At 30.0% G+C, this 85,324-nt stretch carries 102 protein-coding genes, 3 tRNA genes and 1 other RNA gene (1 of these 106 running past the window's edge); 49 read left to right on the top strand and 57 right to left on the bottom strand.

The features are described 5' to 3' along the window. Together AW732_RS01570 and tes are read right to left on the bottom strand one after the other, a co-directional pair. A partial coding sequence (locus AW732_RS01570; RefSeq protein WP_348625409.1) for an STT3 domain-containing protein occupies positions 1–1,339 on the bottom strand: 1,339 nt, incomplete at its 3' end. 174 nt (positions 1,340–1,513) lie between these two features. Continuing rightward, entirely contained in the window at positions 1,514–3,178 is a 1,665-nt protein-coding gene (tes, locus tag AW732_RS01565; RefSeq protein WP_172790366.1) for a tetraether lipid synthase Tes, read from the bottom strand. Between the two features lie 116 nt (positions 3,179–3,294). Between tes and AW732_RS01560 the strand changes: the two genes are divergently transcribed. From AW732_RS01560 to AW732_RS08645, 3 genes are read left to right on the top strand one after another with little or no spacing between them, the layout of a single operon-like run. Further along, positions 3,295–4,062, top strand: a complete 768-nt coding sequence (locus AW732_RS01560) for a helix-turn-helix domain-containing protein (RefSeq protein WP_067957547.1) — start codon at positions 3,295–3,297, stop codon at positions 4,060–4,062. A 2-nt stretch (positions 4,063–4,064) separates the two neighbouring features. Beyond that, positions 4,065–4,514 (top strand): metal-dependent transcriptional regulator, encoded by a 450-nt coding sequence (locus AW732_RS01555; RefSeq protein ID WP_067957490.1) that lies wholly within the window; start codon positions 4,065–4,067, stop codon positions 4,512–4,514. A 42-nt stretch (positions 4,515–4,556) separates the two neighbouring features. Beyond that, positions 4,557–4,721 (top strand): hypothetical protein, encoded by a 165-nt coding sequence (locus tag AW732_RS08645; RefSeq protein ID WP_172790365.1) that lies wholly within the window; start codon positions 4,557–4,559, stop codon positions 4,719–4,721. Positions 4,722–4,725: 4 nt separating this feature from the next. Here AW732_RS08645 and AW732_RS01550 read toward each other — a convergent pair whose 3' ends face one another. Further along, the gene (locus AW732_RS01550; protein WP_067957487.1) at positions 4,726–5,145 is read right to left on the bottom strand and encodes a secondary thiamine-phosphate synthase enzyme YjbQ; all 420 of its coding nucleotides are present in this window, start codon (positions 5,143–5,145) and stop codon (positions 4,726–4,728) included. A gap of 170 nt (positions 5,146–5,315) precedes the next feature. Here AW732_RS01550 and AW732_RS01545 point away from each other — a divergent pair, with 170 nt between their 5' ends. Both AW732_RS01545 and AW732_RS01540 read left to right on the top strand, forming a co-directional pair. Next, the gene (locus AW732_RS01545) at positions 5,316–5,732 is read left to right on the top strand and encodes a hypothetical protein (protein WP_067957544.1); all 417 of its coding nucleotides are present in this window, start codon (positions 5,316–5,318) and stop codon (positions 5,730–5,732) included. A 32-nt stretch (positions 5,733–5,764) separates the two neighbouring features. Then, positions 5,765–6,808, top strand: a complete 1,044-nt coding sequence (locus AW732_RS01540) for an mRNA surveillance protein pelota (protein WP_067957484.1) — start codon at positions 5,765–5,767, stop codon at positions 6,806–6,808. Here AW732_RS01540 and cutA read toward each other — a convergent pair. After that, on the bottom strand, positions 6,805–7,116 hold the full coding sequence (cutA, locus tag AW732_RS01535; protein WP_067957481.1) for a divalent-cation tolerance protein CutA: 312 nt from the start codon (positions 7,114–7,116) through the stop codon (positions 6,805–6,807). The two genes, AW732_RS01540 and cutA, sit on opposite strands and share 4 nt — an antisense overlap. Before the next feature lie 88 nt (positions 7,117–7,204). Between cutA and AW732_RS01530 the strand changes: the two genes are divergently transcribed. The 4 genes from AW732_RS01530 to AW732_RS01515 all read left to right on the top strand — a co-directional run bounded on the left by AW732_RS01530 (position 7,205) and on the right by AW732_RS01515 (position 10,029). Further along, positions 7,205–8,356, top strand: coding sequence for a site-2 protease family protein (locus AW732_RS01530; RefSeq protein ID WP_067957476.1), 1,152 nt, complete (start codon positions 7,205–7,207; stop codon positions 8,354–8,356). Positions 8,357–8,397: 41 nt separating this feature from the next. Beyond that, positions 8,398–9,318 (top strand): TIGR00269 family protein, encoded by a 921-nt coding sequence (locus tag AW732_RS01525; protein ID WP_067957471.1) that lies wholly within the window; start codon positions 8,398–8,400, stop codon positions 9,316–9,318. A gap of 35 nt (positions 9,319–9,353) precedes the next feature. Beyond that, positions 9,354–9,665: signal recognition particle sRNA (gene ffs, locus AW732_RS01520), an RNA gene on the top strand. 31 nt (positions 9,666–9,696) lie between these two features. Next, a complete protein-coding gene (locus AW732_RS01515) occupies positions 9,697–10,029 on the top strand; it encodes a hypothetical protein (protein WP_067957539.1) in 333 nt (110 codons plus the stop codon). On the opposite strand, the gene AW732_RS01510 is transcribed toward AW732_RS01515, so the two are convergent. After that, entirely contained in the window at positions 10,026–10,304 is a 279-nt protein-coding gene (locus AW732_RS01510) for an acylphosphatase (protein ID WP_067957469.1), read from the bottom strand. The genes AW732_RS01515 and AW732_RS01510 overlap by 4 nt on opposite strands. 50 nt (positions 10,305–10,354) lie before the next feature. Continuing rightward, positions 10,355–11,089 (bottom strand): 50S ribosomal protein L2, encoded by a 735-nt coding sequence (locus tag AW732_RS01505; protein ID WP_067957468.1) that lies wholly within the window; start codon positions 11,087–11,089, stop codon positions 10,355–10,357. Positions 11,090–11,193: 104 nt separating this feature from the next. On the opposite strand from AW732_RS01505, the gene AW732_RS01500 reads away from it, so the two are divergent. Genes AW732_RS01500 through gatE form a run of 3 tightly spaced genes read left to right on the top strand, consistent with a single transcriptional unit; the run spans position 11,194 to position 16,637 of the window. Beyond that, positions 11,194–13,395, top strand: coding sequence for a CDC48 family AAA ATPase (locus AW732_RS01500; RefSeq protein WP_067957465.1), 2,202 nt, complete (start codon positions 11,194–11,196; stop codon positions 13,393–13,395). Between the two features lie 32 nt (positions 13,396–13,427). Continuing rightward, positions 13,428–14,717 carry a Glu-tRNA(Gln) amidotransferase subunit GatD gene (gatD, locus tag AW732_RS01495; protein WP_067957463.1) on the top strand — a complete coding sequence of 430 codons (1,290 nt, stop codon included), beginning with the start codon at positions 13,428–13,430 and terminating at the stop codon, positions 14,715–14,717. A gap of 12 nt (positions 14,718–14,729) precedes the next feature. Next, positions 14,730–16,637 (top strand): Glu-tRNA(Gln) amidotransferase subunit GatE, encoded by a 1,908-nt coding sequence (gatE, locus tag AW732_RS01490; RefSeq protein ID WP_067957459.1) that lies wholly within the window; start codon positions 14,730–14,732, stop codon positions 16,635–16,637. A gap of 3 nt (positions 16,638–16,640) precedes the next feature. Here gatE and AW732_RS01485 read toward each other — a convergent pair. After that, a tRNA-Leu gene (locus AW732_RS01485) sits at positions 16,641–16,725 on the bottom strand. Between the two features lie 77 nt (positions 16,726–16,802). Here AW732_RS01485 and AW732_RS08640 point away from each other — a divergent pair. After that, positions 16,803–16,967 (top strand): hypothetical protein, encoded by a 165-nt coding sequence (locus tag AW732_RS08640; protein ID WP_172790364.1) that lies wholly within the window; start codon positions 16,803–16,805, stop codon positions 16,965–16,967. Here AW732_RS08640 and AW732_RS01480 read toward each other — a convergent pair. Genes AW732_RS01480 through AW732_RS01460 form a run of 5 tightly spaced genes read right to left on the bottom strand, consistent with a single transcriptional unit; the run spans position 16,964 to position 22,302 of the window. Then, a complete protein-coding gene (locus AW732_RS01480; RefSeq protein ID WP_067957456.1) occupies positions 16,964–17,503 on the bottom strand; it encodes a hypothetical protein in 540 nt (179 codons plus the stop codon). The two genes, AW732_RS08640 and AW732_RS01480, sit on opposite strands and share 4 nt — an antisense overlap. An 8-nt stretch (positions 17,504–17,511) precedes the next feature. Further along, complete coding sequence (dnaJ, locus tag AW732_RS01475; protein ID WP_067957454.1) at positions 17,512–18,567, bottom strand: molecular chaperone DnaJ; 1,056 nt, start codon at positions 18,565–18,567, stop codon at positions 17,512–17,514. A 48-nt stretch (positions 18,568–18,615) separates the two neighbouring features. Further along, the gene (gene dnaK / locus AW732_RS01470) at positions 18,616–20,544 is read right to left on the bottom strand and encodes a molecular chaperone DnaK (RefSeq protein ID WP_067957535.1); all 1,929 of its coding nucleotides are present in this window, start codon (positions 20,542–20,544) and stop codon (positions 18,616–18,618) included. Continuing rightward, a complete protein-coding gene (locus AW732_RS01465) occupies positions 20,537–21,127 on the bottom strand; it encodes a nucleotide exchange factor GrpE (RefSeq protein WP_067957451.1) in 591 nt (196 codons plus the stop codon). The genes dnaK and AW732_RS01465 overlap by 8 nt, the downstream gene beginning before the upstream one ends. A 35-nt stretch (positions 21,128–21,162) precedes the next feature. Next, positions 21,163–22,302, bottom strand: a complete 1,140-nt coding sequence (locus AW732_RS01460; RefSeq protein ID WP_067957448.1) for a hypothetical protein — start codon at positions 22,300–22,302, stop codon at positions 21,163–21,165. 61 nt (positions 22,303–22,363) lie between these two features. Here AW732_RS01460 and AW732_RS01455 point away from each other — a divergent pair, with 61 nt between their 5' ends. The 3 genes from AW732_RS01455 to AW732_RS01445 all read left to right on the top strand — a co-directional run bounded on the left by AW732_RS01455 (position 22,364) and on the right by AW732_RS01445 (position 24,344). Next, the gene (locus tag AW732_RS01455; RefSeq protein ID WP_067957444.1) at positions 22,364–23,392 is read left to right on the top strand and encodes a DUF354 domain-containing protein; all 1,029 of its coding nucleotides are present in this window, start codon (positions 22,364–22,366) and stop codon (positions 23,390–23,392) included. Between the two features lie 73 nt (positions 23,393–23,465). Beyond that, positions 23,466–23,538 (top strand) — tRNA-Gln (locus AW732_RS01450). 68 nt (positions 23,539–23,606) lie between these two features. After that, positions 23,607–24,344, top strand: coding sequence for a GDP-mannose dehydrogenase (locus tag AW732_RS01445; RefSeq protein ID WP_067957440.1), 738 nt, complete (start codon positions 23,607–23,609; stop codon positions 24,342–24,344). A 9-nt stretch (positions 24,345–24,353) separates the two neighbouring features. Here AW732_RS01445 and AW732_RS01440 read toward each other — a convergent pair whose 3' ends face one another. Then, entirely contained in the window at positions 24,354–25,115 is a 762-nt protein-coding gene (locus AW732_RS01440; RefSeq protein ID WP_067957438.1) for an ABC transporter permease, read from the bottom strand. Next, complete coding sequence (locus AW732_RS01435) at positions 25,099–26,037, bottom strand: ABC transporter ATP-binding protein (RefSeq protein WP_067957532.1); 939 nt, start codon at positions 26,035–26,037, stop codon at positions 25,099–25,101. Before AW732_RS01435 ends, AW732_RS01440 begins: the two co-directional genes overlap by 17 nt. Before the next feature lie 199 nt (positions 26,038–26,236). On the opposite strand from AW732_RS01435, the gene AW732_RS01430 reads away from it, so the two are divergent. Further along, complete coding sequence (locus AW732_RS01430) at positions 26,237–27,640, top strand: single-stranded DNA-binding protein (RefSeq protein WP_067957436.1); 1,404 nt, start codon at positions 26,237–26,239, stop codon at positions 27,638–27,640. On the opposite strand, the gene AW732_RS01425 is transcribed toward AW732_RS01430, so the two are convergent. Next, positions 27,637–28,290 (bottom strand): ATPase domain-containing protein, encoded by a 654-nt coding sequence (locus AW732_RS01425; protein ID WP_067957432.1) that lies wholly within the window; start codon positions 28,288–28,290, stop codon positions 27,637–27,639. The genes AW732_RS01430 and AW732_RS01425 overlap by 4 nt on opposite strands. Before the next feature lie 78 nt (positions 28,291–28,368). On the opposite strand from AW732_RS01425, the gene AW732_RS01420 reads away from it, so the two are divergent. Both AW732_RS01420 and metK read left to right on the top strand, forming a co-directional pair. Next, the gene (locus AW732_RS01420; RefSeq protein WP_253805525.1) at positions 28,369–28,635 is read left to right on the top strand and encodes a U6 snRNA-associated Sm-like protein LSm6; all 267 of its coding nucleotides are present in this window, start codon (positions 28,369–28,371) and stop codon (positions 28,633–28,635) included. 18 nt (positions 28,636–28,653) lie between these two features. Next, positions 28,654–29,820 carry a methionine adenosyltransferase gene (metK, locus tag AW732_RS01415; RefSeq protein WP_067957429.1) on the top strand — a complete coding sequence of 389 codons (1,167 nt, stop codon included), beginning with the start codon at positions 28,654–28,656 and terminating at the stop codon, positions 29,818–29,820. Here metK and AW732_RS01410 read toward each other — a convergent pair. Continuing rightward, positions 29,797–30,666, bottom strand: coding sequence for an NAD-dependent epimerase/dehydratase family protein (locus tag AW732_RS01410; RefSeq protein ID WP_067957426.1), 870 nt, complete (start codon positions 30,664–30,666; stop codon positions 29,797–29,799). The two genes, metK and AW732_RS01410, sit on opposite strands and share 24 nt — an antisense overlap. Before the next feature lie 93 nt (positions 30,667–30,759). Here AW732_RS01410 and AW732_RS01405 point away from each other — a divergent pair, with 93 nt between their 5' ends. Genes AW732_RS01405 through AW732_RS01390 form a run of 4 tightly spaced genes read left to right on the top strand, consistent with a single transcriptional unit; the run spans position 30,760 to position 34,312 of the window. Continuing rightward, on the top strand, positions 30,760–31,848 hold the full coding sequence (locus tag AW732_RS01405) for a cobalt-precorrin-5B (C(1))-methyltransferase (RefSeq protein WP_172790363.1): 1,089 nt from the start codon (positions 30,760–30,762) through the stop codon (positions 31,846–31,848). A 31-nt stretch (positions 31,849–31,879) separates the two neighbouring features. After that, a complete protein-coding gene (locus AW732_RS01400; protein WP_067957420.1) occupies positions 31,880–32,932 on the top strand; it encodes a cobalamin biosynthesis protein in 1,053 nt (350 codons plus the stop codon). Then, the gene (locus AW732_RS01395; protein ID WP_067957416.1) at positions 32,929–33,681 is read left to right on the top strand and encodes a CbiX/SirB N-terminal domain-containing protein; all 753 of its coding nucleotides are present in this window, start codon (positions 32,929–32,931) and stop codon (positions 33,679–33,681) included. Before AW732_RS01400 ends, AW732_RS01395 begins: the two co-directional genes overlap by 4 nt. Then, complete coding sequence (locus AW732_RS01390; RefSeq protein WP_067957414.1) at positions 33,671–34,312, top strand: precorrin-8X methylmutase; 642 nt, start codon at positions 33,671–33,673, stop codon at positions 34,310–34,312. The genes AW732_RS01395 and AW732_RS01390 overlap by 11 nt, the downstream gene beginning before the upstream one ends. 201 nt (positions 34,313–34,513) lie before the next feature. Here the strand turns inward: AW732_RS01390 and AW732_RS01385 are convergent, their stop codons facing one another. After that, positions 34,514–35,869: a cobyrinate a,c-diamide synthase gene (locus AW732_RS01385; protein WP_067957412.1), complete on the bottom strand. Its 1,356-nt coding sequence runs from the start codon at positions 35,867–35,869 to the stop codon at positions 34,514–34,516. 45 nt (positions 35,870–35,914) lie between these two features. Here AW732_RS01385 and cobO point away from each other — a divergent pair, with 45 nt between their 5' ends. From cobO to AW732_RS01370, 3 genes are read left to right on the top strand one after another with little or no spacing between them, the layout of a single operon-like run. Then, positions 35,915–36,487 (top strand): cob(I)yrinic acid a,c-diamide adenosyltransferase, encoded by a 573-nt coding sequence (gene cobO / locus AW732_RS01380; RefSeq protein WP_256381629.1) that lies wholly within the window; start codon positions 35,915–35,917, stop codon positions 36,485–36,487. 40 nt (positions 36,488–36,527) lie between these two features. Beyond that, positions 36,528–37,319, top strand: a complete 792-nt coding sequence (locus tag AW732_RS01375) for a S1 RNA-binding domain-containing protein (protein ID WP_067957407.1) — start codon at positions 36,528–36,530, stop codon at positions 37,317–37,319. A gap of 1 nt (position 37,320) precedes the next feature. Continuing rightward, positions 37,321–37,476, top strand: a complete 156-nt coding sequence (locus tag AW732_RS01370) for an RNA-protein complex protein Nop10 (RefSeq protein WP_067957404.1) — start codon at positions 37,321–37,323, stop codon at positions 37,474–37,476. Between the two features lie 9 nt (positions 37,477–37,485). On the opposite strand, the gene AW732_RS01365 is transcribed toward AW732_RS01370, so the two are convergent. From AW732_RS01365 to AW732_RS01345, 5 genes are all read right to left on the bottom strand, one after another. After that, positions 37,486–37,914 carry a YbhB/YbcL family Raf kinase inhibitor-like protein gene (locus AW732_RS01365; RefSeq protein ID WP_067957401.1) on the bottom strand — a complete coding sequence of 143 codons (429 nt, stop codon included), beginning with the start codon at positions 37,912–37,914 and terminating at the stop codon, positions 37,486–37,488. A gap of 34 nt (positions 37,915–37,948) precedes the next feature. After that, a complete protein-coding gene (locus AW732_RS01360) occupies positions 37,949–38,317 on the bottom strand; it encodes a twitching motility protein PilT (RefSeq protein WP_067957396.1) in 369 nt (122 codons plus the stop codon). Further along, the gene (locus AW732_RS01355; RefSeq protein WP_067957393.1) at positions 38,310–39,572 is read right to left on the bottom strand and encodes a translation initiation factor IF-2 subunit gamma; all 1,263 of its coding nucleotides are present in this window, start codon (positions 39,570–39,572) and stop codon (positions 38,310–38,312) included. The genes AW732_RS01360 and AW732_RS01355 overlap by 8 nt, the downstream gene beginning before the upstream one ends. 31 nt (positions 39,573–39,603) lie before the next feature. Then, a complete protein-coding gene (locus tag AW732_RS01350; protein WP_067957390.1) occupies positions 39,604–40,002 on the bottom strand; it encodes a S6e family ribosomal protein in 399 nt (132 codons plus the stop codon). 197 nt (positions 40,003–40,199) lie between these two features. Continuing rightward, positions 40,200–40,373, bottom strand: coding sequence for a zinc-domain-containing protein (locus AW732_RS01345; RefSeq protein ID WP_067957386.1), 174 nt, complete (start codon positions 40,371–40,373; stop codon positions 40,200–40,202). Positions 40,374–40,425: 52 nt separating this feature from the next. Between AW732_RS01345 and AW732_RS01340 the strand changes: the two genes are divergently transcribed. Further along, positions 40,426–40,499, top strand: a tRNA-Gly gene (locus AW732_RS01340). Here AW732_RS01340 and AW732_RS01335 read toward each other — a convergent pair. The 5 genes from AW732_RS01335 to AW732_RS01315 are packed head-to-tail and all read right to left on the bottom strand — an operon-like array spanning position 40,500 to position 47,095. Continuing rightward, complete coding sequence (locus AW732_RS01335; RefSeq protein ID WP_067957383.1) at positions 40,500–41,462, bottom strand: tetratricopeptide repeat protein; 963 nt, start codon at positions 41,460–41,462, stop codon at positions 40,500–40,502. A 34-nt stretch (positions 41,463–41,496) separates the two neighbouring features. Then, positions 41,497–42,039, bottom strand: coding sequence for a gamma-glutamyl-gamma-aminobutyrate hydrolase family protein (locus AW732_RS01330; RefSeq protein ID WP_067957380.1), 543 nt, complete (start codon positions 42,037–42,039; stop codon positions 41,497–41,499). Beyond that, positions 42,040–44,895, bottom strand: coding sequence for a UPF0182 family protein (locus AW732_RS01325; protein ID WP_067957524.1), 2,856 nt, complete (start codon positions 44,893–44,895; stop codon positions 42,040–42,042). A 47-nt stretch (positions 44,896–44,942) separates the two neighbouring features. After that, positions 44,943–46,067: a DNA primase small subunit domain-containing protein gene (locus tag AW732_RS01320; RefSeq protein WP_067957377.1), complete on the bottom strand. Its 1,125-nt coding sequence runs from the start codon at positions 46,065–46,067 to the stop codon at positions 44,943–44,945. Beyond that, positions 46,067–47,095 (bottom strand): DNA primase, encoded by a 1,029-nt coding sequence (locus AW732_RS01315; RefSeq protein WP_067957373.1) that lies wholly within the window; start codon positions 47,093–47,095, stop codon positions 46,067–46,069. The genes AW732_RS01320 and AW732_RS01315 overlap by 1 nt, the downstream gene beginning before the upstream one ends. Positions 47,096–47,181: 86 nt before the next feature. On the opposite strand from AW732_RS01315, the gene AW732_RS01310 reads away from it, so the two are divergent. Together AW732_RS01310 and glyS are read left to right on the top strand one after the other, a co-directional pair. Then, positions 47,182–48,021 (top strand): deoxyribonuclease IV, encoded by an 840-nt coding sequence (locus AW732_RS01310; protein ID WP_067957371.1) that lies wholly within the window; start codon positions 47,182–47,184, stop codon positions 48,019–48,021. Positions 48,022–48,052: 31 nt separating this feature from the next. Continuing rightward, on the top strand, positions 48,053–49,510 hold the full coding sequence (gene glyS / locus AW732_RS01305) for a glycine--tRNA ligase (protein WP_067957368.1): 1,458 nt from the start codon (positions 48,053–48,055) through the stop codon (positions 49,508–49,510). Positions 49,511–49,512: 2 nt separating this feature from the next. On the opposite strand, the gene AW732_RS01300 is transcribed toward glyS, so the two are convergent. The 3 genes from AW732_RS01300 to AW732_RS01290 all read right to left on the bottom strand — a co-directional run bounded on the left by AW732_RS01300 (position 49,513) and on the right by AW732_RS01290 (position 51,960). Beyond that, a complete protein-coding gene (locus AW732_RS01300) occupies positions 49,513–50,298 on the bottom strand; it encodes an ABC transporter permease (RefSeq protein ID WP_067957365.1) in 786 nt (261 codons plus the stop codon). Further along, a complete protein-coding gene (locus AW732_RS01295) occupies positions 50,295–51,293 on the bottom strand; it encodes an ATP-binding cassette domain-containing protein (protein WP_067957362.1) in 999 nt (332 codons plus the stop codon). The genes AW732_RS01300 and AW732_RS01295 overlap by 4 nt, the downstream gene beginning before the upstream one ends. A gap of 214 nt (positions 51,294–51,507) precedes the next feature. Continuing rightward, positions 51,508–51,960: a PRC-barrel domain-containing protein gene (locus AW732_RS01290; protein ID WP_067957359.1), complete on the bottom strand. Its 453-nt coding sequence runs from the start codon at positions 51,958–51,960 to the stop codon at positions 51,508–51,510. Between the two features lie 87 nt (positions 51,961–52,047). Between AW732_RS01290 and AW732_RS01285 the strand changes: the two genes are divergently transcribed. Beyond that, on the top strand, positions 52,048–52,377 hold the full coding sequence (locus AW732_RS01285) for a hypothetical protein (RefSeq protein WP_067957521.1): 330 nt from the start codon (positions 52,048–52,050) through the stop codon (positions 52,375–52,377). Between the two features lie 27 nt (positions 52,378–52,404). On the opposite strand, the gene AW732_RS01280 is transcribed toward AW732_RS01285, so the two are convergent. From AW732_RS01280 to AW732_RS01265, 4 genes are all read right to left on the bottom strand, one after another. Beyond that, a complete protein-coding gene (locus tag AW732_RS01280; protein ID WP_067957516.1) occupies positions 52,405–52,989 on the bottom strand; it encodes a P-II family nitrogen regulator in 585 nt (194 codons plus the stop codon). Between the two features lie 80 nt (positions 52,990–53,069). After that, positions 53,070–53,891, bottom strand: a complete 822-nt coding sequence (locus tag AW732_RS01275) for an FAD-binding oxidoreductase (RefSeq protein ID WP_067957356.1) — start codon at positions 53,889–53,891, stop codon at positions 53,070–53,072. A 1-nt stretch (position 53,892) separates the two neighbouring features. Next, complete coding sequence (locus AW732_RS01270; protein ID WP_067957354.1) at positions 53,893–54,285, bottom strand: DUF6659 family protein; 393 nt, start codon at positions 54,283–54,285, stop codon at positions 53,893–53,895. A 48-nt stretch (positions 54,286–54,333) separates the two neighbouring features. Beyond that, entirely contained in the window at positions 54,334–55,623 is a 1,290-nt protein-coding gene (locus AW732_RS01265) for an ammonium transporter (RefSeq protein ID WP_067957351.1), read from the bottom strand. A gap of 111 nt (positions 55,624–55,734) precedes the next feature. Here AW732_RS01265 and AW732_RS01260 point away from each other — a divergent pair, with 111 nt between their 5' ends. Genes AW732_RS01260 through AW732_RS01255 form a run of 3 tightly spaced genes read left to right on the top strand, consistent with a single transcriptional unit; the run spans position 55,735 to position 56,471 of the window. Further along, positions 55,735–56,064 (top strand): P-II family nitrogen regulator, encoded by a 330-nt coding sequence (locus AW732_RS01260; RefSeq protein ID WP_067957348.1) that lies wholly within the window; start codon positions 55,735–55,737, stop codon positions 56,062–56,064. Then, the gene (locus AW732_RS08965) at positions 56,065–56,187 is read left to right on the top strand and encodes a hypothetical protein (RefSeq protein WP_256381628.1); all 123 of its coding nucleotides are present in this window, start codon (positions 56,065–56,067) and stop codon (positions 56,185–56,187) included. Positions 56,188–56,201: 14 nt separating this feature from the next. After that, positions 56,202–56,471: a hypothetical protein gene (locus AW732_RS01255; RefSeq protein WP_156416045.1), complete on the top strand. Its 270-nt coding sequence runs from the start codon at positions 56,202–56,204 to the stop codon at positions 56,469–56,471. 130 nt (positions 56,472–56,601) lie between these two features. Here the strand turns inward: AW732_RS01255 and AW732_RS01250 are convergent, their stop codons facing one another. Both AW732_RS01250 and AW732_RS01245 read right to left on the bottom strand, forming a co-directional pair. Then, complete coding sequence (locus tag AW732_RS01250) at positions 56,602–57,246, bottom strand: hypothetical protein (protein WP_067957513.1); 645 nt, start codon at positions 57,244–57,246, stop codon at positions 56,602–56,604. Positions 57,247–57,420: 174 nt separating this feature from the next. Further along, on the bottom strand, positions 57,421–58,074 hold the full coding sequence (locus AW732_RS01245; protein ID WP_067957342.1) for a Snf7 family protein: 654 nt from the start codon (positions 58,072–58,074) through the stop codon (positions 57,421–57,423). 106 nt (positions 58,075–58,180) lie between these two features. Here AW732_RS01245 and AW732_RS01240 point away from each other — a divergent pair, with 106 nt between their 5' ends. Further along, positions 58,181–58,945 carry an aspartate/glutamate racemase family protein gene (locus AW732_RS01240; RefSeq protein ID WP_067957340.1) on the top strand — a complete coding sequence of 255 codons (765 nt, stop codon included), beginning with the start codon at positions 58,181–58,183 and terminating at the stop codon, positions 58,943–58,945. Here AW732_RS01240 and cobM read toward each other — a convergent pair. From cobM to AW732_RS01220, 4 genes are read right to left on the bottom strand one after another with little or no spacing between them, the layout of a single operon-like run. Further along, the gene (gene cobM / locus AW732_RS01235) at positions 58,938–59,702 is read right to left on the bottom strand and encodes a precorrin-4 C(11)-methyltransferase (protein ID WP_067957337.1); all 765 of its coding nucleotides are present in this window, start codon (positions 59,700–59,702) and stop codon (positions 58,938–58,940) included. The genes AW732_RS01240 and cobM overlap by 8 nt on opposite strands. Further along, positions 59,695–60,417 carry a precorrin-2 C(20)-methyltransferase gene (gene cobI / locus AW732_RS01230; RefSeq protein ID WP_067957334.1) on the bottom strand — a complete coding sequence of 241 codons (723 nt, stop codon included), beginning with the start codon at positions 60,415–60,417 and terminating at the stop codon, positions 59,695–59,697. Before cobI ends, cobM begins: the two co-directional genes overlap by 8 nt. Positions 60,418–60,453: 36 nt before the next feature. Next, positions 60,454–61,044, bottom strand: a complete 591-nt coding sequence (gene cbiT / locus AW732_RS01225) for a precorrin-6Y C5,15-methyltransferase (decarboxylating) subunit CbiT (protein ID WP_067957329.1) — start codon at positions 61,042–61,044, stop codon at positions 60,454–60,456. 28 nt (positions 61,045–61,072) lie between these two features. Then, positions 61,073–61,555, bottom strand: coding sequence for a hypothetical protein (locus tag AW732_RS01220; protein WP_067957327.1), 483 nt, complete (start codon positions 61,553–61,555; stop codon positions 61,073–61,075). A gap of 104 nt (positions 61,556–61,659) precedes the next feature. Here AW732_RS01220 and rqcH point away from each other — a divergent pair, with 104 nt between their 5' ends. Beyond that, positions 61,660–63,609, top strand: a complete 1,950-nt coding sequence (gene rqcH / locus AW732_RS01215; RefSeq protein ID WP_067957323.1) for a ribosome rescue protein RqcH — start codon at positions 61,660–61,662, stop codon at positions 63,607–63,609. Here the strand turns inward: rqcH and AW732_RS01210 are convergent. Then, a complete protein-coding gene (locus tag AW732_RS01210) occupies positions 63,587–63,976 on the bottom strand; it encodes a DUF126 domain-containing protein (RefSeq protein ID WP_067957320.1) in 390 nt (129 codons plus the stop codon). The two genes, rqcH and AW732_RS01210, sit on opposite strands and share 23 nt — an antisense overlap. Then, entirely contained in the window at positions 63,973–65,127 is a 1,155-nt protein-coding gene (locus AW732_RS01205) for an aconitase X catalytic domain-containing protein (protein WP_067957317.1), read from the bottom strand. Before AW732_RS01205 ends, AW732_RS01210 begins: the two co-directional genes overlap by 4 nt. A gap of 54 nt (positions 65,128–65,181) precedes the next feature. On the opposite strand from AW732_RS01205, the gene nth reads away from it, so the two are divergent. Beyond that, positions 65,182–65,832 (top strand): endonuclease III, encoded by a 651-nt coding sequence (gene nth, locus AW732_RS01200; RefSeq protein WP_067957509.1) that lies wholly within the window; start codon positions 65,182–65,184, stop codon positions 65,830–65,832. On the opposite strand, the gene AW732_RS01195 is transcribed toward nth, so the two are convergent. From AW732_RS01195 to AW732_RS01185, 3 genes are read right to left on the bottom strand one after another with little or no spacing between them, the layout of a single operon-like run. Then, entirely contained in the window at positions 65,819–66,484 is a 666-nt protein-coding gene (locus tag AW732_RS01195) for a hypothetical protein (RefSeq protein WP_067957314.1), read from the bottom strand. The genes nth and AW732_RS01195 overlap by 14 nt on opposite strands. A gap of 30 nt (positions 66,485–66,514) precedes the next feature. Then, on the bottom strand, positions 66,515–67,657 hold the full coding sequence (sat, locus tag AW732_RS01190; protein WP_067957312.1) for a sulfate adenylyltransferase: 1,143 nt from the start codon (positions 67,655–67,657) through the stop codon (positions 66,515–66,517). A 10-nt stretch (positions 67,658–67,667) separates the two neighbouring features. Then, the gene (locus tag AW732_RS01185) at positions 67,668–68,384 is read right to left on the bottom strand and encodes a phosphoadenylyl-sulfate reductase (protein ID WP_067957503.1); all 717 of its coding nucleotides are present in this window, start codon (positions 68,382–68,384) and stop codon (positions 67,668–67,670) included. Positions 68,385–68,468: 84 nt separating this feature from the next. Between AW732_RS01185 and AW732_RS01180 the strand changes: the two genes are divergently transcribed. The 4 genes from AW732_RS01180 to AW732_RS01165 are packed head-to-tail and all read left to right on the top strand — an operon-like array spanning position 68,469 to position 71,725. Beyond that, on the top strand, positions 68,469–69,584 hold the full coding sequence (locus AW732_RS01180) for a thiamine biosynthesis protein (protein WP_067957506.1): 1,116 nt from the start codon (positions 68,469–68,471) through the stop codon (positions 69,582–69,584). A gap of 30 nt (positions 69,585–69,614) precedes the next feature. Then, entirely contained in the window at positions 69,615–70,850 is a 1,236-nt protein-coding gene (locus AW732_RS01175; RefSeq protein ID WP_067957310.1) for a glycosyltransferase, read from the top strand. 44 nt (positions 70,851–70,894) lie between these two features. Continuing rightward, positions 70,895–71,314 (top strand): hypothetical protein, encoded by a 420-nt coding sequence (locus AW732_RS01170; RefSeq protein WP_253805522.1) that lies wholly within the window; start codon positions 70,895–70,897, stop codon positions 71,312–71,314. A gap of 12 nt (positions 71,315–71,326) precedes the next feature. Further along, on the top strand, positions 71,327–71,725 hold the full coding sequence (locus tag AW732_RS01165) for a hypothetical protein (RefSeq protein ID WP_067957303.1): 399 nt from the start codon (positions 71,327–71,329) through the stop codon (positions 71,723–71,725). 5 nt (positions 71,726–71,730) lie between these two features. On the opposite strand, the gene AW732_RS01160 is transcribed toward AW732_RS01165, so the two are convergent. After that, positions 71,731–72,531 (bottom strand): SDR family NAD(P)-dependent oxidoreductase, encoded by an 801-nt coding sequence (locus AW732_RS01160; protein ID WP_067957300.1) that lies wholly within the window; start codon positions 72,529–72,531, stop codon positions 71,731–71,733. A 34-nt stretch (positions 72,532–72,565) separates the two neighbouring features. Further along, positions 72,566–73,582, bottom strand: coding sequence for a lysylphosphatidylglycerol synthase transmembrane domain-containing protein (locus AW732_RS01155; RefSeq protein WP_067957296.1), 1,017 nt, complete (start codon positions 73,580–73,582; stop codon positions 72,566–72,568). A 137-nt stretch (positions 73,583–73,719) separates the two neighbouring features. On the opposite strand from AW732_RS01155, the gene AW732_RS01150 reads away from it, so the two are divergent. Genes AW732_RS01150 through AW732_RS01140 form a run of 3 tightly spaced genes read left to right on the top strand, consistent with a single transcriptional unit; the run spans position 73,720 to position 76,091 of the window. Then, on the top strand, positions 73,720–74,478 hold the full coding sequence (locus AW732_RS01150; RefSeq protein WP_067957293.1) for an ATP/GTP-binding protein: 759 nt from the start codon (positions 73,720–73,722) through the stop codon (positions 74,476–74,478). Further along, entirely contained in the window at positions 74,479–75,402 is a 924-nt protein-coding gene (locus tag AW732_RS01145) for a homoserine kinase (RefSeq protein ID WP_067957289.1), read from the top strand. A gap of 14 nt (positions 75,403–75,416) precedes the next feature. Then, entirely contained in the window at positions 75,417–76,091 is a 675-nt protein-coding gene (locus tag AW732_RS01140; protein WP_067957287.1) for a 7-cyano-7-deazaguanine synthase, read from the top strand. A 5-nt stretch (positions 76,092–76,096) separates the two neighbouring features. Here the strand turns inward: AW732_RS01140 and AW732_RS01135 are convergent, their stop codons facing one another. From AW732_RS01135 to AW732_RS01105, 7 genes are all read right to left on the bottom strand, one after another. Further along, a complete protein-coding gene (locus AW732_RS01135) occupies positions 76,097–76,342 on the bottom strand; it encodes a hypothetical protein (RefSeq protein ID WP_067957284.1) in 246 nt (81 codons plus the stop codon). Between the two features lie 41 nt (positions 76,343–76,383). Continuing rightward, on the bottom strand, positions 76,384–76,941 hold the full coding sequence (gene folE, locus AW732_RS01130; protein WP_067957280.1) for a GTP cyclohydrolase I FolE: 558 nt from the start codon (positions 76,939–76,941) through the stop codon (positions 76,384–76,386). 64 nt (positions 76,942–77,005) lie between these two features. Further along, positions 77,006–77,719: a 7-carboxy-7-deazaguanine synthase QueE gene (locus AW732_RS01125; protein WP_067957277.1), complete on the bottom strand. Its 714-nt coding sequence runs from the start codon at positions 77,717–77,719 to the stop codon at positions 77,006–77,008. Positions 77,720–77,763: 44 nt separating this feature from the next. Beyond that, positions 77,764–77,958, bottom strand: a complete 195-nt coding sequence (locus AW732_RS01120) for a hypothetical protein (protein ID WP_067957274.1) — start codon at positions 77,956–77,958, stop codon at positions 77,764–77,766. Positions 77,959–77,989: 31 nt separating this feature from the next. Further along, positions 77,990–78,820 carry a hypothetical protein gene (locus tag AW732_RS01115; RefSeq protein WP_067957271.1) on the bottom strand — a complete coding sequence of 277 codons (831 nt, stop codon included), beginning with the start codon at positions 78,818–78,820 and terminating at the stop codon, positions 77,990–77,992. After that, a complete protein-coding gene (locus AW732_RS01110) occupies positions 78,817–79,761 on the bottom strand; it encodes a MarR family transcriptional regulator (RefSeq protein WP_253805521.1) in 945 nt (314 codons plus the stop codon). The genes AW732_RS01115 and AW732_RS01110 overlap by 4 nt, the downstream gene beginning before the upstream one ends. Positions 79,762–79,857: 96 nt before the next feature. Continuing rightward, complete coding sequence (locus AW732_RS01105; RefSeq protein ID WP_172790362.1) at positions 79,858–80,145, bottom strand: winged helix-turn-helix domain-containing protein; 288 nt, start codon at positions 80,143–80,145, stop codon at positions 79,858–79,860. Between the two features lie 232 nt (positions 80,146–80,377). On the opposite strand from AW732_RS01105, the gene AW732_RS01100 reads away from it, so the two are divergent. Then, positions 80,378–80,851, top strand: coding sequence for a transcriptional regulator (locus AW732_RS01100; RefSeq protein ID WP_067957265.1), 474 nt, complete (start codon positions 80,378–80,380; stop codon positions 80,849–80,851). On the opposite strand, the gene AW732_RS01095 is transcribed toward AW732_RS01100, so the two are convergent. Beyond that, positions 80,848–81,489 (bottom strand): Snf7 family protein, encoded by a 642-nt coding sequence (locus AW732_RS01095; protein ID WP_067957262.1) that lies wholly within the window; start codon positions 81,487–81,489, stop codon positions 80,848–80,850. The genes AW732_RS01100 and AW732_RS01095 overlap by 4 nt on opposite strands. 115 nt (positions 81,490–81,604) lie before the next feature. Here AW732_RS01095 and AW732_RS01090 point away from each other — a divergent pair, with 115 nt between their 5' ends. From AW732_RS01090 to AW732_RS01075, 4 genes are all read left to right on the top strand, one after another. Beyond that, positions 81,605–82,051 (top strand): hypothetical protein, encoded by a 447-nt coding sequence (locus tag AW732_RS01090; RefSeq protein ID WP_067957260.1) that lies wholly within the window; start codon positions 81,605–81,607, stop codon positions 82,049–82,051. 253 nt (positions 82,052–82,304) lie between these two features. Continuing rightward, on the top strand, positions 82,305–83,048 hold the full coding sequence (locus AW732_RS01085; RefSeq protein ID WP_067957257.1) for an SDR family NAD(P)-dependent oxidoreductase: 744 nt from the start codon (positions 82,305–82,307) through the stop codon (positions 83,046–83,048). 41 nt (positions 83,049–83,089) lie between these two features. Then, entirely contained in the window at positions 83,090–83,299 is a 210-nt protein-coding gene (locus AW732_RS01080; protein ID WP_067957255.1) for a hypothetical protein, read from the top strand. A gap of 13 nt (positions 83,300–83,312) precedes the next feature. After that, entirely contained in the window at positions 83,313–84,128 is an 816-nt protein-coding gene (locus tag AW732_RS01075) for a 3'(2'),5'-bisphosphate nucleotidase CysQ (RefSeq protein ID WP_067957251.1), read from the top strand. Here the strand turns inward: AW732_RS01075 and cysC are convergent. Together cysC and AW732_RS01065 are read right to left on the bottom strand one after the other, a co-directional pair. Then, positions 84,120–84,635 (bottom strand): adenylyl-sulfate kinase, encoded by a 516-nt coding sequence (cysC, locus tag AW732_RS01070; protein ID WP_067957249.1) that lies wholly within the window; start codon positions 84,633–84,635, stop codon positions 84,120–84,122. The genes AW732_RS01075 and cysC overlap by 9 nt on opposite strands. Before the next feature lie 36 nt (positions 84,636–84,671). Next, a complete protein-coding gene (locus AW732_RS01065) occupies positions 84,672–85,214 on the bottom strand; it encodes a hemerythrin domain-containing protein (RefSeq protein WP_067957244.1) in 543 nt (180 codons plus the stop codon). 105 nt (positions 85,215–85,319) lie between these two features. Between AW732_RS01065 and AW732_RS01060 the strand changes: the two genes are divergently transcribed. Further along, positions 85,320–85,324, top strand: partial view of a cation:proton antiporter gene (locus AW732_RS01060; RefSeq protein WP_067957241.1) — the 5' end (the start) only. The gene runs 1,450 nt beyond the window's last position; 5 of the gene's 1,455 nt are visible here — the first part of the coding sequence; its start codon is at positions 85,320–85,322; the stop codon falls past the right edge of the window.

Genomic DNA, 85,324 nt, shown 5'->3' with positions numbered 1-85,324 from the left:
CAGGAGGAGAATCTATAGCTGAAATCCAATTTAGATCAGGATAAACAAGAGGCGTTACAAATAATGTGAGAATCAATCCAACAAATGATATTTTTAAAATAATAGATTTTTTTGTAGTTGGGTCTATTTTAAAAAGATTTTTTGTTAAAATCGATAATGAAATAGCAGCTAAAATGATTAATGATAATGATGCAAACAGTTCTAATCGAATAAATGTTGAACTAACATATGCACCTGTAATTCCAAAAATTATAACAAATGCTTTCATATCATTTTTTAGAAGAACTTGTGATTCAGATGATTTGTGAGATAAAATAATCCAAATTCCTAGTCCAGAAAAAATCATCAATATTGAATGTAATAGAAAAATTATTCCAGTATCAGGAGTAGCATGTTCTGCAACAGAATCAACAAGTGGATCAACACTAGTTAAAAATGGATTTAATGCATTAAGATATCTGTGGCTACCATCTAATAGAAATGCTGACTCTGAATTTAGTACTAGAAATCCTGAAACAATTATCAAAATAGAAATTAAAAATAATAATGCATTTCTAGATTTATTGTTTGAACTTTTAGTTTGAATTAAAATACAAGATACCAAAAATAGAGTAGATGCAATTAACGACAGTCCTCCTAATCCTAAAATAAAATTAGAAGCGATCCTTTCAAATCCAAATGATGACAAGAGGACACTAATAGTAAAAAGAGGAATTGCCCATATGATGAATTTATGATCATTTCTTAAAAATGGTAATGCAAAAAAGAATATGCCTATAGGAATAATAAAAAAATGATTTCCCCCCCAAGATGAAATAGAAAATGCAGTAAAAATTCCAGCTGCTGCAAGTTTGATAAATGCTATTTTTTTATTATATGAATTTATTCCACTTAAGAATAAATATACAGTTAAAAGACCCAAAAATAATCCAAGTGGTTCGGATTTGAACCATCCAAGTGGGCTTCTAATTAAAAGTGGTATTGAAATCGAAAATAGTAATGCAGAAAATAATCCTGCAGAAGTACCACCAATAACTCTCACTAATGCAAAAATCACAATTACAGATAAAGAACTAAAGATTACTGGAAATAAAATAGTAAAGTCATATAGATCTGATCCGCCTCCAAAAATCCAATATGTTGAAGCAGCTGTTAAATGCAGAAATACTTGTGAAGTTGCAGAGACATCTCTACCATTAGGGTACCAGCTTAGACTGTCGTTCCATTCAAAATATGCATCTATTCCATTGTCAACAATATACTGAGTTGCTCTATAATTAAAAAATGGATCAAATTCATTTAATTCATATCCGTAATCTAAAACTTGTGAACGAAGCATAAGAGATATTGAAAATGATAAAAACAGTATTCCAATTATTACCAAATGTTTTATTTTTAAATTAAAATTCCCTATTTTGAACAATTGGACTTGTATCATTATTTAAATTAATTACATATAGAATTATTATTACTCTTTGTAAATTAAGTAAAATTTGTTATAAAAAAACTACATTCACATTGTTGCTTGTGATGCTTGATGGAACATTTCACTCTTAGCACAACCTGCTGCAAGTTCATCACCGGCTCCACGTCTCATAAGGCCTCTGTATAGACCATCTTCAAGCTTTACACCTTCACGTTCTTCCCATTCCTCTACAGTAATAGAATATTTCTTTTGGATTCTATCTCTATACCATTCTGGAATTACATTAAATGCACAAAATGGAACTATTCTAAGATCTGGTGTAACATAGTGAATATCACATCTTTGTAATCTCTCTAAATCTTCATTGTATTTGTCTTGAAAGTGCATCATACCAAGGAATAATCCTTTGACGTGCCATGAACCAACTGAATCAAATGATCTCTTCATGAGAATATTACCAAACATTTTTGCTAAATCTAATCCTGCTGGTTGTTTTTTAGTATCAACAAAGCCTTTGAGTTTTCTTACAACTTCAAGCATTGTAAAGTACTTGTTTTTACCAGAACGAATTTCTTCTGCTTTATCTTCAAAGAGTTCCAACATTCCTTGAATGTCACAGAATTTAGTTAACGGAACAAATTTCTTTGTATCAGCATCTTCAAAGATGTAAGTTCCTGCACCACAAGCAAAGTGAATAGATAATTCGTATTTTGGTTTACTTGAGAATGCTTCAATAACATTAGTTAATGGCATACAACTTGGAACTGGGAACCAATCATCAACAGTTACTTCACCGTTGGTTTGTTCTTCAATTCTTTGAACACAATCAGGAACGGTGATTCTATATTTTTCACGTTCAGATTTACCCATTCTACCAGTTAATGATACTGGTTGGAAGTTAACAGCGTGAACGACATCCATGTTCTTTTGTGCATATCTAATAATTCCACCTAATTCATGATCATTAATTGATTTGATTACAGTTGGAACAAATACAACAGTAGTACCTGTTTTTCTGCAACTATCAAGAGCATATGGAATCTCCCAGTGATTTTTAGGATTTGTTCTTGCAGTTACACCGTCAAATGAAAGATACAAGTTGTTACATCCAGCAAGTCTAACTTCTCTTGCTGCTTCAGGATCCATAGCATGTCTAATACCATTTGTATTCATCTGAATATGGTCAACACCTTCTTCTTTCATTATTTTAATAACATCAGCAATATCATCTCTGAGCATTGGTTCACCACCAGTAATTTGCATAGAGTTTCCTGGGATTGGTCTTTCTGCTCTTAGAGTTTTCATCATACCTCTAACTTGAGTATGATCTGGTTCGTACATGTAAGCACCTTCAAGTCCTTTCTTTACATAAAAGAAACAATACCAACATGTTAAATCACATCTATTAGTTACAATCATGTTTGCTAATCCACTGTGAGATAAGTGATTAGAACACAAGCCACAGTTATTTGGACAAGAACATTTGTCAATCATTACATTTGGAGAATGTGCACCTTTACCATCCATCCAGTAAGTACTGAATTTTTTGTACATTTCATAAGAACCAAAGTATAATTCCTCACATTCACCGTGAGTTGGACAAATTTTTGACATGAAAACTTGGCTATCTCTTTCAAATACCTCAGCATCCAAAATCATGTTACAATCAGGGCAGATACTTTGAGTAAATCTAATAGTAGATTTTTTACCCAAATTCTTACTGGATTGATTAGAAATCTGAATTAGTGCCATGCTTGTATCTAAATTTCTCAAAAAACAGTATATAATCTGTTTCACACTTACCCCCGTGTGGAATTTAGTAAATAGTCGTGAGTGGTTTAAATATCAAAACTGATCGATTAGATCGGATGAGCATATCAGATAAAACAAAAAAGTCTCTAGAAAAAATAGGTCTTACAAGTTATGAAATCAAAACATTTTCTGCACTACTAAAGTCAGGAGAAATGACAGCATCAGATCTTAGTCAGAAATCAGGTGTGCCATATTCAAAAATCTACGAAGTACTAGGAACATTAGAAGAAAAAGGATGGATCGGATCAGATGATTCAAGACCAACAAAATATTTTGCAAAGTCACCAGCAACAGGGGTAGAAAGTACAAAACAAAAAATGGAAAGTGACTTTTTACAAAATCAAAATGTAATTTTAAATGAACTAGTACCCATATATGAAAAAAGTGGAACGAGTGAAAGACCAGACATATGGGTTTTGTCAGGAGCAGTAAACATTACAGCAAAAATTTTGGAGATGGTAGATAGTTGTAGAGATGAAGTAATGATCACACTGCCAGAAGTCGGTATAGAATTAGTTAAACAAGCATTACCTAAACTAAGAGCACTACATGACAAAGGAGTAAAAATTACAATTCTCACATCAGATAAAATCGATAAAGAATCAATTACGTCAATTAAAAGAGTTGCAGATGTTAAAATTAAGAAAGGATTGTTTGGAGGAGGCATAATTTCAGATAAAAGATATGTTGTGATTTTATTAGGTCCAGAAATTGCAGGCGAAAATTCATCAGATATCATTGCAATTTGGGCAGATCATATTGGTTTAGCAGGATTTGCACGACAATATTTTGAATATTTATTAAAAGATTCAAAGAAGGTGTAATTATGGATATACGTGATGAAGAAAAACTGTTTGTTGGAACTGCAGAAGCAGAACACGTTGAAATGTATCTTAAAGCAATTTGGCATATTAGAGAAAGAGGTGATGATGTTAAAATTAGTACAATTGCAAAAATTCTCAATATTAGACAACCAAGTGTAGTTCAAATGTTAAAAAAATTAAATACTAAAAATCTTGTAGAGTACAACAAAGCAGGTGTAAATCTTACAGAAGAAGGAGAATCAATTGGTGCAAGTATGATCAGAAATAGTAGATTATTAGAAGTCTTAATGGATAGTGCATTAAAAGTAGAAATTGATGAAGAAATGGTATGTGGAATTGAGCATCATATGAATAAACAATTCACAGATGCATTATGTACAATGTTAAATCACCCAAGAAAAAGTCCACATGACCGCGAAATTCCAATGGGTGAATGTTGCAAAAAAAATTAAAAATATCCCAAAAGATATATCATATTAAAAATTAGATAAATCATGGCGTGTTTTTGTGGATGTGAGACCTATGTTAAAAATGAAGATGGTTTTAAAATTGCATGTGTAAAATGTGAACATGGACCTCAAAACCACGATGATGCATTTAGAGATGCTGCAAGAAAGAATGAATCACAAAGTCAAAAACGTGACGCAGATTTCGGATAGAAAATTATTCCCCAATAATTTTAACTAAAACTCTTTTTGGTCTTTTACCGTCAAATTCACCATAGAAAATTTGTTCCCATGGACCAAAATCTAATTTACCATTTGTAATTGCAACAACTACTTCACGTCCCATCACTTGTCTTTTTAGATGTGCATCAGCATTATCTTCTCCAGTATCATTGTGTTTGTATTGTTCAATTGGAGAATGAGGTGCTAATTCTTCTAACCATTTTTCATAGTCATAAAGTAATCCATCTTCATTGTCATTGATGAATACACTTGCAGTGATATGCATAGCATTAACAAGACATAATCCTTCTTGGACTTTACTTTGATCCACTAATTTTCGTATATCAGGAGTAATATTGACAAATCCTCTTCGTGATTTAATATTAAATGTAAGATGTTTGGTTAATGATTTCATAATTTTTCAAGACTAATCACCAATTAAAGTGATTTAGCAGGCTCAGAACTCAAGATCCTCATCATTAATCAGAGGGATAGGAACATCACAGCCTGTAAGGCAGTTTTTAGTGATATTCCTTTTGAGTCTTTCAAGAAGCTTGATAAATGGCAAATAGTAAGTTAAACAAAATGGTCACAATCAGCACGCCTGCAACATTAGAAAGTTTTAGAAGATTTATCATTTCTAGTACGTGTAAATCTTATGCACCAAGAAGTTATTTAGAAGATTCAGAGGTATTTGCAGAAAGAGAAGATAATTTGGGTGCAATATACGTAGAAGCAGCTGATAAAGTAACGCTGAAAAAAATCAGAGATATCAAATTTATGAATGCAAGAGATGTACTTGGAATAATTTATAATTCAAAAAGCGGAAATACATCACTAAAATGGAGACAAATTAGAAGAATGGAAGGTAAAGTGACAGGTGAAGCTTCTCCAAATTCTTTAACAAATCTAGCAGAAGCAGGTGTTCTTACTTTAGATTGGGTTGAAAATTATCTAAAGAAAAAATCACAAGAAGAGAAAACTAGTGAAACTACAAACTAAACACTTTACTTTTTGTAAATTATTTTAATAATATGATTACAAAAACAATAGATGAAAATTTAATTTCAGTTATTCCTGAAGATTCCGAAGATTTATTGAATTTACGACGAATAATTAGACAAAATGATAAAGTAATCGGAGATACAACTAGAGTTTTAAAACAAGATAAAGAATATGCAAGACCAGATAAAGGTGAAAGAATTAAAATTAGAATTGCACTAACGGTAGAAAAAATTTCTCTTGATGAAGTTTTAGATAAATTAAGAATAAGTGGAATAATTTCTGAATCAAGTAACGAATCAGTACCACATGGTTCACATCATTCATTTATTTTAGAATTAAATGATGGAATAACAATTTCAAAGAAAAAATGGTTACCAGTTGAAAAAAAACTTTTGAAATCAAGTAATAATCAAGTTAGTTTTGTCCTAATTGCAATTGATACTGCAGATTGTGGAATTGCAAGATTAAGAGGAACCCATTTAGAATTCATGCCCAATATTTATTCTGGATCAGGGGGTAAGAGATACAAAACTAGTTTTAAAATTGAAAAATTTTTTGAACATGTACATCAAGCAGTAAATTCCATTTTGAAAGAGGGTGACATGATAGTAATTTTTGGCCCAGGTGAAACAAAAAAAAGATTTGCAAATCATTTACAAAAATTACAAAAATATAAAATTCAAGTTGTTGATGGAGTAGACTCAGGTGGAGAAGATGGGATTTACACATTTACAAAATCTCAAACAATGCATGAAATAATGTCAGATAGTAAATTAGCAAAAGCTGCAGCAATAATTGATGAAATAATGATTCTTGCTAATAAAAAAAGTAAAAAATTCACAATGGGGTATAATGAAACGTCGGAAGCTAATCAAATCGGTGCTGTAGAATCATTAGTTTTTTCAGATAAAATAATTCAAGATAATAATGAACAAGAAATAATGGATTTTCTAAATGATGTAGAAAATAAAGGAGTTAAAATTTACAGTGTTGACTCGTCTACAGATATCGGATTAAGAGTTACAGGTTTAGGTGGAATAGTTTCTTTGCTACGATATTCATTAGAGACTTAATTTGTTGATTCAATTAACCAGTTCAGATATGATTTATTTATTGAAGTAACATCAATTTCTGCTATTTCAGGAACATCATATGGATGAGTTTCTTCAATTATCTTTTTGAGATTAATTTTATTTTTTGTCACAGTTTTGAATATTGCAATATATTCTGGTGAATTTTGAATTTTCCCATTCCAGGAATATACAGAATCAATTTTTGAAATATTAACACATGCTATAGTCTTATTTTTAATAAATTCATTAGCAATTTTTAAAATTGATTTTTTATTAGGATATGTAGATACGATAAACACTGGTTTCACAGTAACCGATAAATGCCCGTACTTTAAAAAATTAACAATTAGTTTGGAACTTGATTTTATTACAGAAAATTCGATAATCTATGTCTTAATGGCTTGGGTAGTTATTTTCATATCAGCCAAGGCTCTAAAATTAGAGCGATTTGGTTTTGAAATAAAGGCATACAGTCTAGTTTATAAAAATAAAGGAGTCAATGAACTTTTAATAAAAATTCTCGGCAGAACAAGATCAGCAGTATCTGTATTTGCAAATGTTAGTGTTATTGCAGGGTTCATAATGATGGGTTTTGCATTTTGGTTTTTACTAAATAATGTTTCAAACTTTTTTGTCGCACAATCAGAATTTAATGAATTAACCGTATTAATTCCGGGTGTTACATTAACTTCAGCACCAGCAATTACCTACTTTTTACTTTCTATTCCAATTGTACTTGTAATGCATGAAGGTGGACATGGAATTGTAGCAGCACTTGAAAAGATTAGAATCAAGACAGGTGGTTTTGCAATTTTTATTGCAATGTTTGCAGGTTTTGTTGAACCAGATGAAGAAGAATTTGAAAAAGCAAAAAAGATTTCAAAATTAAGAGTAATTGGAGCAGGCGCAACATCAAATGTTTTGTTTGCATTTGTGTTAGGACTTATTCTATTAACAAATCCATTTTTTGCAATGGTTGTTCCAGAACCACTATTGAGTACATTTTACGAATTACCTGAAGGCGTTTTGATACTTTCAATTATAGAAAATTCAGGAGCTGAACAAGCAGGATTACTTGCAAATGACATTATTACTTCAATAAATGACATACCGATTCTTGTGCCTGCGGATTTCCCTAGTTTGAATCCAGGTGAAACTGCTACTGTTTCAATACTTAGAGAAGGTCAACCAATGAATTTTGAATTACTAGTAATGCCAGCACCAGATGATCCTGAAAGAGGATTAATTGGAATTATGAGAGATAATTCGTTTGCATACAAACCTGTAATGAATTTCATTGAATGGAATGATCCAACTGTTTCAATGTTCTTGTTATGGTTATGGATGATTTCATTTTTCATTGGAATAATCAACATGTTGCCGTTACCAATTCTAGACGGTGGAAAATTCATTCATATCATTATTGATAAAAGAATGTCAGAAAAAGCAGTTAAAATGACAATGTGGGTAATTTACGCATTCACGTTCATTTTATTTGGTCTCAATATTGCTTTGTCATATATGAAATCAGGATGGTTTACAATCTAAATCACCTAAAGAATCATTAATGAAAAATTCTACTTAATTTTATGACATGCAACAGATGTGAAAATCCTGCAGCATATACAAGAAAATATTCCGGAGAGAAGTTATGCTCACAATGTTTTTCAAAATCTATTGTAAAAAAAACTGCTAAAACAATTTCAAAATATAAAATGATTAAACATGACGAATTAGTTGCTGTAGCTGTTTCAGGAGGTAAAGATTCATTGGCATTGTTAAAAGTTATTCATGAAATGTCATTAACTCACAATTTTAGAATAAAAGTAATTACAATAGATGAAGGAATTCCAGGTTATAGAAATGAAGCATTAGAAATTGTGAAAAAAGTATGTAACGAATTAAGTGTTGAATATAAAATATATTCTTACAAAGATCTTTTTGAATTAACACTTGATGAGGCATTAGACTTACGAGAAAATGAAAAAACATCATCATGTTCAATGTGTGGAACGTTTAGAAGACGTGCAATGGATTATGCAGCAAAGGATGTTGGAGCAGATCTAATTGCAACAGGACATAATTTAGATGATACATTACAAACATTTGTGATAAATATGCTTTCAGGAGATACAACTAAAGTTGGTTGGATGAATCCAGATACATCCACAAATTCTTTAAGAAAAATAAAACCATTTTGTGAAATCTACGAATCTGAAATTGTTTTTTATGCATTTACAAATAATCTACCATTTCAATCTGAACCATGTCCTCACATGAATGAAGGTATACGAACTGACATTCGTGAATTTTTAAATTCATTAGAAAATCAACGAAGTGGAATTAAAAATAACTTGTATCAATCAATAATCAAAGTTTCAGAAGTAATGAAAAATTCAGATTTAAATTCAAAAAACAAAACAAAATGTGAAAAATGTGGTGCGGAATGTACAGGTCAAATATGCTCAGTATGCACTATGGTCTTGAAATTAAAATCAAATCGAACCTAATGCAAATATAACATGTCATCTTTTAGAAAAAGCGGTAGTAGGTAGGATTGGGGCGCCAGCCGTGCCCTATTCTGAAACCGGCTATATGCAGAGATCAGCAACTGTTGGGTAAATCTCTAGATGGGTAATTCCCGCTTGGTGTGCGGAAATGAAATCACGCCGAGGCGGGTGGTTGCAGGACTAGAAATATTCGAAGGAATAACTTCTAAGACCGAACTATCGAAAGGGATGAGGTCCGGGAGGGAGCAATCCTAAGGTGGAGCATCCACGCTTCCTCGTCTACGTGGCGGATCTTGTATGCCTTGAAATGGGGCTATTCGTCTAGACTGGAACCAGCGGATCTACTACCTTTATAATTAAAATCAAATTTGCATGATCATGGAAGGAATTATTTCATTTGGAAATAAAAGAAATTATGAGGATTTTAAAAAACAAATTCCAATAGATGTCATACCTCTTTTTGATTCAATAAGAGAGTTCTGCTTCAGATTAGGTGAAAATGTAATAGAAGATGTTAGAATGCACAGAGTTGTGTTTTGTAAATCAATGACATTTAGATGGTTTCTTGATGTAGAACCAGAAAGAGAAGGAGTGAAAATTAAAATTCAAAAAAGTAGAAAAGATCCAATCCAGATTATACAAATAAAAAAAGAACAACAAATTTCAGAATTTACTGAATTTTTCAAAAATGCTTATGAAAATATTCGTTAATACAAAACATCAAACTTTGAAAATTCATTATTAAATTCCTCGTTATGTATTTCAACATTTTCTACTATTGAATTTGCAGGACCAATATGTGCCCATTTAACAAGTTTAGAAATATTGTCTTTAGTACCCTCTAAAACACATTCAACACGACCATCTGGAAGATTTTTTACCCATCCAAGAATATTATTTTGAACAGATTTAGCTTTTAGACTTTGACGAAAGAAGACTCCCTGCACTCTACCACTAACAAAAAGTCTAACACGCTGATTTGTCATTAATAGAAAACACAAGAAAGTTCTTAATCAATTTTAAGTTTAAAGATAAACTACTTTCTTTCTTTAATTCTAGCTCTACCTGTTTTTCTAGCAGCAATACTTCCTACCTTTGCACCAGGAGGAGCATCTCTAGAAACAGTAGAACTTTGTCCAACGTGTTGGTGACGACCACCGCCGTGTGGGTGAACATATGCTGCTTGTGCAACACCTCTAACAATTGGATATTTCTTTCCTTTAGCTTTGAAACTTCGCCATTTGTTTCCAGCACTCATAAAGTGACGTTCAGTTGCTCCACCACCAGCAAGAGTACCTATCATTGCTCTATTTTTTGGGTTAAGCGTTGCGAATTTCCCAGAAGGAAGTTTAATTGTGACACCATCGTCTCCATGAGAGAAAATAGTTGCATTAGTTCCTGCAGACTTTACTATGGCACCACCATCACCAAAGTGTCTTTCAATATTACAAACAAGTGTGCCATCAGGAATGTTTTGAACACTTATTACATTTCCTTGTTCAATTTTTGATTTTAAACCAAATTGTAATGATTCTCCAACCTTTGTTCCAAGTACTGCAGGAATAAAGGAAATAGAACCATCTTCAAATCTTACTTTAGATAAAGGTGCTTCTCGTCCACGCTCGTGAACTAAATCAATAATTTCACCAACATGATTTTCTGCTAGTGGAAAACGTGGATAATTTGCAGTTTTTCCTACTTTACCAGTAGCAGTCGATCTAAATTGATTGCCTCCACGGCCTCGTCTACGTACTAATGGTCTTTTACCCAAGTTGATCGTTTCAATCTGAAAAGAGAATTTTAAGCTTTGGTATGGATAAGAATATGAGAGAATTACCACAAAGGTATAAAAATTAGATTGGAGGTTCTTTTTGTATGAGTCAAAATGCTCTTTCTCTCAAAGTTCTTGAAGCATATACAAGAGATGTAGGAAGAGGAGTAGCAAGAATTGATTATGATTCAATGGATACGCTAAATGCATCAACTGGTGATGTAATTGAGATTAAAGGTAAGAGAAGAACAGTTGCAAAATGTCTTCCATTATACCCATCTGATGAGGGCAAAGGAATTATTAGAATTGACGGATTAGGAAGAAATAATTCAGGAATTGCAATTGGAGATACAATTTCAGTTAGAAAAATTAAAGCAACTGCAGCTGAAAAAGTAGTAGTTGCACCATTAGAAGCAATTCCTCCAATTGATGAAAGATATCTTGCTGATGCTTTAGAGAGTGTACCATTAATCAAAGGAGATAATGTAATGGTTCCATATTTTGGTGGACGATTAACATTTCAAGTTATTGGTGTTACACCAGCTGCTGATGCAGTTTTGATTACACAAAAAACAGTTTTCCATATTGCAGAAAAAGGAGAAACATTACGTGGAGTTCCACAAGTAACCTATGAAGACATTGGTGGTATACATAATGAAATTAAGAAAGTAAGAGAGATGATTGAACTTCCATTAAGACATCCTGAAATTTTTGAGAAGCTTGGTATTGAAGCACCAAAAGGTGTCTTGCTTTATGGTCCTCCAGGAACTGGTAAGACTTTACTTGCAAAAGCAGTTGCAAATGAGAGTCAAGCTCATTTCATTAGTATTTCAGGTCCTGAAATTATGAGTAAGTTTTATGGAGAAAGTGAAGCTCGATTAAGAGAAATTTTCAAAGAAGCAAGAGAAAAAGCACCATCAATAATTTTTGTTGATGAAATTGATTCAATTGCACCAAAAAGAGAAGAAGTTACAGGAGAGGTTGAACGAAGAGTTGTTTCACAAATGTTATCATTAATGGATGGATTAGAAGGAAGAGGAAAAGTAATTGTTATTGCAGCAACAAATAGACCAAATGCAATTGATCCTGCATTAAGACGACCAGGAAGATTTGATAGAGAAATTGAGATTAAAGTACCAGATAAAAAAGGACGAAGAGACATTCTTGCAATACACAGTAGAAACATGCCTTTGGCAGATGATAGTCAAGAATTACCAGTAAATATTGATAAAATTGCTTCAATTAGTCACGGATATGTTGGTGCAGACTTGGAATATCTATGTAAAGAGGCAGCAATGAAATGTTTGAGAAGATTATTACCAGAACTGAATTTAGAAGAAGAAAAACTTCCTCCAGAGACTTTAGATAAACTAATTGTAAATCATGAGGACTTTACAAAAGCATTGATTGAAGTTACTCCATCTGGAATGAGAGAAGTATTCATTGAAAATCCGGACATAAAATGGGAAGAAGTTGGGGGTTTAGAAGATGTTAAACAAGAATTACAAGAAGCAGTTGAATGGCCAATGAAATATCCTGCATTGTATGATAAACTAGGACACAATATGCCAAGAGGCATCTTACTACATGGTCCAAGTGGAACTGGTAAGACTTTACTTGCAAAAGCAGTTGCAACACAAAGTGAAGCAAACTTTGTTTCAGTAAGAGGACCTGAATTATTATCAAAATGGGTTGGTGAGTCTGAAAGAGGAATTAGAGAAATTTTCAAAAGAGCAAGACAATCTGCACCATGTGTAGTCTTCTTTGATGAAATTGATTCAATTGCACCAATTAGAGGGGCTGGTGGAGAAACAGCAGTTACTGAAAGAGTTGTCAGTCAATTACTTACCGAATTAGATGGAATGGAAAATATGCACGGAGTAATTGTTTTAGCAGCAACAAATAGAGCTGACATGATTGATCCAGCATTGTTAAGACCAGGAAGATTTGATAAAATTATTCAAATCCCATTACCAGATAAAGAAAGTAGAAAGAGTATTCTAAAAATTAATGCTGAAAAGATTCCAACTGTTAGTGAATCAAGTGATCCAAAACATGTCGATTTTGACAAATTAGCTGAAATCACAGATGGATTAAGTGGTGCGGATACAGCATCTATTGCAAATACTGCCGTATCATTAGTTATTCACGAATTCTTAGATTCACATCCAGATGTAAAAGAAATAGAAAAAACCAGCATAGAAGCCAAAGTAACAATGAAACACTTTGAAGATGCAGTTAAGAAAGTAAGAGAGCAAAAAGACCTTAAGATGGGTGAAAAATTAGTCGCTTCCTATTACAGGTAGTTTTAATAAAATAGTAATTCTAATTCTCATAAATGTCAGAATACACTGGTTATCATGGAAATTCATTAGAATTTTTAAAAACAAATAAAATTGCAATAGGTGATTCTGTTAAAATTTTAGCTGACATTACATATTCGGGAATTATTATGCCAAGATATGAACACAATGATGACAAACACATTGTCTTAAAATTGAAAAGTGGGTACAATATCGGATTAGAAGTTGAAAAAGTTGAAAAAGTTGAAAAAAAATCACCTATGGAAAAAAATATTGAAACAAATGAAAAAGTTGAAAAAAATGATAGTTTGCCAAATATTTTATTATTATCAACGGGCGGCACAATTGCAAGTAAAATTGATTATAGAACTGGTGCAGTTACGCCGGTATTAACAGCTGAAGAACTTAATTCATCAGTTCCAGAACTTGGAAAAATTGCAAATATTGAAACAAAGGTACTATTTTCAGAATATTCTGAAAATATTATGCCTGAGCATTGGTTAAAAATTGCTGAAACAATAAAGGAGTACAGTAATTCGCAATATGCAGGAATAATAATTGCTCATGGAACAGATACAATGCATTACACATCATCATATCTCTCATTTGCATTAGCAGGTTTTCCAATACCTATTGCATTAGTTGGTTCACAAAGATCATCAGACCGAGCATCATCGGATGCTGCATTGAATCTAATTGGTGCAGTAAAATTTCTTATTGAATCAAAAACAAATGGAATTTACATTGCAATGCATCATGACGAAAATGATGAAGCAATTGCATGCCATATTGGTACACGTGTAAGAAAAAATCATACTAGTAAAAGAGGAGCATTTCAAACAATAGGAAATGATCCAGCATTTTTAATTATAAATAATAAAATTCAGAAAAATATGAAAAGAAATTTTTTCAAAGTTAATGAATTTGAACCAAAAATAAAAATTAATCAAAAAGTTGCTTTAGTCAAATATCATCCAGGATATAATTCAGATTTATTAAAAAATTTAATAGATTCAGGATTTAAAGCAATAATTTTTGAAGGAACAGGATTAGGACACATTGGAGAGAATATGTATCCAATAGTGAAAATAGCAAATGAAAAGGGAATTTTTATGGGAATGACATCTCAATGTATTGATGGTAGAGTAAGAATGACAGTATATGAGAGTGGAAGAGATCTATTAAATTTAGGAATTATTCCATTAGAAAATATGATTCCAGAAATTGCATTAGTAAAAGCAATGTGGGTAACAGGAAATACTGAAAAATTTGATGAAATTAAAGAAAATATGTTAAAAGAAATTGCATCAGAATTTTCAACGTGATTAGGTAATAAGATGGAAAAATTTTCAATTAAAGATGTAGGCGTAAAAGTAGGCTTAGAAATACATCAACAACTTGAAACTAATAAAAAATTATTTTGTAATTGTAAATCAATAGAATCTGAAGACTATTCAATTAAATTTCAAAGAAAATTACGAGCTTCCAAAAGTGAATTAGGTGAATTTGATCCTGCTGCACTTTTCGAAAGTACAAAATCAAAAACTATCATGTATTATGCAAATGAAGAAAGTAGTTGTTTAGTTGAACAAGATGAAGAACCACCACATGAATTAGATAAAGATGCTAGAAAAATTGCATTAGTTATTGCTGCAGCTCTAAAATCAAAAATTTTTAGTGAAATATATCCAATGAGAAAAACTGTGATTGATGGTTCTAATACAACAGGATTTCAACGAACAATGTTAATTTCCCAAGGAGGATTTTATGATGCAGGGGATAAAAAAATAGGAATTCAATCAATTTGTTTGGAAGAAGATGCTGCAAAAAATTTGGGTGATGAAGGAACTACTAGAAAATTTGGATTAGAGCGATTAGGTGTTCCGTTAGTAGAAATTGCAACAGAACCTTTTGAAGTGGAACTAAGTGAGATAAAAAAAATTGCTTTATCCCTAGGAAGAATTTTGAGGAGTACAAAAAAAGTAAAAAGAGGATTAGGATCAATTAGACAAGATGTTAATGTATCCATTAAAGATGGCGGAGGTGTTGTTATTGAGGTTAAAGGAGTTCAACAATTAGATCAGTTAGAAAAAGTTGTAGAATATGAAGCAAAAAGACAGCATGGATTACTAAAAATTTCAAAAAAAATTCAAGAAACTAATTGGAAACATGACAAGGATGACAAAAAAGACATTACAGAGATGTTTTCAAAATGTCAATCAAAAATTATTCAAAATGCTATAAAGAAAAATCAAAAGATCATGGCAATTTCTTTTAAAAACTTGAAGGGAATTTTTGGATATTTACCATATGAAGGCATAAGATTAGGAAAAGAGATTGCAGAATTAGTAAGATTTTTTGGAATTGGAGGAGTTTTTCATTCTGATGAATTACCAAATTACGGTATAGAACCATCAGACATCCAAGAATTAAGAAATATATTAAAAATTACTGAAAATGATGCATTTTTGATTTTAGCAGCTTCTGAAGAAAAAATTCATACGGTAATTGACCAAATCATTGTTAGAATTGAACATATCAAAAATCAAGGAATACCAATTGATACAAGGTTGGCTACCCCTACAGGAGAAACAAAATTTCTCCGACCAAGACCAGGTGCTGCAAGAATGTATCCAGAAACAGATATTCCACCAATAATAGTTTCTGAAAAAGAATTAAGTGATGCAGAACAAAATATTCCAAAATTATGGGATGATGCAATAAAAGAAATAGAAACAAAATACAAAATGAATAAACAACTTGCAGAACAAATTTTTGATTCTAAATATATTGAATTATTTGAAAATATTATTGAAAAAATTAAAACAAATCCAACATTTGTTGCATCAATTCTTTGTTCAACAATTACAAATTTAGAAAGAAAGGGATTGAACTCAGATTTATTAAAAAATCAAGAAATTTTCAAATTGTTTGAACTATTAGATAAAGAAAAAATTGCAAAAGAATCAATGGAAATAATACTTGAAAATATTATGTCAAATAAATCAGAAAATGTGGAAGAAGCTATGAAAAATACTTCAATTGAGTCAATTAATAATGAAGATTTAGATCAAATTATCAAAATTATAGTAGACAAAAACCAAGAAATAATTAAAAATCAAAAAGAAAGAGCAATTGGTCCATTAATGGGAATTGCAATGAAAGAATTAAGGGGTAAAGCATCTGGAGAAATAATCAACAATCTTCTATTAGAGAATATTAAAAAGAAATTAGAAGAAAGTTGAGAATGCGGGAAGTGGGATTTGAACCCACGAACTCCTAAGAGATAAGGATCTGAACCTTACACCGTTGACCAGGCTGGGTGATTCCCGCATCGTGGAATTTAAAATTCTAAAATAAGTTCTTTATTATACAAGAAAATAAAATTTCAAATTAATCAAGTGAAAAATATGGAATTTAGAGAGATTTATTGTACAAGTTGTAAAAAAGTAGTTGGACGATATAACATTAAATTTTACAACGAAGATAAGATTGCAGAATTAATGAAAACAAGCCATGTATATCATGTAAGAAATGGACATCAAATTAACATCAGAAAATTTGAAAAAAATTAATTGTTTTTGATTATTTCAATTGCTTCAGAAAGTTTTGATATTCGAAATAATTGATTAATAGAAATATGTTTATTCCATGGTTGTGAATATATGATTACTTTTTTATTATTTTCAAGAAATTTAACTGCATTTAGTGGAGAATCATCAATAAAAATATCATAATCTAAATCAGCTTTCATAGGTCCATCAATTACAGACACATAATTATCATATGAAATATCATGATGATTTAACCAATTTTTTACAAAAGAATTAGTAGAGATTTCTCTAGCAGTGACAATATCTACTTGCGCAAAATTAGAAAGATTTTTTGTAGTTAAAGATAAATTTTTTTCAGTTACTGGAATTGATTTCCAATTTTTCCAACAAGAACTTAATTCAGAATAGAAATCAAATGGATCAATTTTAAAATTTTTCCAAAATTCCCAATCGGTGACTTGGTTTTTAGAAATTGGTGGTCTTATGGAATTACTATAATTCAACCACGAAACGATGACATCTGCAAGTACGCCATCTACATCTAATGCAATTTTCATATTATCGATTAATCAGTTGTATCTTTAAATTCATTTAATAGATTTTTTTGATGTTTATTGAGTTTTTTAGGAACATTTACTACTATTCGCACGTACTGGTCACCTGTTCCTCTAGAATTGATATGAGAAACTCCTTTTCCTTTTAATTTGATAATAGTATTTGGTTGACTTCCAGAATCTACTTTGATTTTTTCTTCTCCATGTAAAGTTGGTACCATTAATTCACAACCCAATGCAGCATCTATCATTGAAACATCTTGATCATAAAAAATATCTTTTCCATCTCTTTTAAAATCTGAATGAGATTGGATTTTTACTCGAATTACTAAATCACCATTTATTCCATCTGGAATTTCATTTCCTTCATTAGAAACAATGTAATCACCTGTATCAATTCCAGGTGGAATTTCAAAATCAACTTTCTTGGTTCCTTTTACTCGACCTTGTCCTTTACAATTGTTACAAGGTGTTTCTATCATAGAACCTTGACCTCTACAAGTTGGACATGGTGCAGCTGTTACAAATGAAGCAAATCCCATATTACGGGTTTGTCGTACTTCTCCTTGACCATTACATGAAGTACATGTTTTTTTATTGGTTCCAGGTTTACATCCAGAACCATGACAATTATCACATTTGATTTGTTTTTGTAAATTTATCTCCATCTTTTTTCCATGTAATACGTCATCTAATGTCACAGTAGTTTGGTATAGAATATCAGAACCACGTTGTTGTTGAGTAAATCCTCCACCACCGCGGCCAAAAATGGATTCAAAAATATCATTAAAACCACCGCCACCACCTCCGCGGCCAAAAATATCATCTGAAGAATATTTTCCATCTACTCCATCATGCCCATATTGATCATAGGTTTGTTTTTTTTCAGAATCTGAAAGTACGCCATATGCTTCTGAAATTTCTTTAAAATGTTCAGCAGCATCAGCTGATTGATTACGATCAGGATGAAATTTTAGTGCCAATTTTCTATATTGATTTTTTATTTCATCTGGAGAAGAAGTTTTAGAAACTCCTAGAACTTCATAATAGTCACGTTTTGCAGCCATAAGTTATTCCTTCATAAGATTACACTATAAATAATTTAATTCAGACGATTAGTTGGACTTTGTTTCTTCAGAAGTATTTGAATCAGAAGTTTGTCCATCAGCACCTTGTTGTCCATCAGCACCTTGTTGTCCATCAGCACCTTGTTGTCCATCAGCACCTTGTTGTCCATCAGCACCTTGTTGTCCATCAGCACCTTGTTGTCCATCAGCACCTGGTGGAGGTGTTGCATTTTTGTAAAGTTCTGTTGTTACCTCATTAACTAGAGTTTGTAATGCTTCAAGTTTAGGTTTTAATTCAGATGGCTCTTTATCTAAAACTTCCTTAACTTCTTTTACAGCATCAGTAATTTTAATTCCTTGTTCTTGTGAAATTTTATCTTTAAGATCTACATTTACTAATTTTTCAGTTGTATAGATATAACTCTCGGCCTCATTTTTAAGATCAATTTTTTCTTTCTTAACTTTATCCTCATCAGAAAACTTTTCAGCATCTTCCTTTAATTTTTCAATTTCTTCTGGAGAAAGTTTTGAATTAGATTCAATTGTAATTTTAGCTTCTTTTTGTGTACCAAGATCCTTTGCGGTTACATTAATGATTCCGTTTGCATCAATATCGAATTTAACTTCAATTTGTGGTACACCTCTTGGAGCTGGTGGTAAATCAGTGAGGTTAAAACTACCTAATGAAACATTATCATTTGCCATAGGTCTTTCACCTTGAACAACATGAATTGTTACTGCTGTTTGATTATCAGCTGCAGTTGTGAAAACTTTACCTTTAGAAGTTGGGATAGTAGTATTTCTTTCAATTAACGGTTCTCTTACACCACCTAATGTTTCAATTCCTAATGTTAGTGGAGTTACATCAAGTAAAACAATATCGCTACTTACATCACCAGCAATAATTCCTGCCTGAATTGCTGCACCCATGGCTACAGCTTCCATTGGATCAACACCAGATTCAGTTTCTTGACCAATTACTTCACTTACAAATTTTTTGACTAATGGAATTCTAGTTGGTCCACCTACCATGACAATTTTATTAATATCAGAATTTGATAATTTTGCATCTTCTAATGCTTTTAGAATTGAAGGCTTACATCTATCTATAATTGGACCAATTAATTCATCTAATTTTGCTCGTGTAATTCTTAATTCAAGATTTTTTGCTCCTGCAGATGGATCGTGTGCAATAAATGGTAAATTAATATCAGTTTCCATAACTGTAGATAGTTCAATCTTTGCTTTTTCACATGCTTCTCTAATTCTTGTCATTGCTGTAGAATCAGAACTCAAATCAACTCCTTCTTTTTTCTTAAATTCATCTAAAACATAATCAATCAAAACTTTATCCATATCAGTACCACCTAATTTTGTATCTCCAGATGTACTTAGAACTTCAAAGACACCACCACCCATTTCCATAATGGTTACATCCAAAGTACCACCACCAAAATCAAAAACAAGTATTTTCATATCCTGTTTTGCTTTATCTAAACCAAATGCCAAAGATGCAGCAGTTGGTTCGTTAATGATTCTAACAACATCAAGACCAGCAATAGTTCCAGCATCTTTAGTTGCTTGACGTTGATTATCATCAAAATATGCAGGTACTGTAATTACAACTTTTTCAATAGGTTCTCCAACAAATGCTTCTGCATCTTTTTTTATTTTTTGAAGAATAAATGCAGAAACTTGTTGAGGTTTGTATTCTTTGTCTAAAATTTTGAAAGTTTCATCTGAACCCATTTTTCTTTTTGCTGCAACAATGGTATTATCTGGATTAGTTACTGATTGTCTTCTTGCAGGCTCACCAACTAAAAGTTCACCCTCTTTACTAAACGCTACAACTGATGGAAATGCTTTACCACCTACGGTTGCTCCTTCTGCTGCAGGAATTATAGTTGGTTTACCGCCCATTACTACAGCAGCAGCAGAATTACTTGTTCCTAAATCAATTCCAATTATTTTAGTCATTTTTATCATTATTCTCCTTTTTTGAAATTTCTACCAATGTAGGTCTTAATATTGCTTTTTGAGAAATATAGCCTTTTCTTATCTCTTTTGTAATTGTATTATCATCTAATGTAGAATCAGATATAATAGAAATTGCTTCATGAAAATTAGGATCAAAAATTTCTCCTAAAGCATCAATAGGTTTTACATTATATTTTTCCATTAATGATTCCATATTTTTTAAAATCGAATTTAAACCATCTGCATTAATTTTACTTTCAAAAAGTACATCTTTCGCACGTTGAAAATCATCATAGATTTTAAGAAAATCTAACATAAATTCATTAATTTTAGAATTAACGCCAGTTTCAATATCATTTTGAGTTTTTCTACTAAGATTTTGAAAATCTGCTAATACATGTTTTAATTTTTCTTCAAATTGAGAAGATTTTTGTTTTTCTAATTCCAATAGTTTTGATAAATCTTCAGTTGTTTGATCATTATTATTTTCATTTTCTAATTCTTCTTTACCATTATTAGAATCTGTTTGATTTTCAGAAATTACTTCGACAGGAATTTCATCAGATTTTTTTTCATCAGACAATTTAAACACAATAATTATTTAGCTAATTTATACCATTATTGAATAGTTTCACATAGTGGATTTGCTTTTACAATAATTAAATTAGAATCTTTTTTAGTATTTTCAATATTTTTAAAATCAGATTGAGAACAAGCTACAATTATTGTAGTTTTATCACTGTGAAATAAATTGAAATCGGGATCCTCGTAAGCTTCAACATCTCCAATATAATCACGTAGTTTAGATGTTAAATTTTGAAGCACCTCAATTTTATCACCACGCATTGCATGTTGATCAAGTGTCCAAGATAATGCTATTTTTGTTCTACTTGCTTTTAAATCATTTTTCTTTAATGTACCACGAATTTCATCAATTAATCTTTTAATGTAACCGTCAATTCCCTTAACACTTCCATTAATCAAATACATTAATGAATTTGAACCTTCAAAAGAAGAACCCAGGGATTTTAAGTCAAATAATCCATTTATCATGTTATCCAAAAAGATTTCTTGAAAATCATTTGATGAAAGATCATTTTTTGTTATTTCATCTTGTGCATACTTACAAACTTCTAAAATACTACAAAGGCTGGAAAATCTTGACAATATATCAATAGCATGAAAATGTTCAGATGATGAAATTGCAACAAATTCTTTTTCTTTTTTGGTATTACTAAGTAAATCAACTAAAACTGGATCTTTTTTACTATTAAATGAACCAATGATTTTTGGTTGTTGATTGAGATCCTCTAAAGGATAATAAAAATAAGAAATATTTTTGCCAGCCTGAAGTCCAGTTACGTGTTCTAATAATGAAATATTTTCGTTGTTTCCTCCAAACCCTGTAGCTAATGTGAAAATTACTGAACTATTTTTCTTTAATGATGTAACTGCGTCTTTGAATTTAGAATGAATTTCTGTTTTAATATCTTGACCAGTTTTTCTAATTCGGGGAGTAAAGAAAAGATATTGAGCTTTAGAAATTGCCACATCAATTGGTTCCATTGCCAATAATGGTTCATCCTCTTTTAATGAAGAAACATTTGGGTAGGTCTTAGCAATTTCAGATTTAAGAGAAATTGCAGAAGGTGTAGATTCATCTATGATAGAAACATCAGCACCTTTAATAGCCATTTGAGATGCAATTGCATAACCTTCAGTACTTAAGCCATAAACAACAACTTTTGCTCCTGCCATCAATAAAGGATGATAATCGACTAAGAAAAACTTATTGAAGTATAGTAATTAGCAGAAATACTTGAAAATTTGGATAGATATTCTGACACCAAAGCAAGTATTGTTCTCTGAACCAATAATTGAGAAACTAGGACCAAAAAATGATATTTTGTGTACGTCAAGAGAATATAATGAAGTATCAAAATTGGCAAAAATAAGAGATTTTGACCTAATTTTTGTTGGAAAACATGGTGGTGGAGATAAAGAAAGTAAACTCAAAGCAAGTATTGATAGAATTGAAAAATTATCAAAAAAAATTAAGAAATTTGGACCAGATGTAGTGATAAGTTTTGGTTCTCCAGAAGCAGCAAGAATATCATTTGGATTAGGGATTAAACACATTATGTTTTGTGATTCACCACACGCAAATGCAGTAATGAGATTAACAATACCGTTAATTCAAAAACTCCTAATACCATATGTGATACCTAAAAAAGAATTTTCAAAATTTGGAATTAATCAAAAAGATATTGTTCAATACAAGGCAGTTGATGCAGTTGTAACTATGCAAAGAAAAATTAATGAAAATATAACTTCTCCATTTAAAAACAACAATAAAAAAAATATTTTGATTAGAGTAGAAGAAGAAGAAGCAGCATATACATCAAAATCAAGTAAAATAATTCCAATGATTAAAAAAATTGCCAAGGATTACAAAGATGAAAATATTGTTGTATTAGGTAGATACACTCAACAAATAATTAATTTACAAAAAACAGTTGGAAAAAAAGTAAAAGTCATCAAAATGTCATTTGATGGAAAATATTTACTAAATAAATCAGACATCTTCATAGGTTCTGGAGGAACTATGACGGCAGAATCTGCTTTAATGGGCGTTCCTACAATATCATATAATGCAGTTCCCAATATTATCGAAAATTTCTTAGTAAAAAAATCCCTAGTAAAAAGAGAGACAGATCCTAATAGAGTTTCAAATGAGATTAAGAGAATTTTTAGAAGAAAAAGTGACCAAAATCAAAAAAGAGCTGTAAAAGTTGTAAAACAGATGGAAGATCCGATACAAAAACTAGAAAAAATTATCAAAAATTAATTTTGATTTACTTTTTAGGGTTAAATTGGAATAAAAAGTTCATTAAGGGAATAGAAGTGCTCGATTTAGTAGCAGCCCGGTAGTGTAGCGGTCAAGCATTTGGGCCTTTGAAGCCCGAGACGCAAGTTCGAGTCTTGCCCGGGCTACTCTATTTAATAATTAACTAAGCTAAAACATGAACATAATATAACCAATAATTCCCAAAATAGGCATAATGACAGATATTATCTTAGGAATGGGTGAAGTAGGACAGACATTATTTGATTTACTCATAGATAGAAAAATTGAATGTGTTGGAATTGATTCAGATAATTCAAAATGTAAAAATTATTCTGAAAATGAATTAATTAAAAATCCAGAATATCTTCATGTATGTTTACCAGGAGAATTAGAAAAATTTATGGAAGTTGTAGTTAATTGGGTGAATAAAATAAATGATTTACAAGTTGTCATCATACATTCAACAGTAAAACCTGGAACAACAAAAAGTGTACAAGAAAAACTACCAATACCAGTTTTATTTTCACCAGTTCGTGGAGTACATAGAAGATTTTTAGATGATATTAAAAAATATACAAAATTTATTTCATTTGATGAAAAAGAAATAGATTCAAAAATTAAAACAGATTTAGAAAATAGATTTGAAAAAATAGATTGGATGTCAACAACAAAAACTGCTGAATTAGCAAAAATATTAGTGGATACATCATATTATGGTTGGTTAATTAACTATGCACAAATAACTAAAATGATTTGTGAAAAAGAAAAAATTGATTTTGATGAAATGTGGAAGTTTGCGGATGAAATACATGAAAATTTAGGAAATAGACCAAAAATGTTTCCAGGTATTATTGGAGGACATTGTGTAATACCAAATTTGAATTTAATAGAATATGAAAATTTAGATATTATTAAGAAAATTAATGAAATGTTTGAAGGATTTAAAAAATAAAATTAATTTTTAAAAATCTAATCTTGTTAGTAGTTTTGAGGCAATAACAAAAAGAATACTAGCCAATACAACAAGAACAATCATTTCAATGATTATAAATTCTGAAACAGTTCCAAAAATCCCTGCCCTAATTATATCGACAAGATAAGTTAATGGATTAAGATAAAATGCTGAGCGTAATGGTTCAGGTGCAGTATCTGCGGGGTAAAATGCTGAACTGACAAATGCAAAAAATAAGAATACAGTGTTAATAATTACATTAAATCCTTCACTTGAGCGTAATCTAGTAGAAATTATTGAGGCTAATGAGCCAAACAGAATAGAGCCAACTACTGCACCAAAAATCAGAATTGGAATTGTAACTAGTGAAAATTCAGCAGATTGGAAAATTACTGGATAGCCAACTACTGCAATTAATGATGCACTAACTAATCCAATTATGCCAATTGTACAAATATTACTCAAAATATAATGACTGCGAGTAAATGGGCCAGACATGATTTGTTCAAACATTCCATGTCGTCGATCATTCCAGATTAAAATTCCAGAAATTAATGTACTATTCATAATATTAAATCCAATCATACCAGATGCTAAAAATGCAGGATAGTCAAGATCCTTTCCAGCAAATGGAACTTGATTGATTAATGGACCATAAGCAAAACCTGCCACAAAAATATAGATTAAAGGAAAAATAATTTGCCAAATTAAAAATCCAGGATTAAGTGAAATTGTTAGATTTCTATTAACAAGTCTAATTACTGGATGCATTTTCCCTCATCATTTTTAAAAATACATCTTCAAGATTAGTTGGTACTGCAGATAAATCTTCAATTTCAATATTATTTTCATTAAGTATTTTCAGAACACGAAGTAAAATTAATTCTGATTGTTCTGAATGAATTATTATTGTTGTACCAGTATCAAAATTAATTTCAAAGTCAGGTATGTCATTTAATAATGAAGAAATGTTTGATTGCTTATTTTGTAAATGAATTTTTATTGTTTTTTCTTTTCCAAATCTATTTTTTAAAGCATCAGGAGAATCAACAGTAAGAATTTTTCCATTATCAATTATAGCTATTTCATCACAAAGATATTCAGCTTCAGATAAAATATGAGTTGTGTAAAAAATTGTTAAACCAGTTTTAATTTTATTTTTTAAATAGTCTAATAATTTTCTACGAGCTTCAGGATCTAATCCAACAGTAGGTTCATCTAAAAATAATAATTCCATATCATGCATGAATTCACGTGCAACTTGTACACGCCTGCGTTGACCAATTGAAAGATCCTCATTTCGCTTCTTGCGAATTTCAACCAGATCAAAATCCTTCAGTAGTTGTTCCATTCTTTTTTTACGCTCAATTTTTGGAATATTCCACATCATTCCATATTTATCAAGAGATTTTTCCACAGACAAAGTAGGCTCATAACTTGGTTGTTGTAAAACAACACCAATTTTACTACGAATTTTTAATGGGTTTGAAATTGCATCAATTCCTAAAATCGATAACGAACCAGATGATGGTTTAATCAAGGTTGTAAGCAACTTAATTGTGGTAGATTTTCCTGCACCGTTTGGACCTAAAAATCCAAAAACTTGACCTTTTTTGATAGATAGAATTAGATCATTAACAGCCTTAATTGATCCATATGATTTGGATAAATGTTCTACATTAATACATGACACAATCAAACTGCGATCTTCCTCTTAATTTAGGTAATGAGATCAAATTATAGAATTATTAAATAAATTGAATAAATCCTAAATGTGTTCAGATAAAAAAATGATTTTAAATAAATTATTCAACTGATTCTCTCTTATTTTGATGAGATTAATTAAAAACTCAATGAAATTTTTATTAATACATCTCGTTTATGGAAACTGAATGTCAGAATCACAAAATCTAATTGATAAATTACTACAATTAAAACCTGAATTAACAAAAGATGTAATCGATCAAAAAATTTCAGAAAAAAAAGAGAAAATTGGTTCAGGATATCTTACTGATGAAGGGGCAATATTCCTAATTGCATCAGATTATAATGTCAAACTTGATGAAATATCAAAAACAGAAATTAGTTTAAAGGATCTGTATGCAGGTGCAAAAGAAATTTCATTAGAAACTAGAGTTTTAAATTTTTCACCAACAAAACAATTTTCAAGAAAAGATGGTTCTACGTTTGATTTAAGAACAATGACAGTATATGATTCAGGTTCTACGGCAAGTGTAAAGTTGTGGGATGAAAAAGCAAATTTACCGGGAATTGAAAATCTTAAACCAGGAGATCTAATTAAAATCATTAAAGCATATGTAAAATCAGATTTAGATGGTTCACCTACTATCAATATTGGTTCAGGATCAAATATCCAAACTGTTGAAACAGAAAGTCAAATTCCAATGATTGATAAAATTACAAAAGATGTAAGTGAATTACAAGAAGGACAAAAGGATCTAGTGATCTCAGGAACAATTGATGGAATCATTAGTGGAATGAAATTTACAAATTCAAGAGGTCAGCCTGGAACTGCACTCAGAATGAGATTGAAAGGTAAAGATGGATCTGCAATGAGAGTTGTTTTATGGGGTAAAGACGAATCACTGATTCCAAATATGATTTCACAATCAGCAAATGTAAAGTTGTTAGGAGTAAGGGTGAAATCTGGAAATCAAGGATTAGAAATTCATGGTAATGAAGCAACAATTATTGAAATCGAGGGCGGGAAAGAAGCTGAACCCATTATTGCAAGAATTTTGTCAATGGTAACAACTGAAAGTGGAAAAAATATGATAATAGCAACAGATAATCAAAAAAATATCTACAATATCAATGATTTTTCAAATTCAACTAGCATTTGTGTTGAAGGAGATGTCATTGAATGCATGCCATCAAAAGTTTATGGAAATTCAGTTACATTAGATGAAAATTCATTTGTAAGAAAATTAGATAATGATGAAACAATTCCATCATTATCAAAAATTCGAACAAAGATTAGTGATGTAAAAGTAGATGAAACATATTGTATTGAATCTATAGTGCTAAAAGTTCCTGAAAGAAAAGAAATACAAACTAAATCAGGTGAATCAATTTCTCTATCAGAGATGTTTGTTGAAGATGATACAGGACAAATCTGGGTAAAAGGTTGGAGAAATCAAGCAAAATTAATTGATAAATGCGAATTAGGAGAAATAATTTCCATAACTGGATTAAATGCCAAGGCAAATAATTTTGGCGAAGGCAGAATAGAGCTATTTTTAACAGCACATTCAAAAATTATTAAGAAAAATTAAAAATCATCATCACACAAACCGGCAGACGTAATTGTGTAAGAGAAATTTTCTTTATTGAATGGAGAAGATATTTCACCGTTGTAAACAGATGAATTTTTAAAAAGATGGATTTTGATATGTGTAAAAAGATCTATTGCAGTAGACATATTTTCAACTTCTTGTTCGTTTGAATTTCTAATCATATTAGTAATTACAATAGGAATTTTATGAGTGACTGCAAATGAAGATAATTCATGCATATATTTCATAAACAAAGAATTTTTTTTAAAGATCGATTGATTATTTTTATACTCATAAGAAAATAAATCAGTAATATTATCAATTACAATTAAGGAAAAAGTATTCTCTTCAAAAATTTTTATTGAATTAATTTGTTCAGAAGTATTTGTAATTCTAGAGACTAAGATATTGTTAAGGAAATTAATGTTTGAGTTAGATTTTTTTTGAATTTCTAATATTCTTTCAGGTCTAAATCCTCCAGTGGTATCTAAAAATAAAACTTTGCCGCCATTTTTTATTGAATTAATTGATAATTGTAATAATAGTTGAGTCTTCCCTGTTCCATTTCCTCCAAAAATATCTACAATTATACCATCAGGAATTCCTCCAGATAGAAAATTATCTATTTTTTTTAAACCAGTTGAGATCATTTGTATGATTTATAGAAAAATAAGAAAAAATTTAAAGAATTACAATCGTGGCAAGGCTTTTATGCTGGACAGAGATTTTTGAAATTAAGTGAACATTTAGTGTCCCAATCAAATAGTGCAAAAAGACCATTAACAATACTACAAAAAAGTACAAAAAAGAAAGTTACCGTTAGATTAAAGAACGAAGTCGAATACAAAGGTAAAATGGACAATGTTGATTCATATATGAATTTGATAATGACTGATGCGGAAGAAATCCACGATAGTAAAACCATTGCAAACTATGGTAGAGTAATCGTTAGAGGAAACAACGTATTATTTATCAAATTAGAAAATGAACTTTAGTTAAATTAAGGTGGTTTTATGACCAATACTTTTCTATTTACATCAGAATCAGTGACAGAAGGTCATCCAGACAAAGTATGCGATAATATTTCAGATGCATTTTTAGACGAATATCTAAAACAAGATCCAAATTCAAGAGTCGCAGTTGAAACAATGGTTACTACAGATTTTGTAGTAGTTTCAGGTGAAGTGACATCAAAAGCAGTTTTTGATAAAAAATCACAAGAAGAATTAGTTAGAAAAACAATCAAAGAAATTGGATATAATGATAAAGAATTGATGTTTGACGGTGATACATGTAAAGTTGATTTAAGATTACATTCACAAAGTCCAGATATTAGTCAAGGAGTTACAGCAACTGAAGAAAAAGAACAAGGTGCAGGTGATCAAGGACTAATGTTTGGTTATGCAACAAATGAAACTGAAGAATTAATGCCTATGCCAATTTTATTAGCTCATAAATTAATTCAAAAATTATCAGAAGTTAGAAGAAACAATACATTGCCATGGGTTAGACCAGATGGTAAGTCTCAAGTTTCAGTAAAATATGAAGATAACAAGCCAATTGGAATTGAAACAGTTGTAATTTCAACACAACATGCACCTGAAATATCTCAAGAAGATATAGCAACAGAAATAATCGACAAAGTAATCAAACCTGTTTTAGGAAATCTTTGGAATGATGAAATTAAAATTCACATAAACCCTACAGGAAAATTTGTTATTGGTGGACCTCATGGAGATGCAGGCTTAACTGGAAGAAAAATTATTGTTGATAGTTACGGTGGATTTGGAAGACATGGTGGCGGAGCTTTTTCAGGAAAAGATCCATCTAAAGTAGATAGATCTGCTTGTTACATGTGCAGATACATTGCAAAAAATCTTGTTGCAGCAAAATTTGCAGATAGATGTGAAGTTCAACTTGCATATGCAATAGGTGTTGCAGAACCAGTATCACTTTATGTGAATACCTTTGGCACCAATAAAATTCCAGAAAATCAAATAGAAGAATTAGTTAGAAAGAATTTTGATATGAAACCATCAGGCATTATTTCAGAACTAGATTTGAAAAGACCAATTTACAAAAAAACAGCAGCATATGGTCATTTTGGAAGAAATGAACCAGAATTTAGTTGGGAAAAAACTGACAAAGCAGAAATTCTAAAGCAATCTGCCGGACTTTAATAATTCGACAATAGATTCAAATTTTATTTGTGAAATTTTTTCTAATTGATGAAAATTTCCTTTAAAATCACCAACTAGAATATTTAGATCATCAATTCCAAAATTAGATTTTTTATTATTAATTGCATTATAATATGCATTTTCTAAATTAATTTTTTTAATTTTTATTTTTGTTCCTTTAGAAAAAAGTTTCACATATTTTTCAAATGTTAAATATTCAGGTCCAACAAGATCAATTATTTTATTTCTAAATTTTTTTTCAGTAAAAGATTGAAAGATAATTTTTACTACATCATTTATAAAAATAGGTTGAATAGAATATTTGCCAGAACCAGGTATTTCAATTGTTTTTATTTTAATCTGTTTTTTTAAGAATTTTGTAAACAAATCATCTTTTCCTACAATATACGAGGGTCTAAAAATAGTATAGTTCAAGCCTGAATTTTCAATGATTTTTTCAGCTTTGTATTTAGAAATAAAATATCCTACAGAAGTTTTACTTGAAACTCCTAGACCGCTATTATAAACAATTTTTTTAATTTTGGCTTTCTTTGCTAAATTTACAACATGCTTAGTTAATTCAACATTAATCATTTCATAATCAATGTCTATAGATTGTTTTCCGATTCCTACAAGATGAATTAACGCATCAGAATTTTTAATTTTATTGATAATGAGCTTTTCTTTGTAATCTTTAGAAATAATTTTTTGTTCATTTTCATATGTTCTAAAATCATTTCTTGAGATTGAAATTAAATTAATATTATTTTCAGACAAATATTTTCTAAGATTTTTTGCTACGAATCCACTTGCACCAGTAATAACTACTTGGATTGGTTTAACCATAATTATCTAAATTGACTTTTAATTTTAAATCTATACTGTAAATTTCAAGATTAATGAAATAAGAGTTAATACTAGAAAATGAATCTAAGAGATATGTCAAATAAAAAAATAGAACTAAGAACAGGTTACACTACTGGAAGTTCTGCTACAGCTGCAGCAAAATCTGCATTATTATCCATAATTAATCAAAAAAAAATTGATTCTATAGATATAATTTTACCAAGAGGTTCCTCAATTCAAATCCCAGTAAAATTTTGTGAATTTGAAAGTGAGAAAGCAAAATGTACGGTAATAAAAAATGGAGGTGATGATCCAGATGTTACACATGGTGCAGAGATAATTGTTGAATTATCATTAACAGAAAAAATTGATGAAATTGAAATTGGTGGTGGTGAGGGCGTAGGAATTGTTACAAAACCAGGTTTAGGTTTGGAAATTGGTAAGCCTGCAATTAATCCTGTACCAAAAAAAATGATTCGTGAAAATTTAAGAGATATTGGAAAAGAAATTCTTGAGAAAAAAGGAATTAGAGTTGTAATTTCAGTACCAAAAGGAAAAGAATTAGCACCAAAAACTGACAATCCAAGATTAGGAATTAAAGATGGAATTTCAATTTTAGGTACAAGTGGAATTGTAATTCCATTTTCTACAGCATCATATGCAGCATCAATTAGACAAAATTTGGATGTAGCAATTGCTGCAGGAAATGAAATTGTAGTATTAACAACAGGTGGAAGAAGTGAAGAATATGCAAAAAAAATTGTTGATTTACCAATTCACTGTTTTGTACAAATGGGAGATTTTTCAGGATATACAATACAGCAATGTGGTAGAAAAAACATCAAAAAAGCATATGTTGTAGGATTTATTGGAAAACTTGCAAAAATGGCTGCTGGCATAAAACAAACTCATGTGAAAGGATCAAAAGTAGATATGAATTTTTTATCAGAATTAGCAAAAAAATCAAATGCAAGTGAAGAAGTAATTCAAAATATTAAGAAAGCAAATACAGCAAGACATGTTTCAGAAATAATCAAAGAAAACAACATTACTGGATTTTTTGAACTAATTTGTAGTGAAACATATAGGCATATGAGAAAACATTCAGAAGAAAAAGTTCCAATAGAGGTAATATTATTTGATTTTGAAGGACAAATCCTTGCTAGAAAATCACAAGAGTAAGGTATTTTATTAAAGTTGGAAATTTTTGATTATGCACAAGGTATCAGTTCTTGCAATTACAAAAAACGGCATTATAATTGGAGAAAAACTAAAGGGATTATTTCCTAATTGGGATGTTTTTGCACCAGAAAAATTAACTAACAAAAATAATGAAATCACATGGTATTCGGAGGGTACAACAAATAAAATAATTGAACTTTTTAAAAACTCTAATGCATTAATTTGCCTTTTTTCATTAGGTGCAGTAATTAGATTAGTTGCACCTCATTTAAAAGATAAAAAAATAGATCCTGCAGTAATTGTAATTGATGATAAAACAAATTTTGTAATTAGCGTTTTATCAGGTCATATTGGAGGAGCCAATGAATTAACTCAGGAAATTGCTGAAAAATTAAATGCTTTACCAGTAATTACAACTGCTGCAGATGTAAACAAAACAATTGCAGTAGATTTGGTTGGTAAGGAGTTTGGTTGGAAGATTGATGATGAAACAACAGTAACAAAAATTAGTGCACATATGGTGAATGAAGAGTCCATAGGTGTTTATCAACAAGTGGGCAACAAAGAGTGGTATAAACAATTACCAAAAAATGTTAAAATTTATGACAGTTTAGATGAATTAAAAAAATCAAATTCTAAAGCACATTTAATAATTTCAGATAGAGTAATTGATAATAAATTATCTCAGGAATCTGTAATTTATCGTCCCGAAAGTTTAGTTATTGGAATTGGATTACATTGGGATACGACTAAAGAAACAATCAAAGAAGGAATAGAATATTGTTTAGATAAATTCAATTTGAGTTCTAAATCTATTGCTAAGCTAGTTTCAATAAAAAAACCTGAAGATGTTAAAGGATTAATTGAACTTGGAGAAGAAATGAAAATTCCTGTAGAATACGTAGATAGAGAAGAACTTGCCGAAATAATTACTCCAAATCCTTCAACTACAGTTAAAGCATTTGAAGGGACAGCAAGTGTTTCTGAAGCTGCTGCAATTAAAGTATCAAAAGGAGAATTAATTGTAGAAAAACAGAAATTCCCACCAAATTTAACCGTGGCAATAGCGAGAAAAATGGAATGAAACGAGGATTATTACTAATAGATAGAGGAAGCAGACAAAGAGAAGCATCTGAAGAATTAGAAGTGATTTGTGAAGGAATTAGAAATAAAGGAGAATATTCTTTTGTTGATTTTTGTTTTTTAGAAGTGGAACCACCATACATTGAAGATGGAATTGAAAAATCTCTTAAGCAAGACATCGACTCATTAACAATAGTTCCATATTTTCTATATCCAGGAAAAAAAGTAAAAAATGCAGTTTCAGATGTTATGAAATTACAAAAAGATACTAAAGTAAAATTTCTTGTTACCAAACCAATGATTATGCATAAAACTTTGATAGAAATAGTTCAAAGTAGAATAAACTCAACATTAAAAGAAAATGGAATTACTTTAGAAAATAAAGATGTAGATGTAATGATTATTGGTCATGGAAGTGTAGATCCAAATGCACAAAGATCACTTGATTATATTGTAAATGAATTAAAAGATAATTATAGAAATGTAAGTAGAGTATGGTTAGAAATAGAACAACCAGATATTTTTGAAGGAATCAAAAATTGTGAAAAAAATAATCCAAATGTTCTAGTAAATGTATTTTATTTTCTTCATGAAGGAGCACATGTTAAAACAGATATTAATAATGATTTGATTCCAGCATTAGAAAATTCTACTATTCAAAAAAGCTATATAACAAAACATATTGGAACAGATCAGAAAATGGTAGATTTAATATTAGAAAGAGCAAAGGAAGTAGAAAATGCAAACTAAGAAAGGCCAATCAATTGAAGATGCCAGCATGAAAATGATTGAAGATGAAATAGGCTCACACAATTATAATGAAAAAGAATGGCCTATTGTAAGAAGAATTATTCATTCTACTGCTGATTTTGATTTTGCTGATAAAAATAGGCTCATTTTTCAAAAAGATGCGATAGAAAGTGGGATGAATGCTCTAAAAAATGGATGTAGTATAGTAGTTGATGTAAATGGAGTAATTGGTGGACTAAATAAACAAAATCCAAAAGATTTTGGAAATGAAATTGTTTGTAATATTTCAAAACCAGAAATTATGCAACAAGCTAAAGATGAAGGAAAAACACGTTCTCAAGTTTCAATGAGAGTTGCAAAAGATGATATCGATGGCGGAATAGTCGCCATAGGAAATGCACCAACTGCTTTAATGGAAGTAATTGAAATGGTAAAAGAAGGAATAGTAAAACCTGCATTAATCATAGGAATTCCAGTTGGATTTATCTGTGCACCAGAATCAAAAGAAGAATTATCAAAATTAGAAGGAACACCGTTCATTACTAATTTAGGAAGAAAAGGAGGAAGTTCTTCAGCTTCAGCAATAATTAATGCAATTTTTAAATTAATTAGAGCAGAATCAACAAATTAGAAACGATTTAAAAAAAATTGAAAATAATATAAAAAAAATTAGTTTTGCGATAACCTAAATTGAATTATCACTAGGTTCAAATTTTGATGATGTTTTAATAAAATGAGTAGTGAATTCTGTTATACACAAACAAATAGAAATCATAGAGCTCTCCATGTTTTTGCCGGAAAGGAAGTTTCCATTTTTATCTCAACATGAAATCTACTTACGTGAATTATTCATACAGTTATTTACAAAAATTTGAGCATAATTAGAACTATCAAAATACAGATGACCATATGAAGCAAGAGTATTATTTTGTATAATTCCATCTCTATGGTTTTGAATTCCTTCTCCAATTTCTAAATCAAAAGCAAATTTTGAATCAGATGCAACTGATTTCAATTGAGAATAGTGAAATTCATGACCTTGAAATCTATGTAAAGTATTTGATAGAATATTTTTACAAGATAATTTCCCTTTAGTATAATTTAGTCTCATTTTTTTTGTCATAATTGTTTCAGCATCTATCAAACCAACCATTTTGTATTTTTTTTTATCATTTGTAATAGATTTAGTTAGATACATCAATCCACCACATTCTGCATAAATAGGAAAATCATTTTCAGACAATTTTTTAATTGATTTTTTCATTTGTTGGTTTTTTGATAAATCATTTCCTAATATTTCAGGAAATCCTCCACCAATATACAATCCATCACATTTTGGAATTTTTTTGTTTTTAATTGGACTAAAGAATGTTAATGATGCACCATTACGTCTTAATGCATTCAAATTATCATCATAATAGAAATTAAAAGAATTATCTAAAGCAACTGCAATTTTAACTTGGGATTTTTTATTAGTTTTAATTTTATTTTTGGGAATAGATATTGGATTTTTAATAATTTTTAAAATTTCATCTACATCTAATGACTCTGAAATTATTTTTGTAATCTTTTCTAATTTATTTTTTAAAATTTTATTATCATACGTAGAAATTAATCCAAGATGCCTAGATTCTAAATTTAAAATTGGATTTTTTGGAATTACTCCTATAATAGGTAGTTTTGTTTTTTCTAAAGCATCTCTACACAAAATTTCATGTTTTTTGCTTCCAATTTTATTCAAAATAATTCCAACAATTCTAGAATTTTTATGAAATTTTTGAAATCCTAAAGCTGTTGCAGCAATTGAACGAGCAGTTTTACTTGCATCTAAAATTAAAATTACAGGAGATTTAGTTATGGATGCAATATGATGAGTACTGGCATGATTAGAATTTCCTTCAAATCCATCATAATATCCCATTACACCCTCAATAATTGAAATATCTGAATTTGAATGAGTTACAAAACTTTCTAAAACTTGTTTTTTACCCATTAACCATACATCAAGATTGTACGTTTCATTTTTTGAAATAGTTGACAAATAACTGGGATCAATATAATCAGGACCGACTTTAAATGGTTGAACTGAAAAACCTCTTTTTTGTAAAGCATAAATTATTGAACATGTGATCGATGTCTTTCCAACCCCACTAGTTGCTCCTGCTAAAACAATTCTTGGTATTTTCAATGTATGTGTAGAATTTTTTTTTATTTAAATTGATACCTTGTAAAAATAACGAATGTTTTTACTGATAAAAATTTACTAATAATTATGAGTAAGAATGGATTAACAATTGTTTATACTGGAAAAGGTAAAGGGAAAACAACTGCTGCATTAGGAATTGCATTAAGAGCAACTGGATATAAAAAGAAAATAGGTATGATTCAATTTATCAAAGGTTCCTGGCATTATGGGGAAATGGAATCATCAAAACGATTAGAACCAGAATTTGAAATGGTTGCCATAGGTAAAGGATTTGTTGGAATAATAGACGATAAAAATCCAAAAGAAGATCATCAAAAAATTGCAAAAGAAGCAATTAAAATCAGTAATGAAAAGATCCAATCAGGAAAATACGATATAATAATTTTAGATGAAGTAAATTATGCAGTGAATCTTAATTTAATTTCTCTCACAGATGTTTTAGATTTAATAAAATCAAAACCACAGAATGTGGATCTAGTGTTAACAGGAAATTATGCCAAAGAAGAAGTAATTGAGGCAGCAGATCTAGTAACAGAAATGAAAGAAATTAAGCATCCATTTCAAAAGGGTATAAAAGCAAAAGAAGGAATTGACTTCTAACGAGCAACATTAATTTACAGATTGGAAATTTTTAGAAGAATTGTCGACTGAAATTCAAGAAATGCCTGAACAAGGTGAAATCATTCTAGCCACAGTGACTAAAGTGATGGATCATGGAGCATATGTCACGTTAGACGAATATGACGATATTCAAGGATTTTTACATATTTCCGAAATTGCTCCAGGTTGGATTAGATCAGTTAATCGATTTGTAAAAGATGGAGAAAAGAAAGTTTTACTGGTAAAAAAAGTAAAAGCAGGCGATATAGATTTATCATTAAAACAAGTCTCTAAAGATCAAAAAAAGCGGAAATTAAAAGAAGTCAAAAAATTTGAAAAAGGAAAAACATTGTTACAAAATGTTCAAGATAAAACAAAACTATCTGATGAAGAAATTGAAGAAATTGAAGATAAAATTTACACAAAATTTGATTCAGTTTATGATGCATTTATGGAAATTGCCAGAAATGGAATTGTTACAATTAAAGAATTAAAATTAACAAAAAAGACTACAACTGCAATAGAAGATATTTGTTCAAAAATAAAATTACCATCCGTAGAAATTAGAGGAATAATGGAAATTACAAATAATAAATCAGACGGAGTTGAAATAATTAAGAAAACATTGTTAGATGTAATTAAAAAGGATTCAACATTAGATATCACATATTTGGGTGCACCAAAATACCGAATATCAATAACATCTGAAGACTTCAAATCTGCTGAAAAATCATTAAAACCCATAATTCAAGAAATTCAAACTAATATAGAAAAGAAAAAAGGTTCATTCAAATTTACAAGAGAAGATTCTAAAAAAACAAGAGAAAATTAAAATGAGATTTCAATTAAGAAAATGCTCAAAATGTAATCACTATACGTTAAAAAATAAGTGTCCAAAATGTGGTGAAGATACAAAATCTGTACATCCAGCTAAATTTTCACCAGATGACAAATACATGAGATATAGATTAGCAGAAAGATATTCCTAAAAAATAAGATTAAGGTGCAAAAGTTCCTGTTAATTGTGCTTCTGCAATAACATGACCATTCATCAAATCTTCTAGTTCTTGTTTGGAATAACCTTCTTTCAAATCTAATGAGGTATCAAGAGCATATCCTTTGAAGATGTATGTGTGACGTCCATTAGGTGGTGCTGGTCCGCCATATCCAATTTCATCAAAATCAGTTTTTCCTTCAACAATCAAATTTTTTGAAGGATAGTCAAAATATTGTAACCAATGTACCCAGACTTTTCCAACTGCAGCCATTGCATCAGGATCATCCATAATTAATCCAATACTTTTAGTACCATCTGGAATATTTTTAAAATCCAGTTTTGGTTCTTTATTTTCAAATTTATACCCAAATTTGTTTGGAATTTCATCCCCATCATTAAAATCAGAACTAGTTATAGTAAATTCAGACATAAAATTCAATAAATTATTTTAAAAATAAAGTTTTCTAACTTTCAAGAACTATCTTATCATTATGAATTGATAAAATAGAACTATCAAGTTTTTTGATTTTATTTTTAAGACCTTTATCCATTGTGCCGATTATACTACGATTATTTTTTACATAATTAATTAATTCTTGATCTGCATAAATTCCATTTATTGAAATAATTTTAAAATTTTTTATAAAATTTAATGTAATTGTAATTTCTTTATTTTTTTCTGGAATTTGTTGTAATCTATTTAATTCATTTTTAACAACTTTTGGAACAGTAAAAGAGATCGAGCCTATTTCTGTATCTAAATTATCAATATTTTTGATTCTTCTAGTTGCTAAATGAATTAAAAAATTGGTATCACAGATTACTTCAACCAACTATACCTGCACCAATCAATCTCCATCTTTCAGCAATTCTTCTACTTATTGCGACATGTCCATCTTCAAAGATGCAAGCAGGTCGTCTAAGTTCAATTTCTACATTAGATGATTTGACTTTTGTGACTTTACCTAAAACAGGAGCAGTTCCAATGTTTAATCGAAGTAATTCACCATTTTGAATAGGATTTACTTTGATATCTTCAGTAGTTCCCACAGCTGAATCAAATAAATTTACACTTAGTTTTAGTTTTGTAGAATTTTCTGGAAGTGTTCCAGGTTTGCCGATTACCGAACCAATAAAGGAATCACTTCGAGTCATGGATGGATCTAATTTGGTACCAATTGCAACTAAGCCTCCAGGTTTAACTGATTCAACAATTCCTGCAGCAGTTCCTAATGATGTAATTTCTGTGAGAATTGGTTCATATGATTTCTTTTTTTCATTAATTAGACCAGGTTTAATTTCAATTTCGTCACCAACATTAAAAATTCCCTGAGTTAAACTTCCGCCAATTACACCTCCTTTGATATCTTTCAATTTAATTCCAGGTTTGTTAACATCAAAAGAACGTAAAACATGCATTACTGGATCAGCTTTTTCATCTCGTTCAGGTGTTTCAATTGTAGATTCAATTAAACCGATTAATGCATCAAGATTTAAACCAGATTGAGCAGAAATTGGAATGACTGGTGATTTTGCTGCATTTGTTCCCTTAACGAATTTGATGATATCATTATAATTTGCTAATACTTCATCACGAGAAAGTAAATCCACTTTATTTTGAAGAATAACTATTTGTTTGATTCCTAGAGTTTGAAGAGCTAAAAGATGTTCCTTTGTTTGTGGTCTAGGAACTTGTTCATTTGATGCAACTAACAATAATGCTCCATCCATTAAGGCAGAGCCTGAAAGCATGTTTGCCATCAAACTTTCGTGTCCAGGACTATCTACAAAACTTACAACTCTAGATAATTCACTTTCATCTCCACAATTATTACATTTTGGAGTAGTAGAGTATCCCAATGGTTCTTCACATTTTTTACATTTGTAAAAAGCAGCATCAGAATAACCAACACGTATTGTGATTCCACGTTTTAATTCTTGACTATGTACACTAGTCCATGAACCTGTTAATGCTTGAATAAGACTAGTTTTTCCGTGATCTACATGTCCAGAGGTTCCTATATTGACACATGGTTGATAACCATATTTTTTAATGTACCAATCAGGAAGCGTTTCTCGCCAATGCATGAGTCAAAATATAGAATCGGTATATGTTAAGTTATTCTTTCTTGTCTTCAGTTTTTTCAGTTGATTCTTCAGCAGGTGCTTCAACTGGTAATTCGCCATCAAATTTACAATTTATTTGATAAATTTCTTCAGAGATTGTATTTCCACGAATTAATTTTCTTACTCGATCACCATGTTCTGCATCTTGCAATCCAACACCTTTGGAAAGTAAAACACGTTTTCTTGCTGAACCATGAACATCATCTCTCATAGGAACTCCAGATTTATCACTACCACCAGTTAGTTTTAATTTTCCACTAAGACCAACAACTGTAGCATCTGTTTCATTTCCTAATTGTAATCCTAGTAATGGATTTGCATCACTATCTTTAAGTTCCTTAGATAGAGACTTTCCTTTAATATCGGATACTGTAATCTTGAAATTTGCCAAGTATACGAAAAAAAAGTTGAAGTACTAATTAACCTTTGGACATTATTTTTAAATCAATATTTCCTAAGATAGTCATGGGTGAAGAGATCATATGTCCAAGATGTGAAAACAAAATGGTGGACATGCAAGCATGTCATATGTTTTGTTCAAATTGTGGAGCCCATTTAGATTGTTCAGATAAAGGGAATTATTGGTAATCACATTCCAGGTCGATCTGGAATATAATCTGATGCCATATTCATAGCATGATCTTTCATTATCTCAAGATACGTATCATAATCTGCTTCAAAATTACAATGAGGACACTTTACACTAGTAACATCATCATCTAAGATTGCAACTCTTTCACATTCAGGACATTTTGCATCCATACAAAATATTTGTAATTAAGATATTTAATCATATTTGAAAATCATTCAGTAAGCGGAATTAGTTTAGTCTGGTATGACGTCAGCTTCCCAAGCTGAAGGTCACGGGTTCAAATCCCGTATTCCGCATTAAATTTCTCTTATTGCTTGCTCTATTATTCCTCTATCATGTGCTTTTGGAAAATATTTCAAATATGATTTAAGATCTTCCTTGGCGTCAGAATTTTTATTTAATTTTTCACGTAGATAAGCACGATTTTTGTAAATTTTTGCTGATCTTTTTGGATTAATTTCAATTGCTTTACTGTAAAACTTTTCTGCTTTTTCAAACTCATTTGTTTTTAAATAGAAATTTCCTAATCCATTAAATGTTAAATATGATCTGGTATTAATTTTGAAACTTTGTTCATAAAATGAAATACATTCAGGTACGTTTTGTTGATTTAGCATTGTTGCATACAAATGCAAGGCAGTAGAATTATTTGGATCAAGTTCTATAGATTCCTTTAATGATGATAGTGCTTCTGAATAGTTTTGTAAAATATTTTGTTTTTCAGAATCAAAACATAACCGATTAGATCTATTTTTAGAATCATTTTCTAATGTAATTTTTGATAAAATATCTGAAGGAGCGATAATTATCATCAGTCTTCCTTCTTCAGACCATTCTCTATCAAAAATTTCTTGAGGTATTGCACCCTCTTGTTGTTCTCCTTCTAGATTACCTTTTTGAATATAATGTAAAATTGTTTTTTCATCTTCATTGTAACCAGTAATTACTGAAGCATGTTGTGTAATTTCAGGAATTCCAGGAAGAATTACTATTGGAGGTATTCCTGCATCAATAATTTTTTTTAATTCATTTAAGGATGAATGAACAATTTTGCAAGATAATCCATGTCTTTCAGCAAGTTCAATTCCTTCAATAATTATACTTCCATTAAAATCAGAATATTTCTTTGCAGAATCAATAGCCTCAGCCATAGGTAATTCAATATTCCAATATCTGGATACAACATTAATCGGTAAAGGAAGACAAATATTCTCATTCTCAACTAAAGGTAAGAGTAATTGATGATCCTCTTCTTCCATATTTACAAGAAATTTTGAGAGTTATTAATATCAATCAAAGTGAGCAAAAATTTTCAATTAAATTATTTCCATCAGTACTCATTTCAGGATGAAATTGAGTTCCAAAAATCGGTTTTTCTTTGTGTTGAATAATTTCATATTTACAATTTTTTGATTTGCCAGTTACAACTAGCATATTAGGTAATTTAGAAATTTCAAAAGCATGACTCTCAAAAACATTAATTAATTTTTTTGGAGTCAAATTGTTTTGTAAAATTTCAATAATTTCATTACCCTTTTGAATAGATGAGGATTTTCTTATAGTACCTCCTAGTGTAAGGGCCAAGATTTCTGCACCGTAACATATCCCAAGTAATTTTTTGTTATGATTTATTGAAAAATTAATTATTTTTGAATTTACTTCATTAATTTTTTTATTATTTTTTCTTCTTCCAGATAGAATTATTGATTCATAATTTTTTAATGAATTCAAATTAAAAGATTCAGGAGTAAACTTTTCAAAAATAATTTTTTTTTCCTTTAAGAAATCAGTTAATTGGTTTGTATAGATAGATCCGTTATCAACAACAAGAAGCAATTAGTTACCAACCTCAATTGATACATAATGTATTTCAGGTAATCCATCTTTTACATACACAGTACCAATATTGAGAATTGTGTCTTCTTCCCACATGAATACTCTATCACTACGTGGTTTTACAAAGTCATCTATGAATTTGGCTAAGAATTCCTCTGTATCAGCACGATCATCTTCAGTAAAGAAGAATAATTCACCTTCATTGAATGATAACGGAATTTGAATTGATGTTGGTTCAGCAATTCCAATTTCATTATTTTCAAATACAGATTTTATAATATCAATCCTATCAGATTTTAGTAATTCAACATAATCATCATCAGCAGTTGTGGTTGTTGATGCCACACCAGATACTTTCTTCAAATATTGTTCAAATGCTTCTTCCTGAGTATCACCTAATCCTACAAAATATTCTCCATTAAATGCTGCACCAACTGCTGCAATTGTACCTAATTGTGCTACTACTCCACCTGCTCCTGCTGTGTAAACAGGAATAAAGTATACATCATGGTCACCTACACGATACAAAATATTATCACCAATTCTTGGATTTCTCAATAATGTTTTCAATTGAGCAAATTCAGGATCTCTATCAAGAGCTTCTCTTACTGCAGTAGGTCCAATTAATTTAGTTTCAGAGTCTAAAGGAATTTCATAAAATTGTAATTGACCTAAATTAGCAAGATCATTTTCAACAACCATGTAACCTGCAAGATTTCTTCCTTGTGAGCCTTTCAATTCCAATGAAAGTAATCCCAAAAATGATGTTTGTTCAAATCCAGGTGGTTTTGCTTCAACATAATATGTGTCAAGTCCTCTAGGAATTTCATAAAATTCATTTGCTTGGATGAATGTTTCAACATTTGTTACATGGTAAATATTATACATCTCAGTTTTCCAATTGAATAATTCAACTGGATATCTAATTTGTTCTTCTAACCAAGCTGGCATTGGTTTGAATTGTTCAGAGTATTGACTAGCAAACATTTCTGAAAAGAAATCATCACCAGTTTTCAATAATTGAATATCACCATTATACGAATCAACAAGTGCATAACCTACTAAACGTAAATACGGATTACCAACAGACCAAGGAACATCACGTGTATCAAATCCAATGATTAATGGTATAAGCCAATAAGAATTTTCACCATCAGTTACTGGTAAAGAATCCAATTCTTTTCCAAACAAATCATACAAGAAGTACGGATATAACGTTTCCATTCTATCATTTACATCCTTGTATCTCATTATATGAACAGATTCGCCTGGGAATGAAAGCAAAAAGTTTGGTTCAAAAATCCAACTTAATGGCGGTGGAACATCCAAACCTCCAATTCCAGAATAAGAAACACCTCCTAATTCTGCGCTAGTATCACCTCTTCCAGTGGGATAACCAGACCATGTTTGTTCAAATAAACCACCTTCACCATAGTAAATTTCTCTTTGTTTGAAAAAATCACCACTATCAACAATCTGACCATCAGTTGCTTCTAAAGTCAAAAATCCTTCTGGAACGTGAGTGTAAACAAGATGTTCATTATACCATCTATTATCAAGACTAACTGAAGTTGGTAGAATTGGTTTCATTGAAGCAGTCCAATATAATGTATTGTTAAATCTAAGAATATCATTATCTTCAAAGTCAACATATGGAATTAGTCCTATCTCAGGTTTTAATTTGGCAAATGCAGCTTCCCAATCCCAAACTCGAATTACATCTAATACATCGCTATTTTGTTTAACATAATTTTTAATATTATTTGAAGAAACTGACGTTAGTTGAACATCATGAATATTTTCTTGAACATTGTTTAATTCTCCCAGATATCTATTAACACCAATTTGTTGAGCAGTATATGGTCCTAAAAATTCAATTTTCTTTGCATCAGCAATACTATTGTTAACTGCAACAGTACCACCAACTATTAACCCAATTAGAAGAATTGTAGCAAATCTAATAATTACATCACGCTTAAACATGTGAGTTAACACACGTGCTCTAATTCTATCAATTACTGAAAATGCAATTAAAGCTGCGCCAATTGCAAGTGTTCCACCTATTACATATCTTGTATTATAATCAATTTGATCAGTGAAGAAAAGATTTATTCCAACCCACAAAATTGCAATTCCAAAAATTCCTTCAACAGTAGAAACATAATTTAGAAAACGTGGTTTTCCTTCTTTAGAGTCTTTCAAATAACTTGTAATAACATCAATAATTCTATGAATACCAACGTACAAAACTAAACGTAAACCAATTGCAGCAAGAATCGGAGGAATCAAAATAACTAATGCAGGAATCATTGGAACGACTTCTTCAGATGCATAGTTTGGATTTGTATCAGGAGTTACAAATGGTAAAGAGAATAATTTTGGTAAATTTTCAACACCTAGAGTATTTCCATCAATAAAGGACATTGCTGCAAATCCAAACATGATATTTGCAAAAAATGCTCCAAATAGCAAAACCTTAGTTATTTGCCAAAGAATGAATTGTGGAGAGGTTAATTTGTAATCTCTAAAACTTTGAACATCAGCTGAAACAGATTGTTGTGGACCTCTAGCAATAAATCCTATTGCAGTATTGATACCATACCAAAAAATGGAAGATCTACCTGCAATATTTACACGAATAAGAGCAATTGCTGATAAAATCAAAGTTGAAAGAATGGTATAGTATAACGGCTTTGTGAATTGTTCTCCAAATTCAGTAAAATTCATTGATAAGACTACTGCTTGATTTCCGACCATTACAAAAATTACAATTCCTATAACTGCAATTATGGCTAACCTGATGAATTTCCCAGTATCAGGTGGCGGAGTCTGCTTATCAGTAGAGGCACTATACAAAATCACATTGAGTCATGATTCACTAAATTAAAGCCTTACCAGCAAAATTAAGCAATTGTTGCTAATTTTTTACAAATTAAATAGGCTGCAGCATATGTTGGTATTGAAATTTTTTCATTCAAAAATGGGCCAAATTTTTTATTTTTTAATTTAAATTCTACTGGACATGTTGCTAAAACTTCAACAGGTTCATCATTAAGAAAACATGCATCATTGTATGGATCAAATTTTGTGATATCAGTACAAAGAAGTTTAGTTAAACCACTTTTGCTATTAATTGAACCAGGCAATCTAAAAATTCTATGGATATCCATTGTTACATTAGGATCAATTTTGACACCAATTTCTTCTGAAACATGTTCAAGTGTTTTTTGAAATGAAGAATAACCATTTTCAAGTAATTCTGAAATAATTTTTGAACGTTTTGATTTAGAACCAAAAACTTGTTTAGAAAATCTTCCATTCCATCCATTTTGATTGAAATCTGGAAATGATGATCGATTAGGTTTAAATTTTTTCATTCCAAATGTTTCCGGAATCGCTCCACGAAACATAATGTAATCAACAAGTTCAGATCTTTCTTTTGAACCAAGTTTTTGAAATTGTGAATTAAAAACATAAACATGAAATCCTTCATTACCAGAAAAATAAATTTGAATATTTTCTTTTTCAATTCCTAGATCATTAATTAAAATTTCAGTTAATTTTTTAACTTCAACTTTTGATGCATTCATACAAGTTTTACAGGGTAAAGATTTTTTTTCTAATTTATTTGAATTACATTTTGTGCATTGATTATTATTTTTTGTAATTTCACTACATTGGTTACAAATAGATACAGTATGATTAGGCCTACAGGGTAAATCAAGATCTTTAGCATCAATATCAAAAATTAAATCAGCTTCTTTCCAATCTTTTTCATTCATTGGGGAATTTGGGAATGCATAATATGCATTTGAACAATAAACGTCAGATGGAGTATTTTGCATAAATAGTAGACGTAATTCTTTACCATCTTTTAATGAAATGTGTCTATTAAAAAAACTAGAATTGAATTTTTGAAAACCAAATTCCCTTTCGGGTGTACGTTGAGGTATAGGGATTAGTTCAAAATGATTAAAATAATATTTTTTAAATGAATCCTCTAAAAATTTAATATTAATTTCATTCATTATTTTCTCTTTTTTCCAAATTGGGATGGATTAATGATATTATCACATTCTTTTGTAATAAAACAGAGATCCTGTGTTTTTAATTTTTCACACGAAGGACAAGCATATGTTGTTGCACTACCTGAAGTTCCTGCAAGATGATTTAGTTGGTAAAGTGTTACTCGAGAATTGTAATCAGGTGCGTTTTTGAATAAAGGTGCAATTTGTTGAACTGTTTGTCCTCGAGATAAAAGAAAAGTTGCAAGCATGAATCTTCCTGAGTGTGGAAGATTTTCACCCTTTTCAAGTACATCAATTGCATGTTTGATACATGGCGGATATTCACCAGTAGTAATTGTATAAGTTGGTGTGAGTTTTTTAGAAATTGTAATTAATTCATCAACAATTTTTTCAAGTCCAGGGATCATAGATGGTTTAGGTGCATTTGTGATTTTAGAACTTATGTAATTGCCTAATTCTTTTCGAATTAATCTAACTGTCTTATCAGGAGTAAGGAATACTTTTCCATTTTCAACATGTCTATTGATTAATTTCCATTCACGTTCGTGAAAAGTAACTGAGTGTTTTAAGTAATCAGATACAGGCATTACAAAAAAATCATTTTCTTTAATGATTTCAATATTGAACAAATCATAAATAATTCTAGTTGCTAAATCAATTTTTGATTTATTAGATGCATTGCCTAAATCCTTTTCCAAATAATTTTCTGCTCTTCTAGCTTCAGCTAAAGCAAATCTTTTGACAAGTGTAGACATGCCAGTTAATTTAATCAAAACTATTGCTAAAAGAAAAGAAAATACTTCTCTTTCAAGAACATAATCTTTTGATGCTTGACCATCAATCAAATCTGATTTATACACTTCACCTGCTGCTGCAACTTTAATTCTATGTAGTGCTTTTTCAACTGATAATTTTAGAACTGGATCGCTACCAAATTGAGTTAAAGAAAAGCCCTTATCTTTCAAATATTCTCCTGCATCAGCCAAAAAGGGATATTTTGCTTTTTCATCTTGTCCAAGAACTAGCATGATTATTAATTGAATAATTTACATAAAAATCTGGTTCTTAATTTTTGAACGCTGGTTTAAATTATGTTTTAAGAAATTAATTAAATATGCAAGTAGGTTGCCATGTCTCAATATCTGGTTCAATAGATAAATCAGTAGATAATGCAGTTGAAAGAGAATGTTCTGCATTTCAGATTTTTACAAGAAATCCAAGAGGATGGCATGCAAAGGATCTAACAAAAGAGGATATTGACTTATTCAAATCAAAACTAAAAGCAAGTAAAATTGATAGATTGGCAACATGTGCACATATGCCATATTTACCAAATTTAGCTACTCCAAAAGATGATGGGTTTGAAAAATCAGTTAAAACATTGATTAATGAAGTTGAAAGATGTGCACAACTAGGAATACCATATTTGGTAACACATCTTGGTAGTCATTTAGGAACTGGAGAAGAAGCTGGAATTAAAAAATTAGTTAAAGCCCTAACAAAAGCTGGTCAAACAAAAAATGATGTTAAAATTTTACTAGAAAATACTGCAGGGCAAAAAAATTCTGTTGGTTCAGATTTTCAGCAGCTTGGTGAAATTTTTAAACAATTGAAACCAGAAAAAAAATTTGGTGTTTGTCTAGATACGTGTCATGCATTTGTTGCAGGATATGATTTACGTACAGAAGACAAAGTAAAAGAAACTTTTAAAGAATTTGACAAACATGTTGGAGTTAAAAATTTGAAAATTCTTCATTTAAACGATGCAAGAGGAGAAATTGGATGCAATCTTGACAGGCATTATCATTTAGGATTAGGAGGAATAGGTGAAGAAGGAATAAAATCTGTTGTTAAATTTGCAAACAAGAAAAAAATTCCAATAATTTTAGAAACACCAATTGATGATGATAGAGATGATTTTGAGAATGTCAAAATAGCAAAAGGGTATGCATAGAAATGTATACGATTATTGAGGTAAATGAATAATGAATTATGAAGAAGTTATGAAATTAGCACTTGAACGAGGATTTTATTTTCCAAGCTGTGAAGTTTATTCAGATGCAAATGCTGGTTTTTGGGAATATGGACCATCCGGCGTTAGTTTAAAAAATAAATTTCTTGAATTATGGAGAAGAGAATTAATCCGAAGGGATGGAATGATGGAAATTGATGGTTCACAAATTATGTCTAAATCAGTTTTTGAGGCATCAGGTCATTTAGGTAATTTTGCAGATCCGATAATAAAATGTACAAAATGTAATTCAACATTTAGAGCAGATAGAACAATTGCTGAAATTGCAGGTATTGAGATTCCTGAAAGTGCAGATTTAATTGAATTTGATAATGCAATTAAAGAAAATAAAATACAATGCCCAAAATGTAAAGGTGATTTTAGTTCAACAAAAAAATTCAATATGATGTTTAAAGTTGGTATTGGTCCTCAAGAAGAAGAAGCATATCTCAGACCTGAAACATGTCAATCAATATTTGTTGATTTCCCTAGACTTTTCAAAACTATGAGAGGAAAACTGCCGTTAGGAATTGCTCAAGTTGGAAAAAGTTTTAGAAATGAAATTGCACCTAGACAGAGCTTACTTCGTTTAAGAGAATTTTATCAAGCAGAAATCGAAGTATTTTGTAACCCAACTAAATTAGATAGTGTTGAGAAATTTGCAGAAGTAGAAAAAACAGTAATTAGAGTTCAAACAGATGACAAACCAATTTCTATGACTTGTAAAGAGGCTTTAGAATCAGGTACTGTTCCGAATAAATTTGTGGCATATTATTTAGGAATTTTAACTGAATTTTATGAAAAAACAGGAATTGATATTTCAAAAAGTAGATTTAGAAAATTAGGAAATAAGGAAAAAGCTTTCTATGCTGAAGTTGCATTTGATTTTGAAGTTGAAACAACAATTGGTTGGCTTGAACTTGTAGCATGTAATTATAGATCAGATTATGACTTGTCCAGCCATGCAAATATGAGTAAAGAAAAATTTGAAGTGATGGATAATGATGAAAAAGTTTTACCACATGTATTTGAAATTTCTATGGGAATTGATAGGAGTCTATATACAATTTTAGAACATTCATTAAAAAATGATGAAGAACACGAACGTATGGTTTTATCATTAAAACCATATTTATCTCCAGTTCATGTTGGAATCTTATCATTAGTTAAAAAAGATGGATTAAAAGAAAAAACAGATGAAATTTTTCTTAACATTAAAAGAAAATGTGACGCATTTTTGGATCATTCAGGTGCAATTGGTAGAAGATATAGAAGATTAGATGAAATTGGTGCTCCTTTTGCAATCACAGTTGATCATCAAACATTAGAAGACAATACAGTAACAATTAGAAAAAGAGATTCTATGGAACAAAGTAGAGTAGATATTTCTAAAATTGATTCAATTTTGTTAGAATCTATAGGATTTCCTTAATTCTAAAATGGTTTGTTTACTTCCCTAGTGAAAACATAACTTGCAATACCAACCATTGCAACAACAAATGCAAAAATTACACCAACACTAATCAGTATAGGAACACCACCCTCAGAAACTCCTGTCATTAATTCTCTAACTAACAAAATAGTATAAGTGACAGGATTTAGTTTTGCTACTACTGCAAGCCAATCAGGCAATAATTCCAATGGGAATAATGCGGGACTCAACATGAATAACGGCATACCAAGTAAATTGATCATTCCCCAAAACGTTTCTTGTGATTTTGCAGTGGCTGCTAATGTTACAGAAATTCCAGAAAATCCTAATGAAAATAAAATTACAATCCCCATAATAGGAATTATCATCAAAGGATTTGGAAAAGTTACACCGATTGCTAATGCTATTCCAATAATCAAACTTGCTTGTAAAGCTGCAATTAAAGAAATTGCAGACATTTTTCCAATTGCAATTGCTGATCGTGAAATTGGAGAAGTCAATGCCTTATTCATAAAACCATATCTTCTATCCCACAGAGTATTCACACCACCAAAAATACTAGTAAAAATAGCAGTTAGAATAATTACACCAGGCGCCATAAATTCAATATATTCACCTTCAAATCCTACAGATTGAATTAGAGGCTGAGTTTCTGAAAAAATATTTCCAACAACAATAATCCAAATTGCAGGTTGAATTAATCGGATTAAAACTCCACTTCGAGATTTTTTGTATCTCTTTAACTCTCTCCAAAAAATAGTGTATGCATCATATGCTATTGTGTTCATTGTCGTAATCTCTTCATTTTTGCATGTTCACGTCTTCTGTTATATTTTGAATCATCATCTCGAATTTCATGTCCAGTATAAGAAATGAAGACATCATCAAGTGTTGGTTGAGTTAAAGAAATAGATTTGATTTTGATTCCAAGTTCTGAAGATATTTGGAAAATTTTAGGAATTACTTCAGTGCCATTTGAAGTGAAAAGAGTTAATTTTGAACCAGCCTCATTAATTTTTTTAATAAATTCAATTTTTTTAAGTTCTTGTAAAAATGAATCATAATTACTATTACTTTCAATGACTAATGAGATTATTTCATTACCAAGATCATTTTTCATATTTTTAGGAGTATCAATTACTTGGATTTTTCCATGATCTATAATTCCAATCCTATCACATAGACTATCTGCTTCTTCCATATAGTGAGTTGTAAGAAAAATTGTCATGTCAAATTGTGTATGAATTTTTTTAATATATTGCCAAATTTTTCTTCTAGTTTGAATATCTAATCCTACAGTAGGTTCATCTAAAAACAAAACTCTTGGATGATGTAAAAGACCTCCAGCAATATCTAATCTCTTTCTCATTCCTCCAGAGTATGTAACTACAGATTCATCTTGTTTATCTGAAAGTTCAATCAAATCTAAAACTTCATCAATCCTTTGATTGATTTCATTTTTTGGGATATGGTTTAATTTTGCTTGTAATAAGAGATTTTCACGCCCAGATAGATATTCATCAACAGTAGTTTCTTGTTGTACAAATCCAATATTTTCTCGAACTTGTTTAGAATTTTTTATTACATCAAAACCTCCAACAAACGCATTTCCATTTGTGGGTTTTAGTAAAGTAGTAAAGATCATCATAGTAGTACTTTTACCAGCTCCATTTGGTCCCAAGAATCCAAAAATTTCTCCTTTTTCAACTGAAAAAGAAATATCATTCACAGCTACTAAATCTCCAAATGATTTTGTTAGTGATTTTGTTTCTATTGAATACAACGATCTGATCTCATGTGGGAATTATAAATTGCTAAGTATTAGAACATGAACAAATCATACAAAATTTAAAAAGAGTATTTGATGGATATGACTTATGAAAGGATTATGTCAAAAATGCCACTCATCAAATGTAGAAATCACATTAAAGGATGGAAGTCCTGTTTGTGAAAAATGTGCAAAAAAATAGAAAATAATAAAAAAGAATTTTAAAGAATTATTCAAGATTTTTGAATTCTTCTTTAGTCATTCTTAAAATGATTTTTTCACCTATTCCCCAAATTTCAGATTTGGATAAGATTTTTGAATGCATCAAACCATGACTAACTTCGATTGATTCCAATTCATTGGTGTCTGGATGTTTGTGTAATCTTTTGACTTTTCCGATTTTATGACTATCAATATCTACTACTGGAATTCCAGTTCTGACAGGAGGTCTACTAAGAAGTAGTTGCTCATCAGAAAATTTATCGATGTAATCATGAGAAAGGAAATAATCTTTGTTGAATCCTTGATGTATTGTTACACCAGATACAGAAAGTGAGTCTTGGTGAATATGTATGTGTTTAACCTTTCCGTATTGAATTCCTTCTCTATCAATTACTTTTTTTCCAGTAAAGGTATCAGCTGTGGCTATGTTCTCAGGCATTCCTTCTAATTTCACTGACATGCTTCTAAATTACAAAATTTCCTTATCATATCAAATATTAGAAATTTCTATCAATGGGGTTAAATTACTTGACAGAGTATGATTAGCATGGAAATCAATGAAGAACGATTTCGACCAATTTTAGTTACAAAAGGAAGAAAAACAGGTAAACGTCATTCAGTATGGTTAAGGGCTGTAAAATATAATGAAAAAATCTATTTTTCAAGACATCGCCCTGATGGGGATTGGTTTCAAAATGCAATTACAAACTCAGAAGTGATAATTCAATATAACAACGTGGAATTTACTGGAAAAGCATCATGTGTAACTGATGAAAAATTAAATGAAAAAATTTCTCAATTAAAATATCCAGGAGAAGACAGAGCTAATGAAAAAAGAGTAGCAATTGAAGTTACATTAGATAATAATACAAAATAAGATAGTAAAAGCAAAAATAATTTTTAATTATAAAACATCTTCATAAAGAATTGATTGGTTCTTTAGTTGTTTATCAAGTGTAGGTAAATATTTCATAATACAATAATTAACAAAATCACTAAAGGAACGAATTCTATAATCAGATGCTAAAACATCACTATGTTTGTCATAGTATTGTTCTAAGTTGTACAAAGTTCTTTTTTGAAGTGGAACTAATCTATTACGTTTAGTCACAAATTTAGGGGCTACAGAAAATTGTTTTTCCTCTTCATTATCTATTTCAACATCAGATTCACCTTTAAGAGAATTGAGTTCAATAGATTCCTGCATTTCAAAGACAAAAATTTTACTTGGAGAAGATTTTGGGAGTCCCGAATTTTTGGAAATTATGTCTATTACATTTCTTGCCTGTTTATCAGTCATTGCCAATTCAATTTTTGCAAGCATTGTAGATCTAAGAGAAGATCCACCTACTCTGGAACCTTTTGATTGACTTACAAATTTACTATCTTCTAAATTTCGTTTATCAATAATATCTATACCTAAAGCATCTAATTTTTGACGAATTGAAGGATAATTTTTTCGATTAATTACAGCTTCAATTTTTTTCATAATTTGATGAAAATCATAGATGTTTTTAAACATAGTGATTTTTTACAATTATAGAAATGATAATCAAATAATTGTAAAATTTATCCATAAGATTCGAATTTAACTTCAAAACTTCCGTCTTCACGCTTATTTTTTTCAGTAACAAAATTTTTGTTTGTTAGATAATCCATAGTTCCATCAATGGTTCCTTGCCAACCACAAACATAGAAAATTGTATTTTCTTTAGTTATTTTTTCCCCCACCAATTCTTCAAGAGCAGATTTACCACTATCAGTAGGTCTCAAAAACTGTTCAATTCTACCTTTATGACCAATCCATGAACGATTAGTCCATTCATCAGGTCTACTGATTGCTGCTCTATATTTGAAATTCCATTTGTCCTTACCTCTATCAATACTTTCATTTTCTAAATCAGTTAAGAGTTGTTTGTAATTTAACTCATCAACGTAACTTGCACCATGCAAGACAACGATCTCTCTTTTGTCGTTTGTGTCATGAAGATGTTGTGCAAAACTGACAAAAGGTGCCAATCCTGTTCCACCGCCAATGCAGACAATTCTTCTATTGTCTTTTTCACCGTTTGGCAATGTATCATTAATAGTTAGATTACCTGCAGGTTTTGCCCAACTAATTTTATCACCTTCTTTTGCATTAAATAATAAAGTAGTTAGCCTTCCAGGAAGAGGACGTCTAACCCATCTAATAACAAATTCAAAGAAACTTTTGTTTTGAGGCGAAGATGTAATAGAATAAGCTCGATTTACAATTTTACTATCTAAAGGTAACCCAAGAGTTAAAAATTGACCTGCCTTAAAATCAGGAACTTTGTCATCAGGTGTAACACGAAAAATGCCTAAATCTTCTCTCAATAATTGAGTGTAACTAATAGTCCCATTTTCCACACTAAATTTTCTCCCAATCAGTTAAGATAGAATTAATTTTTTCAACAATAGGATCATAATTTATTCTAGGTTCGGTACTTACTAGCAATAAAGTTCCTTTAAACGGAATTGTAACTAATGTTACATGATCGTATTCAGTAAAAGTTAGTCTTTCTTTTCCTAAACGAAATGTAAAGTTTTGTGCTTTTCTCCATCTCTCTAATGTATAATGAATAGACATTGCAATTTCATGATCTGATAAAAGAGGATCAAGATTATCTTTTTGTTCACTGTGTAAAATTTTTGATTTATCATTTACGAATCCAGCGAATCTAATATGTTCACCAGAGTTTAAAATTTTTGAACAAAGTTTTTCATAATTTGGTTTTGTTGTTACTTCTTCAACCATTCCCATTCAGGCCTCTCTTCATATTCTTTTTCATCAGTCATAAAAAATCAAAAATTATTTTTTATTTTTCTTAGATGATTGTTTAAAATCATCATATGGAAGTTTGAACTCTTCTTCATCAGAATAAGCTGCTTCAGCATGTTCACTAATATCTAAACCAATGTCTTCCTCTTCAGGCTCAACACGAATTCCAATTAGATGTTTAATTAATTGTAATAAAATCCATGTTCCACCAAAGCCCATAACTGCAGCTACACCAATACCAACTGCTTGAATCCAAATTTGATTATAGTCACCATACAATAATCCGTCAACACCAGATGGGTTGATCATAGTACTTGCAAAGATACCAATTCCAAGTGCACCAACAATTCCTGCAATTCCGTGTACAGAACTTACATCAAGTGCATCATCAATTTTTAATTTATCTCTAATTAGTACAACACCACCATATGACAAGATACCAATTGCAATAGCAAGAACAAAGGAGTGTTCTACACTAATGTATCCTGATGCAGGAGTGATTCCAGCAAGTCCAGCAATTGCACCATTAATGGTTGCAACAATTGATGGTTTGCCAGTTCGCATCCATGATAAACCTGCCCAAATTAATGCAGATACTGAAGATGCTAAGTGAGTAACAATTACAGTATTACCAGCAACACCACCTGAAGCTAATGCACTACCTGCATTAAATCCAAACCAACCTAGCCATAATAATGAAGAACCTAATACAGCAAGAGGAATGCTGTGGGGAATGTTGATTGCCGGACCAAATCCTCGTCTTTTTCCAAGTACCAAAGCAGCGGCGAGTGCGGCCATTCCCACAGTAGTGTGAATTACAATGCCACCAGCAAAGTCAACAACACCAAGTTGTGCTAACCATCCACCACCCCAAACCATGTTAACGATTGGGTAGTAGATGAGCATCGACCATGCAGATATGAAAATAATGAAAGAACTGAATTTCATTCTTTCAGCAATTGTTCCTGTTAATAATAATGGAGTAATACATGCAAACATTAACTGGAATTTTACAAAGAGTACACCAGGAATGCTAGGAGCATATTGTTCTAATGGAGCATCCCAAGGAATGCCTTTCAAAAATGACCAATCAAGATTTCCTATAATACCAGTTGTTGAAGGACCAAACGAAAGACTAAATCCGAATACAAACCACATTACACTAAGTAATGACATTCCAAAAAATATTTGCATGAAAATTGAAACTGTATTTTTTTTTCTCAATAAACCAGATTCAAACAAGCCAAGTGCAGGAATCATTAACAATACTAAACATCCTGCAATTAACATCCATGCGGTATCACCGGTATCTATCATAATTATAATGAAATCAAGATTTTACATTTAACAGTTTTCCAATTTGATTGTCTGTGATAATCAAAAGATAATCAATTTCTAAATTATTATTAACTTTAACTAAGTAAAATAAACATGTTAAAACTTGAAATAATAATTGCAAATAACGATGTAATGAAAATTAGTGAAGGATTAAAACAAATCGGTATAGGAGGATTAACCGTAGTAAAAGTTAGAGGAAGAGGTGCAAAAACTGCAGCTGAAATTCATTCACATAAAGGAATGGAGATTTTTGTTCCTCATTTTTCAGACAAATATCGATTAATGGTAGTTATACCTGAAGCAAAAGAAGAAAAAGCAGTAGAGATTATTAAGAAAAACTCTAGTGAAGGTAAAATTTTCATTTCACAAATGCTCCGTGCAGTAGATATTAAGACTGGAAGTGAAGGTGACGAGGTAGTTTAGATGAAATTATCTTTTGAGAAAATTAGATCATCAAAATTAACCAAAAAAGATTACCTAAAAATTCCAGTTATAGCAGCAATTATTACAATTCCGCCAGTCATTATGACTTATTGGTCAATGTGATAGGAGAAAACGAAATGAGTTTATTATTAATTACAAAAAGAGGAACAGATAAAAAAATTACAGATGAAATAATAGATTCTAATTGGGCAGGTGTGGAATTTAAAAACTTTCAAGAAAAAAGAAAAGATGATGTGTTATTAAAAAGAAGAAAAACAACCACCTTATCTCATAGAGGAACCCAAACTAGACATTTAGAAAAAACTGAAGAGATTGTTCCTAAACCAAAACAAGCTTACATTACTATAAACAGAGGAACAAAAAGAGTCCTAATAGACATAAAATGAAAGCAGAGAAAATTATCCCTCAATTAAGTAAATCCAAAGTCTTTCTCATAAAATTAGGTTTTGCAGCAATTGGTATGACTTTGATTGGATTGTATTTATTTGCAGATTACATCTAGTTGAAATAACAAAATCAAACTAAATGCACTACAGTTGAAATTCCACGTTTATCAATTTCAACATCATTTTCAAATTCACCAATAGTAATAGTAAATGAAATTACATCTCGAGATTTTGCATTTTCTGCATGTAGTTTAAGATGAATTTCCATTTCATCAAATCCCTCAGTAGGTAAATTAGTTTCTTCTAGATATGCACCACATGTGGATTCAATTCTAAATCGATCATCTTTGAAGTGATAACCCAGTTTTAGTTTTCTATTTTTTCTAGGATTGCCTTTAACAACAACATCAATTACTCCAGGCTTTGTTTCAGTATATCCAGATTTTTGGTTTACAAAAACTCCAATTTCTAGAGGTTTACCTGCAGTAGATTCTGCCATCTTTTGAATTCCATCATTCATTATAACATCTACTGCTTTGATTGATTGTGCAACTTTTGCTAACCACTCATTAGTTCTAGCAATAGTTGCCTTAATTCCTTCACGTCTTCGTTTATCTTCATCTTCTGGTAATTTGTAATAATCAACCCATGCTTCATAGTCATGAGAAATGTCTTCGATAAAATCAATACAAGTTCGTTTGTATTCATTAGGATCATCTGTTCTTTCAGATTCATCACCTGTTCTTAATCCATCATAGCCTTCAGGCATTGCCATATCTTGAATCAATTATAGTTGTAAAAAAACCAATCTTGATCGAGATTATTAAATAACTAACATTTTTCCTAATACTGACTTAATTTACCAAGTTATTTCTGATTTTATAAATTCAATAAAAAATTATTTTTTTAATTATAAATAAAAATAGTAACAATCGTCTAACACAACTGTCTACTCAAAGGAAGAAGTAGAAGAGGTTTGTGACGAAAGTCCTGTTGAAGATGGTACAGATGGGAATTTATCTCCTATCTGTTGCTCAGCTACTGCAGATGCTTCTTGAAGAATCTTATCGGTTTCTTCGTTAGAAACATCAGACTCCATATTGAATGAGTCTCCTGCAAGTGAATCCATCATAAGTCCATTAAGTGTCTGGGTCATACTATTCAATTCTGAATCAGCTTCTGGCATGAATCTTCCTAGCGATGACTTCAATCCCTTCATTGTAGACATAGCTGGTCCAATTGCTACCATAGCATCACCAAGATCATGAATAGTTGTCAGTCTTAGTTGAACTTGTTCTAAAGACATTCTTGCATTGCCGAGCATCTTTGTAACTTTACGAATTTCTGCTAATTCGTTAGACAAAACTCTACTTGTGCTAGTATCATGTTGCTGCATTGCAGTCACGACTCGTTGAAAGAGTTGCGCATCTCTTTCTTGCAATTTACCTAACATTGAGTCCATTTTTGATATTTGGACTTGTAGTTTGTTAACTGCTGTTTGAATACGTGGTTTTAATGCACCTTGAGGCTTTACTGCATCGCGTAGTTTGCCAGTTACACTTTGGGTCTCTTGTCGAGCCCATGTACTGTCGAAGTTTGGCATGATAGTAAATTTAGAAATTTAGTCTTAATCAACAGTGTAAATTTAGATCAGTTTTTGAGTAAATTTAGCTAACAAACTATAATGGTCAATTTATCAAAACAAATTATTGGCAAAAATTGCTGTTTTTGACTCAGGATTAGGCTCACTTTCAATAATTAAAGAAATTCAAAAAATTATGAAATCAGATATTGTGTATTTTGCAGATCAAAAAAATTATCCATATGGAACAAAGTCTCAGGCTCAAATAGCCTCAATAATAAAAAAAACAACTAGTATGTTAGAAGAAAAGTTTACGCCTGACATTATTGTTGTTGCATCAAATACACCAAGTCTAATGTTAGATTTACAAAAAGGGAAGATGATAGATGTTAAACCTCCTTTAAAACTAGCACAAAAAAAATCAAAATCAAAAAAGATAGGAATACTTGCAACAAAATCATCTGTTAACAGTAAAGGACTTGAAAACTATGTTAAAGAGAATAAGATTCCAAAATCATATGAAATTTTTAAAATTAATGGAACAAATCTTGTAGATTTAGTTGAATCAGGAAAATTTCTTAATAATAAAAATTATTGTAAAAAAATAATTAAAAAAAGTTTAGAAGAACATATAATTGCAAAAAAAATAGATACGATTACATTATCAAGTACACATTTATTATTTCTAAAAAAATTATTGCAAAAAGAATTTCCAGAAGTACAATTTATTGATCCAGGAAATATGGTTGCAAAAAAAATTTTTTCAAAAATTAAAAATAAAAAATCAAAAAGAAATTCATTAAAAATTTTTACATCAGGAAATACAATAAATTTTAAAAATAAATTAAATAAAATGGGTATTAAAAATAAAATAAATTATTTATCTATTTAGTTTTAGCTTTTCTAAAACCATGAGTAAATGTTTTATCATAAAGTTTTGAGTATTCATATGATTTTGGTTTTATTACATCACCAATAATTACAATGGCTGTCATTGTAATTTTTTCAGCTTTTACTTTACTTGCAATATCAACAAGTGTTCCAATAATTATTTTTTGATCTTTTCTACTTGCTCTATAAACAACTGCTACTGGTGTAGATTTTTTATATCCACCTTCAATGGCTTCTTTTGAAATTTTATTTAACAAATGTACACTTAAGTAAAAAATCAATGTTGCTTGATGTTTTGCAAGTTCAGAAATTTGTTCTCTTTTAGGAACTTTTGTTCTTGCTTCTGCTCTTGTAATTATCATTGTTTGAGTCACACCAGGTAATGTTAATTGAGTTCCAAGTGCAGCAGCTGAGGCTAAAAATGATGTTACGCCAGGCACAACAGTAGATTGAATTCCTTTTTTCTCTAAATTGTCAATCTGTTCTCTAATTGCACCATAAATTGCAGGATCGCCATCATGAAGTCTTACAACCAATTTGTCTTTTTTTGCATTTTTGTATAACAGATCAAAAATTTCTTCTCTAACTAATTTTGCAGCATCATAGAGCTTTCCTTTTTTACATAATTTTAAAATGGGTTCAGGAATCAATGAACCAGAATAAACTACAACATCAGCTTTTTGAATTAATTTTTTTGCTTTAACTGTAATTAGTTCAGGATCGCCAGGACCACAACCAACAAAAAATACGTTAGACACGCTTTACCACCAAAATTGAAAAATATTTTGTAGTTAAAGTTTCATCATTTACTTCACCTAATTTCATTGTTCTTATAATTTCATTTTCTGTTCCTAAATCTTGTCCAATTGCAAAAAGTGAATCACTTGGAAAACCAGATTCCTTTAACACTTCAATTACTTGATCAAAGTATCTACCATCTTTTAGAAATATCATTGATTCGGAATGTCTCGCAATTTCTTTAACACTGGATAAATCATAACAGGATGGAATGATTGCAACCTTTTCAGCTCCTTCTGCAACACTCACACCAACTTTAGATGCAAATGAAAATATGGATACAATTCCTGGAATTACACTAATATTCATTTCAGGATATTTTTCTTTCAAATCTCTATGCATGTAAATCCATGTACTATACAAATATGGATCACCTACTGTAAGATAGACAACATTTTTTCCTTTCAAAACAGTTTCAGCCATTATTTTGGCATTTCTTTTCCATGATTCTTCTAGAATATCTTTATCCTTTGTCATTGGAAAAATTAATTTAATAATTTCTTGATTTTTGGATTTATCTATTATTGATGAAACAACTGATAATGCAATACTTGGTCTATTTTCATTTGAAGCTGGACACATGATAATATCCGCATTTTGGATTGCCTTGACTGCTTTTACAGTTAAGAGTTCTACGTCTCCAGGACCTACACCAATACCGATCAATCCAGGCATGATTTCATTGCCTTTTTCCCCAATTAAAAGCCTAGATTATACTTTTGTAGCAGATATTATTGTGACTGGATTTCTAGCTAACATCATAGTACCAGTAGTTGTTTTTCTACTCTTAGAAATTGTGACTTGTGTAATATCAATAGAATCAAATTTTAGGCTATCAAGAATTTGTAAAACTGAATATAATGTTTCAATTAAGATAATTCCTATTACAATTCTACCACCAGATTTTAGTTTATTTTTAGATAGTTTGACTATTTCAGCAGTATCACCACCTGTTCCTCCAATAAAAATAACATCAGCCATTTCTAAATCAGAAAGTTTTTCTTTAGCATTACCAAAAATTACAGAAACGTTTGAAAGATTAAATTTTTTTAAATTATTTTTAGTTAATTCTACAGCATTTTTATCATAGTCAATTGCTAAAACTTTACCACTAGATTCAATTTGAATTCCCGCTTCAACAGAAATTGAACCACTACCACAACCAATATCATAAACAATTTGACCAGGTTTTAGTCGTGCTTTACTAAGTTGAATTGTTCTTACTTCTTCTTTAGTAATTGGAACTTTTTCAGCACGATCAAAATGTTCGTCAGGTATACCAGGTGTTTTATAATTCCACATAATCTATATTCCTACTTGTTTAATTTTTTTATAAATTAATTCCTGTAGATACATCTCCAAGATGTGTCAAAGTGTAACTTACAATCCATGTAAACAAATACAAAAATACGTAGCTACCTATACCTTGTGTAACAATCTTTTTTCTATCTGATGATGGTAATTGCATATTCATTCCTTTGGCAACTATAATTGAACCGAAAAATACTATTATCATAAATCCAATTGATGCCCATCTTCTTTCTTCACCTTCAATGTCTTCAAAAATAAAAGTAGTTGCAATACCTGCAATTACTCCTAAAGCAATACGCATCCAAAATAATTTAGATAATTTTTTATCTTTTTCACTTTTTTCTGCAGCGTTAATTGGTGGATCTTTTGATGGCTCTTTAGAATTATTTGTGGTAGGAGGAGATTTTTCTGTTTCAGGAGTATCAATATTTTCTTCAATTTTAGGTTTAGAATCATCATTTCCAGGCGTAGGTGCTGATTTTTTCTTTTTAAATTTGGCCAAAGTAAATTTCTAGCGTAAATCAAGCAAACCATGTTTAATATCTTTGGTAAAAACTTGAGCACAGTATAGGAAGGGTATAATTTTAGAGATTAAACACGATAATTATGGCATTAGCTGGAATTGAATTAAGATATTTAGTAAATCAAATTTCTGAACAAGTTCAAGGATACTATATCAGTAATATCTACGGGATTACAAAAGATAGTATTCTATTCAAACTTCATCATACAGAAAAAAGCGATCTCTTTATGATGATTTCAACGTCAGGTGTTTGGCTGACTAAAGTAAAGATTGATCAAATGGAACCAAATAGATTGCTGAAAAGATTAAGAAGTGATTTACTTCGATTAAAATTAAAAAAAATTGAACAAATAGGTGCTGAAAGAATTGCATATTTTACGTTTGAGGGATTTGGAAAAGAATTCATTTTAGTTGGAGAATTTTTTGGGGACGGAAATATTCTACTTTGTAATAATGAAATGAAAATTTTAGCCTTACAGCATTCAATTGAAGTTAGACATAGAAAACTTAGTGTAGGATTAGACTATGTACAACCACCGGAAAATAATTTAGATATTTTTAATTTAACAGAATCAAATTTTGATGATTTAAAAAATTCTGATTTAATTGCTGCAAAATGGTTTGGAAGAACATTAGGATTACCAAAAAAATATGTGGAATCAGTATTTGAAATTACAAATATCGATCCTAAAAAAATTGGTAATTTATTAACAAAAGAAGAAATTACAAAAATTTTTGAAATTACAAAAAATATTATTTCAGATATTGTATCAGGAAATCATGAACCAATAATAGTTGAAAATGAAAAGATTGATGTTCTTCCAGTAAAATTAGGTAAATTAGAAGGTAAAATAACAAATGTTTCTACATTTATTGAAGGATTAGATACAGTATTTACAAAAAATATAGTTGATAAAGGTAAATCAATTCAAACTAGTGGTTCAGACAAAAAAATTAAAGATTTAGAAACTCAAATATCTGAACAAGAAAAAGCAATCGCAACAGTAAAAGAAAAATCAAAAAAGATTACAAATGTAGCAAATTCACTTTATGAAATGATTTCTAAGGGAATTATTTCAATAACAAATGATTCAGCACAAGAAATTTTGGCAACAAATAATGCAAAATTGATTAATGAAAAAGGGATTTCAATGATAATTGTAGAAGATGAAAAAATTAAGATAAATACAGAATCTCCACTTCAATCAATTGCATCTGTTTTGTTTAATCAAGCAAAAAAACAATCAGGTGCTATTAATTCAATTCAAGCAATTAAAGAAAAAACAGAAAAGAAATTAAAGAAATTCCAAAATCAAACTGAATCTGAGAGAAATTTAGAAGTAGTTTCAGAAATTAGAAAGAAAAATTGGTTTGAACGATATAGATGGTTTATGACTACTGATGGATTTCTTACAATTGGTGGAAGAGATGCAGCATCAAATTCTGCTGTAATTAGAAAACACCTAGATAAAGATGATAAAGTTTTTCATGGGGATATTTTTGGATCACCATTTTTTATTTTAAAGGATGCAGAAAATGTACCAGATACAACTATGAATGAAATTGCTTCTGCAACAGTCTGTTTCAGTAGAGCGTGGAGAGAAGGGTTGTATGGAGTTAGTGCCTACTGGGTGCATCCAGATCAAGTAAAAAAATCAGCTCCAAGTGGAGAATTCTTGCCTAAAGGCTCATTTACAATAGAAGGACAACGAAATTTTATCAAATCTGAAACTCTGAAATTAGCTGTTGGAATAATAAAATTAGAAGATAATGATTATGTTTTAACATGTGGACCTCCAGAACCAATTAAAAAAAATTCTATTTGTTATGCAATAATTGAACCAAATGGATTAGAAATGGCTGAATGTGCAAAAAAAATAAGAATTGAATTTTTAAAAATATTTGAAGACATTACAAGAAAAATAAATATCGATGAATTTGTTCGTGCTTTACCTGCTGGAAAAAGTCAAATTAAAGAAATTAGTTTAGGAGATTTAGAAAAAGAAATCTCTACTGATAATGAATTAGAGTAGTTGAATCAGTGTTAAGAGATAATTTCATTCCAGTTTTAATTGATTCAAATTCTTCATCAGTAATTGTAATTAATGGAATATTTGCTAGTGCGCAACCTGTAGCAACTGTTAGATCTGCTTTTTTGCAAATCATTGCAATTGGTGCGGTATTATTTGATTTTATAGAATAGATAGTATATGCACCAACGCTACTACCAATTCCAGATGGAAATACTAAAATTGAATTTTTAATAGATTTTTCAAAAAGGGAATGTTCTTTATCGCTAATAATTCCAGTTTTTTTATCAACTGTTCCTAAAAAATTAATTGGATCATTTGATTTTAAAACAATTCCCTCAACTTTTCCTGAAACTAAAATTTTATTCATCGTGTTTCATCTTCAACAATTTGTTGTAATGATTTTAAATTTATTCCCACACCATTTGAATTTTTTAGATAAAATGCACCTTTAATGCTATTAGTAGTAACTGCATCCACATCATCTTTACAGATCAAAGGAGTAAGACATGTACAACAATCAGAAAGAATTTCACATCCAGCACGCTCAAGTTCTGATATATATCCAATTTTTTGTGCCTGTTCTTTGACTGTTCTAGGTAAGAAAACCATACATCTCTTTTCAAATGAACGACCTTTTAATTTGGCAGTAAGATCTGAAATTTCATCTAAACCTAATTGAGGGCTACCTAATGTAATCAAATCGCCTTTTTCAGAAGTATTTAATTCATCAAAAACATTTTTCATTTCTTTTTCATCAAATTCAATTTTTTCAGTATTTGAATCTCCTTTACTAAAATTAAATTTAGCACAAGTACCAGAGGTTCCCATTCCACCACACATTGCTTTACATTGTCTTTGATCCATTTCACCAAGACCTGAAATATTTACAGATGTATCACCTACTTTTCCAGCAAAGAAACCTAACATTCCATAAGATAATTCATTTGGATTTTTTACTTTCATTTCAATTGTAATATTTGGAGTATCTTCTTTACGTAATGATGAATAAGGACTTTTACCAACAATTGCACTAGCTAATGCACTAAATGCACTTTCTTTATTGGTTTTCAAATCATCATAAGAATTTGCATGTATTGCTGCATTACTTTCTGCAAATGCAACTTGTGTTCCATTTTTTGGAATGTCAAAAATTTCATATGGAATACAAGAAAATGATGGAATCACACCCATTGTTTCATATGAGTTTCTAATCGACAATTGTTTTGAAATAAAATTTTCATCCAATTTGTAATTAGATACATTATCAATATCAAATCCCATTGGATTCAAAGTTGTTTTTACAGTTACTCGTGCATCTTTACTAAGTGTTGAAAGAAATTCTTCTCCTGCATCACCAATTGTATTATAATTTACACCAGAAAGATGAGCCCACTCAATTGGAATTAATTTCTCAGCATCTGTTGCCTCACCAGTTGCAACTAAAATCCTATATGCCATTTGCATAATTTCACCTTGTTCACCTTTTAGTGCAGATTCTTCTTCTCGAGTTAGTTCCAACGGTAAATTATCATTATTACAGTTATAATACTTGTGCGTAAATTCTAATTGAAAATGAAAAAAATACTAACTGGTATGACAAATACCATGAATTCTGTAAAACCACCTAGAATAACAGCATTAAGAGATTTACATGATGCTGAAACAGGTCCATTTAGTATTTTAATTGGAACAATACTATCAGCTAGAACTAAAGATGAAACAACAACAAAAGCAGTAAAAGCATTATTTACAAAATATAAAAATCCAAAAGATCTTGCAAATGCAAAAATCAAAGATGTAGAAAAAATTATCAAATCGATTGGGTTTTTTCATGTCAAATCTAAAAGGATTATAGAAGTTTCAAAAATAATACATAAAAAATACAAAGACAAAGTTCCAGAAGATCTTGAAACATTAGTACAATTACCAGGTGTTGGAAGAAAAACTGCTAATTGTGTTTTAGTATATGCATTTGAAAAACCAGCTATACCAGTAGACATTCACGTTCATAGAATTTCAAATCGATTGGGTTTAGTTGAAACAAAAAATCCAGAAGAAACTGAACAGGAATTAATGAAAAAGATTGATAAAAAATTTTGGATAGATATCAATGATACATTTGTTATGTATGGTCAAAATATCTGTAAACCAATTTCACCAATGTGTGATGTTTGTAAAATTAAGAAAAGTTGCAAATATTATAAAAATCTCAACGTTTCTTAGTCAGATATAAAGTTCCAACTAATATTCCAACTCCTGTTGCAACAACAAATGGAAAGAATGCAAACATGTTTTTTCCTGGATCTCCTGATAAAACTTCAACTAACATTACACCAGAATTAATTGCAGGTGGTTCAGTACTTCCTTCCATTCCATGAACTGAATATGATTCAACCTCAAATTTTCCAATATCCAAATTTGTGACTACTATTCTAGCTCCATTATTTACGGTTAAACCTGCTCTATCAGTATAAGATATAATCGATTTTGCTTCTGGATACCAACCTCTATCTAAATCTCTGTGAATTACAACATATCCTTCATCAGGAGTTTGAACTGCAACCCAGAATTTATGATCTGGAATAGAACCCATTCCTAGTTCAATGAATTCATTATTATCTTCTTTATCATATATTCGAAAAACTGCATTTCCATTTGGATTTGCATAAAGTAAATTATTGTCAATTGTAACTTGCCAACTTGTAGTATGAAGATTATCAAGTGGAATTATAGGTGCATTTCGTAATATTGTGTTAAATTCTTCAGAAGGAATTTCAAGATTTTCAAGTATCAGTGATGGATTTGTTTGTTCTTGAGCAAATACAGGAGTAATTAAAAATCCGAGAAACAAAATTCCTAAAAATAGATACTTCATGAGCTTATGTAAATTCGTTTGAATAAATATCTAATCAACAAAAGGTTTTGGATGATCTAGAATTACTTGTGCTACTTCAGGTCTTAAAATAAATTCAGATGGTGCTTGGCCATTTTGAATCATTTCTCGAAGTGCAGTTCCACTAATTTGCTCCTTTACATCATTATCATGAGGGCATGCCTTTGGAGTTGTATATGTCAGACATTTCTTACAATAGAAGAAAGGTGGGAAAAACACTGGAGAAATTTCTAATTCAGGATAATCATCAAAGATTTTTTGTGCAGCCATTGGATCATAGAATTTACCAACACCAGCATGATCACGTCCTATAATGATATGAGTACAACCATAGTTTTGTCTCATTATTGCATGATGAATTGCTTCCTTTGGTCCAGCATATTTCATTTGAGTATGTAATGTACCAAGTTGACATCTATTTTCAGGATAGTATAATTTTATCATAGTTTCATAACATTTTACAATTACTTCATCAACAAAATCACCAGATTTTTTCTTACCTATTACAGGATTAACAAAAACACCATCACGAGTTGTAATAGATGTTTTTTGTAGCATTTCATGAGCTACGTGTGGTGGATTTCTTGTTTGAAAAGCACAAATTGTTTTCCATCCTGCTTTTGCAAAAGATTCTCTGGTTTGAATTGGTGTTAATCTATTATTTCGAATTTCAGTGTCATTTGGTCTTTGGACAAAATCAATTTTCCCACTAACTAGAAAATCTTTCATTGACATTGTATATGCAACACCAGGATGTGACGAATCGGTAGTACCGTACACTCCTTGAGCTGTTTTCTCCTTATCAAAAGTAAATGTTTCGTCTACATGTAATACTGCAATTCCAATATCATCAGGGTTTTTCAATAAAACATTTCCAGCTTCTTTCATTTTTGAAGCAGTTTCTTCATCTACATCAAGTACAATTGGAATAGTCCATGCTAAATCATTTGCAAGTCTACCACGAGAAACAACACTTTCAAAGTCTTGTTGTCCCAAAAATCCTTCTAAAGGACTAAAAATTCCATCAGCAATATTTTCTACATCATTTGCTAAATCTTCAGAAATAGTTATTGAAAATAATCCTGTAGTATCCACATTAGTAATTCTGTTAATTAATACTCCACCGTGTGCTTTAATTGAATTATTTTCAGACATATCTGACCCTCTATTTATGGTCTATATGAAGGCCACACTCTTTGTTACCACCTTGTTCCCACCACCATCTACCTGCACGTATATCCTCACCAGGTTTGATCGCTCTAGTACAAGGTTCACATCCAATACTTGGAAAACCTTTGTCTAAAAGACAATTGTATGGTAAATTATTTTTTTTAATATATTCTTGAATTTGTTCCCATGTCCAATCAACAATTGGATTAATTTTTAAAATATCATCATGACCATGATCCAATTGGAAAATTTTAACATCTTCCCGATTTTTTGTTTGATCACGTCTTAATCCTGTTATCCAACCATCTAAAGCACTCAACATTTTATTCATTGGATGAACTTTTCGAATTTCACAACAGAGTTTTCTATTATCTACACTTTCATAGAAAAGATTCAATCCCTTTTCTTTTACCATTTCTTCTACTTCTTTAGTATCTGGAAATAATACTTCAATTGAAATATTGTATTTTTTTCTAACAATATCCATAATATCATAAGTTTCTTGTGGAAGCCTACCAGTATCAAGAGTAAAAAATCGAAATTTTGGATTAATTTTTAACATTATATCCATTACAACAGCATCTTCAGCACCAAAACTTGATGCTTTTGCAACTTTAGGATGTAAATTATCAGATACCCATTGTAAAGCTTCTTCGGTTGTTTTAATTGTTGAATTAAGATTGTCGACTTGATCTTGTGTAAATTTTGTCACATTTTCATTTAAAATATTTCTTTTATATTGATTACCCAAAAATTTATGCTGAATTATAAACAAGTAAAAATGAAAAGAGAAAAGATGAATGAAATATCATATGTAGTAGTATTTCCAAATATATTTTCTAAAAATAAAATTCCTCAATTAATTAAAAATATCAAAAAAATTCTTAAAATTAAAAATCAAAAATATAATTCTGTAAAACGTGATGGAGACATTATTTTAGTTGATGCAGATGATCCTGTATTTGCATCATCGGCTATCAATTTACTTTTTGGTATAGAAAAAATTGCAATTGCAAGACAAGTAAAAAATGATTTTCAAAATATAGTTTCAGAAATTACAACTATAGGAGGTAATTTATTATTAAAAGGAGAAAAATTTTTGGTTAAAGTTGAAGGAATATCAAAAGGATTTTTGGTTAAAGATGTAGAAATAGCTGCAACATCTAACATTATAGAAAAAAAATCTAATTTAGGTGCTCATCCAGGTACTGATGAAAATTTTGATAAATTACTTTATACTTTTTTAACAAAAAACTATGCATACATTTGCATTTTTTCAGATATTGGTAAAGGTGGAATTCCATATGAATCAAAAAAACAACAAACAATTTGTGCAGTCTATGATGAAATTTCAGCAGTATCTTGTTATGAAACAATTAAGCAAGGATATGATACAAAAATCATTGTTTGTTTTAGACAAGAATCTGAATTAATGAATTTGGTAAAAATGATTAACCAAATAATTCCAAGATTAGTACAAGAAGAAATTAAAATAGAATTTTATAATTTAAAAATTAATCCAAAAGGAAATAAAAATTATTTAATTTATGTAAATTCCATCATAGAAATTCTATTAAGTTTTTCAAACAAAAGAATATCATTATCTTTGTCACCACTAATTTTTTCTGGAAATTTTATTGATAGTGTATTATATCACATATTTAGTAAAAAGAAAATTCCAATAATACCACTAACAGGTGTAGATAATCAATTATTTTTAGAAGTAAAAGAGATGGGATTAGAGCGAAGTATAAGCAAATTGGAAAAAATGATCAGTATTAGATCAAATGATGTGCCTAAAATTTCAAAAACAGATATAGAATTTGCCTTGAAGACAAAAAAAGAAATTTCTGTTAAATTAGGAGTAAATAATGTTCATGATATTTTAGATTCATTAAATGAAGATCATTGAGAATTTAAACACCATATTTAATTAGAAATTGTGCTCAAAATAGGCGAATTTATCTACCCATGGGGAAGTGGTCATTATTCTCGAATGATGAGATTAAACGATGCATTATCAATTAAAATCAAAGATGAGATAGAAGTTCATTTTTCTAGTAAAGATCATGTAATTGAAAAATTATTGAAAAAATTTCCAAATGAAAAAGATAAAATTCATGAAATTTTAATGCCAACTCCTATTGATGGAAAATTTGGACCAAGTGTTTCAAAATCATTAATGAATATTCTATTACCAATTTCAAATAATCCATCATTAATCAGACAAATAATTAATTATTTGAGAGAAGAAAGAAAACTCTACAACAAAGAAAAATTTGATTTGGTGATTAATGATGGAGATATGGGTTCAAATATTTTAGCAAATAATAGGAATATTCCAAGTTTGTTTGTTACAAATCAATTTAGACCAAAATTATATAATTCAAGATCATATCTGTATCCATCATTAATTTTTATTGCAAAACAAATCAATAAAGCAACAAAAATTCTTGTTGCAGATTCACCACCTCCATATACTATGTGTGAATATAATTTAAATTTCATAAAAGAGGCAGAGCATAAAGTAGAATATGTTGGCCATTTTACAAACGGTAAAAAAATTGAAAATAAAACTAAAACAGATTTAGAAAAATTAGTTGAAAATAATGATTTTGGTTATTGGATGAGAACAGGAAATAAATCTACAAATGATGGAACAGGTCAAAGATATGAAAATGTATTTAAACAAAATGAAATGAGAAATGAGAAAAGGATTATTTCGCATGCAAGGAATGAACCAAATATAGATTCAGTAATTGGAAAAGATGGGAAAAAATATTCAATTTCAGATGCTTTTGAGAAAAAAATTGATTGGATTCAGATTGATATTGGATTTCTCACTGAACAAGAAAAAGATACAGTTTTGAATTTATGTAAATATGTAGTAGTTAATGGTTCACATACGGTAATGGGGGAAATAATGGGAGGAAAATCAAAACCAATTATTGGAATTCCCATATACGATGAACATACTAACAATATCAAATGGGCACAAGAAAAAAATCTTGGAGTTTTAGCCATCAAAACTAAACATGTGGTAGATTCAATTGTAAAAATTAAAGAAAATTATGATGAATATGAAGATAATTTGAAAGATTTTTCGAAGAATTTTATTCCTAACGGAGCTGAAAATTCAGCAGAAATTGCATCTGAAATTTTAGAAGAAAAGAGATAATAGATTATTTTTTTAAAAATTCTCATCTGGCACGCGGGATTTCGATGGGCGAACGGACCGCAAGGGATGATGAAAAAATCCGCGTGTCAGATAAAAAATCGATCAATTTTCTAGTGCGAACGCTTTTATGGAAAAAATTAATCAGAATTTCATTGGTTGTTTGTCCAGAATGTACAGCAAGAGCAAAAAAGAAAATTCTAACTAAATACGAAGAAGAAGTTCCTGAAGAAGATAGAGATAGACAAGATCTTTACAAATTATACGATGAAGTTGATATACCAATGGAAATGGATAAAAATACTAAAAATTTTATTTGTAAAAAATGTGGATTATATGCAACAAGAGAACAAATTTCAGATATTCGATACAAATTAAATCAAAAGGAAAGAACACGTGATGATAAAAGTGATGATTATCTTGAATGGTGGAATAAAAGTAAAAAAGATAAAAATCTAGATAATTAGTGGAATTTTAAAATGGCAAAAAAGAAAGACGATATTCCTGATTGGGTAACTGATGAAATTCAAAATGCTAAATTCAAAAAACCTAAAGAATTAAGAATTTCAGGATATGTTTTAGAACTTTATTATGATGATGATAAAATTGATGTTCAATTGTATGATGCTTTAGAAGATGGAAGACAAATTGTTACAATGGATGTATCAAAAGAGATTGAAATTAAAGAATTAGAAAAAGGAGTTGTGTATGAATTTACTTTTGATCAGCATAAGGCTCCATTAAGTAAAAAAGTTTCAGAATATTTAGAAAAAGAAAAAGAGATTGAAATGAACGCAATATATCAATTTGATCTAAAATCAATTAAATTAATTGATGAAGGTGGATCCAATCAATCTTCTGAAGACGATATTAAATAATTAAATTAATTATCTTTAGTAGAATCTAGTTGTTTTTGGAAGGATTTTCCCAAAATGGGGCTAATAAAATATGGAAATGTATGTTTCATCCATACTGCACCACGAACTACAGACGGTACAATAATTTCGAGCCTAGATGAATTTGCAGCTTTTAAAATTGCTTTTGCAACTGTTATAGCATTTAGAGATGCTGAAGAATATTTGGGCATTTTTTCAAATGAGGGGTGTTCAAAAAAATCAGTTTTGACCATTATAGGACTTACAACAGTTATTCCAACTCCACTACCGCTTAATTCATGTTTAAGACCTTCAGAAAAGCCCAGCATTGCGAATTTTGAAGCACAATAAGATGCAATTCCAGGCAATCCAAAGCTTGCAGCCACAGATGCAACATTGACAATATGTCCAGATTGTTTCTTAATCATTAATGGAAGAAAATTTTTGATACAATAAATCATACCAAAATAATTTGTCTCCATTTGAGATTCAATGTCAGTTATTGATAAATCTGAAACAGAACCATAAATTGCAAAACCAGCATTATTTACTAAAATATCAACAAAATTAAATTTTTGAATTACTTCTTTTGACATAATTTCTACTTGTTCTTTTTTTGAAATATCACATTCACAAATCAATGTAGTTACATTAAATTTTTTTAATTCTTTTTCTACTTCTTCAAGTTTATTTTTTCTTCTTGCAACTAAAATTATAATTGAACCCAATTTTGCAAATTCAATTGCAGTTTGTTTACCAATCCCAGATGATGCTCCAGTAATTAAAACTACTTTATTTTTAAAATCCACAAATAAAAAAAATAGTTTAATGATAAAGTGGTTTCTATTTATTTTCTGTTTTTGGAATTTTGCTCAAGGCTAATTTTACTAATAATAGCCACGTAATTGCTATTGGAACATAATATGTTGCGATTCTCCATCCGATTACGGCATCCCAACCTAGAATTCCTTCAGTGATAGTAAAATCAAATGGATTTAGATTATTGAGATAGGCTATAATTCCAAATTCAGCCAAGCCTGAACCGCCAATTGTGATAGGTAAATTACCAATTGCATTTGCACCCATTACTGCCATTATTGAGTCAAATGGATTTATGATTAAACCAGTTCCTATAGCAATAATCATAAAGGATATTCCATAAAATGACCAAGACACAATTGAAACTAGAAATGAAACAGCGAAGATTTTTTTAGATTCTGGTCTTCTAAAGTTTTCTCTAATGATAGTACATGTTTCTTCCATCCAGTCATTTGCTTGATCAACAATTTTTGTACCTTTTTGTTTTGCCAATTTTTTAATAAGTAATTGTAAAACATTTGGAACTTGAAATGTATGTTTAGAAGATAACATAAACATGACCATCCATAATGTGGTAATTGATATGCTAGTAGCTAAAATTACTATTCCAACAACATATGCACCGTTCAATAATGCAATAATTCCTGCTATCATTGATAATATACCTGCAGCAAGTACTTCAGTAACAATATCAACAAGTGCAATCCATGTTGCTCTTGAAAGTTCTATTCCTTTTTTCTTTAAGTAATAAATTACAATAAATTCTGCTCCAATAAACATTGGTGTTGTAAATTTAATGAATTCACTACCTACTCTTACACCAACTAATTTTAGAAATGAATCAGTATCCCCAAGATATTTTTTTGTAATATATGCAAATTTTACTCCTTGTAAAACTAATTTTATCATCATTGCAATAATTGCGCCAATAAATGGAAATACACCAATTGCAAGAATATCTTCTGGTTGAATATCAAATTGAATAGCAATTAGAATTATGGGGATTAAAGTAACAGGTATAGCTACTAGTCTCCAGTTCATTTGAATTTTTTTTTAAGGAATCAAATATGAAAGTTGATGAAAAAAGCAGTAAATCATAGTGCCTAATTCTAGGCTCAAAAAATTTTTTGATTATAATCTAGTTTGAAATATAAGCAAAGAAGAGAAATCTACACAGATTGAAAACAATTTTTGTTACTGGAACGGCTGGTTCAGGAAAATCATCACTTGTGTCAAAATTACATGAATATTATACAAGAAATGGTGCTTTTTCTGCAATATTAAATTTAGATCCAGGTGTTGAAAGTATGCCTTACAATTGTGATGTAGATGTTAGAGATTATGTAGATTATGTTTCAATTATGCAAGAATACAATCTTGGACCAAATGGAGGATTGGTAATGGCAAATGATTTGATTGCATCAAAAATTGATGAGATTCAAAATGATGTGAATAATATCAATCCCGATTATCTTATTGTCGATACTCCAGGCCAAATTGAATTATTTGCATATCGTTCTAGTGGAAGATTCATTATAGATCAAATTACATCTGATGAAAAAGCAAGTATTTTTCTTTTTGATGGTTCAATTATTACTACTCCAGTAAATTTTGTATCAATTGCACTTCTTGCAACATCAATTAGACTACGACTTAATTTACCAACAATTAATGCAATTACAAAAACAGATGTAATAGATACTAAATTAAAAGATATTTTACAATGGTCAACAAATATGAATACATTAGAAAATGCAATATCTAATGATACAGATGGTGAAACATATTCATTGACTACAAGTATTCTACGAGGATTAAATCTAAGTGAATATGAACAAGGATTAATTCCAATTTCCAATTTAACTGGAGATGGAATTGTAAATCTTGAGAGTGCATTAAGCAGAATTCTTAATTTAGGTGAGGAGGTAGAAGATTAGTTGGTATCAAAAATTACAGTTAAAGCACCATCATCTACGGCCAATTTAGGTCCAGGATTTGACACATTTGGTTTAGCTATAGATGCATTTTATGATGAAGTTACACTAACAAAAACAAAAAAAGGGATTACAATAGTTACAGATGACAACATTCCTACAAATCCAGAAAACAATACAGCTGGATTGGTTGTAAAAAATATGAAAAAGAAATTAAAAATTCAAAATGGTGTTGAAATTCAAATTAAAAAAGGAATTCCAGCTGGATTTGGAATGGGAAGCAGTGCAGGTTCTGCAGCTGCAACTGCAGTAGCATTTAGTAAATTATTCAATCTTAAATTAAGTTCAAATGAATTAGTAGAATTTGCAGGGTTTGGCGAAAAAGCTAGTGCAGGAACAATTCATTATGATAACGTTGCAGCATCAGTTTTAGGAGGATTTGTTATTGTTAAAACAAATCCATTAAATGTTATTTCAATCAATTCACCAACTAATCTTAGAATGTGTGTTGCTGTTCCAAAAATTGGTGTTCCTAAAAAGAAAACTAAAGTTTCAAGAGGAGTTATTCCTAAAAAAGTAAAATTAACAGATTCTGTACAAAATTTAGCAAATGCATCTGCTATAGTTGCAGGATTTTTGAATAAAGATTCAGAGTTAATTGGAAATTCGATTCAAGATGTAGTTGTAGAACCAGCAAGAAAACATATGATTCCAGGATTCGACAAAGTGAAACAAAATGCGCTAAAAGCAGGTGCATATGGTGTAACGATTAGTGGAGCAGGTCCTTCAGTAATTGCATTTTCAAAAAATTCATTTGATTTAAAGAAAATTAGTTCGGCAATGTCAAGGGGCTTTAAATCAAAAAATATTGATTGTCAAACAATAATCTGTAAACCAAGTAAGGGTGCAATTCACCAAAAAAAATAATCAGATGAGGGAATATGAAAAAAGCAGTAATTGTGTTTAGTGGTGGGGTGGATTCAGTATGTGTTGCATCATTATTAAAATCAAAATATGATCTATATGGAATTACATTTTCATATGGTCAAAAAGCAAATATGGAAATTAATGCTGCCAAATCTTTTGCAAAAAAACTTGGTTTAAAAGAACATAAAATTATTGATATAGATTTTATGAAAAATCTTTATGGAAATTCAAATGTTTTAACTAGTACAAAAAGAAAAATTCCTACAAAATTTGAATATTCTATTGTTGTTCCAATTAGAAATGCAGTGTTTCTTTCAATAGCATCTGCATGGGCATTTACACTTAATGCATCACTAGTAGTTTATGGTGCACATACTGGAGACACAAATTATCCGGATTGTCGTCCAAAATTTGCAAAAAAATTAGAAAATGCATTTAATGAAGGGGAAATAGATGGAATAAATTCAAAATTACGAAAAAGTATTGAAATTTGGTCACCATATAGAAAGGGATTGTCAAAGAGTGACTTGTTAAAATCAGGTTTAAAGAATTTGGGTGATTCAATCTTTAAGACTTGGAGTTGTTATGCTAATAAAAAATCTCATTGTGGGATTTGTGAATCTTGTAATAATAGAAAAATTGCATTTGAAAAAGCAGGAATTACAGATAAAACAAAATATCTAAAATAATTAAATTATCTTAAAATTTTCTTTTTTAGAATTAAACTTCTGATAATCACATACCAAACTAAAAAGAATGATGCAAAAATTCCAGTAATCATGTAATTATGTTGTTCTGTAGTTAAATCCTCAAATGTATCAGTAATGAATACTGCTGATAGAAATGCAATTACAATAAGACCAACGCATTCAGCAGCATACCAAATCCAACTTGGAAATGACTCTTTCGGAATGTGAACATATGGATTTGCTTTACCCATATTGATGATGAAAAATTTTGATTATTTAATTTTTGAGATTCTTAAAATGGTAAATCTGAAGAGCGTTTTCTAATTAGTGCCAAAATACCCTCTTTTTCTTCTTTATTTTCATAAATTCCTCTAAATGCTGATGAAGAAAGAGTTGCATCATTTCTAACGCCTCGCATTTTCATACAAAGATGTTCAGCATCAACAAATATTGCTACACCTTTTACACCTTGGGCATACAATTCATCGGCAATATTTTTAGTTATACGTTCTTGAATTTGTAATCTTTTTGAGTATTTTTCAACTAATCTAACTAATTTTGAGATTCCAAAAACTCTTCCATTTGGAGAATAAGCAATGTGAATTTTACCATAAAATGGCAACATATGATGTTCACACATTGAATAAAATTGAATATCTCGTGCAATTACTACATCAGAATCCTCAGAAAATTGTACAGATAATTCTGAATCTGAGTCATAACCACCAAAAATTTCTTTATACATATTTGCAATTCGTTTAGGAGTTTCTCTCAATCCTTCACGGGTGGGGTCTTCACCTACTTCAATTATCAATTCTCTTACGAGTTTTTTTACACGTTCTTCATCCATTTTGTAATTTTATCCATTTTTTCTAGTATTTGAACCTAATCTGATTTTTAAGCAGGTGCTAATGCTATGGTGCTCCAATGAATTTATGTAATTGAGGAACCACCTTTACGTCGATATAATATGGAAATACTATGTCATAGAAATTAAGCAATAAATCCAGTGAAGGTTCAGAAATTCCATATGTGGGCTGAATTACAAATCCATCAATGTTCTCTTTTGAAATAATTTCAAAAATATTTTCAATTAATTTTTTGAATTCAGTTGGTTGAGTTTTAGAACTAACAACTATTTTGATAAAAGTTGTTTTTTTGGAATTTACAGAAGATTCAAGACATTTCATTGTATGAGAAATTAATTTTTCATAATGTTCTGAATCTACAAAATCAGAATCTTTTGTTTTAAATTCTATTTTTATTATATCAAAATAAGGCAAAACATGATTAAAACGATCAATATCAAAACAGGATGATTCTAAATATGTAGGAATTTTTTTCATCTGAATATGTTTTGCTAATTGAGCAACAGCTTGATGTTGAATAAGAGGATCACCTCCAGTAAAATTTACTTTGTAAGTTTGATTTTGTAAATTAGAATCAATTAATTTAGTTGCTTCATCAATTGAATATTCCGTACCAGAATCAAGCGGTAATGATTCTTTTGTATCACAGTAAAAACATGTGAAAGGACATCCAGCAAGTCTTACAAAAAGAGTTTTTGTTCCATAAAGAATACCTTCTCCCTCAACTGATGTAAATATTTCAAATAGTCTTACTTTCAAGTAACAATACTAATTTTTTTCATTATTTATTTAATGAGTTTAATCTATACAATTTTCGGTTCTTTAGTATAAAATAATCCAGAAATAAAGAAGACTACACCCAAAATCCCAATTGTGCTACCAATCAATTCAACTTGACTTTGTAATTCTCCACCCATTGGAGACCATAACCAAGCCATTAAAGCACCAACTACAATCATTGGAATACCTACTCCAACAATAATGGATTTTGAGACCATGTTGAAACTCTTTAGAAAATGTATATGAAGCTTATGTTATCTTGACTGAAATTCCAATATTTTTTAGAACAACTTTTAATTCAGAATAGACTTTTTTTGCATCATTTATTTGATTTTTTGAAAGTAATTCTCTAATTTCAAGAATTAATTCATTTGCATTATCAATTTCAATTTGATCTCTACCCAGATCTTTTGCTTGCATTAATTTTTGATCAATTTGAACTAGGAATTTTTTAAAGAAAATTTTGATAGCATTAGATTGTTTTTCAGCTATAGAATTACGTATTTCATTCTTGATAGATTTTATAAGATCTTGTAATTCATTGAGGTTTTTTGAGGAATCTTCATCAATTTTGATTTGGTTACGTATGTCTTGAATTAGTGAATAAACTGTAGTGAAATTATCATCATTTTGTTTGATTTTATGTTTTTGAGAAATTGATTCTAAAGTTTTTACATATTTTTCTAATCTATCAAGTTTAGATTCCAAGTTTTGATTAGATTTTTGTGATACATTTACTACAATTACCTTTTCTGAAGATTGTGAAATAATTCTAGAAATTTGCATAAATGAGTTCATTGCTGAAAGGAAATCTTGTTTAGCTTTTTCAATATCATTATATGATAATGATTTATCTAAGGATTCAACTGCTCTATGACCTTTTTCATATAAAATATTGATATTATTTGGTATTTCATTTTCATATTTTTTATCTAATTGATTTACAATTTGTTTATCTGCTTGTATGGCAATACGCAAGAGAATATTTGGATCGTTTTGTCCATATGCTTGATTAGCTAATGATGGAGAAATTGTACCAAAAATCAAAACAATGATTGCAAATAATGCTAATTTTTTCAATTATCTTCCTCCATATTCTTGCGTAATTTTACCAAATTTTGTAAATCTTTCTTTTCTATTTCAATAATACCTTCACGTTCTAATCGTTTTACTGCACGCCACATTGTAGTTCTAGGTTGTAAGAAATTCTTACGTAATTCACTTTCGAGAGATTCACCATTATTATCAAAAATAAATTTGACTAGTTCTTTGTCATCCTCTCTTAAATCAGGTTTTAATTTAAAAATTGTTTCAAGATCTAAAGTATCATTTTTCTGAATTGTTACAATCTCATCTATTGTTTTATCAATCACTTCAACGTTTTTTTGTCTTTTTCTAACAATTATGATTATAGAAACTAAAGCAATGGCAATAATTCCACCAACTATTCCAGCAATAATTGTATTCAAAGAATTATCTTCTTCGTTTTTTATCTCTTCAATTGGATTTGAAATTGAATTAGCACTAAAAAAATAATCTATTTCAGTTGAACCTGAAGATAACGTTAATTGGTTTTGTTCATTAATAATTTCCATATTCAATGGAAGGTTAGTCATTCCAACAATAGCAGAATTTTTTGGCAATAGTAATGTAAAATCAGAAGGAGAGTCTAAAGAGAATGTCCACAATCTACCTTGTTTTGATACTAAGTCATGAATATCATATTCAATAGTAATTTCAGATGAACCAAAAGTTTGGATTAAAGCCGTATCATATAGGATATCAACATCCAATAGAAATCCATTATCTCCTATAACCACTAAATTATCGATTGTACTTCCAAAAAGATTTACTTCGTAATCTGTTAAAAATGGATCAACATCAATTTCTGCTGAAACGTGAGTTGAGCCATCTGGATAAATTATTAGATCAAGATCTCTAGGAGAACTAAAGGAAGACTGGATTGGTAGTAGGGATGCTACAATTATCATACTAGCTACCAAAAGGTGTACTTTGACCATCGTGTCAAAGATACTATCATTCCTTACAAAAAGTATTCCCTCTTCTCCTAGAGATATTTTCGATTGGATTGGTTCGATTAATAGGGTCAACAGGGATCAATACCTTAGATTCATGCTCTCTACTAGACTTTGGAATCTTTTGAATTCTTGGAAAAAGCCTAGACCTTTTTCAGTTATTTGAAAGACTCTATTTCTATCATTTTTGACTGATTCTACTAAGCCAGCGTCTACCAATTTCTCACATTTGTCTAATACTGCATAGTGAGATAGGTTGGCTTTTCGAGAGATTGCAGATACAATGATTCCTTCACGACCACCATTAGCAGTAACATCTAGGATATCACCCATTATGCCCATTTCGGACCTATACTGTTGTTTTGACATGCATTAGTATAGAATGGTGTTGTTAATGAGGAACATTTTGAAACTTTATAGCGGAACACATAGCGGAACACCTGTTTCACTGAAAAAAATCCCCCATTTTTGGTAAAAATGAGAATTTTATCAAAATTTGTATCATAAATGAGGCTAAAAAATTGGATCAAAATTCATTCACAAGGTCAGCTTTGAGATTCGTAATAACTTTTTATTCCCAATTTCAATAAGAAATCATAAAATGTTTGATAAGTTCAAAGAAGAAAAAGGAGGAGAAATGACGGAAGAAAGAATTGAAGAGAATGTAAATGAAGAAGAGTCAGTAGAAACATCAACAAATAATGAATCTACAATAGGAATTGGCGAATTAATGGGAAAACGTGCAAAATTAGAAGAGGCAATTGACTATGTTGGTTTAATGATAAAAAATCTTAAGGATAAAAGAACCATGCTTGAAAAAGATATTGAGGAAGAGTCAGTAGATATCAAAAATCTTAAAGAAAAATTAGAAAAAGTTAGTGAATACATTGATGAAGAGAATAGAGGAATTCAAGAACTGGCTGATAAAAGAATGAAAGTAGAAAATGAAGCAGATGAGGTTGCCACAATTATCAATAACTTAAGAGATAAACTTTCAGGTATTGATACTATCGTAGGTGAAGAAGGTAACAAAGTTAGACAAATTAAAGAAAGTAGAGATTCTGTAGAAAATTAGAAAAATTTTGAACTTGTTTGTTCTTTACTAGTAGATGGAACAGATGGGAACATTTCACCAGTTGAACTTTCAGCAACAGCAGATGCTTCTTGTAAAATTTTCTCAGATTCTGCATTAGTAGTTTCATCAATACCAAATGCTGCATCTCCTGCGAAACTTTCAGTCATAAATCCTCCAAGCATTTCAGCCATTTGACCAATTTCTTGTTCAGCACCAGGCATCACTTTTCCTAGTGATGATTTTAGATTCTTCATTAAACCCATTGTTGGAACCATAGCTACTACAGTATCACCTAGATCATTACATGTTGATAATCTTAATTCAATTTGTTCTAAAGCAATTCTAGCACTGCTTAAAATTTTTGTAACTTTTCTGACTTCAGCTAACTCATTTCCTAATACTTTGCTAGTTTGAACATCATGATTTTGTGTTGCAGTAACAATTCGTTGAAATAATTTTGCATCACGGTCTTGCAAACTAGTTAACATAGAATCTAATTTTTTGATTTGTAATTGTAATTTTTTAATACCATCTTGAACTCGTGGTTTTAATGGACCTTTAGGCTTAATTGTATCATTAATTTTATCAGCTATACCTGTTTTAGGTTGTTTAGACCATTTATCATTAAGACCAGTCATAAATTAGATTCTGAAATTATTACTTAATTTCAAGTGTAAAAATTGCTTAACAGGACGTGAAATTTAGTTAGCTGAAGTAAAAATATTTTTTATAAGAGAATTTGTGATTTTGTTTATGGATAAAAAAATTGTGATTTTGTTGATAATACCGATTATTGCATTTATTGGATTTGGTTGGATAACAGGTTTATCAGATGAAAAAGTAAATTCTGATGAAATTGTATTTCATATTACTTTAGCAGAGCCTGGACTATACACTAATGGTGTTTATACTGATAAATTTTTGATTGAATCAGGAACATATTTTTTTAGATTTGTGCCTAATGGCAGTAGTCCTGAAATTTTATCAATAAAATTAATTGGTCAAAATTTTGAGATGAGGGAAAATTTTAAGCTCATAGGTATTCCACATGAATCTGAAACTACAAAATATTTCACATGGGAATATAATGGAAATGAAAAAATTGTGATTGATTCATCAGAGGAAATTTCAATCCATATTGATCCAAATGGGAACGTAAATGGTTCAGTATCAGTAGATTTGATCAAGATAGAGGCGTAAACCCCATAACTGCAGAACACTTAGAGATTTCCTCTTGTGGTCAAGCGTCTAAACGCCTGAGTGCCTTTTTCGTTCTGCGGGGTTACGCAAGTTAGTCGATAGAAATAACAACTTTCGACATTAATTACTATAGAAAATTTTAATATTTAACATTTTTTAAAAATAATTTCTAATTATAATGAATTTATTCAAATTATTTTAATAATTTTTCAATAAATCGATCTATAAATTACGAATTTGGATTTTAAAACTGATGAAATTAGATGGTAAAGTTGCTTTAGTTACGGGCGGAAGTCGAGGAATTGGATTTGCGATTGCCAAAGTTTTATCAGAAAATGGAGCATCAGTAGTAATTACAGCAAAAAATTCTGATAGAATAAAAGAAGCTGAAGCAAAAATTTCAAACTCATTTGGAATAACATGCGACATTAAAAAAATGAGCCAAGTTCAAAATGTAGTAAATCAAACAATTAAAAAATTTGGCAAATTAGATATTTTAGTAAACAATGCAGGAATATTTCCAAAAATAAAACAATTACATAAAATTGATGAAGAAGAATGGAATGATGTATTAGATGTTAACTTAACTGGACAGTTTAGATTTACTAAAGAAGCAATTCCATATTTACAAAAAACATCAGGTTGTATAATCAATATTTCATCTGATGCAGGATTAAAGGCATATCAAGGATTTAATGCAGATGCATATTCTGCGACAAAAGCCGCTTTAATTGTACTTACAAAATGTTGGGCATTAGAATATGCTAAAGACAAAATTAGAGTTAATTGTATTTGTCCAGGAGTAGTAGATACAGATATGACAAAACCATTTTTAAAAAATCAAAAAGATGTAGAATTTATGAATAATGAACATCCATTAGGAAGAATTGGTCAACCTGAAGAAATTGGAAAAGCTGCATTATATTTTACATCAAATGATGCATCTTGGGTAACTGGAGCAGTACTGACAGTTGATGGTGGAGAATCAATTAAATAAATTCACATGAATTTAATACACCCCAGACATTACGAAATATCGTGGAAGATAAGAAAAAATTTAGAGCTAAACTAATTATTCTACTGGGGGTAATTTGGATAGTAATTACATTACCATTACCATGGATAATTAACAATCCGGCAGTTTCAGCAGATCAATTTAACACCATTTTAGGAATTATAGGAGTAATGTCAATTCCATTCATAATTTTAGGAGTTGCATGGTCATTAAAACCAGAATTAACAACATAAGAGAATATCACAATTGAACAATATTCCAATTTCAAATAAAATCCCTGAATTAGATATTGCAATAAAAGCTGCACAAGAAGCCGGAAATGCAATTTTAGAAATTTATGAGAAAGATTACAAAACATTCACTAAATCTGATGATTCGCCTGTAACAGATGCAGATTTACAAAGTAATAAAATAATTAATGAAATTCTCTCAGTAACAAATCACTCAATTCTTTCAGAAGAAGATGTTGATAACAAAAATAGATTATCAAAAGAAACGATTTGGATAGTAGATCCACTTGATGGAACTTCAGATTTTATTGACAAAACTGGTGAATTTACAGTAATGATTGCATTGATACAAAACCAAAAACCAATTTTAGGAGTAATTGCATGGCCTACAGAAAAAATATTATTTGTTGGACAAAAAAATTATGGTGCATTTAGATATTCAGATAATAAATGGGAGAAAATTTTTGTTACTAAAACTTCTGAACTCTCTAAATGTAGAACAATAGGTTCCAGACATCATCTATCAGATAAAGAAAAAAAATTCATTAAAAAAATAGGAATTAAAGATTTTACAAGTATTGGAAGTTCGTTAAAAGTTGGTAAAATTAGTTCAGGTGAAGCAGAGGCATACATTACTACAACAAACAAAATGAAAGAATGGGACACAGCTGCATCTTATTGTCTCATTACAGAAGCTGGTGGAAAAATGACAGATATGTTAGGAAATGAATTAACATATAACAACAAAAATGTACACCATCAAAATGGCATTTTAGTGACTAATGGATTAATTCATGATAAAATTTTAGAGGAATTTAAAAAATTAGAGTAGGTTTCTTTCATTAAGAAAGTCCTTTACTTTATTTGCACTATCTGCAAGAGGTTCATGTTCAGTATCTATAACTAAATCTGCTTTTTCTGGAGCTTCGTACGGATCATCAATTCCTGTAAATCCTTTGATTTCTCCTTTTCGAGCCTTGGCGTACATGCCTTTGACATCTCTTTCTTCACATTTTGCTAATGAACACTTGACGTACACTTCTGCAAATTGGTCACCTGCAGAAATTATTTCTCTAGCATTTTCTCTATTTTCAGCATATGGTGAAACTAGAGATACTACACTTGGAACACCGTGATTTAGCAAAAGCTTAGCTAAATGAGCAACTTTTTTGTTATGCTCATCACGTCCTGCTTTTGAGAAATCTTTTGGTGAGAACCATTCTCTTAATTCATCACCATCAAGCATTGCCAAATTTGGAATATCTTTCTGCAAATCTTTTACAATTGTGGTCTTACCTGAACAAGGAAGACCAGTCATCCAAAGAATGAAAGGTTTCATGCTAAAAATATTGAAATTACTAATAAAGAGTTTACGTTAACTTTTGGCCCAATTTTGATTTTCTAAATAATCAATTTCTTTAATCATATCTTCCATTTTTTTTGAAACAGTCATTACAGATTTGAATTGCTCATACATTTCTAATTCTTCCTCTTTAGAAATTATTTCAGCTTCAGCCTTATCAAAGAAATTTTCTTCCTTTTTCATATGATCCATAAGATAAGTTGAATATGTTTTCAAAAATCTTGCGACAGGTTCTCTTGCATCTTCACCATTTTTCCATCTTTTAACATGTTTTTTTATTTGAACTGCAATTCTTCTTGAAAATTCATGTTCTATCAATAACGCTCGTATTTCTTGCTTTAAATGATCATAGCTTGCAACACATGGAAAATATGAGTCCTCTTCTCGTGAATAATGAATTGAATCAAAGAATTCTTCAATAACAATTGTAATTTTTTCTAAATCTGATATTGGAATATTTTTACCTGCATAAAGATCAGTATAACATTTTATGATAATTTTATCTAATCGTCTAATTTGTTTATGATCTTCACGTAATGAATCAGTTGCACTCAATAAGAAAAATATTCGTGTATTGGATTTAATGTTTTACAAATAATCAAAACACTCATGAAAAATTCAGTTTACTTTTTAACCATATAGAATTTCAATCAATTAATAATGAA

The organism is Nitrosopumilus sp. Nsub (assembly GCF_001541925.1).
Lineage (GTDB): Archaea > Thermoproteota > Nitrososphaeria > Nitrososphaerales > Nitrosopumilaceae > Nitrosopumilus.
Note: the sequence above shows the minus strand (reverse complement) of the source record. Positions and strands in the feature narration are given on the sequence as shown.

What these genes read in the sequence shown, in the direction of transcription:
- tes (WP_172790366.1), bottom strand. Translation starts at nt 3,178, where the DNA reads ATGGCACTAATTCAGATTTCTAATCAATCCAGTAAGAATTTGGGTAAA.
- AW732_RS01560 (WP_067957547.1), top strand. Translation starts at nt 3,295, where the DNA reads ATGAGCATATCAGATAAAACAAAAAAGTCTCTAGAAAAAATAGGTCTT.
- AW732_RS01555 (WP_067957490.1), top strand. Translation starts at nt 4,065, where the DNA reads ATGGATATACGTGATGAAGAAAAACTGTTTGTTGGAACTGCAGAAGCA.
- AW732_RS08645 (WP_172790365.1), top strand. Translation starts at nt 4,557, where the DNA reads ATGGCGTGTTTTTGTGGATGTGAGACCTATGTTAAAAATGAAGATGGT.
- AW732_RS01550 (WP_067957487.1), bottom strand. Translation starts at nt 5,145, where the DNA reads ATGAAATCATTAACCAAACATCTTACATTTAATATTAAATCACGAAGA.
- AW732_RS01545 (WP_067957544.1), top strand. Translation starts at nt 5,316, where the DNA reads ATGGTCACAATCAGCACGCCTGCAACATTAGAAAGTTTTAGAAGATTT.
- AW732_RS01540 (WP_067957484.1), top strand. Translation starts at nt 5,765, where the DNA reads ATGATTACAAAAACAATAGATGAAAATTTAATTTCAGTTATTCCTGAA.
- AW732_RS01530 (WP_067957476.1), top strand. Translation starts at nt 7,205, where the DNA reads ATGGCTTGGGTAGTTATTTTCATATCAGCCAAGGCTCTAAAATTAGAG.
- AW732_RS01525 (WP_067957471.1), top strand. Translation starts at nt 8,398, where the DNA reads ATGACATGCAACAGATGTGAAAATCCTGCAGCATATACAAGAAAATAT.
- AW732_RS01515 (WP_067957539.1), top strand. Translation starts at nt 9,697, where the DNA reads ATGGAAGGAATTATTTCATTTGGAAATAAAAGAAATTATGAGGATTTT.
- AW732_RS01510 (WP_067957469.1), bottom strand. Translation starts at nt 10,304, where the DNA reads ATGACAAATCAGCGTGTTAGACTTTTTGTTAGTGGTAGAGTGCAGGGA.
- AW732_RS01500 (WP_067957465.1), top strand. Translation starts at nt 11,194, where the DNA reads ATGAGTCAAAATGCTCTTTCTCTCAAAGTTCTTGAAGCATATACAAGA.
- gatD (WP_067957463.1), top strand. Translation starts at nt 13,428, where the DNA reads ATGTCAGAATACACTGGTTATCATGGAAATTCATTAGAATTTTTAAAA.
- gatE (WP_067957459.1), top strand. Translation starts at nt 14,730, where the DNA reads ATGGAAAAATTTTCAATTAAAGATGTAGGCGTAAAAGTAGGCTTAGAA.
- AW732_RS08640 (WP_172790364.1), top strand. Translation starts at nt 16,803, where the DNA reads ATGGAATTTAGAGAGATTTATTGTACAAGTTGTAAAAAAGTAGTTGGA.
- AW732_RS01480 (WP_067957456.1), bottom strand. Translation starts at nt 17,503, where the DNA reads ATGAAAATTGCATTAGATGTAGATGGCGTACTTGCAGATGTCATCGTT.
- dnaJ (WP_067957454.1), bottom strand. Translation starts at nt 18,567, where the DNA reads ATGGCTGCAAAACGTGACTATTATGAAGTTCTAGGAGTTTCTAAAACT.
- dnaK (WP_067957535.1), bottom strand. Translation starts at nt 20,544, where the DNA reads ATGACTAAAATAATTGGAATTGATTTAGGAACAAGTAATTCTGCTGCT.
- AW732_RS01460 (WP_067957448.1), bottom strand. Translation starts at nt 22,302, where the DNA reads ATGGCAGGAGCAAAAGTTGTTGTTTATGGCTTAAGTACTGAAGGTTAT.
- AW732_RS01445 (WP_067957440.1), top strand. Translation starts at nt 23,607, where the DNA reads ATGACAGATATTATCTTAGGAATGGGTGAAGTAGGACAGACATTATTT.
- AW732_RS01440 (WP_067957438.1), bottom strand. Translation starts at nt 25,115, where the DNA reads ATGCATCCAGTAATTAGACTTGTTAATAGAAATCTAACAATTTCACTT.
- AW732_RS01430 (WP_067957436.1), top strand. Translation starts at nt 26,237, where the DNA reads ATGTCAGAATCACAAAATCTAATTGATAAATTACTACAATTAAAACCT.
- AW732_RS01425 (WP_067957432.1), bottom strand. Translation starts at nt 28,290, where the DNA reads ATGATCTCAACTGGTTTAAAAAAAATAGATAATTTTCTATCTGGAGGA.
- metK (WP_067957429.1), top strand. Translation starts at nt 28,654, where the DNA reads ATGACCAATACTTTTCTATTTACATCAGAATCAGTGACAGAAGGTCAT.
- AW732_RS01410 (WP_067957426.1), bottom strand. Translation starts at nt 30,666, where the DNA reads ATGGTTAAACCAATCCAAGTAGTTATTACTGGTGCAAGTGGATTCGTA.
- AW732_RS01405 (WP_172790363.1), top strand. Translation starts at nt 30,760, where the DNA reads ATGTCAAATAAAAAAATAGAACTAAGAACAGGTTACACTACTGGAAGT.
- AW732_RS01400 (WP_067957420.1), top strand. Translation starts at nt 31,880, where the DNA reads ATGCACAAGGTATCAGTTCTTGCAATTACAAAAAACGGCATTATAATT.
- AW732_RS01395 (WP_067957416.1), top strand. Translation starts at nt 32,929, where the DNA reads ATGAAACGAGGATTATTACTAATAGATAGAGGAAGCAGACAAAGAGAA.
- AW732_RS01390 (WP_067957414.1), top strand. Translation starts at nt 33,671, where the DNA reads ATGCAAACTAAGAAAGGCCAATCAATTGAAGATGCCAGCATGAAAATG.
- AW732_RS01370 (WP_067957404.1), top strand. Translation starts at nt 37,321, where the DNA reads ATGAGATTTCAATTAAGAAAATGCTCAAAATGTAATCACTATACGTTA.
- AW732_RS01365 (WP_067957401.1), bottom strand. Translation starts at nt 37,914, where the DNA reads ATGTCTGAATTTACTATAACTAGTTCTGATTTTAATGATGGGGATGAA.
- AW732_RS01355 (WP_067957393.1), bottom strand. Translation starts at nt 39,572, where the DNA reads ATGCATTGGCGAGAAACGCTTCCTGATTGGTACATTAAAAAATATGGT.
- AW732_RS01345 (WP_067957386.1), bottom strand. Translation starts at nt 40,373, where the DNA reads ATGGATGCAAAATGTCCTGAATGTGAAAGAGTTGCAATCTTAGATGAT.
- AW732_RS01335 (WP_067957383.1), bottom strand. Translation starts at nt 41,462, where the DNA reads ATGGAAGAAGAGGATCATCAATTACTCTTACCTTTAGTTGAGAATGAG.
- AW732_RS01320 (WP_067957377.1), bottom strand. Translation starts at nt 46,067, where the DNA reads ATGAATGAAATTAATATTAAATTTTTAGAGGATTCATTTAAAAAATAT.
- AW732_RS01315 (WP_067957373.1), bottom strand. Translation starts at nt 47,095, where the DNA reads ATGCTAGTTCTTGGACAAGATGAAAAAGCAAAATATCCCTTTTTGGCT.
- AW732_RS01310 (WP_067957371.1), top strand. Translation starts at nt 47,182, where the DNA reads ATGCAAGTAGGTTGCCATGTCTCAATATCTGGTTCAATAGATAAATCA.
- glyS (WP_067957368.1), top strand. Translation starts at nt 48,053, where the DNA reads ATGAATTATGAAGAAGTTATGAAATTAGCACTTGAACGAGGATTTTAT.
- AW732_RS01300 (WP_067957365.1), bottom strand. Translation starts at nt 50,298, where the DNA reads ATGAACACAATAGCATATGATGCATACACTATTTTTTGGAGAGAGTTA.
- AW732_RS01290 (WP_067957359.1), bottom strand. Translation starts at nt 51,960, where the DNA reads ATGTCAGTGAAATTAGAAGGAATGCCTGAGAACATAGCCACAGCTGAT.
- AW732_RS01285 (WP_067957521.1), top strand. Translation starts at nt 52,048, where the DNA reads ATGGAAATCAATGAAGAACGATTTCGACCAATTTTAGTTACAAAAGGA.
- AW732_RS01280 (WP_067957516.1), bottom strand. Translation starts at nt 52,989, where the DNA reads ATGAAAAAAATTGAAGCTGTAATTAATCGAAAAAATTATCCTTCAATT.
- AW732_RS01270 (WP_067957354.1), bottom strand. Translation starts at nt 54,285, where the DNA reads ATGGGAATGGTTGAAGAAGTAACAACAAAACCAAATTATGAAAAACTT.
- AW732_RS01260 (WP_067957348.1), top strand. Translation starts at nt 55,735, where the DNA reads ATGTTAAAACTTGAAATAATAATTGCAAATAACGATGTAATGAAAATT.
- AW732_RS08965 (WP_256381628.1), top strand. Translation starts at nt 56,065, where the DNA reads ATGAAATTATCTTTTGAGAAAATTAGATCATCAAAATTAACCAAAAAA.
- AW732_RS01255 (WP_156416045.1), top strand. Translation starts at nt 56,202, where the DNA reads ATGAGTTTATTATTAATTACAAAAAGAGGAACAGATAAAAAAATTACA.
- AW732_RS01250 (WP_067957513.1), bottom strand. Translation starts at nt 57,246, where the DNA reads ATGGCAATGCCTGAAGGCTATGATGGATTAAGAACAGGTGATGAATCT.
- AW732_RS01245 (WP_067957342.1), bottom strand. Translation starts at nt 58,074, where the DNA reads ATGCCAAACTTCGACAGTACATGGGCTCGACAAGAGACCCAAAGTGTA.
- cobI (WP_067957334.1), bottom strand. Translation starts at nt 60,417, where the DNA reads ATGCCTGGATTGATCGGTATTGGTGTAGGTCCTGGAGACGTAGAACTC.
- cbiT (WP_067957329.1), bottom strand. Translation starts at nt 61,044, where the DNA reads ATGTGGAATTATAAAACACCTGGTATACCTGACGAACATTTTGATCGT.
- rqcH (WP_067957323.1), top strand. Translation starts at nt 61,660, where the DNA reads ATGGCATTAGCTGGAATTGAATTAAGATATTTAGTAAATCAAATTTCT.
- AW732_RS01210 (WP_067957320.1), bottom strand. Translation starts at nt 63,976, where the DNA reads ATGAATAAAATTTTAGTTTCAGGAAAAGTTGAGGGAATTGTTTTAAAA.
- nth (WP_067957509.1), top strand. Translation starts at nt 65,182, where the DNA reads ATGAAAAAAATACTAACTGGTATGACAAATACCATGAATTCTGTAAAA.
- AW732_RS01195 (WP_067957314.1), bottom strand. Translation starts at nt 66,484, where the DNA reads ATGAAGTATCTATTTTTAGGAATTTTGTTTCTCGGATTTTTAATTACT.
- sat (WP_067957312.1), bottom strand. Translation starts at nt 67,657, where the DNA reads ATGTCTGAAAATAATTCAATTAAAGCACACGGTGGAGTATTAATTAAC.
- AW732_RS01180 (WP_067957506.1), top strand. Translation starts at nt 68,469, where the DNA reads ATGAATGAAATATCATATGTAGTAGTATTTCCAAATATATTTTCTAAA.
- AW732_RS01170 (WP_253805522.1), top strand. Translation starts at nt 70,895, where the DNA reads ATGGGCGAACGGACCGCAAGGGATGATGAAAAAATCCGCGTGTCAGAT.
- AW732_RS01165 (WP_067957303.1), top strand. Translation starts at nt 71,327, where the DNA reads ATGGCAAAAAAGAAAGACGATATTCCTGATTGGGTAACTGATGAAATT.
- AW732_RS01155 (WP_067957296.1), bottom strand. Translation starts at nt 73,582, where the DNA reads ATGAACTGGAGACTAGTAGCTATACCTGTTACTTTAATCCCCATAATT.
- AW732_RS01140 (WP_067957287.1), top strand. Translation starts at nt 75,417, where the DNA reads ATGAAAAAAGCAGTAATTGTGTTTAGTGGTGGGGTGGATTCAGTATGT.
- AW732_RS01135 (WP_067957284.1), bottom strand. Translation starts at nt 76,342, where the DNA reads ATGGGTAAAGCAAATCCATATGTTCACATTCCGAAAGAGTCATTTCCA.
- folE (WP_067957280.1), bottom strand. Translation starts at nt 76,941, where the DNA reads ATGGATGAAGAACGTGTAAAAAAACTCGTAAGAGAATTGATAATTGAA.
- AW732_RS01120 (WP_067957274.1), bottom strand. Translation starts at nt 77,958, where the DNA reads ATGGTCTCAAAATCCATTATTGTTGGAGTAGGTATTCCAATGATTGTA.
- AW732_RS01110 (WP_253805521.1), bottom strand. Translation starts at nt 79,761, where the DNA reads ATGGTCAAAGTACACCTTTTGGTAGCTAGTATGATAATTGTAGCATCC.
- AW732_RS01105 (WP_172790362.1), bottom strand. Translation starts at nt 80,145, where the DNA reads ATGTCAAAACAACAGTATAGGTCCGAAATGGGCATAATGGGTGATATC.
- AW732_RS01100 (WP_067957265.1), top strand. Translation starts at nt 80,378, where the DNA reads ATGTTTGATAAGTTCAAAGAAGAAAAAGGAGGAGAAATGACGGAAGAA.
- AW732_RS01095 (WP_067957262.1), bottom strand. Translation starts at nt 81,489, where the DNA reads ATGACTGGTCTTAATGATAAATGGTCTAAACAACCTAAAACAGGTATA.
- AW732_RS01090 (WP_067957260.1), top strand. Translation starts at nt 81,605, where the DNA reads ATGGATAAAAAAATTGTGATTTTGTTGATAATACCGATTATTGCATTT.
- AW732_RS01085 (WP_067957257.1), top strand. Translation starts at nt 82,305, where the DNA reads ATGAAATTAGATGGTAAAGTTGCTTTAGTTACGGGCGGAAGTCGAGGA.
- cysC (WP_067957249.1), bottom strand. Translation starts at nt 84,635, where the DNA reads ATGAAACCTTTCATTCTTTGGATGACTGGTCTTCCTTGTTCAGGTAAG.